The organism is Tropicimonas sediminicola (assembly GCF_900188335.1).
Classification (GTDB): Bacteria; Pseudomonadota; Alphaproteobacteria; order Rhodobacterales; family Rhodobacteraceae; genus Tropicimonas; species Tropicimonas sediminicola.
The window spans coordinates 113,056-228,398 of sequence record NZ_FZOY01000001.1; the positions used below are offsets into that span (position 1 = coordinate 113,056).

97 protein-coding genes and 1 tRNA gene (2 of these 98 only partly in view) are annotated in these 115,343 nt (G+C 67.2%); 40 read left to right on the plus strand and 58 right to left on the minus strand.

Annotated features, from left to right (window positions below):
• Positions 1-404: the 5' end (the start) of a hypothetical protein gene (locus tag CHB86_RS00535; protein WP_089230603.1), read on the minus strand. The gene continues 637 nt to the left of window position 1, outside the view; 404 of the gene's 1,041 nt are visible here — the first part of the coding sequence; the start codon lies at positions 402-404; the stop codon falls past the left edge of the window.
• Between the two features lie 18 nt (positions 405-422).
• On the minus strand, positions 423-893 hold the full coding sequence (gene greA / locus CHB86_RS00540; RefSeq protein WP_089230604.1) for a transcription elongation factor GreA: 471 nt from the start codon (positions 891-893) through the stop codon (positions 423-425).
• A gap of 190 nt (positions 894-1,083) precedes the next feature.
• Between greA and CHB86_RS00545 the strand changes: the two genes are divergently transcribed.
• From CHB86_RS00545 to CHB86_RS00565, 5 genes are all read left to right on the plus strand, one after another.
• On the plus strand, positions 1,084-2,199 hold the full coding sequence (locus tag CHB86_RS00545) for a GSCFA domain-containing protein (RefSeq protein ID WP_141134797.1): 1,116 nt from the start codon (positions 1,084-1,086) through the stop codon (positions 2,197-2,199).
• Positions 2,196-2,927 carry a hypothetical protein gene (locus CHB86_RS00550; protein WP_089230606.1) on the plus strand — a complete coding sequence of 244 codons (732 nt, stop codon included), beginning with the start codon at positions 2,196-2,198 and terminating at the stop codon, positions 2,925-2,927. The genes CHB86_RS00545 and CHB86_RS00550 overlap by 4 nt, the downstream gene beginning before the upstream one ends.
• Positions 2,928-3,093: 166 nt before the next feature.
• A complete protein-coding gene (locus CHB86_RS00555; RefSeq protein ID WP_089230607.1) occupies positions 3,094-4,746 on the plus strand; it encodes an electron transfer flavoprotein-ubiquinone oxidoreductase in 1,653 nt (550 codons plus the stop codon).
• Between the two features lie 144 nt (positions 4,747-4,890).
• Positions 4,891-6,618: a tetratricopeptide repeat protein gene (locus CHB86_RS00560; protein ID WP_089230608.1), complete on the plus strand. Its 1,728-nt coding sequence runs from the start codon at positions 4,891-4,893 to the stop codon at positions 6,616-6,618.
• Complete coding sequence (locus CHB86_RS00565; RefSeq protein WP_089230609.1) at positions 6,605-7,441, plus strand: 4-(cytidine 5'-diphospho)-2-C-methyl-D-erythritol kinase; 837 nt, start codon at positions 6,605-6,607, stop codon at positions 7,439-7,441. Before CHB86_RS00560 ends, CHB86_RS00565 begins: the two co-directional genes overlap by 14 nt.
• A 64-nt stretch (positions 7,442-7,505) precedes the next feature.
• Here the strand turns inward: CHB86_RS00565 and CHB86_RS00570 are convergent, their stop codons facing one another.
• Entirely contained in the window at positions 7,506-8,507 is a 1,002-nt protein-coding gene (locus CHB86_RS00570) for a polyprenyl synthetase family protein (protein WP_089230610.1), read from the minus strand.
• A 56-nt stretch (positions 8,508-8,563) separates the two neighbouring features.
• Between CHB86_RS00570 and CHB86_RS00575 the strand changes: the two genes are divergently transcribed.
• The 3 genes from CHB86_RS00575 to CHB86_RS00585 all read left to right on the plus strand — a co-directional run bounded on the left by CHB86_RS00575 (position 8,564) and on the right by CHB86_RS00585 (position 9,845).
• Complete coding sequence (locus CHB86_RS00575) at positions 8,564-8,785, plus strand: putative signal transducing protein (RefSeq protein WP_089230611.1); 222 nt, start codon at positions 8,564-8,566, stop codon at positions 8,783-8,785.
• Position 8,786: 1 nt separating this feature from the next.
• Entirely contained in the window at positions 8,787-9,551 is a 765-nt protein-coding gene (locus CHB86_RS00580) for a tRNA1(Val) (adenine(37)-N6)-methyltransferase (RefSeq protein WP_089230612.1), read from the plus strand.
• Positions 9,552-9,677: 126 nt separating this feature from the next.
• The gene (locus CHB86_RS00585; protein WP_089230613.1) at positions 9,678-9,845 is read left to right on the plus strand and encodes a YdcH family protein; all 168 of its coding nucleotides are present in this window, start codon (positions 9,678-9,680) and stop codon (positions 9,843-9,845) included.
• On the opposite strand, the gene yddG is transcribed toward CHB86_RS00585, so the two are convergent.
• The 4 genes from yddG to CHB86_RS00605 all read right to left on the minus strand — a co-directional run bounded on the left by yddG (position 9,823) and on the right by CHB86_RS00605 (position 13,954).
• Entirely contained in the window at positions 9,823-10,716 is an 894-nt protein-coding gene (gene yddG / locus CHB86_RS00590) for an aromatic amino acid exporter YddG (RefSeq protein WP_089230614.1), read from the minus strand. The genes CHB86_RS00585 and yddG overlap by 23 nt on opposite strands.
• 109 nt (positions 10,717-10,825) lie before the next feature.
• Positions 10,826-11,551, minus strand: a complete 726-nt coding sequence (gene phbB, locus CHB86_RS00595; RefSeq protein WP_089230615.1) for an acetoacetyl-CoA reductase — start codon at positions 11,549-11,551, stop codon at positions 10,826-10,828.
• Between the two features lie 173 nt (positions 11,552-11,724).
• The gene (locus CHB86_RS00600) at positions 11,725-12,900 is read right to left on the minus strand and encodes an acetyl-CoA C-acetyltransferase (RefSeq protein ID WP_089230616.1); all 1,176 of its coding nucleotides are present in this window, start codon (positions 12,898-12,900) and stop codon (positions 11,725-11,727) included.
• A 202-nt stretch (positions 12,901-13,102) separates the two neighbouring features.
• Positions 13,103-13,954 carry an EAL domain-containing protein gene (locus tag CHB86_RS00605; RefSeq protein ID WP_245837684.1) on the minus strand — a complete coding sequence of 284 codons (852 nt, stop codon included), beginning with the start codon at positions 13,952-13,954 and terminating at the stop codon, positions 13,103-13,105.
• 105 nt (positions 13,955-14,059) lie between these two features.
• On the opposite strand from CHB86_RS00605, the gene CHB86_RS00610 reads away from it, so the two are divergent.
• Together CHB86_RS00610 and CHB86_RS00615 are read left to right on the plus strand one after the other, a co-directional pair.
• Positions 14,060-14,632: a DNA-3-methyladenine glycosylase I gene (locus CHB86_RS00610; protein ID WP_089230617.1), complete on the plus strand. Its 573-nt coding sequence runs from the start codon at positions 14,060-14,062 to the stop codon at positions 14,630-14,632.
• Between the two features lie 70 nt (positions 14,633-14,702).
• On the plus strand, positions 14,703-15,071 hold the full coding sequence (locus CHB86_RS00615; RefSeq protein ID WP_176442724.1) for a rhodanese-like domain-containing protein: 369 nt from the start codon (positions 14,703-14,705) through the stop codon (positions 15,069-15,071).
• 22 nt (positions 15,072-15,093) lie between these two features.
• On the opposite strand, the gene CHB86_RS00620 is transcribed toward CHB86_RS00615, so the two are convergent.
• Entirely contained in the window at positions 15,094-15,528 is a 435-nt protein-coding gene (locus CHB86_RS00620) for a hypothetical protein (RefSeq protein ID WP_141134798.1), read from the minus strand.
• A 352-nt stretch (positions 15,529-15,880) separates the two neighbouring features.
• Entirely contained in the window at positions 15,881-16,438 is a 558-nt protein-coding gene (locus CHB86_RS00625; protein ID WP_089230620.1) for a TlpA family protein disulfide reductase, read from the minus strand.
• Between the two features lie 23 nt (positions 16,439-16,461).
• Between CHB86_RS00625 and argH the strand changes: the two genes are divergently transcribed.
• On the plus strand, positions 16,462-17,859 hold the full coding sequence (argH, locus tag CHB86_RS00630; protein WP_089230621.1) for an argininosuccinate lyase: 1,398 nt from the start codon (positions 16,462-16,464) through the stop codon (positions 17,857-17,859).
• Between the two features lie 90 nt (positions 17,860-17,949).
• On the plus strand, positions 17,950-18,141 hold the full coding sequence (locus CHB86_RS00635) for an LptM family lipoprotein (RefSeq protein ID WP_089230622.1): 192 nt from the start codon (positions 17,950-17,952) through the stop codon (positions 18,139-18,141).
• Between the two features lie 25 nt (positions 18,142-18,166).
• On the opposite strand, the gene CHB86_RS00640 is transcribed toward CHB86_RS00635, so the two are convergent.
• A complete protein-coding gene (locus tag CHB86_RS00640; RefSeq protein WP_089230623.1) occupies positions 18,167-18,886 on the minus strand; it encodes a lysophospholipid acyltransferase family protein in 720 nt (239 codons plus the stop codon).
• 229 nt (positions 18,887-19,115) lie between these two features.
• Here CHB86_RS00640 and lysA point away from each other — a divergent pair, with 229 nt between their 5' ends.
• The gene (lysA, locus tag CHB86_RS00645) at positions 19,116-20,384 is read left to right on the plus strand and encodes a diaminopimelate decarboxylase (RefSeq protein WP_089230624.1); all 1,269 of its coding nucleotides are present in this window, start codon (positions 19,116-19,118) and stop codon (positions 20,382-20,384) included.
• 49 nt (positions 20,385-20,433) lie between these two features.
• A complete protein-coding gene (locus CHB86_RS00650; RefSeq protein WP_089230625.1) occupies positions 20,434-23,067 on the plus strand; it encodes a TIGR02302 family protein in 2,634 nt (877 codons plus the stop codon).
• Between the two features lie 120 nt (positions 23,068-23,187).
• Here CHB86_RS00650 and truA read toward each other — a convergent pair whose 3' ends face one another.
• Entirely contained in the window at positions 23,188-23,970 is a 783-nt protein-coding gene (gene truA, locus CHB86_RS00655; RefSeq protein WP_089230626.1) for a tRNA pseudouridine(38-40) synthase TruA, read from the minus strand.
• Positions 23,971-24,131: 161 nt separating this feature from the next.
• Here truA and CHB86_RS00660 point away from each other — a divergent pair, with 161 nt between their 5' ends.
• On the plus strand, positions 24,132-25,553 hold the full coding sequence (locus CHB86_RS00660) for a YcjX family GTP-binding protein (protein ID WP_089231548.1): 1,422 nt from the start codon (positions 24,132-24,134) through the stop codon (positions 25,551-25,553).
• 130 nt (positions 25,554-25,683) lie between these two features.
• Positions 25,684-26,694 (plus strand): YcjF family protein, encoded by a 1,011-nt coding sequence (locus CHB86_RS00665; protein WP_089230627.1) that lies wholly within the window; start codon positions 25,684-25,686, stop codon positions 26,692-26,694.
• A gap of 42 nt (positions 26,695-26,736) precedes the next feature.
• Here the strand turns inward: CHB86_RS00665 and CHB86_RS00670 are convergent, their stop codons facing one another.
• On the minus strand, positions 26,737-27,561 hold the full coding sequence (locus tag CHB86_RS00670; protein ID WP_089230628.1) for a DUF2189 domain-containing protein: 825 nt from the start codon (positions 27,559-27,561) through the stop codon (positions 26,737-26,739).
• 433 nt (positions 27,562-27,994) lie between these two features.
• On the opposite strand from CHB86_RS00670, the gene ileS reads away from it, so the two are divergent.
• Complete coding sequence (gene ileS / locus CHB86_RS00675; RefSeq protein ID WP_089230629.1) at positions 27,995-30,931, plus strand: isoleucine--tRNA ligase; 2,937 nt, start codon at positions 27,995-27,997, stop codon at positions 30,929-30,931.
• Positions 30,932-31,034: 103 nt separating this feature from the next.
• Here the strand turns inward: ileS and CHB86_RS00680 are convergent, their stop codons facing one another.
• A complete protein-coding gene (locus CHB86_RS00680; protein ID WP_089230630.1) occupies positions 31,035-31,454 on the minus strand; it encodes a globin domain-containing protein in 420 nt (139 codons plus the stop codon).
• Positions 31,455-31,702: 248 nt separating this feature from the next.
• Here CHB86_RS00680 and trxC point away from each other — a divergent pair, with 248 nt between their 5' ends.
• The 4 genes from trxC (at position 31,703) to CHB86_RS00700 (ending at position 36,205) form a co-directional block, all read left to right on the plus strand.
• Complete coding sequence (gene trxC / locus CHB86_RS00685; RefSeq protein WP_089230631.1) at positions 31,703-32,149, plus strand: thioredoxin TrxC; 447 nt, start codon at positions 31,703-31,705, stop codon at positions 32,147-32,149.
• 35 nt (positions 32,150-32,184) lie between these two features.
• Positions 32,185-32,260: transfer RNA gene (locus tag CHB86_RS00690), tRNA-Ala, on the plus strand.
• Positions 32,261-32,387: 127 nt separating this feature from the next.
• Positions 32,388-33,779: a multicopper oxidase family protein gene (locus CHB86_RS00695; RefSeq protein WP_089230632.1), complete on the plus strand. Its 1,392-nt coding sequence runs from the start codon at positions 32,388-32,390 to the stop codon at positions 33,777-33,779.
• 212 nt (positions 33,780-33,991) lie between these two features.
• Complete coding sequence (locus CHB86_RS00700; protein WP_089230633.1) at positions 33,992-36,205, plus strand: NADP-dependent isocitrate dehydrogenase; 2,214 nt, start codon at positions 33,992-33,994, stop codon at positions 36,203-36,205.
• A 218-nt stretch (positions 36,206-36,423) separates the two neighbouring features.
• On the opposite strand, the gene CHB86_RS00705 is transcribed toward CHB86_RS00700, so the two are convergent.
• The 8 genes from CHB86_RS00705 to CHB86_RS00740 form a co-directional block, all read right to left on the minus strand.
• Positions 36,424-37,533, minus strand: a complete 1,110-nt coding sequence (locus tag CHB86_RS00705) for a hypothetical protein (protein WP_089230634.1) — start codon at positions 37,531-37,533, stop codon at positions 36,424-36,426.
• Positions 37,534-37,606: 73 nt separating this feature from the next.
• Positions 37,607-39,349 carry a SulP family inorganic anion transporter gene (locus tag CHB86_RS00710; RefSeq protein ID WP_089230635.1) on the minus strand — a complete coding sequence of 581 codons (1,743 nt, stop codon included), beginning with the start codon at positions 39,347-39,349 and terminating at the stop codon, positions 37,607-37,609.
• A gap of 58 nt (positions 39,350-39,407) precedes the next feature.
• Positions 39,408-41,096 (minus strand): bifunctional protein tyrosine phosphatase family protein/NAD(P)/FAD-dependent oxidoreductase, encoded by a 1,689-nt coding sequence (locus tag CHB86_RS00715; RefSeq protein WP_089230636.1) that lies wholly within the window; start codon positions 41,094-41,096, stop codon positions 39,408-39,410.
• 82 nt (positions 41,097-41,178) lie between these two features.
• Positions 41,179-42,060 (minus strand): MBL fold metallo-hydrolase, encoded by an 882-nt coding sequence (locus tag CHB86_RS00720; protein WP_089230637.1) that lies wholly within the window; start codon positions 42,058-42,060, stop codon positions 41,179-41,181.
• A 10-nt stretch (positions 42,061-42,070) separates the two neighbouring features.
• Positions 42,071-42,586, minus strand: coding sequence for a YeeE/YedE family protein (locus tag CHB86_RS00725; protein ID WP_342747440.1), 516 nt, complete (start codon positions 42,584-42,586; stop codon positions 42,071-42,073).
• A gap of 1 nt (position 42,587) precedes the next feature.
• On the minus strand, positions 42,588-43,016 hold the full coding sequence (locus CHB86_RS00730) for a YeeE/YedE family protein (RefSeq protein ID WP_089230638.1): 429 nt from the start codon (positions 43,014-43,016) through the stop codon (positions 42,588-42,590).
• A gap of 3 nt (positions 43,017-43,019) precedes the next feature.
• Entirely contained in the window at positions 43,020-43,226 is a 207-nt protein-coding gene (locus CHB86_RS00735; RefSeq protein ID WP_089230639.1) for a YgaP family membrane protein, read from the minus strand.
• Between the two features lie 246 nt (positions 43,227-43,472).
• Entirely contained in the window at positions 43,473-44,129 is a 657-nt protein-coding gene (locus tag CHB86_RS00740) for a Crp/Fnr family transcriptional regulator (RefSeq protein ID WP_089230640.1), read from the minus strand.
• A gap of 392 nt (positions 44,130-44,521) precedes the next feature.
• Here CHB86_RS00740 and CHB86_RS00745 point away from each other — a divergent pair, with 392 nt between their 5' ends.
• Entirely contained in the window at positions 44,522-46,447 is a 1,926-nt protein-coding gene (locus tag CHB86_RS00745) for an elongation factor G (protein WP_089230641.1), read from the plus strand.
• 95 nt (positions 46,448-46,542) lie between these two features.
• Here CHB86_RS00745 and CHB86_RS00750 read toward each other — a convergent pair whose 3' ends face one another.
• The 17 genes from CHB86_RS00750 to dctP form a co-directional block, all read right to left on the minus strand.
• Complete coding sequence (locus CHB86_RS00750) at positions 46,543-48,021, minus strand: mannitol dehydrogenase family protein (RefSeq protein ID WP_089230642.1); 1,479 nt, start codon at positions 48,019-48,021, stop codon at positions 46,543-46,545.
• Between the two features lie 190 nt (positions 48,022-48,211).
• The gene (locus CHB86_RS00755) at positions 48,212-48,985 is read right to left on the minus strand and encodes an L-iditol 2-dehydrogenase (RefSeq protein WP_089230643.1); all 774 of its coding nucleotides are present in this window, start codon (positions 48,983-48,985) and stop codon (positions 48,212-48,214) included.
• Positions 48,982-49,986, minus strand: a complete 1,005-nt coding sequence (locus CHB86_RS00760) for an ABC transporter ATP-binding protein (protein WP_089230644.1) — start codon at positions 49,984-49,986, stop codon at positions 48,982-48,984. Before CHB86_RS00760 ends, CHB86_RS00755 begins: the two co-directional genes overlap by 4 nt.
• 12 nt (positions 49,987-49,998) lie before the next feature.
• Positions 49,999-50,829 carry a carbohydrate ABC transporter permease gene (locus CHB86_RS00765; RefSeq protein WP_089230645.1) on the minus strand — a complete coding sequence of 277 codons (831 nt, stop codon included), beginning with the start codon at positions 50,827-50,829 and terminating at the stop codon, positions 49,999-50,001.
• Between the two features lie 10 nt (positions 50,830-50,839).
• On the minus strand, positions 50,840-51,718 hold the full coding sequence (locus tag CHB86_RS00770; RefSeq protein WP_089230646.1) for a carbohydrate ABC transporter permease: 879 nt from the start codon (positions 51,716-51,718) through the stop codon (positions 50,840-50,842).
• A 124-nt stretch (positions 51,719-51,842) separates the two neighbouring features.
• Positions 51,843-53,150: an ABC transporter substrate-binding protein gene (locus CHB86_RS00775; protein WP_217898243.1), complete on the minus strand. Its 1,308-nt coding sequence runs from the start codon at positions 53,148-53,150 to the stop codon at positions 51,843-51,845.
• Between the two features lie 105 nt (positions 53,151-53,255).
• The gene (locus tag CHB86_RS00780; RefSeq protein WP_089230648.1) at positions 53,256-54,218 is read right to left on the minus strand and encodes a sugar-binding transcriptional regulator; all 963 of its coding nucleotides are present in this window, start codon (positions 54,216-54,218) and stop codon (positions 53,256-53,258) included.
• A complete protein-coding gene (locus CHB86_RS00785) occupies positions 54,215-54,901 on the minus strand; it encodes an HAD family hydrolase (protein ID WP_089230649.1) in 687 nt (228 codons plus the stop codon). Before CHB86_RS00785 ends, CHB86_RS00780 begins: the two co-directional genes overlap by 4 nt.
• A 106-nt stretch (positions 54,902-55,007) precedes the next feature.
• On the minus strand, positions 55,008-57,521 hold the full coding sequence (locus CHB86_RS00790) for a cation:proton antiporter (protein ID WP_089230650.1): 2,514 nt from the start codon (positions 57,519-57,521) through the stop codon (positions 55,008-55,010).
• Positions 57,522-57,642: 121 nt separating this feature from the next.
• Positions 57,643-58,848, minus strand: a complete 1,206-nt coding sequence (locus tag CHB86_RS00795) for a multidrug effflux MFS transporter (RefSeq protein ID WP_217898244.1) — start codon at positions 58,846-58,848, stop codon at positions 57,643-57,645.
• A gap of 29 nt (positions 58,849-58,877) precedes the next feature.
• Positions 58,878-60,233: a ferredoxin reductase family protein gene (locus CHB86_RS00800; protein ID WP_089230651.1), complete on the minus strand. Its 1,356-nt coding sequence runs from the start codon at positions 60,231-60,233 to the stop codon at positions 58,878-58,880.
• 14 nt (positions 60,234-60,247) lie between these two features.
• A complete protein-coding gene (locus tag CHB86_RS00805) occupies positions 60,248-60,463 on the minus strand; it encodes a 4Fe-4S dicluster domain-containing protein (RefSeq protein WP_089230652.1) in 216 nt (71 codons plus the stop codon).
• A 14-nt stretch (positions 60,464-60,477) separates the two neighbouring features.
• Positions 60,478-62,343: an FAD-dependent oxidoreductase gene (locus tag CHB86_RS00810; protein ID WP_217898245.1), complete on the minus strand. Its 1,866-nt coding sequence runs from the start codon at positions 62,341-62,343 to the stop codon at positions 60,478-60,480.
• Positions 62,344-62,547: 204 nt separating this feature from the next.
• The gene (locus tag CHB86_RS00815; protein WP_141134799.1) at positions 62,548-63,714 is read right to left on the minus strand and encodes a helix-turn-helix domain-containing protein; all 1,167 of its coding nucleotides are present in this window, start codon (positions 63,712-63,714) and stop codon (positions 62,548-62,550) included.
• A gap of 109 nt (positions 63,715-63,823) precedes the next feature.
• The gene (locus CHB86_RS00820) at positions 63,824-64,693 is read right to left on the minus strand and encodes a DMT family transporter (protein ID WP_089230655.1); all 870 of its coding nucleotides are present in this window, start codon (positions 64,691-64,693) and stop codon (positions 63,824-63,826) included.
• A gap of 106 nt (positions 64,694-64,799) precedes the next feature.
• Positions 64,800-66,728 carry a TRAP transporter large permease gene (locus tag CHB86_RS00825; RefSeq protein ID WP_217898246.1) on the minus strand — a complete coding sequence of 643 codons (1,929 nt, stop codon included), beginning with the start codon at positions 66,726-66,728 and terminating at the stop codon, positions 64,800-64,802.
• Positions 66,729-66,825: 97 nt separating this feature from the next.
• Positions 66,826-67,821 carry a TRAP transporter substrate-binding protein DctP gene (gene dctP / locus CHB86_RS00830; RefSeq protein ID WP_176442725.1) on the minus strand — a complete coding sequence of 332 codons (996 nt, stop codon included), beginning with the start codon at positions 67,819-67,821 and terminating at the stop codon, positions 66,826-66,828.
• Positions 67,822-68,056: 235 nt separating this feature from the next.
• Here dctP and CHB86_RS00835 point away from each other — a divergent pair, with 235 nt between their 5' ends.
• From CHB86_RS00835 to CHB86_RS00845, 3 genes are all read left to right on the plus strand, one after another.
• Entirely contained in the window at positions 68,057-69,244 is a 1,188-nt protein-coding gene (locus CHB86_RS00835) for a glycoside hydrolase family 88 protein (protein ID WP_176442726.1), read from the plus strand.
• Between the two features lie 107 nt (positions 69,245-69,351).
• Positions 69,352-70,383, plus strand: coding sequence for a LacI family DNA-binding transcriptional regulator (locus tag CHB86_RS00840; RefSeq protein WP_176442727.1), 1,032 nt, complete (start codon positions 69,352-69,354; stop codon positions 70,381-70,383).
• 159 nt (positions 70,384-70,542) lie between these two features.
• Positions 70,543-72,363 carry a DUF2264 domain-containing protein gene (locus tag CHB86_RS00845; RefSeq protein ID WP_089230659.1) on the plus strand — a complete coding sequence of 607 codons (1,821 nt, stop codon included), beginning with the start codon at positions 70,543-70,545 and terminating at the stop codon, positions 72,361-72,363.
• 24 nt (positions 72,364-72,387) lie between these two features.
• Here CHB86_RS00845 and CHB86_RS00850 read toward each other — a convergent pair whose 3' ends face one another.
• From CHB86_RS00850 to CHB86_RS00875, 6 genes are all read right to left on the minus strand, one after another.
• Positions 72,388-73,071 carry a cysteine hydrolase family protein gene (locus CHB86_RS00850; RefSeq protein ID WP_089230660.1) on the minus strand — a complete coding sequence of 228 codons (684 nt, stop codon included), beginning with the start codon at positions 73,069-73,071 and terminating at the stop codon, positions 72,388-72,390.
• 2 nt (positions 73,072-73,073) lie between these two features.
• Positions 73,074-73,853: a 3-oxoacyl-ACP reductase FabG gene (gene fabG, locus CHB86_RS00855; RefSeq protein ID WP_089230661.1), complete on the minus strand. Its 780-nt coding sequence runs from the start codon at positions 73,851-73,853 to the stop codon at positions 73,074-73,076.
• A 25-nt stretch (positions 73,854-73,878) separates the two neighbouring features.
• The gene (locus CHB86_RS00860) at positions 73,879-74,679 is read right to left on the minus strand and encodes an ABC transporter permease (RefSeq protein ID WP_089230662.1); all 801 of its coding nucleotides are present in this window, start codon (positions 74,677-74,679) and stop codon (positions 73,879-73,881) included.
• Positions 74,676-75,530, minus strand: a complete 855-nt coding sequence (locus CHB86_RS00865) for an ABC transporter permease (protein WP_089230663.1) — start codon at positions 75,528-75,530, stop codon at positions 74,676-74,678. The genes CHB86_RS00860 and CHB86_RS00865 overlap by 4 nt, the downstream gene beginning before the upstream one ends.
• Positions 75,517-76,590, minus strand: coding sequence for an ABC transporter ATP-binding protein (locus CHB86_RS00870; RefSeq protein ID WP_089230664.1), 1,074 nt, complete (start codon positions 76,588-76,590; stop codon positions 75,517-75,519). The genes CHB86_RS00865 and CHB86_RS00870 overlap by 14 nt, the downstream gene beginning before the upstream one ends.
• A gap of 73 nt (positions 76,591-76,663) precedes the next feature.
• The gene (locus CHB86_RS00875) at positions 76,664-77,797 is read right to left on the minus strand and encodes an ABC transporter substrate-binding protein (protein WP_089230665.1); all 1,134 of its coding nucleotides are present in this window, start codon (positions 77,795-77,797) and stop codon (positions 76,664-76,666) included.
• Between the two features lie 235 nt (positions 77,798-78,032).
• On the opposite strand from CHB86_RS00875, the gene CHB86_RS00880 reads away from it, so the two are divergent.
• Both CHB86_RS00880 and CHB86_RS00885 read left to right on the plus strand, forming a co-directional pair.
• Positions 78,033-79,025 carry a phosphotransferase enzyme family protein gene (locus tag CHB86_RS00880; RefSeq protein ID WP_089230666.1) on the plus strand — a complete coding sequence of 331 codons (993 nt, stop codon included), beginning with the start codon at positions 78,033-78,035 and terminating at the stop codon, positions 79,023-79,025.
• Positions 79,022-80,344: an aspartate aminotransferase family protein gene (locus CHB86_RS00885; RefSeq protein ID WP_089230667.1), complete on the plus strand. Its 1,323-nt coding sequence runs from the start codon at positions 79,022-79,024 to the stop codon at positions 80,342-80,344. Before CHB86_RS00880 ends, CHB86_RS00885 begins: the two co-directional genes overlap by 4 nt.
• Here CHB86_RS00885 and CHB86_RS00890 read toward each other — a convergent pair whose 3' ends face one another.
• Positions 80,345-81,133, minus strand: a complete 789-nt coding sequence (locus tag CHB86_RS00890) for a DeoR/GlpR family DNA-binding transcription regulator (protein WP_245837685.1) — start codon at positions 81,131-81,133, stop codon at positions 80,345-80,347.
• A 258-nt stretch (positions 81,134-81,391) separates the two neighbouring features.
• On the opposite strand from CHB86_RS00890, the gene CHB86_RS00895 reads away from it, so the two are divergent.
• Complete coding sequence (locus CHB86_RS00895) at positions 81,392-82,564, plus strand: osmoprotectant NAGGN system M42 family peptidase (protein ID WP_089230668.1); 1,173 nt, start codon at positions 81,392-81,394, stop codon at positions 82,562-82,564.
• 20 nt (positions 82,565-82,584) lie between these two features.
• On the opposite strand, the gene CHB86_RS00900 is transcribed toward CHB86_RS00895, so the two are convergent.
• The 5 genes from CHB86_RS00900 to CHB86_RS00920 form a co-directional block, all read right to left on the minus strand.
• Positions 82,585-83,376, minus strand: a complete 792-nt coding sequence (locus CHB86_RS00900) for a FadR/GntR family transcriptional regulator (protein ID WP_089230669.1) — start codon at positions 83,374-83,376, stop codon at positions 82,585-82,587.
• Positions 83,333-84,304: an ABC transporter ATP-binding protein gene (locus tag CHB86_RS00905; RefSeq protein ID WP_089230670.1), complete on the minus strand. Its 972-nt coding sequence runs from the start codon at positions 84,302-84,304 to the stop codon at positions 83,333-83,335. Before CHB86_RS00905 ends, CHB86_RS00900 begins: the two co-directional genes overlap by 44 nt.
• Positions 84,301-86,193 (minus strand): dipeptide/oligopeptide/nickel ABC transporter permease/ATP-binding protein, encoded by a 1,893-nt coding sequence (locus tag CHB86_RS00910; protein ID WP_089230671.1) that lies wholly within the window; start codon positions 86,191-86,193, stop codon positions 84,301-84,303. Before CHB86_RS00910 ends, CHB86_RS00905 begins: the two co-directional genes overlap by 4 nt.
• Complete coding sequence (locus tag CHB86_RS00915) at positions 86,190-87,137, minus strand: ABC transporter permease (protein WP_089230672.1); 948 nt, start codon at positions 87,135-87,137, stop codon at positions 86,190-86,192. Before CHB86_RS00915 ends, CHB86_RS00910 begins: the two co-directional genes overlap by 4 nt.
• Positions 87,138-87,225: 88 nt before the next feature.
• On the minus strand, positions 87,226-88,800 hold the full coding sequence (locus tag CHB86_RS00920) for an ABC transporter substrate-binding protein (protein WP_089230673.1): 1,575 nt from the start codon (positions 88,798-88,800) through the stop codon (positions 87,226-87,228).
• A gap of 92 nt (positions 88,801-88,892) precedes the next feature.
• On the opposite strand from CHB86_RS00920, the gene CHB86_RS00925 reads away from it, so the two are divergent.
• The 9 genes from CHB86_RS00925 (at position 88,893) to CHB86_RS24970 (ending at position 99,083) form a co-directional block, all read left to right on the plus strand.
• Positions 88,893-89,549 (plus strand): DUF1028 domain-containing protein, encoded by a 657-nt coding sequence (locus CHB86_RS00925; RefSeq protein WP_089230674.1) that lies wholly within the window; start codon positions 88,893-88,895, stop codon positions 89,547-89,549.
• Positions 89,546-90,775 (plus strand): M20 family metallo-hydrolase, encoded by a 1,230-nt coding sequence (locus tag CHB86_RS00930; RefSeq protein WP_089230675.1) that lies wholly within the window; start codon positions 89,546-89,548, stop codon positions 90,773-90,775. Before CHB86_RS00925 ends, CHB86_RS00930 begins: the two co-directional genes overlap by 4 nt.
• Complete coding sequence (locus CHB86_RS00935; RefSeq protein ID WP_089230676.1) at positions 90,772-91,725, plus strand: acetamidase/formamidase family protein; 954 nt, start codon at positions 90,772-90,774, stop codon at positions 91,723-91,725. The genes CHB86_RS00930 and CHB86_RS00935 overlap by 4 nt, the downstream gene beginning before the upstream one ends.
• Positions 91,726-91,785: 60 nt before the next feature.
• Positions 91,786-93,570, plus strand: coding sequence for an N-acetylglutaminylglutamine amidotransferase (locus CHB86_RS24830; RefSeq protein ID WP_089230677.1), 1,785 nt, complete (start codon positions 91,786-91,788; stop codon positions 93,568-93,570).
• Positions 93,567-95,267, plus strand: coding sequence for an N-acetylglutaminylglutamine synthetase (gene ngg / locus CHB86_RS24835; RefSeq protein ID WP_217898247.1), 1,701 nt, complete (start codon positions 93,567-93,569; stop codon positions 95,265-95,267). Before CHB86_RS24830 ends, ngg begins: the two co-directional genes overlap by 4 nt.
• A gap of 124 nt (positions 95,268-95,391) precedes the next feature.
• Positions 95,392-96,366, plus strand: coding sequence for an NAD(P)/FAD-dependent oxidoreductase (locus tag CHB86_RS00945; RefSeq protein ID WP_089230678.1), 975 nt, complete (start codon positions 95,392-95,394; stop codon positions 96,364-96,366).
• A gap of 23 nt (positions 96,367-96,389) precedes the next feature.
• On the plus strand, positions 96,390-97,946 hold the full coding sequence (locus tag CHB86_RS00950) for an FAD-binding domain-containing protein (RefSeq protein ID WP_089230679.1): 1,557 nt from the start codon (positions 96,390-96,392) through the stop codon (positions 97,944-97,946).
• Positions 97,943-98,089 (plus strand): DUF2256 domain-containing protein, encoded by a 147-nt coding sequence (locus CHB86_RS00955; RefSeq protein WP_089230680.1) that lies wholly within the window; start codon positions 97,943-97,945, stop codon positions 98,087-98,089. The genes CHB86_RS00950 and CHB86_RS00955 overlap by 4 nt, the downstream gene beginning before the upstream one ends.
• 133 nt (positions 98,090-98,222) lie before the next feature.
• Positions 98,223-99,083 carry a transporter gene (locus CHB86_RS24970; RefSeq protein ID WP_245837686.1) on the plus strand — a complete coding sequence of 287 codons (861 nt, stop codon included), beginning with the start codon at positions 98,223-98,225 and terminating at the stop codon, positions 99,081-99,083.
• A gap of 34 nt (positions 99,084-99,117) precedes the next feature.
• On the opposite strand, the gene CHB86_RS00965 is transcribed toward CHB86_RS24970, so the two are convergent.
• The 7 genes from CHB86_RS00965 to CHB86_RS00995 form a co-directional block, all read right to left on the minus strand.
• Positions 99,118-103,941 (minus strand): NAD-glutamate dehydrogenase, encoded by a 4,824-nt coding sequence (locus CHB86_RS00965; RefSeq protein ID WP_089230681.1) that lies wholly within the window; start codon positions 103,939-103,941, stop codon positions 99,118-99,120.
• Positions 103,942-104,164: 223 nt separating this feature from the next.
• On the minus strand, positions 104,165-105,439 hold the full coding sequence (gene hisD, locus CHB86_RS00970; protein ID WP_089230682.1) for a histidinol dehydrogenase: 1,275 nt from the start codon (positions 105,437-105,439) through the stop codon (positions 104,165-104,167).
• Between the two features lie 202 nt (positions 105,440-105,641).
• Positions 105,642-106,334, minus strand: coding sequence for a maleate cis-trans isomerase family protein (locus CHB86_RS00975; protein WP_089230683.1), 693 nt, complete (start codon positions 106,332-106,334; stop codon positions 105,642-105,644).
• The gene (locus CHB86_RS00980) at positions 106,331-107,824 is read right to left on the minus strand and encodes a tripartite tricarboxylate transporter permease (RefSeq protein WP_217898248.1); all 1,494 of its coding nucleotides are present in this window, start codon (positions 107,822-107,824) and stop codon (positions 106,331-106,333) included. The genes CHB86_RS00975 and CHB86_RS00980 overlap by 4 nt, the downstream gene beginning before the upstream one ends.
• Positions 107,824-108,324 carry a tripartite tricarboxylate transporter TctB family protein gene (locus CHB86_RS00985; RefSeq protein ID WP_176442729.1) on the minus strand — a complete coding sequence of 167 codons (501 nt, stop codon included), beginning with the start codon at positions 108,322-108,324 and terminating at the stop codon, positions 107,824-107,826. Before CHB86_RS00985 ends, CHB86_RS00980 begins: the two co-directional genes overlap by 1 nt.
• Positions 108,305-109,264 carry a Bug family tripartite tricarboxylate transporter substrate binding protein gene (locus CHB86_RS00990; RefSeq protein ID WP_089230686.1) on the minus strand — a complete coding sequence of 320 codons (960 nt, stop codon included), beginning with the start codon at positions 109,262-109,264 and terminating at the stop codon, positions 108,305-108,307. Before CHB86_RS00990 ends, CHB86_RS00985 begins: the two co-directional genes overlap by 20 nt.
• A 54-nt stretch (positions 109,265-109,318) precedes the next feature.
• Positions 109,319-110,101, minus strand: a complete 783-nt coding sequence (locus tag CHB86_RS00995) for an SDR family oxidoreductase (RefSeq protein ID WP_089230687.1) — start codon at positions 110,099-110,101, stop codon at positions 109,319-109,321.
• A gap of 151 nt (positions 110,102-110,252) precedes the next feature.
• Here CHB86_RS00995 and CHB86_RS01000 point away from each other — a divergent pair, with 151 nt between their 5' ends.
• Together CHB86_RS01000 and CHB86_RS01005 are read left to right on the plus strand one after the other, a co-directional pair.
• Positions 110,253-110,921: a GntR family transcriptional regulator gene (locus CHB86_RS01000; RefSeq protein ID WP_176442730.1), complete on the plus strand. Its 669-nt coding sequence runs from the start codon at positions 110,253-110,255 to the stop codon at positions 110,919-110,921.
• A gap of 208 nt (positions 110,922-111,129) precedes the next feature.
• Positions 111,130-112,731 carry an MFS transporter gene (locus CHB86_RS01005; protein WP_089230689.1) on the plus strand — a complete coding sequence of 534 codons (1,602 nt, stop codon included), beginning with the start codon at positions 111,130-111,132 and terminating at the stop codon, positions 112,729-112,731.
• A gap of 55 nt (positions 112,732-112,786) precedes the next feature.
• On the opposite strand, the gene CHB86_RS01010 is transcribed toward CHB86_RS01005, so the two are convergent.
• On the minus strand, positions 112,787-114,568 hold the full coding sequence (locus tag CHB86_RS01010; RefSeq protein ID WP_141134801.1) for an ABC transporter ATP-binding protein: 1,782 nt from the start codon (positions 114,566-114,568) through the stop codon (positions 112,787-112,789).
• 329 nt (positions 114,569-114,897) lie between these two features.
• Here CHB86_RS01010 and CHB86_RS01015 point away from each other — a divergent pair, with 329 nt between their 5' ends.
• A protein-coding gene (locus CHB86_RS01015; RefSeq protein WP_217898249.1) for a glycosyltransferase family 2 protein crosses the window boundary here: on the plus strand, positions 114,898-115,343 show its start. It continues 712 nt past the right edge of the window; the window shows 446 of its 1,158 coding nt (coding positions 1-446); it begins with the start codon at positions 114,898-114,900; the stop codon falls past the right edge of the window.

Consider the following 115,343-nt stretch of genomic DNA (forward strand, 5'->3'; position numbering starts at 1 on the left):
TCGGTCTTCTTCTGGACCCGGACGATCTCGTCGAGCTTCTGCTCCAGCGGCTGTCGGATGCCGTTGGGCTGGCGCTCGGCCTGGTCGACATAGGCATGGCGCATCGCGTCGATCGCCGCCTGCAGCCGGGCGCTTTCCTCGCGCATGAGCCGTGCGCTCTTGGCCGCTGCGGCGCCGACAAGGATCAGCGCCACCGGCAGGAAGATCGCGAGCACCGTCATGATGATCCGGACCGGGTCCGCGCCCGGCGTTTCCGGCTGCGGCAGCACGAGGAAGAACACCCCGGCCCCGAACAGCCACAGGGCGCTCAGGCCAAGTGCGATCCAGTCGGCACTGTCGAGCCCCTCGCTGTTCGCGGCGGTCCCGGCCTTGTTGGAGCGTTTCGGAGGCAACCTCGAGTTCATCAGCAGGAACTATCCGACTCAGACATACTTGATGCTGAGTACCTCATAGCTCTTTTCGCCGCCCGGTGTGCGAACTTCGATGGAATCGCCCGCTTCCTTTCCGATCAGGGCACGCGCGATGGGCGACTTGATGTTCAGAAGGCCCTTTTCCAGGTCGGCTTCGGGCTCGCCCACGATCTGGTAGGTCTTCTCCTCGTCGGTGTCCTCGTCGACGATGGTCACCGTGGCCCCGAACTTGATCGGGCCGGAGAGCGTCGACGGGTCGATCACGTTGGCCAGCGAGATGATGCCCTCGAGTTCCTTGATCCGGCCCTCGATGAAGCTCTGTTTCTCGCGTGCCGAATGGTACTCGGCATTCTCCGAAAGATCGCCGTGCTCGCGGGCCTCGGCGATCGCGCGAATGATCGCGGGACGATCGACGCTCTTGAGTGTCTTCAGTTCGCTGTCCAGCGCGGCATAGCCCGCGCGGGTCATAGGTATCTTTTCCATTCTTTCCCTGCACGGCTTGGATTGTGGGGATTGGGCTAATGGCCCTTAACCCAAGCGGCCTGTCGAAAGTCAAGAGCGGATGCAGGTCGCAACGGGCTGCGCAGGACCCGCTTGACCCGTGGCGCGCCAGCGATTCTCTTGGTACGGGCAAGCCGATAACCTGTGCGAAAGAGCTCCCGAAGAGGCCGTGGTGACGAAGACCGACCATCCCTACAGATCTCAGCCACCCAAGGCGTTCTGGAAACGCACGGTCTCCGGCGTGCATCCGCTCGATGTGGAGGGCTGGTACAGCAAGAAATTCTCCATCGACAAGATGCGTGTCGCGACCGCTGGAAGCTGCTTCGCGCAGCATATCGGCCGGAACCTGCGGGCGCGGGGTTTCTCGGTGGTCGACACCGAACCCGCCCCCGAGGCGCTCTCGGCGGATCGGCACCTCGACTACGGCTACGGGATGTATTCGGCGCGCTACGGCAACGTCTATACCTCGCGCCAGTTGCTGCAGTTGTTTCAGCGCGCCCTCGGACAATGGAAGCCTGCCGAGCCTGCCTGGGTAAAGGGCGACGGCGTCGTGGACCCGTTCCGCCCGACGATCGAGCCGGAACCGTTCGGCTCGGTCGCCGAAATGGAGGCGCTGCGAGCCAGCCACCTGGAATGCGTGGCCGAGATCCTTCGGAAATCCGACCTCTTTATCTTCACGATGGGCCTCACGGAGACCTGGCTGTCGAAGGAGGACGGCGCGGCCTTCCCGCTGTGCCCGGGCACGGCCGGCGGCACCTTCTCCGAGGATCGCCACGTCTTTCACAACCTCAGCCCCGGGGAAATCCACAGGGACATGCAGGAGTTCATCAAGCTGGTGCGGTCAGTGAACCCGAAGATGCGGTTCATCCTGACGGTCAGCCCGGTGCCCCTGATGGCCACCGCCACCAACGACAATGTCGCCGTGGCCACCATGTACTCCAAATCCGCGCTCAGAGCGGCGGCGGGCAGGTTGGCGGGCGGCATGAAATTCGTGGATTACTTCCCGTCTTACGAGATCATCTCCTCGCCCTTCATGCGGGGACAGTTCTTCAACCCCGACATGCGGGAGGTGTCCGCTCACGGCGTGAACCATGTCATGGACATCTTCTTTGCCGAGCACGCCCCGCTTTCGGCTCGCAACGCGGCGCGAACCGCCGGCGCAGGGACACCGGGCGAGCCGGAGGCGTCGGGCAAGGCCAGCGGGGAGCCGATGAGCGAGGAAGAGCGGTTGGAACGCATCCTCTGCGACGAGGAACTGCTGGCGGAATTCGGCGAGGCGAAAAAGTGAAGGTCCTGATACTTGGCGACTCGCACACCCGGCGCCTGTCGGCAGGGCTTCGCAGCCTGCAGGACGAGTGGGCCGTGGATGACGGTCTGCACATCAAGGTGCAGGGCCTCGGCACGGGCCGCCTCCTGGCCACCCGCTTCTTCCGCCCCATGGACGGCTACGCCGAGGTCGTGGAGCCGGAGTTCCGCGAGTACATGGAGCGCATCCCGCCGGAAACCGGTGTCTACGACGCCATCGGCCTATCGATGCTGTTCCACCCGTCTCGCATCATGCGCTCGATCCTGCGGGGCGGATATTGCGTCGGGGATTTCATTCCGGGACGGCAGGCGATTTCGGACGCCCTGTTCCGCGAACTGTCCCGCCAGGACCAGACGTACGTCCTGCAACTGTGCGACCTCCTGCTTTCGGCCGGCTACAGGGTCTTCGTGATCTCGGCCCCCGGGACCTTCGCGGACAACCCGCTGGTTTCGGAGCTGGGGGCCGCGCAGGCGATGCGGATCGAACGCCTGCATCGTTCCGAGGTTCTGGACCAGCTCGACCGGCGGGGTATCGAGGCGGTGGACCTCCCGGCAGATTGCCGCGACGCGGACGGCTTCATGAAACAGGAGTTTCGGGCGGAACGGGCCGATGACGCGCATCATGGCAACGCCGCCTTCGGCAAGCTGATGATGCAGCATGTCCTGGAACTGCTGCGGTCACCGCCCCCCGGGGACCCCACGCGGGAGTGAGGCGCGGACGGATCGCACGGGCGCGGGCGCAGGGATGTGACGCAGCGGTCCTTCGCTGCCCTGCGGCAATGTGATGCCGCGTTTCAATTGACGGCGAAGTTTCCTGTCCGCTACGCATGGCGGACACCAGATTTCAAGCGAACCAGAGCCAGAAGCGGGAAGAGACATGAGCGAAATCGAACGCGAAGCGATGGACTACGATGTCGTTATCGTGGGCGCGGGGCCCTCGGGATTGTCTGCCGCGATTCGTCTGAAGCAGCTGGATCCGGAGCTGAACGTCGTGGTGCTGGAGAAGGGCTCGGAGGTCGGGGCGCATATCGTCTCCGGCGCCGTTATGGACCCGGCCGGGCTGGAGGCGCTCATTCCCGACTGGAAGGAACGCGGCGCGCCGCTTCGGACCAAGGTGAAACGCGACGAATTCTACGTGTTGGGCGAGGGCGGAGGAATCCGGCTGCCCAACATGATGATGCCGCCGCTGATGGACAACCATCACTGCTACATCGTCAGCCTTGCCAATGTCTGCCGCTGGATGGCCGAGCAGGCGGAGGAGCTGGGCGTCGAGATCTTCCCCGGCATGGCCTGCTCCGAGCTGGTCTATGGCGAGAACGGCGAGGTCCGGGGCGTCGTCGCCGGCGAGTTCGGCAAGAACGCCGACGGAACCCCGGGGCCGGGCTACGAGCCGGGCATGGTGCTCAACGGCAAATACGTGTTCATCTCCGAGGGCGTGCGTGGCTCGCTGGCCAAGGAGATCATCGCGAAATACGCGCTCGATGCGGATTGCGACGTGCCGAAGTTCGGCCTCGGCATGAAGGAGATCTGGGAGATCGACCCTGCCAAGCACCGCGAGGGAACCGTCACCCACACGATGGGCTGGCCGCTTGGCTCCAACGCCGGTGGCGGGTCGTTCATCTACCACATGGAAAAAAACCAGGTCTGCGTCGGCTTCGTCGTGCACCTGAACTACGCCAACCCGTATCTCTTCCCCTACATGGAATTCCAGCGGTTCAAACACCACCCGATGGTGGCCGACCTGCTGAAAGGCGGAAAGCGCGTGGCCTATGGTGCGCGGGCGATCTCCGAGGGCGGCTTCCAGTCGATCCCGAAAAGCGCCTTCCCCGGCGGCGTTCTGCTGGGCTGTTCCGCCGGTCTGATCAACGTGCCGCGGATCAAGGGCATCCATAATGCCATGCATTCGGGCAAGGCGGCGGCCGAAGCGGCCTTCGCGGCGATCGGCGCGGGCCGCGGGGGCGATGAGCTGGCCGATTATGACGACGCGCTACGGACCGGCCCGGTGGGGCAGGACCTGAAGCCGGTGCGCAACGTGAAGCCGCTCTGGTCGAAATTCGGTCTCGTCGGTGGCCTGACGCTTGGCGGGCTCGACATGTGGCTCGGCTCCAAGACCGGCTGGAACCCGTTCGGCACCATGTCGCACGGCAAGACCGACGCGGCCGCCACCCGCGACGCCCGGGAATTCCGGCCGATCGACTATCCCAAGCCCGACGGCGTACTCTCCTTCGATCGACTGACGAACGTCTCCTTCGCGATGACCAACCACGAGGAAAGCCAGCCCTGCCACCTGAAGCTCGCCGATCCCGACGTGCCGGTGAAGGTGGACCTCGGAAAGTACGCAGGCCCTTCGGCCCGCTATTGCCCGGCCGGCGTCTACGAGTTCGTCGAGGAAGAGGGCAAGCAGCCGCGCTTCGTCATCAATTTCCAGAACTGCGTGCACTGCAAGACCTGCGACATCAAGGACCCGGCCCAGAACATCACCTGGACGGTCCCGCAGGGCGGCGACGGGCCGAATTATCCCAACATGTGAGCCTCGCGTCGGCGCCTTTCCGGGCGCCGAGCGCGAAATGCCGCTCACGATGCCGTCAGGCAAGGGGAATGCGGGGGTAGGAGGCGCTGCCCCCGTATTGTTTCATCCCACGGGCGCGGGTAGGCTTCGTCTTACCCAATGAACATGAGGCCGCTCTTGCCCCTGCTCCGTCCCCTTTGCCTGTCGCTCGCTCTTGGTCTGACCGCTTCGCTGCCGCAGACCGCCGGTGCGGAAACCCTCGGAAGCGGGTTTGCCGGATCCTATCTCGCCGCGCGGCACGCGAGCTACAACAGCGACTACACCGCGGCCGCGGACTACTACACCCGCGCCCTTGCCAGGGACCGGAACAACCCCGCGCTGCAGGAGAACGCGCTGCTGGCCTTTACCGGCCTCGGCCGGATCGACGCGGCCGTGACCATCGCGCGGCAGATGCGGGAACTCGGTCTCGACAGCCAGATGGCCAGCATGGTGCTGATGGCCGAGCTGCTGGGCGATGCGCGCTACCGGGACGTGATCGACGGCGTCTCGGACGAACTCTCCGTGGGCCCGCTCGTGGACGGGCTGGTGAAGGCCTGGAGCCTGATGGGAGAGGGCGAGGCGGAGGCCGCGATGGCCGAATTCGACGCCGCCGCCGAGACCACCGGGCTCGATGCCTTCGCGCTCTATCACAAGGCGCTGGCGCTTGCCCTGGCCGGGGATTTCGAGAAGGCGGAAGTGATCTTTTCCGGCGCCGCCGGCGCGCCGCTTCGGCTCACCCGCCGCGGCGCCTTCGCCCATGCGCAGGTGCTGAGCCAGCTTGACCGCAACAGCGCAGCCCTCGAGCTGATCGAGGTGGGCTTTGGCAGCGATCTGGATCCGGGCCTCGAGAAGCTGGTCGAACAGCTGGAGGCGGGCGAGACCGTGCCTTTCACCCAGGTCCGCAGCGTGCGCGACGGGCTGGCCGAGGTGTTCTACACCGTTGCCGGCGCGCTGGAGGGCGAGGCGGCCGACAGCTACACGCTTCTCTACACCCGGATCGCAGAGTACCTGCGCCCCGATCACGTCGATGCCATCCTGCTGAGCGCCAACCTGCTGGAATCCCAGGGTCAGTACGAGCTTGCGACCAAGGCGTACAACCGGGTTTCGAGCGACGATGCCGGCTTCCACGTGGCGGAGATCGGCCGCGCCGACGCGCTGCGCCGCTCCGGGCGCGCCGACGAGGCGATCGAGGTACTGCAGCAGCTCGCGGAGGCCCGCGGCAACCTGCCGATCGTGCATGTCACCCTCGGCGATGCGCTGCGCGGCGAGGAACGGTACGACGAGGCGAGCAAGGCCTACGATGCGGCGATCGCGCTGTTTGAGGGGGACGAAGCCGGTCAGTGGATCGTCTATTACGCCCGCGGCATCACCCACGAGCGGGAGAAACGCTGGGAGCTGGCCGAAGCGGATTTCCGCAAGGCGCTGGAACTCAACCCCGGCCAGCCTCAGGTGCTGAACTATCTCGGCTATTCCTTCGTGGAGATGCAGACCAACCTCGACGAGGCGCTGGAGATGATCGAGGAAGCCGTCGCGGCTGAGCCGGGCAGCGGCTACATCATCGATTCTCTCGGTTGGGTGCTCTACCGGTTCGGCCAATACGAAGAAGCGGTGATCCATCTCGAACGCGCCGCCGAGCTGATGGCGGTGGACCCGATCGTCAACGACCACCTCGGCGATGCCTATTGGGCCGTCGGCCGCCGTATCGAGGCCCGGTTCCAGTGGCACCGGGCGCTGTCCTTCGAGCCGGAGCCGGAGGAGGCCGAGCGCATCCGCCGCAAGCTCGAGGTGGGGCTGGACGCTGTCCTGGCGGAGGAAGGCGCAGAGCCGCTGTCCGTCGCAAATGAAGACGGTTGAGGAAGCCGCCCGCGCCAAGGTCAACCTCGCCCTTCACGTCACCGGCCGCCGCGCGGACGGCTATCACACGCTCGACAGCCTCGTTGTCTTCGCCGATCATGGCGATCGCGTCACAGTCCGGCCCGCAAAGGCGCTGACCTTCAACGTCACCGGCCCCCGCGCCGAGGGCGTTCCGACGGACAGCTCGAACCTCGTGCTGCGCGCCGCGGCGCTTTTCGACGACCTGGCCGCCGAAATCACCCTGGACAAGCACCTGCCCGCCGCGTCCGGAATCGGGGGCGGCTCGGCCGACGCGGCAGCGACGCTGCGGGCGTTGCAGCGCCTGACCGGCCAGCCCCTGCCGACACCGGAGGCGATCCTCGGCCTTGGCGCCGATGTGCCGGTCTGCCTCGAAGGCCGCCCGGTTCGCATGGAAGGCATCGGTGAAAGCCTCTCGCCGGTCCCTGAGCTGCCGCCGCTGCCCGCGGTTCTGGTCAACCCCGGCGTCGGCGTCGCCACCCCGGCGGTCTTCGCCGCCCTCGAGCGCCGCGAGAACCCGGCCATGGAGGCCATCCCGTCCGGCCTCCGAACGCCCGGCGACCTCGCCGGATGGCTGCGGACGCAACGCAATGATCTCGAACCACCCGCGATGGCCCTTCAGCCCCGGATCGCGACTGTCCTGTCAGCGCTCCGTCAACTCGATGGATGCCTGATCGCCCGGATGTCCGGCTCGGGCGCCACCTGTTTCGCGATCTTCCCCGATGCCGCCGCCGCCCGCGCCGCCGCGACGCAGCTTCGCGCCCGTCATCCGAATTGGTGGACGGCCGATTGCACACTCGCCTGATCGGTTTCATCTTCTTGGTGAAAATACCCCCCGCCGGAGGCGCGGCCCGCAGGGCCGGAGGCGCTCAGCGGACCCGAGCGACGACGTAATCGGCCAGGTCCAACAGCATCTCGCGCAGATCGCTCTCGGGGAACAGCGCCAGCGCCTGCTTGGCCTCTTCCGCCCAGCGAAGCGCCTCCTGCCGGGTTTCCTCCAGCGTCTCGTGGCGGGCGAGCAGCGCCAGCGCCTGTTCCAGGTCGCCGTCTTCCTGGCGGCCCTTCTCGATCACCCGCACCCAGAAGGCGCGTTCCTCGGCATCGGCCTTCGCCACCGCCTTGATGACCGGCATCGTCAGCTTGCGCTCGCGGAAATCGTCGCCCACGTTCTTGCCGGTCGTGGAGCTGTCGCCGTCGTAATCCAGCAGGTCGTCGACGATCTGGAAGCTGATCCCGAGCGCGTCGCCATAGGCCCGCAGCGCCGCGATCTTCTCCTCTTCGACGCCGGCAGTCACCCCGCCGACCTCGCAGGCCGCGGCAAAGAGCGCCGCGGTCTTGCCACGGATCACCTGCAGGTAGACGTTTTCGTCGGTCGCCAGGTTCTGCGCGGCGGTCAGCTGCAGCACCTCGCCCTCGGCGATGGTGGCGGAGGCGTCGGCGAGGATGTCCATCACCCGCAGGCTGTCGGTCTCGACCATCAACTGGAAGGACCGGGCGAACAGGTAGTCGCCGACCAGCACCGAGGACTTGTTGTCCCAAAGCAGGTTCGCTGTTGGCCGGCCGCGCCGCTGGGCGCTTTCGTCGACCACGTCGTCATGCAGCAGCGTGGCGGTGTGGATGAACTCCACGGTGGCCGCCAGCTTCACATGGTTCTCGCCGGAATACCCGCACATCCGCGCTGCCGCGAGCGTCAGCATCGGGCGCAGCCGCTTGCCGCCGGCCTCGACCAGGTGCGCCGTGACTTCCGGAATGCGTGGGGCGTGCTCGGAGGCCATCCGGGCCCGGATCAGCGCGTTCACGCGCTCCATGTCGTCGGCCAGCACCCGGGCAAGCCGGTCGTGCGGTTTCTGGGAGGCGTCGTCCAGGCTCATCACGGTCTCGTCACCCCGTCTCGACAGCCGGAGGGGGCTTTGCTTAAGTCCATTTCATGAAAGAGGTTTTACGCACCACCGACCCGACTGTCATCGCGCTGGCGAAATCCCTCCTCGATGGGGAGGATATAGACTGGTTCGAAATGGACGTCCATATGAGCGTCCTTGAAGGGTCCATCGGGATTCTGCCCCGCAGGCTGATGGTTCTGGACAGCGATCTCTTCATGGCGCGGGCGGTGCTTCGGGACAACGAATTGCCCGTCACCGAGGATCGCTGAGGTGGACGAGGCGCTGACCTGCGACGCCTATCTCGGCGGTCGGCTCTCCATTTCTCAACCGAAAAAGGGCTATCGGGCCGGGATCGACCCGGTATTGCTGGCCGCTGCCTGCCCGGCAAGGGCGGGCGAGACTGTGCTGGAGCTGGGGTGCGGCGTCGGAACGGCCTCGCTCTGCCTTGCCGTGCGGGTGCCCGGCCTGCAGCTCACCGGCGTCGAGCGGCAGCCGGACATCGCCGAGATCGCCCGCCTGAACGCCCGTGCGGCCTCCGCCTCTCTCGACATCGTGACCGCGGACCTGGCCGACCTGCCAGCCTCGCTACGGCAACGCGGGTTCGACCACGTCATCGCCAACCCGCCTTATTTCCTGCGCAGCGACTCCCATGCTTCGGGCCATGCCGCGCGGGAGGCGGCGATGGGGGAGGAAACCCCGCTGGAGACCTGGCTGGACGTCGCTGCGCGCCGACTGGTGCCGGGCGGATCGCTCACCATGATCCACCGCGCCGAACGCCTGGGCGATCTTCTGTCGGGATTGCGAGGGCTCGGCTCCGTCCAGATCCAGCCGCTTTCACCGAGGCGCGGCCGGGACGCGCGCCTGCTGTTGATGCGCGCGCGGAAGGGCGGGCGGACGCCGCTGAGGCTTCATGCGCCGCTGGTCGTTCACGAAGGGGCCGAGCATCAGCGGGATGGAGAGGATTACACTCCGGCGCTCACCGCAGTTCTGCGTGATGGCGCTGCCCTTCCAGGGTTCGGAGAGACTGCCATATAGGCATTGTCGTCTGATCGTTACAGAGGCGTCTCAAAATATTTTCATTCAGTGCCAGTTCGGCGTGACAACCGAAATGTTTCGTGCTGCACTTGAGTCCTGACCTTAGCTTCAGAGGAGAAATCGACCATGCCCGAATCCGCCCGCGTTGCGGAACTTCGCAAGAAGCACGCCGCACTTTCGGCCAAGGTGGAACAAGTTCAGCAGTCTCCCGGCTCCGACGACCTCGAAATCGTAGAACTGAAGAAGCAGAAACTCCGAATCAAGGAAGAGATCACGCGGCTGAGCGCTGTGTGACGTCCTTATCGGCGCGGCGGCTGGCCATCGCGGCCAGCACCGCGCCCCCTGTGATCAGTGCCGCCGCCACCAGAAGTTTTGGCGTCGGCGCAGCCAGACCGGCAAGCACCAGCGCCAGGGTCGAGAGCAGCGGCGCGGCATAGCTCGCAACTCCCAGAAGCTGGATATCCCCACGCTTCACCCCGATATCCCAGACATAGAACGCCAGACCGACCGGCCCGAGGCCGAGGGCGATGACGCTTGCCCAGGCGAGCGGCGTGGCGGGCAGGACCGTCTCCTCCAGCGCAAGATGCGCCATGCCGGAGAGCAGCGCGGTCGCCAGGCAGAAGACCGCGACCGTCTCGGTTGGCGCGTCTCCGATCCGCCGCGACAAGACCGAGTAGCCGGACCAGAAGAAGGCGCAGAGCAGCGCCATACCATACCCGGGCAAGGCCGTGCCGCTGAGGCCGGCGCCGTCTCCGAGGATGATCAGCGCTGCGCCTGCGAACCCGAGTGCACCGCCGAGGAGATGCCCCGCGCGCAGCCGTTCGCCGGGCAGCAGTCCGGACATCAGCACGATCAGCAAGGGCCAGAGATAGGCGATCAGCCCGGCCTGCGCCGGCGGGGCCAGCCGCAGGGCGGAGAAGTAGAACAGATGATAGCCGAAGAGCCCGGTGGTGCCGAAGGCATAGACCTTCCAGCTTACGCCGCGCAGCCGGTGCAGCCCGCCCGCCGCAAGGGTCCAGACCACGCCGATCGCCCCACCGATGGCAAAGCTCATCGCGGTGAGCTGCAACGGCGGGACCGGCGCGCTGCCCACGGTGAACAATGCGAGGAGCGCCCAGAGCAGGACGGCGACGAAACCGATGGCGGTGGCGTTGGCGCGGGTCATGGCGCCTCCTGCGGGATCGACGCGCATGCGTCAAGCATGGTGATGCCGGAAATGAAAAGCCCTCCGCCGGGCTGGCCGGCGGAGGGCGTTGTTCCCGGGCCTGAACCGATCAGACGAAGAACTGGCCGCCGTTGGCGGACAGGGTCGAGCCGGTGATGAAGCCGGCGTCCTCGGAGGCGAGGAACACCACGGCGCGGGCGATCTCTTCGGGCTCGCCGAGGCGGCCGACGGGGATCTGCGGGATGATCTTCTCGTTCAGGATCTTCTCGTCGATGGCCTTCACCATCTCGGTCGCGATGTAGCCCGGGCAGATCGCGTTGACGGTCACGCCGAAGCGCGCGCCTTCCTGGGCCAGCGCCTTGGTGAAGCCGAGGTCACCGGCCTTGGAGGCGGAGTAGTTGGTCTGCCCGGCCTGGCCCTTCTGGCCGTTGATCGAGGAGATGTTGATGATCCGCCCCCACTTGCGCTCGCGCATGCCGGGATAGACCGGGTGGGTCATGTTGAAGACGCCGTGAAGGTTGGTGTCGATCACGTCGTTCCACTGCTGCACCGTCATCCGGTGGAACATGGCGTCCCGGGTGATGCCGGCGTTGTTGACAAGAATGTCGACCGGGCCGAGATCGGCCTCGACCTGCTTGATGCCGTTCTCGCAGCCCTCGTAGTCTGCGACCGACCACTTGTAGGTCTTGATGCCCGTCTCCTCGGAGAACTTGGCGGCGGCTTCCTCGTTGCCGCCGAAATTCGCGGCGACGAGGTATCCGGCGTCTTTCAGCCCTTTCGAGATCGCGGCTCCAATTCCGCGAGTCCCCCCGGTGACGACTGCAACTCTTGCCATGGTTCCCTCCACTCTGGCGTAAATATCTTGTAACACTGCGAATTGCGCAGGCTCTCCCTGAGCAACAATGTTGCGCACGGTGCCCGCCGCATCAAGGGGTGATCGGCGGGCGTCAGAAGAAAGGGGCGCCACGGCGGCGCCCCTCGACTCTCGTGTTCAGCGGGGCGGAAAGGTCAGGGGCGTTCGACGCAGAGCGCCACGCCCATGCCGCCGCCGATGCAGAGCGTGGCGAGGCCCTTCTTGGCGTCGCGGCGCTTCATCTCGAACAGCAGGGTGTTCAGAACGCGGCAGCCCGATGCGCCGATCGGGTGGCCGATGGCGATGGCGCCGCCGTTCACGTTCACGATCGACGGATCCCAGCCCATGTCCTTGTTCACCGCACAGGCCTGCGCGGCGAAGGCCTCGTTGGCTTCCACGAGATCGAGATCGGAGACCGACCATCCGGCCTTTTCCAGCGCCTTGCGCGAGGCATAGATCGGCCCGACGCCCATGATCGACGGGTCGAGCCCGGCGGTGGCGTAGGAGGCGATGCGGGCGAGCGGCTCGATGCCGCGCTTCTCCGCTTCGTCGGCGGACATGCACAGCACGGCGGCGGCGCCGTCGTTGATGCCCGACGCGTTGGCGGCGGTCACGGTGCCGTCCTTGATGAAGGCGGGACGCAGCTTCTGCATCGCCTCGATCGTGGCGCCCTTGCGGATGTATTCATCACTGTCGACGACGATGTCGCCCTTGCGGGTCTTCACCGTGAAGGGAACGATCTCGTCGGCAAACTTGCCGGCGGCCTGGGCGGCCTCGGCCTTGTTCTGCGAGGCGACGGCGAATTCGTCCTGCATGTCGCGGGAGATCTGCCACTTCTCGGCGACGTTCTCGGCCGTCTGGCCCATGTGGTAGCCGTTGAAGGCATCCCAAAGGCCGTCCTTGATCATGGTGTCGATGTACTTCATGTCGCCCATCTTCTGGCCCTGGCGCAGCGGCGCGGCATGGGGGCTGAGCGACATGCTTTCCTGTCCGCCGGCGGCAACGATCGAGGCATCGCCGAGCATGATGTGCTGGGCGGCGAGCGCCACGGTGCGCAGGCCCGAGCCGCAGACCTGGTTGATGCCCCAGGCGGCCGATTCCTGCGGGAAGCCGGCGTTGATATGGGCCTGGCGGGCCGGGTTCTGACCCTGAGCTGCGGTCAGGACCTGCCCGAGAATGGTCTCGGAGACCTCCGAGGGATCCACCCCGGCGCGCTCGACAACGGCCTTCAGGACAGTGGCTCCGAGGTCATGGGCTGGCGTGTTGGCAAAAGACCCCAGAAAACTTCCGACGGCAGTGCGGCCGGCCGATGCGATAACGACGTTGGTCATGATGGCTCCTCTTAAAGTCATCCTCTCGGGGTCGGACGGCCGTGCTGGCCGTCTCCCTCTCCCCGCTCCAAGAAACCGGTAAGGGGAACCTCTTGCAATAGGCAACGGACAGGGTGTCCCACCCCTGCAGAAACCCGGGCGCGGGGCATGGATCGGCAGTGTGCCGCCGGCCCTTTGAGGTCGGCGGCTGAATTGGAGGAACCTACCCGGCCGAACGCAGGCTCTGCGGGAACTCCGGCCAGCGCGGGCGGGTGGAGGGGACGCCGAAATAGAACCCCTGCAGGCAATCCACCCCGATCTCGGCCAGAAGCCGTGCCTCCGCCGCGCTTTCCACCGCCTCGGCGACGGTCAGCATGTCGAACTGGCGGGCGATGGAGACCAGTGCACTGGTCAGGACCCTGTTGTCGGGATTGTCGTGGATGCCGGTGATGAACTCCCCGGCGATCTTGACGATGTCGAAATCGAGATCCCGGAGGTATCGGAATGCGGTGTAGCCGGCGCCGAAATCGTCCAGCGCGAAGGCTACACCCCTATCCTGTAGCCGCTGCATGAAGACCATGGTGATGTCGGGCATCAGGATCGCCGAGGATTCGGTAATCTCCACGATCATGCGTTCGCCGATATGGGGAGCGGCGGCGAGCCCGCGTTCCAGTGTCTCCATCCAGCGCGGATAGCCGATCGAGCGCGCCGACATGTTGACGGCCAGACGCAGTGACGGGGCGCAGGCAAGCGCGCTCAGCCCGAACTCGAGGGCGAGGCAGTCGATGATGCGGCCGACTTCGTGGGCTTCGCAGGCCTCCATGAAATCCGAGGCCGGGATGATTCGGCCGGTGTCGTCGATCACCCGGATCAGCCCTTCGTAGAAGGCCGTGCGGTCGGGGCGTCGCGCGTCCACCACCGGTTGATAGGCGAGCAGGACATTGCCTCGGTCGAGCGAGCGGCGCACCATCGACAGGATGTCCCTGTCCCTTTGAGCAATGGCAAAGGCGAGCGGATTGGCCTGCCCCTCGATCCCGACACGACCGATCTTTTCCATGTCCTCTTCAGGCAGCATGCGCGACTCCGCTCTTCATTCCGCCCCATTTCAGCGCCGGGGCCTGAACAACTGGTAAAGCTTCGCATTTTGCATCATTTTTCGGGAAACGCTGCGGAGGGCCAGATGGGTGAACGGTGTGGCTGGGTCGGGAGCGAACCGATCTACGTGGACTACCACGACACGGAATGGGGCGTTCCGGAGTACGATTCGCGTGCGCTCTGGGAGAAGCTGATCCTCGACGGGTTCCAGGCTGGCCTGTCCTGGATCACGATCCTGAAAAAGCGGGAGAATTTCCGGGCGGCCTTTGCCGGTTTCGAACCCGGGGTGATTGCCGATTGGGGCGAGGAGGAGGTGGAGCGGCTGCTGGCCGATCCGGGTATCGTGCGCCACAGGGGCAAGATCGAGGCGACGATCGGCAACGCCCGGGCCTACCTGGCGATCGAGGCCCGCGAGGGCTTCTCCGCATTCCTGTGGGATCGCGTCGGCGGCGCGCCGATCCAGAACCGCTTCGCGACCATGGCCGAGGTCCCGGCGCAGACCGCGCTGTCGCAACGCATCTCGCGGGACCTGAAGGCGGAGGGCTTCCGGTTTTGCGGGCCGACCATCGTCTATGCCTTCATGCAGGCCACCGGCATGGTGAACGACCACCTCGTCACCTGTCCGAGCCATGACCGGGTGGCGCAGGCCGCCGGCTGACGCTTTGCGCTTGAACCCGGCGGAGGCAGTACAATATATTCCGCAATCGTTATATGATGGCGGAACACAGATGCTCCTGACACTCCTCAATCCTTTCGGCGCCAAGGCCGAACCGCTCGACGGCGCGGCGGCGGTATCGATGGTGAAGGCCGGAAAGGCCGTGCTGCTCGACGTCCGCGAGCCTTCGGAGCTTGAACAGGGGGGCCGGGCGCGGGGAGCGATCAACGTTCCGATCTCCGCCCTGGAGCGCCGGGCCGATCCAGACAGCCCGCATTGCGAACCGGCCCTGAAGCGCGGCGCGCCCGTCATCCTGTATTGCGCGTCCGGCGCCCGCTCGGGGATGGCCGGAAAGGTGCTGCGCAAGCTTGGGCACCAGACGGTCTATGATCTCGGCCCGATCACGGCCTGGTCTGCCGCCGGTGGCAGGCTCGACCGCTGAGGCCGGCGCGCCGCAAGGCCGGTCAGGCACTGGTGGGGCCGTGGTCCAGCTCCAGCATCTCCGCCATTCCCGGCCGGTCGAGGTCGAGGAATTCCAGCAACTCTTCGACGTCGGAGAAGATCCGCACGTCGAAGGTGGGGCTGCTTTCCAGCAGCGACCGCCACATGTGCGCCATGCCGTAGGACAGGTCCGAGGGGGCCAGGATCGCCCAGCGTATCCGGCCCTCGACGCCGGCGACCCGGGCTTGCAGGCGGTCCAGGAAGGGCATGAAATCGGTAAGGCCGAGGTCCGTTTCGGTCAGTCGCGAACAGTCGGACAGACGCATCAGATCGACCCGGAAGGCTGGCTCGGCGATGATGTTCGTCTCGAGCGCGCGGTGCTCCTCGAGCGTGACGTTTCCCTCGTAGCGCACTCGGAGCAGGTGAAGGTCCTCGTGGATCCTGAAAGGGCAGGGCATGGCGCTAGCGCCGCCCGTGGAGGGTGGCCGGAAAACGGTCACGGCGAATGCGCGGCACGGTGATGACGAGGGGACTGGAGCCGGGGTGGGTTGATGCGCCGGCAATGGGCGTTGGGTGGAACATGGTGTCCTGCCTGGATCGTTGCCACGATTTGAGGCAATCGCCGGGAAACGGCAAACGGGACAACCTTGGATTGCGCGCGAATGTGGCTTTTCTGCCGGTATCTCCTACCGGAGCTTCGGTCGCGGCTTGGCCGGAGGTGAGGGCTCCCGCCCGCCGGCGACGCATCGTGCGATGCTTTGCCGGCGGTTGGGCCGGGCCGCGCGCTTCCGCGCGCGGCAGTCAGGACGGTCAGGAGCCGCTGGACAGCGCCTCGAGAATGGCCACGGCGCTGTCGCTGTCCCAGTCGGCATCGCCGCGCAGGCGGGCGACCTCGCGGCCGTCTGGGTCGATGATCACAGTGATCGGCAAGCCGAGCACGCCCATCTCTCGCGCCAGGGCCTGCTTGGGGTCCCGGTGCTGGGGGAGGTTGTCCACGCCGATCTCCTCGAAGAAGCGGCGGATGCCCTCGGGCGCGTTCCGCCCGGTGGCGATGGTGACGACCTCGACCGGCGCGCCCTCGAAATGCGTCTGCAGATTGGCCAGCGTCGGCATCTCCTTGCGGCAGGGGGCGCACCACGTGGCCCAGAAGTTCACCACCAGCCACTCGCCGCGCATCTCCTCCAGGCTGATCGGCGCCTCGGACACATCGATGAAGGTGGTCGCGGGAACTGGCTGCGGCTCGTCGTGGAACACCAGCTTTTTCATCGTGCCGTCGCGCAGCGCCTCCACGGCGGCCATGTCCGCCAGTCCCGGGTTTGCCAACAGCGCGACGCCCGTATAGACCACTGCGGCCAACAAGTGCTTCATCTCATTCCTCCGAGGTCCGATCCATGACCGATGCTTCCAAACAGGCCGCCAACAAGATGTGGGGCGGGCGCTTCGCCGCCGGGCCCGACGCGATCATGGAGGCGATCAACGCTTCCATCGATTTCGATCGCCGGCTGGCCCGACAGGACATCGAAGGCTCCCGCGCCCATGCCGCGATGCTGGCAGCTCAAGGCATCATTAGCGATAGCGATGCGCAGGCGATCCGGGAAGGGCTGCTCACGGTCTTGTCAGAGATCGAAAGCGGCAGCTTCGAGTTCTCGACGGCGTTGGAGGACATCCACATGAACGTCGAGGCGCGGCTGAAGCAGCTGATCGGCGAGCCCGCGGGCCGCCTGCACACCGCGCGTTCGCGGAACGACCAGGTGGCGACCGATTTCCGCCTCTGGGTGCGGGATCAGTGCGACGCGGCGGTTTCCGGCCTGGAAGAGCTCCAACGCGCATTGCTGGCGCAAGCCGAGGCCGGCGCCGAATGGGTGATGCCCGGATTTACCCATCTGCAGACCGCGCAGCCGGTGACCTGGGGCCATCACATGATGGCCTATGTCGAGATGCTGGGCCGTGATGCCGGACGTTTCCGCGATGCCCGTGCCCGGATGAACGAATGCCCGCTCGGCGCGGCCGCGCTCGCCGGGACCTCGTTCCCGATCGACCGCCACGCGACGGCGGCGGCGCTCGGCTTCGACCGCCCCATGGCCAATTCGCTCGACGCGGTCAGCGACCGTGATTTCGCGCTGGAGTTCCTGGCCGCCGCGAGCCTTTGCGCGATGCACCTAAGCCGGCTGGCCGAAGAGCTGGTGATCTGGTCCTCGGCGCAGTTCCGCTTCGTGATCATGAGCGACCGGTTCTCGACCGGCTCCTCCATCATGCCGCAGAAGAAAAATCCGGACGCCGCCGAGCTGATCCGGGCCAAGATCGGCCGGATCATGGGCGCGAACGTCGGCCTCATGACAGTGATGAAGGGGCTGCCGCTGGCCTATTGCAAGGACACGCAGGAGGACAAGGAGCCGGTGTTCGACGCGGCCGACACGCTGATGCTGTCGCTCGCCGCGATGACCGGCATGGTCTCCGACATGACCGCCAACCGCGAGGCGCTGGCGGCGGCGGCGGGCAGCGGCTTCTCGACCGCGACCGACCTGGCCGACTGGCTGGTGCGCGAACTGGGCCTGCCGTTCCGTGAGGCGCACCACGTGACCGGCGCGCTGGTGGCGCTGGCCGAACAGCGCGGCTGCGACCTGCCCGAGCTGAGCCTGGAGGACATGCAGGCCACCCATGCCGACATTACCGAGGGCGTGTTCGAGGTGCTGGGCGTCGAGAACTCGGTCGCCAGCCGGACGTCTTTCGGCGGCACGGCTCCGGCGCAGGTGCGCGAGCGCATCGCGGAATGGAAGACGCGTCTCTGACGTCTCCACAGTGTATCCGGGCGTTCCTGCAGAGGATCGCCCGGCATGTTCACCGGCACCACGGGGCCGGCTACCCTTCGAGGAGCTGACATGAGCAAGTTCATCAGACTGGCCGGCTGCCTTGCCCTGATCGCGGGACTCGCCGCCTGCGGCGTGGACGGCGCGCCTATACCGCCCTCCGACGAGCCGGAGACGCCGGAGCCGGGCGTGACCCTGTCGGGCAACGTGAACATGGGCGTGTCCGGTGGCAGCGGCAGTTCGTCGATCTCCTCGACGAACTAACAGACCGGGCAGCGGAGGCCGGACCCTAGTTGATCAGGGTCTCGTGGCCCATGCGCTGGTCGGCCTCGAGCGTCAGCGCGTTCAGGTCGTCCTCCAGCCGCTGGCGGAGGGTTTCGCGCATATCGGCGCCGAGCTTCTTCGGGATCTCGGCGTCCCAGCGGCGGTAGAGCATGATCCCTTCGTCGCCCGAGATGGGCAGGGCCATCCTGTCCCAGGCCTTGACGCAGCTGTAGTTCCGGTAGGAGGCGGTGAAGAGCCAGATCTGGGCGCCGGTCAGCCGTGCCCAGTCGATCGGCACCGATTTCGCCTTGCGGGCCGGGCCGAGCGGGCCGTCGGCGGCAAAGCCGATGGAGGTGCCGCCGCGGACCATCCGGGCGATCTGCAGCGAGGTTCCGGTGTTTGCCTTGCGCTCGCGCATCGGGATCGTGTCGTGGCCGAACTGCCCCATCACGCGACCGACCATCCGGCCGGGGATCGCGGCCGAGGTCACGACGCAGAGCTTGCCCCAATCCGTGTCCCAGCCGATGGGGGCAGCCGGCAGGCGGCCGTGCCAGAGCACCATGATGACCCCGTTGCCGGCCTGCACGTGTTCGGCGAGCGCCTCCTTCCCGTCGCTGGTCCAGCGGGTGCCCTCCAGCCGTTTGCGCAGGTGCGAGGTGATCAGCCGGCTGACCGGCCCGGCAACGCTGGGACTGCAGAGTGCTGAGTCGATCTTGCGGCGCGCCTGTTTCATCATCGACGGCATTGCGGCCCTTCCCCTTCTTTGCGGCCCCGTCGTTTGGCGTGCTTCGGTCGCACCGGGTGCCTGTCAAATCGATGTGATACCCCGCCAGGCGCGAGCGTGCGAGTCCCGCAATTGCGGTGGCCTGCCGGTGTGGTATGACCCGTGACCGATCTGCCCACCTTCCGGGGGGCTCCGTCCGGCGCGGCAAGGGCCTGACGACAGCCCGACGACAGCACAAGGACGAGCCCGAATGGACCATTTCCTCTATCGCGACGGCGCGCTGCACGCGGAGGACGTTCCCGTCTCCGAGATCGCGGCCGCGGTGGGCACGCCCTTCTACTGCTATTCCACCGCCACGCTGCAGCGGCACTTCCGGCTGTTCGACGAGGCGCTGGATCCGCTCGACCACCTCGTCTGCTTTGCCATGAAGGCCAATTCGAACCAGGCGATCCTCAGGACGCTGGCGGAACTGGGGGCCGGCATGGACGTGGTCTCGGGCGGCGAATACGCGAGGGCGAAGGCGGCCGGCGTGCCCGGTGAGCGGATCGTCTTTTCCGGTGTCGGCAAGACGGCGGGCGAGATGCGGGCGGCGCTGGAAGGGGGCATCCGCCAGTTCAACGTCGAGAGCGAACCGGAGATGGAGGCGCTGAGCGCCGTCGCCACATCGCTCGGCGTGACCGCGCCGGTGGCGCTCCGGATCAACCCCGATGTCGACGCGCGCACCCACGCCAAGATCGCGACCGGCAAGTCGGAGAACAAGTTCGGCATCCCGATCGCTCGGGCGCGGGAAGTCTATGCAAGGGCGGCGGCACTGCCTGGGCTCGAGGTCGTGGGCGTCGACGTGCACATCGGCTCGCAGCTGACCGAGCTGGAGCCCTTCGAGATGGCCTACCGCAAGCTGGCTGAGCTGACCGAGGCGCTGCGTGCGGATGGTCACGACATCCGGCGGCTGGATCTCGGGGGCGGCCTGGGCATTCCCTACACCCGCAGCAACGAGGCGCCGCCGCTGCCCAGCGACTACGGCGAGATGGTGAAGCGGACAGTCGGGCACCTTGGCTGCGAGGTCGAGATCGAGCCCGGACGGCTGATCGCCGGCAATGCGGGGATCCTGGTCAGCGGCGTGATCTACGTGAAGAACGGCGAGGGCCGCGACTTCCTGATTCTCGACGCCGCGATGAACGACCTGATCCGGCCCTCGATGTACGATGCGCACCACGACATCGTGCCCGTGATCGAGCCCGCACCGGGCGTGGAGCCGTCGGTGTTCGACATCGTCGGCCCGGTCTGCGAGACCGGCGACACCTTCGCGCGCGGTCGTTCCATGCCGCCGCTGGCGCCGGGCGACCTCGTCGCCTTCCGGTCGGCGGGGGCCTACGGTGCGGTAATGGCCTCGGAATACAACACTCGGCCCCTGATTCCGGAGGTTCTTGTGCATGGGGATCAATTCGCTGTCATCCGCGGACGTCCGACCTTTGACGAAATGATCTCGCGGGATAACATTCCCGAGTGGCTGTCCTGAGGCGGCCCGCCCCTCCCGGCCCGATTTGCGGGCCGGTGAAAGGAGAGTCATGGAGCCGGACGCCACCCGCGCACAAGCCCTGAAACGACTTGTCCGCCCGCTGCGCCTGACCCGCGCGGGCATGGTCGCTGAGCGACTCACGCTGTGTTTCTGGCCGGTCTGGACGCTGGTGTTCGCGGTTGCCGCCGCGCTTATGTTCGGCCTGCACGAGACCGCGCCGGTCGAGGCGGTCTGGATCGGCGGGATGGCGTTTCTGGCTGCCCTGCTGTGGTTCCTCTTCAGTGGGCTGCGTCGCTTCCGCTGGCCGAGCCGGGCAGAGGCGTTGGAGCGGCTCGATGCGACGCTGCCGGGCCGGCCGTTGCAGGCGCTCGGCGACGCGCAGGCGATCGGGTCGGGCGATGATGCTTCGGTCGCCGTATGGCAGGCGCACCTCAAACGTATGGCCGAGCGGGCCGCGGCGGCACGCCGGGTGCCGCCGGATCTGCGGCTGGCGCGGCGCGATCCCTATGCCCTGCGCTACGTGGCGCTGGTGGCGCTGGTCGCGGCGCTCCTCTTCGGTTCCGTCTGGCGGGTCGCCAGCGTGGGACAGGCCGTCGTGCCGGGCGGCAACGTGGACCTCGCCGGCGGGCCGGCCTGGGAGGGTTGGGTCGAGCCGCCCGCGCACACCGGCCTTCCGAGCCTCTACCTGAACGATATCGACGGTGCGGTGCTGTCGGTGCCGGTCGGGAGCCGCGTCACCCTGCGGCTCTACGGCGAGATCGGCGCGCTCAGCGTCGACGAGACGGTGTCCGGCCGGGTCGGCGAGGCGGTGGTTCCGGCGACGGAGCCGAGCCAGGACTTCGAGATCACTCGGAACGGCCGGCTGGCGATCCTCGGCCCCGGTGGGCGCGACTGGCAGGTCGAGATCGTGGCCGATGCCGCGCCGACCATCGCGCCCGCGGGCGAACTCGAACGCGAAGCCAGCGGCCGCATGACCCAGCAGTTCCGGGCGCAGGACGACTACGGTGTCGTGGCCGGGCGGGGCGAAATCGCGCTCGACATGGGGCGGCTGGCCCGCCGCCACGGCCTGCAGGCGGAGCCCGACCCGCGCGAGGCGATCACGCTCGACCTGCCGATGACCATCTCCGGCGACCGCCGGGATTTCACCGAAACGATGGTCGAGGATTTCTCCAAGCATCCCTGGGTCGGCCTGCCGGTCACCCTGACGCTGACGGCGGTGGACGCCTCCGGCCAGGAGGGGGTGAGCGAAGGTGTTGAAATCCTTCTGCCCGGCCGCCGCTTCTTCGATCCGCTCGCCGCGGCGCTGATCGAGCAACGCCGGGACCTGCTCTGGGCTCGTGCCAATGGCGGGCGTGTGGCGCAGGTCCTGCGCGCCGTGACCCACCGGCCGGACGAGATCATCCGCGACGGCGGCAGCTACCTGCCGCTCCGGGTGGCGATCCGGCGGCTGGAGGCAGGTGTCGCCGCGCCCGACGGGCTGTCGACCGAGGTGCAGGACGAAGTGGCCGAGGCGCTCTGGACCATCGCGCTGCAGATCGAGGAGGGCGACCTCTCCGACGCCCTGGAACGGCTGCGGCGGGCGCAGGACCGGCTGTCGGAAGCGATCCGCAACGGCGCCTCCGAGGACGAGATCGCCCAGCTCATGGACGAGTTCCGCGAGGCGCTGCAGGAATACATGCGCCAGCTTGCGGAACAATCCGACCCCGATGCGCAGCGCGAGCTCTCGGAAAACACGCAGAACATGAGCGGCGACCAGTTGCAGCAGCTTCTCGACCGTCTCCAGCAGTTGATGGAAGAGGGCCGCACCGAGGAGGCGATGGCGCTGCTGGAGCAGCTGCGCCAGATGATGGAGAACATGCAGGTCACCCAGGGCCAGCAGGGCCAGTCCGGCCAGAGCCCGGGCGACCAGGCGATGCAGGGGCTGGCCGAGACGCTGCGGGATCAGCAGGGACTGTCGGACGATGCGTTCCGGGATCTGCAGGAACAGTTCGGCCCGAATTCCGGCCAGCAGCAGGGCCAGCAGGGTCAGCAGCAGGGTCAACTCGGCCAGCAAGGCCAGCAGCCCGGGCAGCCGGGACAGGGTCAGCAGCCGGGACAGGGCCAGCAGCAGGGGCAGGGCAATGGCGGCCAGCCGAACCAGCCCGGGCAGGGCGGCCAGGGCGGCGAGCAGGGCATGCCCGATGCCGAGACGCTGGCCGAACGGCAGGGCGCGCTGCGGCGGCGGCTCGACGGTCTGCGGGAGAACCTGCCGGGCGCGGGCACCGAGGCCGGGGACGCTGCGCGCGAATCCCTGGGCGAGGCCGGACGGGCGATGGACCGGGCCGAGGACGCGCTGGAGGGCAACAACCTGGCCGAGGCGATCGACGAGCAATCGCGCGCCATGGAGGCGATCCGCGAAGGCATGCGCAACCTCGGTGAGGCGATGGCCCAGCAACAGCCGCAGAACGGTCAGGGCCAGCAGGGCGAGCAGATGGGCAATGCCGACGGCAACCAGCGCCGCGATCCGCTCGGCCGCGAAGCCGGCACCTCTGGCAGCTTCGGCAGCGAGGAGAACCTGCTGCAGGGCGACGATGTATACCGCCGGGCCCGCGACCTGCTGGACGAGATCCGCCGCCGGTCGAGCGACCGCGAACGTCCGGAAATCGAACTCGATTACCTGCGGCGGCTGCTCGACCGTTTCTGACCTGATCGATCGCAACAGGGGAGGTGCCGGCACGGCGGCGCTCCCGCCGCTCGTCGTGGCATCGCAGATGCCCCTCCTCCCGTTGGGCCGGGCGCGCCTTCGGCGCGTGGGCGCGCGGGTTCAGGCTGTGGGCGGGGCGTCGAACGGGTCGTCGGGATAAACGACACCGGCGAGGTAGAGCCCGTGCGGCGGGCAGACCGGCCCACAGGCGGCGCGGTCCCGCGCCTCGAGCGCGTGGCGGACATCCTCGGGCGACCATGACCCGGCGCCGACCCGTTCCAGCGTTCCGACGAAGCTGCGCACCTGGTTGTGCAGGAAGGCGCGCGCCCGCACGTGGAAGTGGAACTCGCGCCCCATCGCGGTATCGACCGTCTCGATGTCGAGCTGGTCGAGCGTGCGGACCGGGCTGTCGGCCTGGCATTCCGAGGCGCGGAAGGTGGTGAAGTCGTGCCGCCCGACGAGGTGCCGCGCCGCCTCCCGCATCGGTTCGGGGTCGAGCCGGTGCGCGACCTGCCAGACCTTGCCGGCCAGCAGGGCGGCAGGCGCGCGGCGGTTCAGCAGCCGGAAGAGGTAGCGCCGTTCGGTGGCGGAGAAGCGCGCGTGCCAGTCCTCCGGCGTCCGGGCAACGGCGACGATCGCGACCGGGTGCGGTTTGAGGTGGTAGTTCAGCGCCTCCGACAGGCGGAACGGTTCCCAGTCTCGCTCCATGTCGGCATGGGCGACCTGCGCCAGTGCGTGGACCCCGGCGTCGGTGCGGCCGGCGGCGGCGATGGTCACGGGTGCCTTCTGCAGGCGGGAGATCGCGGTCTCGACCGCCTGCTGGACGGAGGGGTGCTCCTTCTGGCGCTGCCAGCCGGCGAACGGGGCGCCGTCGTATTCGATCTTGAGGGCATAGCGGGGCATGGCGGGCGCTTAGCCTGTGTCGGGCGGGCTGTCCACGGTTGCGTTGCTGCCGGGGGAGGGCCGCGCCGTGATCCGCCCCCGCCGGCGACGTTCGGCGGCTGGCCCCTTTGCAGGGCGGCCGGGGGGCCATATGTAGGACGGGGCAGTTGAAAGGGATTCAGGTGGTTATCGGTCGGATCGCGGATGGCATCGTGCAGGGCGTCGAGGACACCGGTGCCGCGATTTCCGAGGTGTTCCGCGAGCCGACCATCCGCCTTGGCGTGACGGGGCTCGCCCGGGCCGGCAAGACCGTCTTCATCACTTCGCTGGTGGCCAACCTGATGGACCGCGGGCGGATGCCCGGGCTTCAGGCGGCATCGTCCGGACATATCACCGCCGCCTGGCTGCAACCGCAGCCCGACGACACCGTGCCGCGTTTCGCCTTCGAGGAGCACCTTGCCGCGCTGACCGGGCCGGAGCCGCGCTGGCCCGAGCCGACGAGCGCCGTGTCGGAGCTGCGCCTGTCGCTCAAGGTGCAGCCGCAGGGGATCTGGGGAACCTTCTCCGGGCCGCGCACGGTGCATCTCGACATCATCGACTACCCTGGCGAATGGCTGCTCGACCTGGAACTGCTGGACAAGGATTATGCCGCCTGGTCGGCCGACGTGCTGTCGCTGGCGCGCGGGCGGAGCGAGGCCGAGGGCTTCCTCGCCGATCTCGACGCGGCCGATGGCGATGCCACGCTCGATGAGCCCGTGGCGCAGGGGCTGACCCGCAGCTACATCGGCTACCTCCGCGCCGCGCGCGTCGCGGGCTATTCCGACTGCACGCCGGGGCGGTTCCTGATGCCCGGAGAGATGGAGGGCTCGCCCGCGCTCACCTTTGTGCCAATGCCGGCCGCAGACGGCAGGGCGCCGCGCGGCTCGCTGCGGCGGGAGATGGAGCGGCGCTACGAAGCCTACAAGGCGCGGGTGGTCAAACCCTTCTTCCGGGAGCATTTCGCCCGGATCGACAGGCAGGTGGTTCTGGTCGACCTGCTCGGGGCGATCCACGCCGGGCCGCGGGCGATGGAGGATCTCGGGCGCTCGATGAACAATATCCTCGGCGCCTTTCGTCCCGGTCCGACGGCCTGGTTGACGCGGCTTCTCGGTCAGAAGCGGGTGGACAGGATTCTGTTTGCCGCCACCAAGGCCGATCATATCCACCACAGCCAGCACGGACGGATGACCGCGATCATGGAGGCCCTGCTGCGGCAGGCGCGGGACCGGGCGGATTTCGCCGGCGCGAAGACGCGCGCGATGGCGATCGCGGCGCTGCGGGCCACCGTCGAGGAGACCCGCGAGGTGAACGGAGAGAGCCTCGGCATGGTGCGTGGGCGGCTGCTCGACACCGGCAAGGAGGCGCTGCTCTATCCCGGCACCCTGCCGGAGGAGCCATCGCGCCTGCTGGTGCCGGCGCAGGACGGGGCCGAGCGCTGGCTCGACGGCGATTACTCGGTGATGCATTTCGCTCCGGCGGCGCGGACGCTCAAGCCGGGCGAGGGGCCGCCGCATATCCGGCTGGATCTCGCCGCGGAGTTCCTGATCGGGGACAAGCTGCGATGATCCGACGAGCCGCCCGGACCCGGACAGACCTGGATATGCACGCAAGCCGGTGGCATGTGGCGCAGGCCTGCGCAGGCATCGGAAATGCATGGGCGCGGCAGGCCGTGCGGCACCCGGATTGGAGCCTCAGATGAGCGAGACACCCAAGGGACCGGTGATGATCGAGGTCGGCGAGGACACGGGGCCGTCGCAGCATGGCCCTGCCGATGCGCCGCCGGTGCCGGAGCTGGAGCCCGGCCTGCCCGAAGGGCGCGCGATGCAGCGTGTCGTCAGCATCGGGGCGCGCCGGCCCTCGTCGCTCGGGCGGCTGTTCTGGGGGGCGCTCGGGTCGCTGTTGCTCTTCGCCGCCTCGGTGGCCGCCTGGGATTTCGTGATCGGGCTCTTCGGCCGCAACACCTTCCTCGGCGCGCTGGCGCTCGGGCTGGTGGCGCTGGTGCTACTGGCCTTCCTCGGGCTGGCGATCCGCGAGGCGGCCGGGTTCTTCCGGCTTGGCCGGCTCGACGACATCCATGCCGACGCCACGGCCGCCGCTGCCACGCATGACCTTGGCGCAGCGCGCAAGGTGGTCGGGCGGCTCGAGGCGCTCTATGCCCCGCGGCGCGAGCTGGACTGGGGGCGCAAGCGGCTGCAGGAGCGGGCTGACGAGCAGTTCGATGCCGACGCCCTTCTGGGGCTCGCGGAGGCCGAGTTGATGGCGCCGCTCGACGCCGCCGCTCGGGCCGAGGTGGAAGCCGCGGCCCGACAGGTGGCGACGGTCACCGCCATCGTGCCGCTCGCACTGGCAGATATCGTCACGGCGCTGGTCTCGACCGTGCGAATGATCCGGCGCATCGGCGAGATCTATGGCGGCCGCTCCGGCACGCTGGGCAGCCTGCGGCTGACCCGGTCGGTCCTGACGCACCTTGTGGCGACGGGCGCGGTGGCCGTGGGCGACGACCTGATCGGCTCCGTTGCGGGGGGCGGGGTGCTCAGCAAGGTGTCGCGCCGGTTCGGCGAAGGCGTGGTCAACGGCGCGCTGACCGCCCGCGTCGGCGTGGCGGCAATCGAGGTCTGCCGTCCGCTGCCCTTCGTGCGCCTCAAGAAGCCATCGGTCAGTTCGCTGGTGAAGCGCGCCCTCTCCGGGCTGTTCGGCTCCGACTAGGCAGAACAAACAGGCCCCGCGGACGAAAGATGCACCCGGCGATCAGGCTGATGGCTGAACGGGCGACACGGCCCGCTGGTAGAGATGCCATGTCGTGTGGCCAAGGATCGGCAGGGTGAAGATCAGGCCCAGGAACGCCGGAACCAGCGACAACAGCATGGTGACCGTGATGATCGCCGCCCAGGTCAACATGACCACCGGGTTCTCTTTGACCACGCGAACCGAGGTTATCATGGCCGAAACGAAGTCCATTTCCCGGTCCAGCAGCATCGGCATGGCGACGACGGTCACCGAGAACAGCACAGCCGAAAGAAACGCGCCGACGCAGGTGCCGATCGCGAGGAACGTCCAGCCCTCTGGTGTGAAGAACACCGTGTTCAGGAACCCGTCCAGATCCGAGAAGGACGAATCCTGCAGCACGATCACCAGCACGGTCCGGAACTGGTAGAACCAGACCCACAGGATGAACAGAGTGACGAAGGCCATCCAGCCCATCTCGCGTTTGCGTTGATTGGCCATGACGGTGAGAATGTCGGACCAGCCGAAGCTCTCGCCTGCCTGCATCCGGCGGGACATCTCGTAAAGCCCGGCGGCGGCGAATGGGGCGACCAGTGGAAAGGCGATGACGGCCGGGATGATCATCCAGATCTTGCCGAGCCAGAGCAGGCACCAGACGAACAGGATCCCGAAAACCGCGTAAAAGAGGCCGAAGAAGCCGCTCATGAAGGGCCGCGCCAGGAAGTCGGCAAACCCGGCCTTCAGCGACGCCCTGATATCGTCCGCCGTCACCGTGTTGACCTCGGGCAGGGCCGGCGGCTCCGGCGTCAGGTCCTCCGGTGGTGTGGACCCTGTGGTCTTGGATGTCATGACACGCGCCTCCCAATGCATGTCTCGCCGCGGGGCCGTTCGCCAACAGGCCCGGCGAAAAGACAGACATCCCTCCTCCGGCTACGAGTTTGTCCGAGGTGAAGCACAAGGGCAAGGCTGGGCATGGCAGCTCGCTCTCCCGGCCTGACCCAAGGCGAAGCCCGGGAATGGAGATCATGCGCAGGTCCGGTCGCTCCGGACTGCGCGGGCACTTCATCGCCAAAGCCGGACTTCGGCCTTGCCGAAGCGTCGCGGCCGACACTCTGGACGCTCGGCGGGTGGGGCGGTATAGCGCAATCAAGATGCTGAAACGGTCGATCATCATTCGAATTAGCTGCCCGGCGCTCTGATCAGACGAGCCGCCGGGCCAAGGCGTATGAAAGACCGCGCCGACCGACATCCCCGAAAAGCTGACATTCCGAAGGACGCAACCATGTGCGCCGATACGCCCGAGACGACCGCCCCCGACTACAAGTCCACTCTCAACCTTCCGCAGACCGAGTTCCCGATGCGCGCCGGCCTGCCCAAGCGCGAGCCCGAATGGCTGGAGCGGTGGGAGAAGATCGGCGTCTACGACCGCCTGCGCGACAAGGCCGAGGCGACACCGCGTCCGCCGTTCACGCTGCATGACGGCCCGCCCTACGCGAACGGCCACCTCCACATCGGCCATGCTCTCAACAAGATCCTCAAGGACATGGTCGTCCGCTCGCAGCAGATGATGGGCCGGGACGCCCGCTACATCCCCGGCTGGGACTGCCACGGCCTGCCGATCGAGTGGAAGATCGAGGAGCAGTACCGCCAGAAGGGCAAGAACAAGGACGAGGTTCCGGTCGTCGAGCTTCGGCAGGAGTGTCGCGCCTTTGCCGAGAAATGGGTCGACATCCAGCGCGAGGAGTTCAAGCGCCTCGGCGTCACCGGCAACTGGGACGACCCCTACCTGACGATGAACTTCCATGCCGAGGCGGTGATCGCCGAGGAGTTCATGAAGTTCCTGATGAACGGCACGCTCTACCAGGGCTCCAAGCCGGTCATGTGGTCCGTGGTCGAGAAGACGGCGCTGGCCGAGGCCGAGGTCGAGTACCACGAGCACCAGAGCCACACGATCTGGGTGAAGTTCCCGGTGATCCGCTCGGTCGATGCGACCGGCGCCCGCCAGAGCCTGCGCGGCGTCAACGTCGTGATCTGGACCACGACGCCCTGGACGATCCCGTCGAACCGCGCGGTGGCCTTCAACCCGGAGCTGTCCTACGGGCTCTACGAGGTGACGGCCGCGCCGGAGGAGAACTGGGCCAAGGTGGGCGACAAGTACCTGCTGGCCGACAACCTCGCCGGCGAGGTCATGAAGGCCGCGCGCGTCGATGGCTTCGAGCGCCTGCAGGACGTGACCGCCGAACAGCTCGACCTGATGGTCTGTGCGCACCCGTTCCGTGAAATCGAGGGCGGCGAGGGCGAGTGGGACTACGACGTGCCGCTGCTGCCCGGCGCCCATGTGACCGACGAGGCCGGCACCGGCTTTGTCCACACCGCCCCCAGCCACGGTGCCGACGACTACATCCTCGGCGTCCGGCATGGCCTGAAGATGACCTACAACGTGCTGGAAGACGGCTCCTTCCGCCCCGATCTGCCGCTCTTCGGCGGGGCTGTGATCTTCGATCACAAGGGCAAGGAGAAGGACGCCAACAAGCGGGTTATCGAGGCCATGTCTGGGGTCGGCGCGCTGATCGCGCGCGGCCGGGTCAAGCACTCCTACCCGCATTCCTGGCGGTCCAAGGCGCCGCTGATCTTCCGCAACACGCCGCAATGGTTCGCCGCCATCGACCGCGAGGTCGGCGACGGGCAGGACGAGTACGGCAAGACGATCCGCGCCCGCGCGCTGAAATGCATCGACGAGATGGTCCAGTGGACGCCGCCCTCGGGCCGCAACCGGATCCATTCGATGATCGAGGCCCGTCCGGACTGGGTCCTGTCCCGCCAGCGCGCCTGGGGTGTGCCGCTGACCTGCTTCGTCAAGAAGGGGGCGCTGCCCGACGATCCGGAGTTCCTGCTGCGCGATCCGGCCGTGAATGCCCGCATCGTCGCCGCCTTCGACGCGGAAGGCGCGGATGCCTGGTATGCCGAGGGCGCCAAGGCGCGGTTCCTGGGCAACGAATATGATCCCGATGCCTACGAGCAGGTCTTCGACGTGCTCGACGTGTGGTTCGACTCCGGCTCGACCCATGCCTTCGTGCTGCGCGACCGCGCCGACGGGACGGAAGACGGCATCGCCGATCTCTACCTCGAGGGCACCGACCAGCACCGCGGCTGGTTCCACTCCTCGATGCTCCAGTCCTGCGGCACCAACGGCCGGGCGCCCTATCGGGGCGTGCTGACCCACGGCTTCACGCTGGACGAGAAGGGCAACAAGATGTCCAAGTCGCTCGGCAACACCATCCTGCCGGAGCAGGTGGTGAAGCAGTACGGCGCGGACATCCTGCGCCTCTGGGTCGCCCAGACCGACTACACCGCGGACCAGCGGATCGGGCCCGAGATCCTGAAGGGCGTGGCCGACAGCTATCGCCGCCTGCGCAACACCATGCGGTTCCTGCTGGGCTCGCTGGGCGATCTGGACACGGTCACGCCGGTCGCGCCGGAGGACATGCCGCCGCTGGAACGCTGGGTCCTGCACCGTCTCTCGGAACTCGACGAGGCCGTGCGCGCCGGTTACGCCGCCTACGACTTCCAGGGCGTGTTCCAGAAGGTGTTCAACTTCGCGACCGTCGATCTTTCGGCCTTCTACTTCGACATCCGGAAGGACTCGCTCTATTGCGACGCCGACGACAGCCTGTTCCGGCGGTCCGCGCTGACCGTTCTGGACACGCTGTTCCAGCGGCTGACCACGTGGCTCGCGCCGATCCTCCCCTTCACGATGGAAGAGGTCTGGCTGGAGCGCTACCCGGGCGAGGACAGCTCCGTCCACCTTCAGGACATGCCGGCGACCCCGACGGACTGGCAGGTTCCGGACCTGGCCGCGCTGGTCGAGCGGGTGCGGGCCGTGCGCCGCGTCGTGACCGCGGCTCTGGAGGTGCAGCGCCGCGACAAGGTCATCGGCTCCAGCCTCGAGGCGGCGCCGGTCGTCCATGTCGAGGATGCGAGCCTGGTGGCACTGCTGCGCACGGTGAACTTCGCCGACATCTGCATCGCTTCGCAGCTGACGCTGGTCGAAGGCACCGCGCCGGACGGCGCCTTCACGCTCGACGAGGTGAAGGGCGTCGGCGTGGTCTTTGCACTGGCGGAAGGCGAGAAATGCCAGCGTTGCTGGAAGATCCTGCCGGACGTCGGCACCCATGCCCATCCGGGCACCTGCCAGCGCTGCAACGACGCGCTCGGCTGAGGCCGGAGGCCCGGGCGGGAATCAAGGGGGACGGCGCCGCCATGGCGTCGTCCCCTGTTTCGTTCGGTCTGAGCGCGGAGGGATTGCGGCCCCAGGCTCGGTCTCAGGCCGGGATGTTGCCGGACTCGATGAGCTTCTTGCTGAACGCCTCGTACGCAGCCCGCCAGGCCTGTTCGAGTTCCGGTGTGAATCGCTCGCCCAGCTTGTCGCCGAGCGATTCCATCAGCGCCTCCTCCATCGGCGCGAAATGCGCCTGTCGGATGCCGAGCGTTGCGTGCAGGCGGCCCAACTCGGCGTAGTCGACCGAGGAGCCGTTGCTTTTCTCCATGTCGGCGAGGATCAGGCCGAGCGTGTTCATGAAACGCATCCCCTGGCCCTTGAGATCCTCGCGGAACAGCTCGCGAAGCTCCGGCGCCCGCTTGAACAGCGCCTCGTAGAAAAACAGCGACGTGGGTTCGAGATAGGGCCGCAGATCCTCGAAGCTCTGCTTGACCTGGGACATCTCCAGTTCCGTCGGCGGCATGTCGGACTCCTTGCTGGCATTCGGCCGTTGTGGCCAAAGCCTGTCATGGATCCGCGAGGCGCCAACTTGATTTAGCGCAAACTGCGACCTTTGGGACCGGATTTCGCTCGACGGGGCGATCCAGACGTCCAGGATTTCGGCAATTCGCGCACGCCGGACATGGCGTGGCCATCCGTTGCCGCATGCTCTTTTAACGCCCGCCGCGAATCCTATATATTCCATCAGTCGAATATCATGGAGCGGAGCCGATGAGCGGCAGCCTGAAACTGACCTGTCATGCCTGTGGCGTGACCAACCGGATCCCGGCCGACAGGCTCGACGCCGGCCCGAAATGCGGCACCTGCGGGGCGCGCCTGACCGACGGCAAGGTGCACGAGATGACCTTCCGCGAGGCCGAGAAGGCGTCGAAGGTCGATGACTTGCCGCTGCTCGTGGACTTCTGGGCCCCCTGGTGCGGCCCGTGCCGGGCCATGGCACCCGAGTTCGCCAAGGCGGCACAATCGCTGCGCGGCAAGGCGCGGCTGGTCAAGGTCGACACCCAGGCCAACCCGGATGCGACCGTGCGCTACAATATCCGCGGCATCCCGCAGCTGATCCTGTTCCATCGCGGCCGGGAAGTGGCCCGGCTCTCCGGCGCCCGACCGGCGGGACAGATCGAGGCATTCCTGCGGGAAATCGTGACGCTGCCGGCTTGACATCGCCCGACGGTTGGGCGAATGGAGGCCGTCGTGGGGCCGTAGCTCAGTTGGGAGAGCGCGTCGTTCGCAATGACGAGGTCGTCGGTTCGATCCCGATCGGCTCCACCAGAAATCCCCTCCCCGTTTCGCATATCCGATGTCGGTCTCGATGGCGTGAAGTGCATGCGAGGCAATCTTGATGCTAGGATCGCCGCGTCGGAGGGCAGGCGCCCGGCTTCAGGGGGGACAGGGAGCAATGATCACACGCAGATCCATGCTGGCGGGAACGGCGGCGCTGGCGGCGGTTCCGCTCGCGGGGCGGCGCGCTCTTGCGTCCAACCTGGCCGTTGAGGAACTGACGGCCGCGCCTGCGACGGTGCAGATCGCGCCGGAAGGCTATCCGCAAACCGAGATCTGGGGCTACGGCGGTGTGGTGCCGGGCACCGAGATCCGCGCCCGCCAGGGCAGCCGATTGCGGCGGCGGCTGGTCAATGCGCTTCCCGAGCCGACGTCGCTGCATTGGCATGGCATCCGCATCGACAATGCGATGGACGGTGTGCCGGGCGTGACGCAGGAGGCGGTTCCGCCCGGCGGGGACTTTCTCTACGAATTCGACCTGCCGGATGCGGGAACGTATTGGTACCATTCGCACAACCAGTCCTATGAACAGGTCGCGCGCGGCCTTCAGGGGGCGCTGATCGTCGAGGAGACGGAGGCGCCCGATATCGACCGCGAGGAGGTGTTCGTCCTCGACGATTTCCGCCTCGATCCGGAGACGGGCCAGATCGCGGGATTCGGCAACATGCACGATTTCAGCCACGGCGGCAGGATCGGCAACATTGCGGTCACCAACGGCATCTTCAACAAGACCCTCGGGGCGCGGCACAACGAGCGGCTGCGCCTGCGGCTGATCAACAGCGCCAACGCACGGATTTTCGAGCTCGCCCTGCAGGGGCTGGAGGGCTGGATCGTCGCGCTCGACGGGATGCCGCTGGAGGCACCGCAACCGATCGGGGAATCGTTCCTGCTCGCACCGGCGCAGCGCGCGGACCTGATCGTCGATGTGACGGCGGAGGACGGCGCGGAGGCCCACCTGCTGCGCCTGGAGGGCGGCGAGGGTTTCAGCCATGTGCTCTTCGAGGTCCGCGGCAGCGCCTCGGCCTCTCGCCGCGCGGCGCCCGCCGCCCTGCCGCCGAACCCGGACATGGAGGTCGCGGGCCTGGAGGAGGCCCTGACGAGCCGGCTCCACATGGAGGGCGGCGCGATGCGCGGCTTCCAGACGGCCACGATGGACGGGCGGGAAGTCGGTTTCCGGGATGCGGCGCAGAACATGAAGTTCTGGGCCATGAACGGCATGGTGGGCATGCCCGAGGAGCCGCTGTTCATCGCCGAACGCGGTCGGACGGTGCGGGTTGTGATGCAGAACGACACCATGTTCCCCCATGCCATGCACCTGCACGGCCACCATTTCAGGGAGGTCCTGCCGGACGGCGGCCTCGGACCCATGCGCGATACCTTGCTGGTCTTTGGCGACGAGAGCCGGGAGATCGCCTTTGTTGCGCATAACCCCGGCGAATGGGTGTTCCACTGCCACATGCTGACCCATGCGGCCTCGGGCATGATGACCCGGATGCGGGTTCTGGCCTGAGCCGGACGCCGGCGCTTCGTCCGCCCGCGTCATCATTGCACGCAGCGAGTCGTTTGACGGATTGTTCCCCCCGACTATAAGGGCGGGGACCCGACCCGTCGTCGCATGCAGGGGGGCCGCGACGAGACGCATGATCCGCGGCACACCGAGCGACCTTGGGTACGCGAAACCGAGACACGACAACATCCGGACAACTGAAAGGTGAGGAAAACATGGCTGAAACGGTGAAACCAGACATTCTGTATACCAAGGTAGACGAAGCGCCCGAGCTGGCCAGCGCCTCCCTGCTGCCGATCATCAAGACTTTCGCCGGTGCTGCCGGGATCTCGGTCGGGACCAAGGACATCTCTGTCGCGGGCCGGATCCTCGCCACCTTCCCGGAATACCTCAAGGAAGAGCAGCGGATCTCCGACGACCTGGCCGAGCTGGGCGAGCTGGTGAAGACACCCGACGCCAACGTGATCAAGCTGCCGAACATCTCGGCCTCGGTGCCGCAGCTGACCGCCGCCATCGCCGAACTGCAGGGCCAGGGCTTTGCCGTGCCGGACTACCCGGAAGAGCCGAAGACCGACGAGGAAAAGGCGATCCGCGCCCGCTACGACGCGATCAAGGGCTCGGCCGTGAACCCGGTGCTGCGCGAGGGCAACTCCGACCGCCGTGCCGCCAAGGCGGTCAAGAACTTCGCGCAGAAGAACCCGCATTCGATGGGCAAGTGGGCCTCCGACAGCAAGACCAAGGTCTCCTCGATGCCCGGCAACGATTTCTTCGCCAACGAGAAATCGGCCACCATCACCGCCGCGCAGGCCGGTCCTGCGAAGATCGAGTTCGTCGCCAGGGACGGCGCCGTGACGGTGCTCAAGGACGGCTGGCCGCTCGAGGAAGGCACCGTGGCCGATGCGACCTTCATGTCCGTCAAGGCGCTGTCGTCGTTCCTCGCCGATGCGATCGCGGACACCAAGGCCGATGGCACGATGTTCTCGCTGCACCTGAAGGCCACGATGATGAAGGTCTCCGACCCGATCATCTTCGGCTACGCGGTGAAGGCCTGGCTCGCCCCGGTGTTCGAGAAATTCGGCGCCGAGCTGGCGGCTCTGGGCGTCAACCCGAACTCGGGCATGGGCGACCTGCTGGAGCGGGTGAAGGGAAATGCCGAGATCATGGCCGCCATCGAGGCCGTGACGGCCGAGCGGCCGGACATGTACATGGTCGACAGCGACCGCGGCATCACCAACCTGCACGTGCCGTCCGACGTGATCGTCGACGCCTCGATGCCGGCGGTGATCCGTGCCGGCGGCAAGGGCTGGGACCAGACCGGCGCCAAGGGCGACACCAACTGCGTCATCCCCGACCGCTGCTATGCGCCGGTCTATGACGAGGCGATCAACTTCTTCAAGGCCAACGGCGCGCTGGACCCCTCCACCGCCGGCGCCGTGGCCAACGTCGGCCTGATGGCGCAGAAGGCGGAGGAATACGGCTCGCACCCGACAACCTTCGAGGCGCCCGCCGACGGCACGATCCGCATCGTCCTGGCCAACGGCGAGGTGCTGCACCAGCACGAGGTGGAGACGGGCGACATCTGGCGTTCCTGCACCGTCAAGAAGGCGCCGATCGAGAACTGGATCCAGCTCGCGATGGACCGCCAGCGCCTGACCGGCTCGGAAGCGATCTTCTGGCTCAAAGCGGAGCGCGCGCATGACGCGGAGCTGATCAAGTACGTCAAGCCGGCGCTGGAAGCGGCCGGGGTGGCGGACAAGTTCCAGATCATGGCACCGCGCGAGGCGACGGCGCAGTCGCTCAAGACGATCACCGCGGGCAACGACAGCATCGCCATCACCGGCAACGTGCTGCGCGACTACCTGACCGACCTGTTCCCGATCCTGGAACTCGGCACCTCGGCCAAGATGCTCTCGATCGTCAAGCTGATGAACGGCGGCGGCCTGTTCGAGACCGGCGCCGGCGGCTCTGCGCCGAAGCACGTGCAGCAACTGGTCGCGGAGAACCACCTGCGGTGGGATTCCATGGGTGAGTTCTGCGCCCTCGGCGAGAGCTTCAACTTCCTTGCCGACAGCCAGGGCAACACCAAGGCCGGTGTGCTCGGTCGGGCCGCGGAAGCCGCGACGCAGGGCATTCTCGACGACAACCGCTCGCCTTCGCGCAAGGTCGGCGAGCCGGACAACCGCGACAGCCACTACTGGTTCGCCCGCTACTGGGCCGAGGCACTGGCGGCACAGGGCGACGACGCCGAGCTTGCCGCGCATTTCGCGCCGATCGCGAAGGAGTTGGCCGACAAGGAGGAGACCATCCTTGCCGAGCTGGCGGCTGCACAGGGCAAGCCGGTCGATCTGGGTGGCTATTACAACACCGATCCTTCCAAGGCGGCGAAGGTGATGCGCCCCTCGGCGACGCTGAACGCGATCATCGGCTGATCCGCGGTATCGTTTTGGTACGCAGACAGGAAAGCGCCCGGTCCCGGCCGGGCGCTTTTTTCCGTTTCCGGAGGGCTCCCGCCCGTCGTCACGGCATCAAGATGCCGCTCCTCCCGTTGGGCGTGGCCGCGCGTTCCGCGCGGCCGATCTTTCGGATGAAAGATCGAGCCTTCGGCGGGGGTATTTCGGCCAGGAGAAACGGCGCGGTTTGCGGGTGTTCACGACCCGGGCAGCAGGCGGTCGAGCGTTTCGGCGGTGAAGGGGTCTTCGGGGCCGATCTTGTCGAAGCCGAGACGGTCGTAGCTCTTCCAGTTGGTGGTGACGCCGCGGCAGTGCCAGTAGCCGAAGTCCGTGCGTTTCAACGCGCCGGTCGGAAGCCAGGTTTCGGGGCGGTGGACGTCCCAGCCGATGCGCGCGCGCCAGCCATCCGGACGCAGGCAATACTTGGTCGGGCAGGGGGCATCCTTGTAGCGCAGGAACCTGTGGTCGGCGTGGTGAAACGGGGGCTCGGCGTCGAGGGAGGGCATCCGCCAGCGGCCTTCGAAGGTGACGAAGCCGAAACGGCTGGCGACCGTGGCGTCGAAGACAGAGCCCGCGCGGGTCCAGACCAGCTCGTCGAGGTCGACGTTGAGCACGGCGCGGGCCCGGTGAAGGAAGCGGAGCCGGGCGAGGTTGAGCATCGCCGGTTGCAGGAACTTGGCGCCGCCGCCGCCCTTCTTCTGGCGGACCGGACCGTAGGGCTGCGGCACCCTGAGCACCACGGCGCGCTTGAGGCCCGTCCCGGCGAGTGCGTCGAGGATCGCTTCGGGCGGGTAGGTTTCGGAGGCGTTGTCCATGACCAGCATCGCTTCCAGCCCGTGTTCGGCAATGTGGAAGCGCGCCCAGTCGGCGATCCATTCGGGGCGGTTGTCGCGCGAGATGTGGAGCGAGGCGTTGAGCCCGGCAAACAGGGCGGATTGGTCGGGGCTGACGCCGCTTTCGCCCTGCCAGCGCCCGGCCGACGTGGACAGCCGGGTGGCGGGAGCGCCGGTGCGCAGGCGCACGATGTCGTGCCGGCGGAAGCTCTCGCGGCGGGCGATGCGGGCGGGCTGGCCGTCGACCTTGAGCGCGCCGTCCGCGATGAGCGCCTTGAAGTTCAGGAGCTTGGGGCAGACCAGCAGGATCTCGCGATCCCGCTGTACGGCGTCATACCAGACCGTCGTCCAGTCATAGGCGGCGTCAAAGCCCTCGCCGCGCGCGCCCTCGGGCACGAGCACCTCGCGGCGCAGGGGGGAGCCCTCGGTTGAGAGGCTCTGCATCTCGGAGATGGAGAAATCCGGCGTTTCCATGCCGTCTCTTAAGGCAAGATCGGGGGCGCTGCCAACTGGCTTGCGCGGCGGGATCAGGGGCAAGGCGTGCCGATCATTCGGCCGCCTGTGGCGAGGCCTCGTCGCGGGAGAGCGCCATCCAGGCGTCGTACTGCGACAGGAACACCCGGCCGTTCATCTCGTCGAGGAAGTGGCTGCGCTGCAGGCGGTCCATGACCGGACCTTTCACCTCGGAGAGATGCAGGTGGATGTTCATGTCCTTCAGCCGCTGGAGGATGGCCTCCAGCGACTCCAGCGCCGAGAGGTCGACCTCGTTCACGGCGGGGAAGTTCAGGATCACGTGCTCCAGTTCGCAGTCCCCGACGACGCGGTCGTAGATGTAATCCTCGAGAAAGCGGGCGTTGGCGAAGTAGAGGCTCTCGTCGACGCGCAGGGTCAGGACCTTGGGATCGGTGGTCACCTTGTGGCGCAGGATGTTCCGGAAATGATGGGTGCCGGGGACCAGTCCGATCTCGGCGATATGCGGGCGGGAGGTCTTGTAGAGGTGCAGGAAGATCGAGAGCACCACGCCGGCCGAGACGCCCACTTCGACGCCCATGCCGAGGGTCAGCAGGATCGTCGTGGCAACGGCGAAGAAATCGGCGCGGGAGAAGGCCCAGGCACGCTTCAGGATCGAGAAGTCCACCAGGCTCAGGACGGCGACGATGATCGTCGCGGCGAGGGTTGCGGTGGGCAGGAAGTAGAGCAGGGGCGTCAGAAGCAGCGCGGCAAGCAGGATGCCGATGGCGGTGAAGGCGCCGGCGGCCGGTGTTTCGGCTCCGGCGTCGAAGTTGACCACGGAGCGGGCGAACCCGCCGGTCACCGGGTACCCGCCGGTCAGCGAGGCGGCGATGTTGGAGGTGCCGAGGCCGATCAGCTCCTGGTCCGGGTCGATGCGCTGGCGCCGCTTCGCGGCCAGGGTCTGCGCGACCGAGACGGATTCCACGAAGCCGATGATCGAGATCAGCACCGCCGAGCCAAAAAGCGCGACCCAGATCTCCATGTCGAAGCTGGGCGCGGTGAGGGGGGGCAGGCCGCGGGGCACGTCGCCGACTATGGCGACGCCGCGGTCGGCGAGGCCGAACGCCCAGGCGAGGAGCGTCGTCGCAACGACGGCCGCGACAGGGCCGGCCTTGGTCAGCACGTCGGCGAGCCGCGGCTTCAGGCCGTAGCCCAGGAGCAGCGGCTTCAGTCCCTTGCGCACCCAGAACAGGAAGGCGGTGGTCGCGACGCCGATGATCAGCGTCCAGAGGTTGGTCTGGCCGAGGTTCGACAGGAGGCTCTCGACGGTCTCGATCAGATTGTGGCCGGACGCCTTGACCCCGAGAATGTGCTTGAGCTGCGAGGTCGCGATCAGGATCCCGGAGGCAGTGATGAAGCCCGCGATCACCGGATGGGACAGGAAATTGGCGATGAAACCGAGCCGCATCAGCCCCATCGCGGTCAGGAAGACGCCGGAGAGAAACGCCAGGGTGATCGCGGCGAGGGCGATGGCGCCGGGGTCGGTGAGGCCGAGGTTGCCGACCGCGGCGGCGGTCATCAACGAGACAACGGCGACCGGCCCCACGGCGAGGGCCCGCGAGGTGCCGAAGATGGCGTAGGCCACCAGCGGGAGGATCGAGGCATAGAGGCCCATCTCGGCCGGCAGACCCGCGAGCAGCGCATAGGCCAGCGACTGCGGGATCAGCATGATCGTCACGATGACCGCCGCGAGGGCGTCGCTTTCGAAGGTCTGGCGGCTGTACTGGCTGCCCCAGTCGAGGACTGGAAGGTAGCGGCGCAGGAACGGGGGCATCATGAAACCTCGGGGAAACGTAAGGCGTTGGCGCGCCCGGTGGCCGGACGCGCCGTGGGTGTCAGGCGGAGACGGTGCCCTCGCCGGTGATCTTCTCGGGCTTGGCCATCCATTCGCGGCCCTTGAGCATCGCGCCCCAGTAGACCGGCGGCAGGAGCATCTCCTTGAGCAGCCAGGCTGCGCGCGTCGGCCTGGTGCCGTCGATCACCCACTTGGGGAAGGAGGGCATAAGCGTGCCGCCATAGCCGAACTCGGCCAGCACGATCTTGCCGCGCTCGACCGTCAGCGGGCAGGAGCCGTAGCCGTTGTAGGCCCCTTGCGGGTTGCCGCCCAGGATGTCGGCGGTGACATTGGCGGCCACGACAGGGGCCTGCATCCGGGCTGCGGCGGCGGTCTTGGCGTTGGGCGCGTTCATCACGTCGCCAAGCGACCAGATGTTGTCGAAGCTCTTGTGGCGCAGCGTGATCTGGTCGACGTCCACCCAGCCGGCGGCATCGGAGAGCGGCGAGACGCGGATGAAGTCCGGCGCGGTCTGCGGCGGGCAGACATGGATCATGTCGAACTCGACCTCGATGGTGCGCGGTTCCTGCTCTGGCTCCTTCACCGCGAAGGTCGCCTTCTTCGCCGGGCCGTCGATGGCCACGAGGTTGTGGAAGAAATTGAGCTTGGCGTCGTATTTCCGCACGTAGTCCATCAGCGCGGGCACGTAGTCCTTCACCCCGAACAGCACCCCGCCGGCATTCATGAACTGGATGTCGATGTTGCCCAGCACCTCTTCGCGCCACCAGTGATCACCGGAAAGATACATCGCCTTCTGTGGCGCGCCGGCGCATTTGATCGGCATCGGCGGCTGGGTGAAGAGTGCGCGGCCCTTGCGGAGCCCCTGCACCAGCTCCCAGGTGTAGGGCGCGAGATCGTAGCGGTAGTTCGAGGTGACGCCGTTCTTGCCGAGCGTGTCGACGAGCCCGTCGACCGCATGCCAATCCAGCTTGAGCCCCGGGCAGACGATCAGGCGATCGTATTTCACCACCCGGCACCCGTCGAGAATGACGGCGTTGTTGCCCGGCTCGAAGGCGGCCACGGCGGCCTTGATCCAGTGCACACCCTTGGGGATCAGGCTCCCCATGGTGCGGGCGGTGGTGGTCGGGTCGAACACGCCGGCGCCGACCATGGTCCAGCCGGGCTGGTAATAGTGGATGTCGGCCGGGTCGATGACGGCGATGTTCAGATCGCGCATCCGGCTCTTCAGGGAGGAAGCGACCGAGATGCCGCCAGCTCCGCCGCCCACGATCACCACGTCGAACTTGGCGTCGCCGCTGTCGGTCGGGGTCTTGCCACCGTTGACGATGCGGCGGACCACGCCGCCCATGTCGTAGCCGGCGGCCTTGGCCGTGGCGAGGATCCGGGTCGGGTCCATGTCCTTGGCGTGCGACAGCGACCAGAGCGTCGTCGAGCGCATGCCGGAGCGGCAATAGGCCAGCACCGGGCCGGGCAACTCGTTCAGCGCGCGCCCGAAAGCGTCGGCCTGCGAATCCTCGACCATGCCGGAGGTCACCGGCAGGTAGCGGGCCTCCAGCCCGAGCTCCACCGCGCTGCGCTCGATCTCCTCGAAGGTCGGCTGGTCGTTGCCTTCGCCGTCGGGACGGTTGCAGATGATGGCGCGGAACCCCGCATCTTTGATCCTGGGCAGGTCGTCCGCGCTGATCTGGCCGGAGACAGACAGGCGGTCGGTCAGTGTCTTGAAATCCATGGTTCTCGTCTCCTCCAAGAGAACGGCGTCCCGGGGAAGGCGCCGCGCGGCTCGCTTCGGAGCGTCGCGGCGCCTCGTGGTCTCAGAGGCCGTTGACCGGCACCTTCAGCATCGGCACGCCATCCTTGTCGCGCGGCACCTCGCCGGCGCGCATGTTCACTTGCAGCGAGGGGATGATCAGCTTGGGCATGGCGAGCTGGGCGTCGCGCTCGGTGCGGAACTTCACGAACTCTTCCTTGGTCTTGCCGGCGCCGACGTGGATGTTGTGCGCCTTTTCGTCGGCCACTGTGGTCTCCCACTGGATGTCACGGCCGTTCGGGCCGTAGTCGTGGCACATGAAGAGCCGCGTCTCGTCGGGCAGGGCCAACACCTTCTGGATGCTGTCGTAGAGCGTGCCGGCGTCGCCGCCGGGGAAATCGGCCCGTGCCGAGCCGCCATCGGGCATGAAGAGCGTGTCGCCGACAAAGGCGGCATTGCCCATCACGTGCACCATGCAGGCCGGCGTGTGGCCCGGCGTGTGCATCGCGAAGACAGGCATCTGGCCGACCATGTAGGTGTCGCCGTCCTTGAACAGGGCGTCGAACTGCGACCCGTCGCGCTGGAACTCGGTGCCTTCGTTGAAGATCTTGCCGAAAACGTCCTGCACGGTGACGATGTGCTCGCCGATGCCGATCTTGCCGCCCAGCTTCTCCTGGATGTAGGGCGCGGCGGACAGGTGGTCGGCGTGGACATGGGTCTCGATCAGCCACTCGAGCTTGAGACCATTTTCCTGCACGAACTTGATGAGCTCGTCGGCATGTTCATAGGTGATCCGGCCGGCGGCGTAATCGATGTCCATCACGGAGTCGACGATGGCGCAGGCGTCGGAGGCCGGGTCCTTCACGACATAGCTGATGGTGTTGGTCGCCGGGTCGAAGAAGCCGGTGACCTCGGGTTTCAGAGAGGTATCGACAGGGTATTCCATGGTTTCCTCCTCAGGTGTTGTCGGCTTCGGGCGCGACATCGCGGGGCAGGTGGGTCAGCGGGCCATGCGGGGCGGGCTTGTGCTCGGCATAGTTCGGTGTCTGGAACCGGACGGACATGTGGGTGTTGATGAACCGGGCCAGCGCCATGCCGCCGATCAGCGCCGCGGCAAAGATCAGGACCTCGGAGCGGCCGGTGCCGATCGCGGGCAGCGCCCCGCCGGGGCAGAAGCCGGACATTCCCCAGCCCACGCCGAAGACGGCCGAGCCGCCGAGCAGTTTCAGGTCGATGCTGCGGTTCTGCGGAAGGTGGAACATCTGGTCGAAGCTCGGTCCCGGCCGGCCAAGAACCCAGCGGTAGCCGAAGAAGGTCACGACCAGTGCACCGCCCATGACGAAGGCGAGGGACGGGTCCCAGGTGCCGGCGATGTCGAAGAAGTTCAGCACCTTCTCCGGGTTCGCCATGCCGGAGATCGAGATCCCCAGGCCGAAGATCAGGCCGATCAGGTATGTCAGCAGCAGGCGCATGTCAGACCCCCATCACGTGCCGGGTGACGTAGACGGTCAGCCCGGTGGTCAGCATGAAGGTGAGCGTCGCGGCCAGCGAGCGCGGCGACAGGCGCGCCAGCCCGCAGACGCCGTGACCCGATGTGCAGCCGGATCCGTAGGAGACGCCGAGGCCGACGAGCAGACCGCCGATTACCAGCATCGGCGTCGAGCTCGGCACGGTGATCTCCGGCCAGCCGCCGGTCAGCATCAGGAAGAGGGCGGGGCCGCTGATCATTCCGGCGAGGATCGCCCACCGCCAGGAGCGGTCGTCCTCGCCCCAGATCGCCGCGGCAAGGATGCCCGTGGCGCCCATGATGCGGCCCAGGACGAGCATGAGCAGAACGGCGGCCAGCCCGATAAGGCTGCCGCCGAGGAGAGACGCCAGAGGCGTGAAGTTCACGATTTCCATGTGTCAGGTCTTGGTCTTGCAGGTCTTGATCCCGAGGATCTGGTAAGGCGGGCAGTATCCCATGGCTGAGGTGCCGAGCATCACGAGGCCGACGATGGCCGCGATGGTGGACCACAATCCGCTCCAGCCGGCGCTGAAGGCCGCGATCAACAGCACGACGCCGATGACGGCACGGATGGCGCGGTCGGCGGTGCCCATATTCTTGGTCATGGTAGCGTTCCCTTCATGGTCAGTTTCGAGGCGAGTCTACCCCGAGTCGCAGTGAGGTTTCAGTGACGATGTCACCGAAACCGATGCCGCAAATGCGCATTCCAAGATCCCGGACCGGGATCCGGGGGCGGGCGCGCCGGCGTCGGACATGAACTGCCCTTCTTTCCTTTGCCCAGGAGGGCGGTATCGCTCACTTGGGTACCGCGATTTATAAATTCAAGAATGTGAATTTGTAAAGGGAAAAGGTCAGGCTGCCGTGGCGGCGATGCCGGCGATCGCGGCGCGGTCCGTGATCTCGATGGTCCCGCGGGCCTGTTCGATCCAGCCGCGCCGATGGAATTCCGCAAGCTGGCGCGAGACGACCTCGCGCGCGGTGCCGAGTTCGGCGGCAAGTTTCTGGTGCGTGGCCTTGACGGTTCCGTCCTGTGCGAGATCGAGCAGCCTTTGTGCCAGCCGGATGTCCATCCGTCGGAATGCAACTTCCTCGATGACCATGAAGAGGTCGGTGATCCGCCGGGAGTAATTGTCGAACACGAAGCGGCGGAACGCGTCGGACCCGGCGATCAGCTCGTCGAACACCGGCCGGGGAATCGCCGCGGCCTCGACGGCGGTCTCGGTCACGCCCTCGGCGGCGTATTCCTCCTGGCCGAGCAGGCAGGCGGTGGTCAGGACGCAGCTTTCGCCGGCCTTCACGCGATAGAGCACGATCTCGCGGCCGGTCTCGGAGATCTTCTGAACCCGAACCGTGCCGTCGAGCAGCAGCAGCAGCGAGTCCGGTTCCCGGCCGGGGCCGAAGACCGTTGTCCCCTCCGGCACGCGGAGTACCTGGCTGCGCGCCTCGAGCAGATCCCGGGCGTTGCCTTCCAGGTCAGCAAGGCCGGTGAACAGATCGATCCAGGACATGACGTACCTCGCTCCGTCGGCGGTCCCTTCTGTCTAGCCTGCGCATCGACGGGCGCAAGCGGCAGTGACGCGGGCAGGCTGCGCATCTGCGACCTTGCGCCGGGCGGTGGCGCTAGCGGGAGCGTAAACACGTGCGCAGACACGGGAATGTCGCAGGCAAATCGCGATGCCGGGCCTTGACGACCTCCCATGGCTGGGCGGAATACTAGAGGGCCGCGCGGCGCGGTCATCCCGGTGAGCCAGACCGGGAACGTACCGGCCGGGCCACGGGGCAGGATCAGACGGCGGCCAGAGTCCGCGCGGGATCCGGCAAGGTCCGCCCCAAGAAGCGGGCCAGATCGCGCATCGAGGTCTCCGACCGCCAAACCGGCAAAGTTTGGAGGAACTCTAAGATGCGATGCTTCACTGTCCTGGGCCCATCGAGCTCGGGCAAGACGACCCTGATCGAGGCGCTCAGCCAACTCGACTCCAAACCCGTCAAGTCCGAGCTTTCCGAGTTCTTTTCGCTGACCGAATTCACCTATCTCGACGAGCCGTGGTGCGCCTTCGACATTGCCGGCGGCGCGGATTACCTCGGTTTCGCCGGCGAGGCGCTGGCCGCGAGCGACGCGGCGATTCTCTGCGTGCCGCCCGAGCCCGAGGCGGCGGTGCTCTGCGCCCCCTACCTGCGGCTGATCGAGGAGAGCGGCACGCCCTGCGTGCTCTTCATCAACCGCATGGACACCACGGACAACCGCGTCCGTGACATCGTCGCGGCGCTGCAATCCTATGCGAACCACACGATCATCCTGCGCCAGGTGCCGATCCACGACGGTGGAGAGATCGTCGGCACCGTCGACCTGATCTCCGAACGGGCCTGGGAATTCCAGGAGGGCAAGCCCTCGAACCTTATCGAGATCCCGGATGGCGTACGTGCGCGGGAAGAGGAGGCCCGCGCCGAGCTGCTGGAGCACCTGTCGGATTTCGACGATCACCTGCTGGAGGAGCTGATCGAGGACAAGGCGCCACCGCGCGACGAGGTCTACGACGTCGCCGCCCACGTGCTGCGCGACAACGACGACATCCCGGCCTTCCTCGGGTCGGCCGCCGCGAAGAACGGCATCACCCGGCTGATGAAATCGCTGCGCCACGAGGCGCCCTCGGTCGAGGCGACGGCGGAACGGCTAGGGCGGGAGGCCGACGCCATCGGTGTCTTCGCCAGCTTCCGCAAGCACATGGGCAAGGCCGTCGTGCTGCGGGCCCTCGGCTCGGAGATCGGGGCCGGCGCCAACCTGGGCGGCGCGGGCATCGGCAACCTGAGCGGCATCGACGGCAAGCATCCCGTGCAGTCCATTCCCGTGGGTGCGGTGGGGGTCGCGGTGAAATCCGACCATCTGGATGCGGGTTACACCTATACCGCAAATGGCCGCGAGGCGTTGGATGACTGGTGCCGCGGCCACCCGCCCAGCCACGCCTGCCTCGTCACGCCGGTGCACGAGAAGGACGACGCCCGGCTGTCCAGCGCGCTCGCCCGCATCGCCGAGATCGATCCGGGGCTCGCGGTGGAGCAGGACGAGGCCAGCGGCCACGCCGCCGTGCGGCTGCAGGGGCCGATGCACCTGCGGCGGGTCCAGGCGCAGCTGGAAGGGGATTTCGGCATCTCGGTGGAGACCGCGCCGGTGGCGGCCAGCTACCGCGAGACGATCACCCGGACCGTCCAGCACCAGCACCGCCACCGCAAGCAATCGGGCGGGGCGGGCCAGTTCGCGGATGTCCACATGACCATCGCGCCGCGCGACCGGGGCACCGGCTTTGCCTTTGACGAGGTGGTGAAGGGCGGGGCGGTGCCGCGCAACTACATCCCGGCGGTCGAGTCCGGGGCGCAGGATGCGCTGGTCCGTGGTCCGCTGGGCTTCCCGGTGATCGACGTCGCCGTGACCCTGACCGACGGCAAGGCGCATTCCGTCGACAGCTCCGACTTCGCGTTCCGCGCCGCGGGCAAGGCCTGCGTCAAGGAGGCGCTCGGAGAGGCCGGGCCGGTGCTGTTGCAGCCGATCGACCAGGTGAACATCCACGTGCCGTCGATCTTCTCCGGCGCCATCGTGACGCTGGTGTCCTCGCTCAAGGGGCAGGTGCTCGGCTTCGACCCGAATCCGAACGCCAAGGGATGGGACATCTTCCACGCGATGCTGCCCGATTCCTCGCTGGACGAACTGTCCCGCGCGCTCGGCGGCGCGGCGCAGGGCACCGCCTGGTTCGAGGCCAGCTTCGACCATTACCAGGAGTTGCATGGCAAGGAGGCGGAAAGGATCAGCGCCGAGGCCAAGGAACCGGCCTGACGGGCCCCGTCGCAAAATGAAAATCGCCGGGCAGGTTTCTGCCCGGCGGTCTCAGGTGTCGCGACTGCGGCTCTGACGTGCAGCCGTGAGCTGTCTCACTCTCCGGCGAGATAGGTTTTCAGTGTTTCCGCGGTGCCCTGCTGCCAGAGCGAGGTCAGCGCCGCGCCGAAGGCGGCGCGGAAGGTCACGTTGCTGGCCACGTCGCCGTAGATGTCGACCATCTCGAGCCAGGCCATCGGGTCCGTGCGGGCGGCCTTGGCCTGCTGGACCAGGCGCTCCCATGCGGGGTCGTTCGCCTCGATCTTCACGCCCTGTTCATCCTCGCCGAAGCAGTAGCGGGCCCAGAGCGCGCTGCCGAGCGCCAGCCCGTCGACACCGCGTTCCGCCGCCAGGCAGTCGGCGACCGACGGCACGATGAACTTGGGCTGGCGGTTGGAGCCGTCGAAGCACAGCCGGCGGATCTGGTCCTCGATCCGGGGATTGGCGAAGCGGGTCTTGATCAGGTCGAGGTAGTCCCACAGCGAGGTATCGGGCACCGGCGGCACGATCGGCACGACCTCGTCGCGCTCCACCTTGTTCATGAAACCGCCGACGAGCGGGTGAGTCATCGCCTCGTGGGCGTAGGTGCAGCCCAGAAGATGACCGGCATAGGCGATCAGCGCGTGGCCGCCATTTAGAATGCGGATCTTCATGTGTTCGTAGGGCGTCACGTCGGTCACGAACTGCACGCCGACTTTCTCCAGCGCGGGCCGGCCGGCGGTGAAGTTGTCCTCGAGGACCCACTGCCGGAAGGGCTCGCAGAAGACAGGGCGGGCATCGTCCAGCCCGTAGGTGTCGCGCAGGTGCGCTTGTCGCTCGGGTGTCGTGGCCGGGGTGATCCGGTCGACCATGCCGTTCGGGAAGGCGACGTTGGCCTCGATCCAGTCCGCCAGCGCCGGGTCCTGGGCCCGGGCGATGCCGACGACCGCCGCGCGGGCGACCTTGCCGTTATGGGGGACGTTGTCGCAGGACATCACCGTGAAGGGAACAGCGCCGGCGTCCCGACGCGCCCGCAGGCCCGCCACAATGGCGCCGAAGATCGTCGTCGGGTGGTCGGGACGGGCAATGTCGGCCTGGATCTGCGGGTTTTTCGGATCGAAGACGCCGGTCGCCGGGTCGATGAAATAGCCGCCCTCTGTCACGGTCAGCGAGACGATTCGGATGGCCGGATCTTCCATTGCCTTGAAGATCGGTCCGTGGCCTTCCTCGACCTCCGCGAAGCCGCACATCGCGCCGACAATGCGTGCGCTGTCGCCCGAGCCGTCCTGCTCCATCACCGTGTAAAGGCAGTCCTGGGCGATCAGCGCCTCCCGCTGCTCGGCGTCGTAGCGCATGACGCCGGCGCCGAGGATGCCCCAGTCGTCCGAGCCGCCGAGCGCCAGGACATCGTCGATGTAGATCGCCTGGTGTGCGCGGTGGAAATTGCCCATGCCGACATGCAGGATGCCGGGCCTGACGCCGGCGGGGTCGTAAGCCGGGCGCGCGATGCCTTCCGGCAGGGCGCCGAGCGTTTCGCGGGACAGTTTCGTGGTCATCGGGGCCTCCATTCGGATGGTGGGCAACATGCCGCCATCGCTTTGATCGGTGGGCTCGACCACGGGTTGGCGTGGTCGGAGCGGAAAAGAACGGGCGAGCCGGCCGGATCAGATCCCGGCGCAGAGGCTCTGCCGCCCCGCCGCGGTCGGGCGGGCCGGTGTCGGTGGCGCTTCGGTTTCGAACGTCATGTCAGCTCATCCACTGGCCGCCATCGACGTTGAAACATTGCGAGACGATGTAGTCGGCCTCCTGCGTGGCGAGGAAGATCGCCATGCCGGTGAGGTCGTCGGCGGTGCCCATGCGTCCATAGGGAACCGCTTCTCCGACTTCCTTCTTCTTCTGGCCCGGGGCCTTGTTCTCGTACTTGGCGAAGAAGGCGTCGACACCGTCCCAGTGCTCGCCATCGACCACGCCGGGCGCGATGGCGTTCACGTTGATGCCGTGTCCGATCAGGTTCAGCCCGGCGGATTGGGTCAGGCTGATGACGGCGGCCTTGGTGGCGCAGTAGACCGCCACCAGAGGCTCGCCGCGCCGGCCGGCCTGGCTGGCCATGTTGATGATCTTGCCGCCGCCGCCGCGCTCGACCATGTGGCGCGCCACCGCCTGCATGGTGAAGAGCGTGCCGGCGACGTTGACCGAGAACAGCGTGTCGTATTCGGCGCGTTCGATCTCCACGATGGGCGCGGCGCTGAAGAGGGCCGCGTTGTTGATCAGGATGTCGATCCGGCCGAGCCGTTCCACGGTTTCGGAGACGGCGGCGTCGATGCTGTCCTGCCGCGTGACGTCCATCTCGACGGCAATGACGGCGTCGCCGATCTGGGCGGCGGTTTCACGGGCGCGCGTGATGTTGAGATCGCCGATCGCGACCCGCGCGCCCTCCTTCACATAGGCTTCTGCAAAGGCACGACCGATCCCGCGCGCTGCGCCGGTGATAAGTGCGGTCTTGCCGTCCAACCGTTTCATCGGATCGCGAGCCCCTCGGCGTCGAACTTGTGCAGCTTGTCGAGTTGCGGCGACAGATAGATCTCGTCGCCGTGACGCGCCGCGATGTCGCCGGTGATGCGCACGGTGACCATGTCCACAAGGCCGGTGTCGTGGACGTGGATGAACGTGTCCGACCCGAGGTGTTCGGCCACCCCGACCCGGCCCTTCCAGGTGCCCTCGGTCTTGCTGACGTCGATGTGCTCCGGACGGATGCCGATGGTCGTGGCGCCGTGCTTCTGCGCTTCCGCGCCGTCGAACAGGTTCATCTTGGGCGAGCCGATGAAGCCGGCGACGAAGGTGTTGCGCGGCTCGTGATAGAGCTCGAGCGGAGAGCCGACCTGTTCGATGTTACCGGCGCGCAGGACCACGATCTTGTCGGCCATTGTCATGGCCTCGACCTGGTCATGGGTGACGTAGATCATCGTGGTCGCCAGACGCTTGTGCAACTCGCTGATCTCCAGCCTCATGCCGACCCGCAGGGCGGCGTCGAGGTTGGAGAGCGGCTCGTCGAACAGGAAGGCCGCGGGCTCGCGCACGATGGCGCGGCCGATGGCGACCCGCTGCCGCTGACCGCCCGAGAGCTGGCCGGGGCGCCGGTCCAGGTAGTCGGTCAGGTTCAGCGCCTTGGCCGCGGCCTCGATCCGCCGCTTCTGCTCGTCTTCCGGCACGCCGGCCATCCGCATCGGGAAGGCGATGTTCTTACGAACCGACATGTGCGGATAGAGCGCGTAGGACTGGAACACCATCGCGAGGCCGCGCTTGGCGGGCGGCACGTCGGTCGCGTCCTTCCCGTCAATGGCGATGTGGCCCGAGGTGATGTCTTCCAGCCCGGCGATGAGCCGCAGAAGGGTGGACTTGCCGCAGCCCGAGGGGCCGACGAAGACAGTGAACTCGCCGTCTTCGATGGTCAGATCCAGTGGCGGGATGACCTGCACGTCGCCGAAGCTCTTGGTCACCTGGTTCAGTTGAATTTGTCCCATTGGTCAGTTCCCTTACTTGACGGCGCCGAAGGTCAGGCCGCTGACGAGTTGCTTCTGGCTGAACCAGCCGAGAATGAGGATCGGTGCGATGGCCATGGTCGAGGCGGCCGACAGCTTGGCGTAGAACAGTCCTTCCGGGCTGGAGTAGCTGGCGATGAAGGCTGTCAGCGGAGCTGCCTTTGCTGCGGTCAGGTTGAGCGTCCAGAACGCCTCGTTCCAGGCCAGGATCACGTTCAGCAGCAGCGTGCTGGCGATGCCGGGAATGGCCATCGGCGTCAGGATGTAGAAAACCTCTTCGCGAAGGGACGCGCCGTCCATCCGGGCCGCTTCGAGGATCTCGCCGGGGATCTCCTTGAAGTAGGTGTAGAGCATCCAGACGATGATCGGCAGGTTGATCAGCATCAGCACGATGGTCAGGCCGAGGCGGGTGTCCAGCAGACCCAGTTTGATGAACAGCAGGTAGATCGGGTAGAGCACGCCGACCGCCGGCAGCATCTTGGTGGACAGCATCCACAGCAGGATGTCCTTGGTCCGCTTCGAGGGCACGAAGGCCATCGACCAGGCGGCGGGCACAGCGATGATGATGCCGAGGATGGTGGAGCCACCGGCGATGATGATCGAGTTCCACAGGAAGCGCATATAGTTGGAGCGCTCCATGACCACGCCGTAATTCTCCAGCGTCCAGTCGAAGTTCAGGAATATCGGCGGATCGGCGATCGCCTGGGCCTCGGTCTTGAAGCTGGTCAGGATGGTCCAGAGGATCGGGAAGAAGATGAGCAGTCCGACGATCCAGGCTGCGGTCGTGTTGATGACCTTGCGTTTAGTCGTTGCTGAGCGAGCCATGATGTCCTCCTCACGCGTCCAGGTTCTTGCCGACGATGCGCATCAGGAAGATCGCAACGATATTGGCGAGAATGATTGCATAGACACCGCCCGCGGATCCGAGGCCGACGTTCTGGCTCTCCAGCACGCGCTGGAAGATCAGGTAGCTCAGCGTCTTGGTGCCGAATGCGCCCCCGGTGGTGACGAAGATCTCGGCGAAGATGGCGAGCAGAAAGATTGTCTGGATCAGGATGACGATGGTGATGGCGCGGCCGAGATGCGGCAGGATGATATAGAAGAACCGGGACAGCGGCTGAGCCCCGTCCATCTCGGAGGCTTCGAGCTGTTCGCTGTCGAGAGACTGGATGGCGGTCAGCAGGATAAGCGTGGCGAAAGGCAGCCACTGCCACGAGACGATCAGGATGAGAGACGGCAGCGATGCCTGGCTCAGCCACTCGACAGGCGCTGCGCCAAAGGCCTTCCACAGATGTGCCAGAAGGCCGTTGACCGGATCCATGAACATGTTCTTCCACACCAGCGCCGACACGGTCGGCATGACGAAGAAGGGCGCGATGACGAGGATGCGGACGATACCCTGTCCCCACATCGGCTGGTTGAGCAGGATCGCCAGGAGCACGCCAAGCGTCACGGTGATGGCCAGAACGCCGCCGACAATGACCAGCGTGGCATAGATCGAGGGCCAGAATGAGCTGGACGTCACGAACCGGACGTAGTTCTCGAAACCGACCCAGTCGAGGCCGTTGGCGAGAGAGTCGCCCCTAAGTGGCAGGTACTTCTTGAACGAGAAGAACAATGTCATCGTCAGCGGGACGAGCATCCATCCCAGGAGCAGTACGACGGCCGGAGCCATCATCAAGCGAGCAGCTGAACGTGAATGTTGGGTTGCCATGGTGACTCCTTCTCCTGTGACGGAACGAAAGCCCGCCTCTACCGGATGTTGGCAAGGGAAGTCGGGGTACGAAGGGCCCGGGGGGCGGCAAGCTGGGCCGCCCCCCGGGGTCGGGGAGGAGAGCTTAGTAGCCTGCGGCTTCCATCGCGTCGGTGGTCAGAGCCTGGGCCTTTTCAAGGGCCTCTTCGACGGATTGCTGACCGGCGTAAACCGCCGAGAACTCCTGGCTGACCTCGGTCGCGATACCGGCGAACTCCGGGATGGCGACGAACTGGATGCCGACGTAGGGCACCGGATCGACCGTCGGGTTGGTCGGATCGGCCGCGTTGATGGAGTCGAGCGTCATCTTGGCGAACGGCACCTTCTGGTACTCGGGGTTGTCGTAGAGAGAGGTCCGCGCACCCGGGGGAACGTTGGCCCAGCCTTCCTTCTCGGCGACGAGCTCGATGTACTCCTTCGAGGTCGCCCACTCGATGAACTGCTTGGCGGCGTCGGCTTTTTGCGTGCCGGCCGGGATCGCCAGCGCCCAGGCCCAGAGCCAGTTCGCGCGCTTGTCGACGCCGTCCTTGTTCGGCGCCAGCGCAAAGCCGACCTTGTCGGCCACGGTCGAGTCATTGGGGTTGGTCACGAAGGATGCCGCAACGGTGGCGTCGATCCACATGCCGCACTTGCCCTGCTGGAACAGCGACAGGTTCTCGTTGAAGCCGTTGGTGGCATAGCCCGGAGGGCCAGCTTCCGTCATCAGGTCCACGTAGAAGTTGAGCGCCTCGGCCCATTGGGGCTGATCGAACTGGGCCTTCCAGTCTTCGTCGAACCAGCGAGCGCCGAACGAGTTGCCCGTCACGGTGATAAAGGCGCCGCCTTCACCCCAGCCGGCCTTGCCGCGCAGGCAGATGCCGTTGATCTCGTTGGCGCGGTCGGTCATCGCGATCGCGGCTTCACGGATGAACTCCCAGGTCGGAGCTTCGGGCATCTCGAGGCCGGCCTTCTCCATCAGGTCGGTCCGGTACATGATCATGGAGCTTTCGCCATAGAACGGCGCTGCATAGAGCGTTCCGTCATGGCTGAGGCCGTTCCGCATCGCCGGCAGGATGTCGTCGACGTCGTATTCGGCGCTCAGATCATCCAACGGGATCAGCCAGCCATTGGCGCCCCAGATCGGAGTTTCGTACATGCCGATGGTCATGATGTCGAAAGCGCCACCCTTGGTCGAGATGTCGGTGGTGACGCGCTGGCGCAGAACGTTCTCTTCCAGCGTGACCCATTCGACCTCGTGTCCGGTCTTCGCGGTGAAATCATCCGTATAGCCTTGCATGCGGATCATGTCGCCGTTGTTCACAGTCGCAATGGTGATCGTTTCCGCAGTGGCCGCCGTCGTCAGCGCCGCCACCGCACAAGCGCCCATGAAAAGGGCGTGTGCCTTCAGTCGCATTGGTTTCCTCCCAAATGTGAGCATATGCTCATTTAGTGAGTTAATGCTCATCCAAGGTCGCCCTTAAGTCAAGATGTTTCTCAACCTGCCTGATTTATATGCGGCCTACTGGGAGAGGAGCGCTTCGGCCGTCTGCTCGTCGGTAACCAACCCATTGACGATCTTGCCGGATATCGCGCCAAGGATCGCCGGAAGCTTTTCGAGGCCGCCGGCCACGCCGACCACCAGCTTGTCTTCGCTGGGCGGATCGACCCGGACACCGGCCACGCGGCGGTTCGGGCCGCCATCGAGATAGGATCCCGATTCGTCGTAATACCAGCCCACGATCTCGCCGATTCCACCTGCCATCCGGATCTCTTCGAGCTCTTCGGCCGTCAGGAATCCGTCTTTCAGCATCGGGGCGGAACCGGAGGCCTGGCCGATTCCCACGAAGGTCACGCTTGCCTTGCGCGCCATCGCGAAGTTGCGCCGGACCGGACCGAGGGAATGGAACAGTTCACGTTCGTCCTCGGAGGAGGCGATCACCGGCAGGGGCATCGGGTACTGCCGCGCGCCCACCCGGTCGGCCAGCCGCATCAGCACGTCGAAATGCGAGGCGGAGCCGTCGGGCGAGATATTTCCGTTGAGCGAAACGATCTGGTGATGCGCGCCGTTGAGCGTCGGAACCTGTTCCACCGCCGCGCGCATGGCACGCCCCGTGCCGACAGCGACGACCAGAGGATGCTCGACGCTCAGGATCCGCTCGATCTCGGCGGCGGCGATCGGGGCGATCGCGTGCAGCGGCTGCGCGCCCTCGCCGAGGCTCGGCGCCACCCGGCACAGCCGCAGGCCGCGGCGCATGAACTCCGCCTCCATCTCCAGGCAGCGCGCGATACGATGGTCGAGGTGGAAGTGGATCAGCCCTTCCGACACGGCGCGGGCAACGAGACGCTGGGCGCGCTGGCGCGAAATGCCGAGTTCCTGCGCGATCTGGTCCTGGGTCTTCTGGCCGACGTAGTAGAGCCAGGCCGCTCGGGCGGCCTGATCGAGCGGCGTTGCCTCGAAAACGGCGGCCTTGAGATCGTTCATCGGGTGACCCCACCTGACTTCAGGTGCGGTACAGGGTGATAGAAATCGGCAAAAGATGCAAATGTCCTGTGCGGCGCTGCCTCGTCGGCGGACGGCTGCGGGGGGCTGTCCTGCATGTGGCTGCCTCCCAGGAACTGCCAGACCTGCATGCCCGCGGCGAGCCCCGCGCGCACCCCGTTCATGCTGTCCTCGATCACCAGGCAGCGCTCCGGACTTGCCCCCATCTGCCTGGCGGCAAAGAGAAACAGATCCGGCGCCGGCTTGCCGTTCGTGACCTGCGAGGCGGTGAACGCGCGGCCCGCGAAGGTCTCGGTCAGGCCGACGAGATCGAGCGACATCGCCAGCCGCTCCGGGCTGGAACTGGTCGCGAGGCAGAAGGGCGTCGCGAGCGAGGCGAGCACATCGCGCACCCCCGGAATGATCCGCAGTTCGTTGCGAAACGCCTCGAGCAGGCGCCGGCGATACTCCGCCTCGAACCTGTCGGGCAGCGCCAGCCCGAACTCCTTGCGGATCTGCTGCAGCACGACCGGATAGCTGCGGCCGAGGAAGTGACGGCGCACGTAGTCGATGTCCACATCGATGCCCCAGGCCGCGAGTTCGGCCACCAGCATCCGTGCCGAGATCAGCTCGCTGTCGATCAGGACACCGTCACAGTCGAAAATGACCAGGTCGATCACTGGCATGAAAGGATCTCCGTCCCCGACGTTGCAGCGCCCGGACGAAACGCCCGGCCGGAGGCCGCAGACTTACGGATTTGTCGTCTGCCCGCAACCGCTTGCGGCACCCCGGTCAGGCTTCGCCGACGTCGTCCATCAGCAGAGTGTCCGGATCGATCCCGCGTTTCTCGGCGCTGGCGCGCACCGCCTCCCGCAGAGCGGCGCTCCGGTTGAGCAGGCGGCGGAAGCGTGCCTCGTCCAGCACGAGCAGGGTCGAGGGCGCGATGGCCCGCACATCGGCGCGATGCGCCTTGCGCATGAGGATCGACATCTGGCCGAACATCTCGCCGCGTCCGAGCCGCCACGTCTGGCCCGCCATCTCCAGTTCCACCGCGCCGGAGGCGATGAAATAGACGCTCTTCGCCGGTGTGGCCTTGCGGAACAGGACCTCTCCGGCGTTGACGTAGCGCGTCTTGAGCGCACGGCCGAGACGCTTGAGCGTGGATTCCTTGAGATCGGTGAAGAGCGGGAACTGCCGCACAAGCTCGATCCTCTGCAGCGCGATGTCGAGCCGCGGGCGCTCCTCCGCCGCGGCGCGGCGGGTGGCGACGTCCTGCATCAGGGCAGTATAGACCTCGGCCCCGATCAGCCCGTCCTCCCGCATGGCGGCGTATTCGCGTTCCTCGAGCCGCAGCGCCGTGCGGCGGATGAAGCGGCGTTCCAGTTCTTCGGCGTAGCCGGGATATTGCAGGCGCAGCCCTTCCAGCGCCGTCTCCACCGCCTCGATCCGGCGCGCCAGCAACTCGCGAAGCAGGTCGGCAACCCGGCGCCCGTGGATCCGGCGGATGCGGCCCTCGATGAAGGTGCCGAGATCGCGCAGGATCAGGCGCTGAGACAGCAGCAGTTCGAACCGGTCTGCCGTCATCCGCGCGAGCGGGCCGGACAGACCGAGGCGGCTGTGCAGGATGACCGCGGCCCGGAACACCGTGCCATAGGCGACGCTCTTGCGCGCGGCGCGCTGGTAGCCACTCCGGCCGCCGCTGTGCGCGCCCTCGATCAGCTGGTCGGCATTCGCCAGCACCTGCTCGGCCATCCGTGCCGAGATCGTACGTTCCCGCATGCGGGCGAGGATCGTGTCCCGCTCGTGGCCGGCCAGCGCGATCAGCCCCAGGGTGATGCGGTCGCGGTCCAGGATGTCGGCGCTTTCCTCCGCCGTCTTGACCGCCGCGTCCAGCCGTTCGCCGAAGCGGATGGCCTCGGAGCGCACGATGTCGTGGGCGAGGTCGTAGTTCTCGGTGCTGCGCGCCACGTCCTCGCGCACCGTCTGCAGCGCCACGGCGACCACCTGCCGCGACAGCGCCTCGTCGATCGGCGACAGTCGGTCCAGTCCGAGCCAGCCGATCACCGCGCGCAGCGTGGTGCCCTGCACGATCAGCGTGAAGAGCGTGAAGCCGGTTGCCAGGATGCCGACCAGTCGCTTGATCTCGACCGGGACAAGGATGCTTTCGGTCACGGCCAGCGCCAGGGCGAGCGTCACCGCGCCCCGGAGCCCGCCCCACAGGATCGCGACCCGGTATGGGCGTTCGACCGGGGGCGAGGCGCGCAGCAGGGTCAGCAGCGGCAGCAACCCGAAAAGGATCACCGCCCGTGCTGCAATGGCGGCGACGATCACCACGCCCACCAGCACGAAATCGGCCGCCCGGACCTCTTCCAGCAGGCGCGGGATGAGCAGGGCGGCGAGGATAAAGATCAGCGCCCCCGCCCAATGGGCCAGCACCGCCCAGAGCTCGCGCAGGTTGGTCCAGGATTGCGGGGGCAGGCGGCCGGGGCCGGTCAGGTTGAGCGTCAGGCCCGCCGCGACCACCGCGATCACGCCCGAGGCGCCGACGATCTGTTCGGCGCCTATATAGGCCAGGTAGGGCAGGGCGACGGAGAGCGAGATCTGCGCCAGCTCGTGACGGCCGAACAGCGACATCAGCCAGACGGCAAAGCGCGCCGCGACCCAGCCGGTGACGGCGCCGCCCACGATCAGCATCGGAAACTGGGCGAGCGCATCGCCGAGATCCGGATCCGGCATCCCGAGCATCACGAAGCCCATGAACAGGCCGAACAGCGCGATCGCGGCGGCGTCGTTCAGCAGGCTTTCGCCCTCGATGATCCGAGCCAGCCGGCGGGGGGCGGAGAGCGACCGGAAGATCGAGACGACCGCCGACGGGTCCGTGGTGGAGACGATGGAGCCGATCAGCAGGCAGGCCGCCAGCGGGATCGTGCTGGTCCAGGAGAGCGCATAGCCGACCCCCAGCGTCGCCACGACGACAGCGACCACCGCCAGCACGAGGATCGGCACCCAGTCGTCGACCATCCGGCGGATGTCCATCTCGATGGTCGCCTGAAAGATCAGCGTCGGCAGGAACACGTAGAGGAACACGTTGGACCGGATCGGCAGCCCGAGGATCGCCTCGGCGACCGGGTTCAGCGCATCGGTCAGCTCGGTGCGTAGGAAGAACGTCGCGCCGGCACCGATCAGGACCCCGAGCACAGCCAGGATCACGCTATAGGGCAGCCGCAACCGCGCCGCGAGCGGCTCGGCCGCGCCGATGACGAAGAAGAGCGACGCGATGACGGTGGTGACCAGAACGATATCCATTTGGACGACCTAACCGGATTTGATGGCCAGCGGAATCGGCATCTCTTCCCTCACGGCCCCGACATGAGCGGCTTTCCGCACCTTGGGCACGAGCCGGCCACCGGGCACGTCCTGACGAGCGTCAGCCGGGCTGCGTGACCTTCCCGGCGACGAAGGGCCGGTTCCGGACCGCCAGCCAGAGGACCGCGCAGATCGTCCCGATCACTGCGAACAGCATTCCGAGCGTCTGGATCAGGTCGTCGGAATGGGCGGCGACGATCTGGACCCCGGCCGCGCCGAGCATCATCGTGACGAAGTGGATCAGAGCGGCCGCCGATCCGGTGTCCCGCTGCTGCTGTTCGAGCATCAGGTTCGCGCCGGGCACCCGCAACAGGATCACCGCGACGGTCGAGATCGCCGCCGCCCCGGCGAACAGGAAGGGCGAGAGGGGGCCGATCAGGGCGATCATCGTCCCGCCGAGCACCACAACCGAAAAGGCTGCGAGGATCAGGGTCTGAACCGGCACTGTCCGCGACAGCCGCATGTAAAGCGTCGGACCGGCTAGCGCGCAGGCGGCATTGAAGGCGAAGATCAGGCTGAAGGCCTGCTCCGACATCCCGAAATTACCGATGTAGACATAGGCGGCGCTGCCGATGAAGGACATCAGGCACATCGGCGCGAGGCCGAAGATCAGTAGCAGGCAGGCGAAGCGCGGGTTGCGCATCACCGTGCCCAGCCGCGCCCAGGACGTCAGCATGGAGCCATCGTATCTCTCCTCCAGCGTCTCCCGGAACAGCGTCACCAGCACCGCCGCGCAGCCGCCGAACAGTGCCAGCACCACGAACATCGCCTGCCAGGAGGCGATCCTGAGCAGGAAAGCCCCGAGCACAGGCGCGATCATCGGGGCGATGATCACCAGCGACATCACTGTTGCCATGATCCGTTCCCGCTCCCGGCCGTCGTAGAGATCCTTGACGATGGACGTCTGCACCACCGTCACCGCGCCGCCGCCGATCCCCTGCAAGGCCCGGAAGGCGATCAGGCCCTCGATGCCGGTCGAGAGCACGCAGCCAAGGCAGGCCAGGATATAGAGCGCGAGCCCGATCAGCAGGATCGGCTTGCGGCCGTATTTCTCGCTCAGAGGCCCCCAGAACAGCATCCCGCAGGCATAGGCGACCATGTAGGCGCCCAGCGTCAGGTTGACGGTGCCGCGGCTGGTCTGGAAGGCCTCCACAAGCTGCGGCAGGGCCGGCAGGTAGAGGTCCATCGTCATGGGCGGAAAAGCCGCGAGGATGATCAGGAGAAACAATATTCCCCTGCGGCCCAGCAGCGGCTGCTCGGTTTTCATGATCTGTGTCTCCTGAACGGCAATGCCGCCTAGAACGCCAGTTGCTCGAAACGGATATGCCGACGGGGCACGCCGAGCGATTTCAGTGTGCGGACGACAAGGCGGGTCATCTGGGGCGGGCCACAGACGTAGAAGGCGGCCTTGGCGATCTGGTCGGCGTCGAGTTTGCGGGAAAGGACCATCCGGTCGATGAGGCCGCGCTCGGCGCCGTCGCCGGCGTTCTCGAGCACCAGCGTCGCCTTGAAGTCGGCCATCTGCGCCTCGGCGGCGGCGATCTCGTCCCGCGCCACCACGTCTTCGGGATTGCGGCTGCCGTAGATCAGCCGGACCCGCCGCGTGCAGCCCTGGTCCCGCAGCGCGCGGAGCAGGCCGAGGATCGGGCCGATCCCGACGCCGCCGGCGATCAGCACGATGTCCTGCGACGCGGCAATCTCCAGCGTGAAATCACCGAAGGGCCCGTCGAGATAGACCCTCTGCCCGGGTGCGAGTCCGGCCAGGTCCGAGGTGTAGTCGCCGAGATTGCGGACCACGAAGGAAAGCCGCGGCAGGTCCCGTGGGGTGGAAGCGATGGAGAACGGGTGCTCCGTCAGGTTGCCCGCATGGCCGCTGGTGTTGATCCAGGCGAACTGGCCTGCCCTGAAATCGAACGGAAAATCGCCGTCCTTCTCGATGGTGAGCAGCGTGTCCCGGGCGCTGGCCCGCTCGACGGCGGCCACGCGGAAAGGGCGGCGCGCGCGCCGGTAGGGGTGCCACAGGTAGGTGTCGAGCAGCGAGGCGACGGCCGCGGCGCAGAGCGCAATCCACATCGCGTCGAACCAGTGGTTGTAGACGCCGTGGCGACCGTTGGTGATTGCGTGCAGTGTGGCGAGCACGGCCACGACGGCAAATCCGACACCGTGCGACAACCGCCACGCTTCGTAGCTCATCGGCAGGCGGTCCTTGAAGACCGACGTCAGTACCAGCACCGCCATCAACGCCATGGCATAGACGCCCGTGGCGGTCTCGGGCGCGGTGAAGGTCAGCCAGATGTCCGAGGCCGCAAGCTGCGGCGCCACGATGAAGCGGGGCAGCACGATCAGGAACGGGTGCAGGACGAACAGCGCCGCGATCCATTGTCCGGCCTTGCGGTGCAGCAGCATGGACTGGTCCAGCCCCGCGCGGCGCACGAACCAGCCGATCCGGCCCGCCAGCACGAATTGCAGCAACATGGCCGCCAGCCCCGCGACGGAGAGCGCGGTGACAAGCTCGGTGTAGACGTTGCGGATCTCCAGACCCTGGCTGAGCGCGAGGCCGTAGGGCAGCAGCACCAGCGCAGCGAGCCACACCAGCAGGCGGGGGAGGGTGACGGCGCCGGAGCGGGGCGTGGTGTTGGAAATGTCAGTCATGCCGATATGCTCCCTCAGGCCCAGGAAACCAGGGGCAGGATGGATTTGTCGGGTGTGAGCGTGATGGCGTCCACCGGGCAGGCGAGCCGGCAGAGGTGGCAGATCTGGCAGGCCTCCTGGTGCGCGATGAAAGCCAGGCCCGTGTCCGGGTCCATCCGGAGCACGTCGGTCGGGCAGGCCTTCACGCAGTTCTCGCACCCGGTGCAGCCGTGTATACGTTCGATTGGCATCTCTGGTGTCTCCCTCAGCCGGCCTGACCCGTGGCGCGGAATGCGTCCTCGCCGGGATAGGATCGGGGATAGGTGTCGCGGTAGCTGGCGGAGGCGTCGGGTTTCCACGCTTCGGGCAGCATGTGCTTGGACATCCGCATCGCCCCGTCCGTGCCCCTGCGCATCAGCACCCAGCAATGCCAGTCGTCGTCGTTGCGGGCCGGGTAGTCCTCGCGGAAGTGCGTGCCGCGGCTTTCGGTGCGGAAGAGGCCCGCGCGCAGCTTCATCTCGGCATTGAGCAGCATGTTGGCCGTCTCGTGCGCCAGCCGAAGCTCGTGCCCGGAGCTTGCGATCAGGTTCGGCACGATGTGCTTGCGCAGGTACTCGATAGACGACAGTGCGCCCGCCAGGCGGCGTTCCTCCTTGATGTAGAGGATGTGGAAGGGCGTCATCGTGCCCTGCAGCACCTGCGTCACCCAGTCGGGCGAATAGCCCTGCTGGCGCTCGCGCGGCGCCCACATGGCGGCGATCTTGGTGTCGATTTCCGATTGCGGAACCTCGGAGGTCGACGTCGCGGCCACGGCCTCGCTGGCGAAGCGGGCCGCGCGCCGTCCCTGGATGGCGGAGCCGTAGGAGGAGAAACCTCGCCCCGGATAGGACGCGCCGCAGAGCATCGAGCCAAGTGCGTCGCCCGCGGCGTAGAGCCCTTCGACCCCGTCGGCCTTGCAGGTGTAGTCCGCGCAGAAGACCCCTTCGGACTTGTGCACGCCCATGCCGGCGGTGGCGCCGCCCACCTGGTAGCCCTTGTTCGGGCCGTCCCCCGGCGGCGGACCTTCGGGCGGCAGGCCGAAGTCGAGGGTCAGCCCCTCCCGCGCCAGGAACCCCTTGCCCTTGTAGGCGAGGTTCTTTTCGGCTGCGGCGGCCATCGCGGCCATGTCCGGGGGCATCTCGGTGCCGCCACCGGGAGCGCCGCCGCCGCGCGCGACGCCGCTTGCGGAAGCCCGGAGCGCCGCGTCGATGGTCAGGCCGCCGGTCGCGCGGTCCGGCGCGCCGACCATGATGAATGCGCCGGTCACCTCCTGCGCCCAGTTCCAGTTCTGGTAGGAGGCGGCCGAATGGTTCGAGAAAGTGCCGTGGGTGTCGTGGAACTCCTTGCCGGTGATCGCGGCGCCGGCCTCGTAGGCCATCGCGTCGCCGTCGAAGGTCTGGCCCCAGTTGGGGAAACCCGGACTCTTGTAAGCGCCGGCGCCGGTGCAGAGGATCGTGGCCTTTGCCGTCACCGTTATCGCGCGGCAGTCCTGCGAGGTGTCGTCGAAGGTGAAGCCCACCGCGCCGGCGACACGGCCGGCCGCATCCTTGAGCAGGCTTGTCACCATCACCCGCTCGACGATCTCGACGCCATTCTCCTCCAGAACCCGGCGGAACACCCTTGAGCGTTCGAAGGGCTTGCACCGGCTCGCGCCCCAGGCGTCGAGCGTGTCGAGGATCGAGAGCGACTCGTCCATGAAGATGTCGAACCAGCCGCGGTCGTTGATCCATTCGCAATTGGTGGACATGTTCTCCATCCACTCTTCGCGGTCGTAGATCGCCGGGTCGAAGGGTCGGCTGTCGGAGGCCCAGGGCGAGAGGCCGGACCAGCCGACCGACCCCTTGTCGAGCATCAGGACGCGCTGGCCCTTCTGGCTGGCCTCGACGGCGGCGAAGGTGCCGGCAAATCCGCTGCCGATCACCAGCACGTCGGTGTCGTAGCTCTCCTTTACCGACTGGCCCATCGGACGGGCGCCGAGGTTGCGGATGACAGCGGGTGCGGCGAGGGCGGTGGCGCCGACCGCGCCGATGGTCAGCAGGTCGCGCCGCGAAAGGGTCGAAAAGGGCGTGCGCCCCGGGGGATTCCTGGTCATGTGGTGTTCCTTGGGCTGGGACACGGGCCGCATGGGGCCCGCCGCGCGTCGTGGCTCGCGGGAAGCTCAAGGATCAGATAGGGAACGCAGGGCCGCAGGTCGTGCGGCCCGCTGATCCCGAACCGTCTGCGGGCCCGGGGGAGCGTCCGAATACGGCGGCGGACCGGAAAGCGGTTTGGAGTCAGGGGGCTGGGGGCCGCTAAGTCAGGACTTCTGTTCGCGATACTGCGACGGCGTCATGCCGGTCAGGCGCTTGAATGCCGTGTTGAAGGTCGACTTGGAGTTGAACCCGCAGTCGTAGGCGATCTCCAGCAGCGTCCGGTCGGCGGCTTCGGGGGCTCGCAACGTCTGCTTCACCGTCTCGATCCGGTACTCATTGACGAAGAGGTAGAAGTTCTTGCCGTAGCGCTCGCTTATCACCTGCGTCAGGTGGTGGCGCGGCACGGCCATGCGCTTGGCGAGTTTCTCGATGGTCAGCTCGGCGTCCATATATGGTTGCCCGGCGCGCATGTAGGCGTCGAGCCGTCTGGCGATCGTCTCGGCGCGTTCCTCGGTCAGGCCGGAGCGGCTGTAGCGGGGGCTTGCGGGGTCCTCGGACGTGTCGGCGCGTGGCTCGGCCGGCTCCGGTGCGACGGTGGTGGGGCGGCGGCGGCTCCGCTTCTGGGTGTCCTCCGGAACGGAGGCCGCCTCGGGCTGGCGGTCGAACACCTGCGTCTGCCTCAGGCCGAAGAAGCTCAGCACGAGGATAAGCGCGACCAGCGTGGCGATGTGGACGTCGAGCAGGGCGGGCAGCGACAGCGCCGAGCCGAGGAAGAGCAGCAGGAACACGCAGAACACGCCGAGCGTGATCCAGTAGAGCCAGACCAGCGTGATCCGGCTCGACAGTTCGGAGAAGTGATCGACGACCTCTCTCCCGTGCTGGCGGAGGCGTCGGACGACCGCGCCGGTATAGACCAGGAGCAGCAGAAGGTTCACCGCACCGATGCTGCGCACCGTTGTGCCGAAGGCCGCGGCGTCCGGGTTCGGCATCGCGGGTTTCCAGCCGAACAGCAACTGCACCGCGCTCACTGCGGCAAACGGCAGGAAATGCAGGAGATGGCCGCGCCTGATCCGCCCGACATCGCCGGTGAGCGTTTCGACATAGAGCCACAGGAACGGCCCGTAGGTGAGCGGGTAGATCAGGTTGGACGTCAGCAGCGGGATCGAGACGCCCTCGAGCCGCTGGGCCGCGATCCCGGACAGCAGCGGCAGCGCCATGAAAACCATCCAGAGGGCGAGAACCGTGTCGTTCAGCGTCCGCTCGCGCTTGGTGGCGAGGAAGATCGCGGTGAAGGACGCGTGGACGGCCCCGATGTAGATGAGTTCTTCCATCCTGTTCAGCCGCCGGCTTGAAGGGTAACGCGGCCGGTGATCCCACAGATCCCCCCGTGCCGCAATCGCCATTCCCCTTCACCCGTGCGTCCCGACCGCCCCGGGCGCGTCACCGGGCGTTGACCGAGCGCTCCCGCATAAAGGTATAGAGGCCGCTGGCCACGATGATCAGCGCGCCGAGTAGCATGATCGGCTGCGGCACCTCACCGAAGAACAGGAAGCCGTAGACGAGACCGAAGACCAGCGAGACATATCGGAAGGGCGAGATCACCGCGATCTCTCCGAAGCGCATGGCAAGGACCATCGCGAGAAAGCCGACCAGCAGGAAGCAGGCGCCGGCAAAGATCAGGCCGAGCTGCGTTGGGGTCACGGGCGCCCAGTTGCCCTGTATCAGCAGGATCGCGCCGCTCAGAACCAGCAGCGCCGCCGAGCCGAGGCTGGCGAGAAGAGAGGCGGGGACGCTCGCGCCCAGCTTACGGGTCACGATGTCCCTGACGCAGATGCAGGCCACGGCCAGCAGCACGAAGACGGCGCCCGGACCGACGGCCTCCGAGCCCGGCCGGGCGATCAGCAGCACGCCGGCAAAGCCCGTGGCGATGGCGATCAGGCGCCGTGGGCCGATCGGCTGGGCGAGAAAGACCGCGGCGGCCAGCGTCACGGCGAGTGGCTGAAGCTGGAAGATCGCCGTGCCGGTGCCGAGCGGCATCATCGTCAGGGCGATCATGTAGAAACAGACGATGCCGCATTCGCCGAGCGTGCGGAGGGTGATCAGCCGGGTCTCGCGCGGGGACGGGCGCGCGCGAAATGCGCCGTCGCGCAGCGCCAGCGCCACGAGCCCGATGGTCATGAAGATGTGCCGAATGAAGATGACCTGAAACAGTGGCATCTCCTGCGCGAGGCTCTTCACCACCGTATCCGAGGTCAGCATAGTGGCCATCGCGAGAACCATGAACAGGATGCCGCGGGTATTTTCGTTCATCTTGAGCGCTTTCCGAGCTGGCGCCGGCCATGCCGGTCGGCTGCGTTATGCGGTCGTCCGGCGGGATCGGCAACGGTCGATCGGTCGCGTTCCGAAAGCGCGGCGCTCACATCAGCCCGAGCATGCGCGGCAGCGCCAGCGAGATCGCCGGCACGAAGGTGACCAGCAGGAGCCCCACCACCTGCACTGCGAAGATCGGCAGCAGGGGGCGGATGACGCTGGTGATCTTCTCGCCGGTGATGGAGCAGGAGACGAAGAGCACGGTGCCCACCGGTGGCGTAACGATGCCGAGCGCGAGGTTGTAGACGAGGATGATGCCGAAATGCACCGGGTCGATCCCCATCTCGGTCACCACCGGGTAGAGGATCGGGGTGAAGATCAGCATCGCGGGCGACATGTCCATGAAGACGCCGACGATCAGCAGCACGAGGTTGATCAGGAGCAGTAGCAGGATCTTGTTCTGCGTGATGGTTGTCAGCAGCTCGCCCACCGTGGCGGGGATCGAGGCAAAGGTCATCGACCAGCTCATCATCGCAGAGCAGGCGATCAGGAACAGGATCACGCCCGAGACCGCCGCGGTTTCCGAAAGGACGTCGAGCAGTGCCCGCGGTGACAGGCTGCGATAGAGCAGCGCAAGGACGAAGCTGTAGAGCACCGCGATGCCCGAGCCTTCGATCGCCGTGAAGGCCCCGCCGAGGATGCCGCCGATGACGATCAGAACGAGCAGCAGGCTGGGTGCCGCGCGCAGGAACACCCGCAGCACCTCGCCGAGGCTGTGCCGGGCGTTCTCGCTCTCGTAGCCGAGCCGGCGGGCGTGCCACCAGGCCACCAGCATGACCGCGCCGCCCATGATGATGCCGGGCAGGTAGCCCGCGATGAACAGCGCGATGATCGAGGCGGAGCCGCCGGTGATCAGCGAATAGACGATGAGTGCGCCTGAGGGCGGGATCAGCATGCCCGCCGGGGCGGAGGCCGCGTTGACGGCGGTGCTGACCGCCATGTCGTAACCCTTTTCGCGCGCGACCGGCGTGATGATCCCGCCGATTGCCGTGGAGGCCGCAATGCCGGAGCCGGAGAGCGTGCCGAAGAGCATGTTGGCCAGCACGTTGGACTGCCACAGGCTGCCCGGGATCCGCCCGCCGAGGATCATGGCGAGGTCGATCAGCCGCCGCGCGAGGCCGGTCCGGTTCATGATGTTGCCGGCGAGGATGAAGAAGGGCAGGGCGAGGAAGCCGAAGCTGTCGATCCCGTTGAAGACGGTCTCGCCCACGGTGGGAAAGACCAGATCGGGCGGCAGTTGCAGCGAGAGGGTGAAGACCCCGGCAAAGGCCAGTCCGATGGCGATGGGCGCGCCGATCAGCAGGAAGACCGTGAAGGTGACAAAGAGCACGACCAGCGAGCTGAGCTCCAGCCGCTCCACGATCATCGTCTGAGCCCATCCGCTCGCCAGAAGCGCGGCCAGCGTGACGCCCAGAGCGGCAATGACCGCGGCGGCGGAAATCAGTGCCGCGAGCTGCGCCTCGCCGCTGCGCAGCTTCCGTGCGATGAGCGCGACCTGGGAGACCTCCATCAGCACCCCGCAGATCAGCACGACCAGCTGCAACGTGCCCATCGGGATCTGCAGGATCGGCGTCTTCATGAAGGTGTTGTTGAAATAGCTCTGCCAGCCGCCCCAGATCAGGATCGCGCCGAATACCATGATCAGCAGCGCATTGAGCACGCCGAACCAGTTGGCAGCCCGTTCCGGCAGAAGGTCGAGCACGAGCGTCAGGCTCAGGTGCTGCCCGCGCATGAAGCAGTATCCGGCCGCGAGAAAGCCCATCCAGATGAGCGAGAAGCGCAGCACTTCCTCGGTGACAACGCTGGGGGAGTTGAACAGGTAGCGGGAGAAGACCTGGTAGCAGATCGCCGTCGCCATGACCGCGAGAAGCGCCGCGACGACGACGGACAATGTCCGGCCGAGCGCGGCGTAGGCGCCGCCGAAATGCCGGATGACGCCGCTCTCCGTGTGGACGCCGAGTTCGCTGCTTTCCATGATCTCCCCCTTCAACCGGGGCGCGGCCGCAGGCTGCTCCCCTGAACGCGGCACCGGGCGACGCCTGCCGCCCGATGCCAGATCCGGCTTCGAGACCTCAGAACTCGCGGTTCTCGATCTGGAAGATCGTTTCGATCAGCGGCTTCTTGGCCTCGTCGGCGCGCGCGGCCTCGTACATCGGGCCGACGGCCGCGATGAAGGGGGCGGTGTCCACCTTGATGACCTCGACGCCCATCTCGTCGACCGCCTGCTGGAGTTGCTTTGCCTCGGTCGCGTCGGCAAATGCGATGGATTCGAGGCTGACCTTCTCGAATTCCTCGACCACGGCGGCGAGATCCTCGTCGGAGAGGTCTTCGCGGAAGCGGACGGAGGTCACCACGAAGTCGGTGAGTCGGGTCTGGTTAGTTTCCAGCGCGTATTTCGCGACCTCGCCGAAATTGGCGACATAAAGGCCGGCAAGCCCGCCTTCGGCACCATCGACGATGCCCTGCTGCAGGCCGGAATAGAGCTCGCCGAAGGGCAGCGGCGTCGGCACCGCGCCAAAGAGGTTCAGCATCTCGATATAGGTCGGGCTCGACATCGTGCGCAGCTTCATGCCCTTGATGTCGTCGATGCTCTCGACCGGCTTGGTGGTGTAGATGCTGCGGAAGCCCGAGGAGAGGAAGCCGAGCGGCCAGAAATTGTGCTGTTCCGCGGCGGCGAAGAGCGCGTCACGCACCTCCGGGTTGGTCATCACGGCGCCGTATTCCTCCGACGTGCGGAAGACGTAGGGCAGGTTCACCACGCCGAACGCGGGGATCACGTTTTCCAGGGCGGCGGAGTTGATCAGGCCCGCATCCACCACGCCCCGCTGGATCTGCTGGAAATACTGCAGCTGGTCGCCAAGCTGGCCGTTCATGAACAGCTCGAACTCGACGCGCCCCTCGGTGCGCTCGGCCACGGCGTCGGCGAACTGCTTGATCAGCTGGCCGGCGGTGCTGTCGTCGGAGACGTTGGTGGCCAGCCGATAGCTCTTGGCGGCGGCAGGCACCGCCATGGCCGAGATCATCAGCGCGGCAATCAATGGTTTCTTCGCAATCTTCAGGATGTCCATGGGTTCCTCCATCTGCTTCGTGGGCCCGTGCGGTTCCTCCGCCCATCGGAAGGCTTTCGTTCTTGCGAAACTTTCGGCGTTGGCTGTGGCCGCGGCTGATCGATCCTGGTCTGGAATCACGCTTCACTTCACGAGCTGCCGAAAACTAGGCCGAAAACGAGATTATCGTCAATAAAGATTTCGCAATTGACGAAAGTTTCGCATTGTGCGAAAGATGGCGTCAGAGGAGGCCGTCATGGACAGCAAGTCATCAAGCTATTTCGCGTCGGACGAGATTGCCGCGGGGAATGCCGCCTATGCGGACGCTCTGGGCAGGGTGGTTGACCGGACGCGGGAATTGCTGCTGGTGGCCGGTCTGCGCAACCCGCGGATCGGTGAGGCGGGCGGCGGCACCCGGTGGGTCTGGTGCGAAGGCTACGACTGGGTCATGGGCTTCTTTTCCGGCCAGCTGTGGCTGAGCTTCCAGCTCAGCGGCGATCCGGTGTTCTCCGGTGCGGCCCGTGCGCGGCGCGCGCAGTTCCAGTGGGTTCTGGATAATCGCCGGGCCCAGGACCACGACCTCGGGTTCCTGTTCTCCCTGCATTCGGTCGCGGACTGGCGGATGACTGGTGACCCCGCCGCGCGCGAGATGGCGCTCGCGGCGGCGCGCATCCTGATGTCCCGCTTTCGCGAGGAGGGCGGCTACATCCAGGCCTGGTCGCCGTCCGGCCCCGATGATCGCGCCCGCTCGAAATTCGCCAACGGACGGATGATCGCCGACACGATGCAGAACCTCGCCCTGCTGCACTGGGCGCATCGGGAGACCGGGCGGCAGGATTTCCGGGAGGTGGCTGATGGCCACGCCGCCACCACCGCCCGCTACCTCCTGCGGGAGGACGGCACCAGTTTTCACACATATGTCTTCGATCCGGCGACGGGAGAGCCGCTGCGGGGTGAAACGCATCAGGGATATGCAGACGAGTCCTGCTGGTCCCGGGGGCAGGCCTGGCTGCTGCACGGTTTCGCCCAATGCCACGCAGCGACAGGCGCGGCGGAATGGCTGGACGCGGCGCGCAAGGTGGCGCACCGGACCGAGGCCCTGATGGGCGAGAGCGCCGTGCCGGTCTGGGACTTCGCGCTGCCGGCGGACGGCACCCACCCGGTGGACAGCTCCGCTGGCGCCGTCATGGCGGCAGGCCTGCTGCTGCTCGCCAGCCTGACCGAGGGCGACGAGGCCGCGCGATGGCGGGCCTTCGGCGAGCGCTGCCTCGACGGCCTGCTCGCGAGTTGCGACCTGACCGGGGATCCGACGGCGCAGGGATTGCTCGCGCATGGGGCGGCCTTCGTCCATTCCGGGCGCAGCGACACGATGCTGCCCTATGGCGATTACTATTTCATGGAGGCGTTGATGCGCGCCCAGGGCCATGCAGACTTCTTCTGGTGAACCCGGGCGAGGCGGCCGCCCCGGTGCTTGCGGCCGCGGCGGCGGGCGGGTTAAGTTTCGCGAGGCCCGAAACCCTTTCATCGACCTGACCAGTGGAGCCAGCGCCCGTGGATGCAGAAACCCCGGAAGAACCGACGCTGAAGGACATCGCCCGCGAGGCGGGCGTCTCGGTCGCCGCGGTCTCCAAGGTGCTGAACAACCGCGAGGGCGTCGGCGCGGAGACGCGGGAGCGGATCTCCCGCATCGCCCGGGATCTCGGCTATCGCGGTCGGGGCGGGCGCGGCGCGGCGCGGGGGCTTGCGCGGGCGACGCTGGTCACGCTCGACCGTTACGTGATGAACGATGCGTTCTACGGCGCCATCATCGCGGGGATCCTCTCGCATGGGAAGGCGGCGGATATCGACATCAGCGTCTCGGTGGTCGCCGGTACGGAGCCGCGCTGCCTGCAGCAGCGGTTCCGGGACGAGCCGCCGACGGCGTTGGTGCTTGTCGGGATCGACCAGCTGGAGCTCGTGTCGGAGGCGGTGGCGTTCGGCTGCCCTGCGGTCATCGTCAACGGAATGGACCGGACGATGCGGCTGCCCAGCGTCTCGCCGGACTATCACTTCGGGGCCTGGACGGCGACGCGGCACCTGCTCTCGCTCGGCCATCGCGACATCGTCCATGTGACCCATCCCTACCGCGAATCCATCGTCCGGCGCGTGGACGGCTTCCGCAATGCGCTGGAGGAGGCGGGCATCGGCTTCAGTGCCGAGCGCAACCTGCTCGACCTCGGGTCGCCGGAGATGATGACGCTGGCGGCCGGGGGGGCGATCGGCGCCTACCTGGACCGTCGCGACCGGCTGCCCGATGCACTGTTCTGCGTGAACGACATCGTGGCGCTCGGCGCGATCCAGGAGTTGCAGGCGCGGGGGCTGTCGGTGCCCGGCGATATCTCGATCATGGGGTTCGACGGTCTGCCGATCGGCGCCCATTCGACACCGGCGCTGACCTCGATGGAGACCGACCGCGAGGCGCTTGGCCGGATCGCGATCCAGCTGCTGGCCGAGCGCGCCGAGTTCCCTCAGCGGGCGGTGCAGCGCGTCACGGTCGGGGTGCACATCGAAGATCGTCAATCGACCGGGCCGCGCCGGGGCTGAGGCCAAAGCGCGCCAATCCGTATCGCCAATTCCGTTTGGACGACGCCTTTGCCGCCGCGTGCGGTGCAGGCTGCGTCCGCGCCCGGCGGGTGCCCCCTCCCGCACCCGCCGGCCCCGTCTTCCACCCGCTGACAGAGCCTCGAGGCGACTGGCCTAGCCATGCCCGATAGACCCGCCATGTCCGATCGCGACGACCTCGCCGCCTGGGCCGGTGCGTTGATCCGCCCTGTGGCTGCGCTGGTGCCAGAGGGCGGCGCCCGTCTCCGGCTCGGTGTCTGGGGGGCGGATTACGATGCCGTACCCGCCGAGATGGAGGCCTTCGTCCGGCCGCTCTGGGGGCTCGCTCCGCTTGTCGCGGGCGGCTTCGATGCGCCCGAGGCCGGGACGTTTCTCCGCGGCATTGCCGCCGGCACCGACCCGGCGCATCCGGACTACTGGGGCGAGGTCGGGCCGAGCGATCAGCGCATGGTCGAGATGGCGGGGATCGCCATGGCATGGCTTCTCGCGCCGCAGGCGTTCTGGGAGCCGCTGGGCCTCGAAGCGCAGACCCGCGCCGCAGCTTGGATGCGCCAGATCAACGACCAGCCACCTTCGGACAACAACTGGCTGTACTTCCGCGTGCTGGTCAACCTGGCGCTAGCCCGGCTGGGCGAGGATTGGTCCCGCCCCGCGGTCGAAGCGGCGCTGGACCGTCTGGACACGTTCTACCTGGGCGAAGGGTGGTATCGCGACGGCGAGAAGAGGCAGATCGACTATTACGTCCCGATGGCCTTCCATTTCTACGGGCTGGTCCTTGCGCAGCTGGGGGGCGATCAGTTCCCCGAGCGGGCGCGTGTTCTGCGGTCGCGGGCGCGCGCCTTTGCCGAGAGCTTCCAGGTTTTCTTCGCGTCCGACGGCGCGGCCATCCCCTTCGGCCGGTCCATGACCTACCGCATGGCGCAGTCGGCCTTCTGGGCGGCCTGCGCCTTTGCTGGCGAGGAGGTGCTGCCCTGGCCCCGGATCAAGGGCTTGCTGATGCGCAACCTGCGCTGGTGGGCCGGCCAGCCGATCACCGATCGCGATGGTGTGCTCTCCATCGGCTATGCCTATCCCAATCCGCTGATGTCCGAGGGCTACAACGGGATCGGCGCGCCGAACTGGGCGCTCAAGGCCTTTCTCGTCCTGGCGCTCGGCCGCGACCACCCGTTCTGGCGCGCCGAGGAGGAACCGCCGGAGGATCTGCCCGAAGTGCAGACCGCCGTGCCGGCCGCGGGGTTCCTGCTGCGGCGGGCGCGCGGGCATGCCATCCTGCTCACCGGCGGGCAGGACGCGCGCGCCTTCCGTGGCTGCGACGCGAAATACGGCGGTTTCGCCTATTCCTCCGCCTTCGGTTTCTCCGTGCCCAGCGATGCGACCGCGCCGGAGCGGCCGGAGATGTCGGCGATGGATTCGGGGCTGGCGGTCAGCCGGGATGGCCTCGCCTGGCTGCGGCGGGGCAGGGTCACCGACGCGAGGCTTCGGGACGGGATGGCATGGGGGCGATGGGCGCCCGACGGCCGGCTCGAAGTCGAGACCTGGTGCGACTTCGCGGGCGAGGGATGGCATCTGCGCCTCCACCGCATCCGCAGCGCCGATCCGCTGGAGATTGCCGAATCCGGCTTCGCGATCGACCGGACTAGCATGGTGGAGCCGGCGGATCCGGATGAGAGCGGGGTGGTCTTCCTGCGCAATGCCTCGCTCGTCTCGGGACTCCGTGATATGAACGGGGTGCGGGAGGCAGAGGTCATCCGCGCCGCCCCCAACACCAACATCCTGCACCCGCGAACCGCGATCCCGCGCCTTGTGGGCAGGCTACCCGCGGGCGAAAGCCTGCTCGTCACCGGCGCGCTCGGGTGTCCGGTTGGAGCGTGGAGCGGGGCCGAGCCGCAGATCTCCGAGGCGTTCCTGCAACTCTGCGCCCGTATGGGAGCCGACCCGCGGCGGGTGGCTTCGGCAAGCTGAACCCACGCAGGGGCTGAGGACGCTCTATGACACCGCGGCGCCGATGGGCAGGCCACGAAGCTCGGCGCTGCTCATGACATGGCAATAGATCATGTTGATCACCCGCAGCTCGTGCTCGTGCAGCTCCATGGTGGCCGCCGCGCAGCAATCCTCGATCACCAGCACCTCGAAGCTCTCGTCGGCGAGGCTGCGGACGGTGGAGGACACGCATTGATCGGTGAAGATGCCGGCGCAGATCACCCGTTCGATGCCCATGTTGTGCAGGATCATCCGCAGGTTGGTGCCGGTCAGCGCGGAATCGGTCGTCTTGGTGACGACGATCTCGTCGCCCTGCGGCCCGACCTGTTCGACGATCTGGCTGTCCTCGCGATCCTTGGGCAGCAGCAGGTAGTTGAACCCCGGTTTCTTCTGCGAGAGCGACCGGTCCCGGCCGTCTTCCCGCAGGCAGGCGATCCGGGCATGCATCACCTCGATCCCCTCGCCGCGGGCCCAATCCTGAAGCGCGCGGGTGTTCGGAATGACCGTCTGGTTCATGCGCTCGAGAAATGGTGCCCAGCGAGCGGCCTCCTCGGGATCTTCCGGAGGCTCCAGGTAGGTGTTCTGGATGTCGATGACCAGCAACGCGGTCTTCGCCGCGTCGATCGCGATGTCCTCGGGCTCCTCTGCCCCTGCGTAGTAGAAGGAGCGCCAGTCGGTCTTCCAGCCCATGATCAGATCTCCGCGATCGCTTCGAGGCTCTCGGGCAGGATCTGCCCGCCATCGACGACGATCTGCTGGCCGGTGATGTAGGCGGCCTCGTCGGAGGCGAAGAAGAGCGCGGCATTGCCGATATCCTCGACCGCGCCGAGGCGCTTCAGCGGGATCGACGCTGACATGGTGGCAAGGTAGTCCTCGCCCAGGTCCTGCAGCCCCTCGGTATAGATATTGCCCGGCATGACGGCGTTGATCGTCGTGTTGTAACGCGACAGTTCCATCGCCGCCGTCTTGAGAAAACCGAGCTGGCCGGCCTTCGAGGCGCCGTAATGCGACCAGCCGGGAAAGCCCGTCACCGGCCCGGTGATCGACGAGGTCACGATCACGCGCCCCTTGCCGGCGGCTTCGAACTCGGGGATGCAGGCCTTGACGCAGAGGAAGGTCGACTTGAGGTTCGTCGCCATGACGCCGTCCCAGTCCTCGGGCGACATCTCGACCATCTTCATCTGCGGAAAGATCCCGGCATTGGCGCAGAGGATATCCACCGCGCCGAACGCTTCCTTCGTCGCCGCCACGAGGCCCTGCACATCGTCCCAGTCGGCCACGTCGCAGAGATGATAGGCGGCGGAGCCGCCGGCAGCCTCGATCTCGGCCACGGCGGCCTTCGCGGCGTCCTCGCCGCGCGCGGCGATCATGACCTTGGCCCCTTGGGCGGCGAACACCCTGGCGATGCCCTTGCCAATGCCCTTGGAGCCACCCGTGACGATCACGGCCTTTCCGGCGATGGAGGTGAGCATGATGAATCCTTTCCGATGGGGAGTGTCAGGTGGCCGGGCGGAGTTTCCGGATCGCCCAGGCCAGCAGCAGTGCGAGGATCACGAGGATCGCCGAGGTCGCGACGGTGAGCGTTCCGACCGTCGGCACCAACGGCGAGTAGCCGGAGACCATCTTGGCGAAGAGCCATTCGGGCAGCGTGCTGTCGGCGCCGGTGGAGAAGAGCGAGAGCGGGAAATTGCCCCAGCTCAGCAGGAAGGCGAAGAGCCCTGCGGAGGTCACGCCCGGCATTAAGAGCGGGATGGTCACCTCGCGCAGCGTCTGCCACTGGTTGGCGCCCATGTCCCGCGCGGCCTCTTCCAGCGCGGCATCGAAGGAGAAGGCGCGGATCGAGACCACGAGCGTCGCGATGGGCGCGATCCAGACCAGGTGCGCCACGATTGCCGTCTTCCAGCTCGGGATGATGCCGAGCGCGTTGAACCACATCAGGAGCGCCAGCCCGAGAACCGTCTGCGGGAAGAAGATCGGCAGCAGAATCAGCTTCTGGTACGTCTTGCGAAAGCGCCAGTTGTAGCGGGCAAAGGCGAGCGCGCCGAAGAAGCCGATGATCATCGACAGGATCGTGACGACGCCCGCCACCTTGAGCGACACGACCAGCAGGTCGCGCACGGTGTCGGAGGTCAGGGCCTCTTCGTACCAGCCGTAGGCGTATTTCCGGATCGGGAAGGAGAGGTAGCGCGCCTTGGAGATCGAGGCGAGCCCGACCGAGACCAGCGGCAGGTAAAGAAAGCCAAGGATCAGCAGGCCGTATAGCACGAGCAGGAAGGTGGCGAAGCGGGAGGTCTTCATGATTTTCCGCCCATCATCTTGTCGAGATCGGCCTTGGAAATCGCCCAGATGGCGACGGTTCCGATGATGGCGATCAGCACCATTGCCAGCGCCGCGCCAAGCGGCCAGTTCTGGCCATAGGTAAAGGCCGTCTGCACCTCGTCGGCGATGGTGATGATCGCACGCCCGCCGAGCAGCTTGGATTCGGCCATGGCGCCCGCCGCCAGCACGAAGGTCAGGAGCGAGCCGACCATGATCCCCGGCATCGCCAGCGGGAGGTCGATCTCCCTGAGGATCTGCCAGCGGGTCGCGCCGAGGTCGTAGGCCGCCTGCCGCGCGTCGTCCGGCACCATCGAGATGCCCTGCGCCAGCGGGAAGAGCATGAAGGGCAGGTAGACGTAGACGAGGCCGAAAACGATGATCGGACCGTTGTAGAGCGGCGCGTCGAAACCGGTGCCGGTCCAGTGCCGCCAGTAGCCCTCGATCAGCCCGCCTTTCATCAGCGTCAGAACCCAGCCGAACAGGCGGATGTTCTCGGAGACGAAGAGCGTCATCACCACGCCGATGGTCAGCACCAGCGTGAAGCGCTTGAAGACCTTGGCCATGCCATAGGCAAGCGGCCAGCAGACGACGAGCAGGATCAGCGTCGCCGCCAGCGCCATGAAGAGCGACCAGGCGACGGATTTCCAGTAGCCCTGCGCGAGCACCGTGCGATAGGCGGAGAAATCTGGCGCCTGGGAGAGGTTGAACACCTTCTCCGGCATGGTGGAGAAGGCCGCCACCAGCAGGATCGGGGCCAGGAAGGTCAGGAGAAGAAAGAGCGAGAGCGGGGCCGAATAGAGCAGCCCCAGCCGGGCGTCACGCCGCTGCATCCCGGGCCTCCTCGATCAGGTGCGCGGCGCTCAGGTCGCAACCGACGCGCAGGGCCGCGCCGATGCCGCCTGCGACGCCGTTCTCGCGCAGAACCTCGACGATCATCTCCTGCCCGGTGGCGAGCATCATTCGGTACTGCATCCGTGAGCCGAGGAGGTATTCAGCCACGATCTCGCCCTCGAAGGTCAGATCCGCGGCCTGGCCCTCCGGCAAGGTCCGCAGGCTTTCGGGGCGGATCGTCAGCGTGCCGGAGCGGCCAGCCAGCGCGGCCGCGGTCTCCGGCGTCATCAGCAGGCCCTCTGCCTGCCCGTTGCGGAGGTCGAAGAAGTTCACCTCGCCCATGAACTCGGCGACGAATTTCGACACCGGCCGGGCATAGATCTCCTCCGCCGGGGCGATCTGTTCGAAACGGCCGGCCTTCATGATGGCGATGCGGTCGGACATGACCATCGCTTCCTCGAGGGAATGGGTGATGTAGATGAAGGTCTTGCCGGTGCGGCGGTGCAGATCCTTCAGCTCCTTTTCCAATGTCTTGCGCAGCCGGTAGTCGAGCGCCGACAGCGGCTCGTCGAAGAACAGGATCTCTGGGTCGAAGGCGAGGGCACGGGCCAGCGCCACGCGCTGCTTTTCCCCGCCCGAGCATTGCTGGATGCGCTTGTCATAATAATCCCGGGGCAGGCGCAGTGTATCGAGCAGTTCCAGCGCGCGGGCCTTGCGCTCGGCCGGCGGCACCTTGCGAAGCTTGAGCGGGAACTCGATGTTCTGCCCGACCGTGCGGTGCGGGAACAGGGCCAGGGATTGGAACACCATGCAGGTCGGCCGCTTGTTGGCCGGCACCACGTCGATCCGGGTGTTGCGCAGCCAGACCGCGCCGTCGCTCAGCTCGTCCATGCCGACGAGGATTCGGATGAGGGTTGTCTTGCCGGAGCCGGACGGGCCGACGATGGCAAGAAACTCCCCTTCGGCAACGTTCAGGTCGACGCCATGCAGCGCGGTGAAGTCGTCGAACCGCTTGGTCAGGGCATTGATGCGGAGGATCGGTTGGGAGGCGTCGGTCATGTGCGATGTCTGATCCGGAAGTAGCGCCGCCCCCGGCGAACCGGCGGCGAGCGCATGGGGATGGTGCTGTGGCTCACCCGCGGCGGGCGGCGGTGTAGATTTCCATCAGCTTGTCGTAGTCGGCGACGCTGTCGTACTCGACCGAGCGCGCGCTCTCCTCTTCGAGGCTGTCCCACTGGATCGCGTCGAGTTCGTCCTCGTCGTAGAGCGCAAAGACCTCCGGGTCGCCCATCTGTGCGACCGGGTTATAGGTGCCTTCGGCAAAGCCCACGGCCTTGGCGATCTCCGGCTTCTGGACGAACTCCAGGAAGTCGGAAGCCAGCGGGCTCGGGTCCGGGTTGTTGACGAGCGAGGTCAGTTCGGCCCAGACAACGCCGCCCTTGCCGTCGATCGGCCCGGTCTTGGGCGTGATGCCGCGGATCTGGGTCATGCCGTCGAGACGCGCGGGCGAGGCCGTGTAGGTGCCGCCGGTGAAATAGGCATCGATCTCGCCGTTGATCAGGGCGGTGTTCATGGCGACGAGGTCGTCGGTCATCATCTTGGCGCCGGCAAAGATCGTCTTGGCGGTGTCCTCGAAGGTGGTGAAGCCGGCCTCGTCCAGCGGCTGGAACGGGTTCAGGTCGCCGGTCAGGCACATGTGGATGAGGTTCCAGTTGTCATAGGTCAGGATGCCGAAGCGCCCGGCCATGTCCGGCTCCAGGAACAGCTTCCAGCCCATGTCCTCGGCCATTTCGCGGCTGATCTTGTCGGTGTTCACGACAAAGGAGAACGGGCCATAGCGCTGCGGCATGCCGATCAGTTCGTCATCTTCGGCAAAGGCGAGCGGGTAGGGAGGCGTGCCGTATTCCGGCGTCATCTTCTCGAAGAAGGGCATGAAGCGCTCCTTGTCGAGCGGCTTGATGAGCCCCTCGGGGTAGAGCATGCCGCGCGCCCAGGGTTGGTTGAGGTTGATGAGATCCCAGACATTCACCTCGCCGGCGCGCAGCTTGTTGATCATGTCCGGGTCCGAGGTGCCGGATTCCGCGCGAACCGTGGCGGAGGAGAACATGTCGCGGAAGGGGCCGAGCACGTCATCTGTGTTGTAGCCCTCCCAGCAGAGGATGTTCAGCTCGCCGCTTCGGTCGGCGAGCGACATCGACGGGCGCAGCAGCGACGCGGCGCCTGCGGCACCGAGAGCGGCGGTAAAGGACCGGCGGGTGAGGTTCATCGGGCTCTCCAATTCTGTCGGATGCGCGGGCCGGAAGCCTGCGCGTTCAGTGGCGCCATGCGGCGGATCGGGCCGCGCGGCATGCGGAACTGCATGTGGTTCGTTTGGCGAACGTGCCGTCGCCTTGCCTGGACGCTTCCAAAAAATTTCTGCACTTGCAACACAAATGTTGCAAGTAACAGAAAAAATGATCTACAGACCATGTATCGGATCCCGAAGCGAGGAAATTTTCACCATGCTCTATCAAGATGATTTCATCGCGGGCTTGCAGCAGGGCCTGAAACCCCTTCTTTGCAAGTGGAATCTCTCGGAGGAGTCGGATCTTCGGCTGCTCACCGTTTCCGAGAACGCGACCTTCATCGCCCGGGATCCGGCGCGGCAAAATCCCGTAATTCTGCGACTTCACAGGCCAAACTACCACAAAGTGGAAGAAATCCGCTCCGAACTCGCGTGGATTTCTGCGTTGCGGCAATCGGGAGCGGTGGACACGCCGGCGCTGGTGCCGGCCGAGGACGGTGCGCTAGTCGTCTCGTTCGAGGACGGCGCGGACATCCGCCACGTCGTCGCCTTCGAGTTCATGGAAGGCACGGAGCCGGATGCCGACGCGGCCTTGGTCGACGGGTTCCGCCTGCTGGGAGAGATCTCGGCGCGGCTGCACCGCCATGTGGAAAGCTGGGACGCGCCCGAGGGGTTCGCACGCAAGACCTGGGATTTCGACAGCGCCTTCGGCGATGCCCCGCTCTGGGGAGACTGGCGCGCCGCTCTCGGCCTCACTCCCGAGGGCGAGGCCCTGCTGGAGCAGGCGCTGGAGCGTCTGAAGGCGCGTCTGGCCAGCTACGGAAAGGGGCGCGACCGGTTTGGCCTCGTTCACGCGGATCTGCGACTTGCCAACCTGCTCCAGAGCGAGACCGGCCTCGGCGTGATCGACTTCGACGATTGCGGGTATTCCTGGTTCGTCTACGACTTCGCGGCGGCCATCTCCTTTCACGAACTCAATCCGATCGTGCCGGACCTCACCGCCGCCTGGCTCGAAGGCTACCGGACGGTTCGGCAGCTCTCGGCGGCGGACGTCGCGATGATTCCCGACTTCATCATGTTCCGCCGCCTGCTGCTGACCGCCTGGATCGCCAGCCATTCCGAGACCGAGACGGCCCGCGATGCCGGGTTGTCCGATTATACGGACGGCACCCTGACGATCGCGCGCACCTATCTGGAGGGGCGGGCATGAGCGCCCAAACGGCTCAGGGGCAGGCCCGGCAGATCCTCGACATGAACGCCTATCGGCCCGGCGACGGCCAGAGCCGCCCGGTCGAACGGCGGCTCGCCAACCTCGGCGCCGCCTCGGTTCTTTTCTACCGGCAGCCGATCGAGATGGTCGGGGCGGAAGGCGCCTGGATGATCGCGAAGGACGGCACGCGCTATCTCGACTTCTACAACAACGTGCCCAGCGTCGGACATTCCCATCCGAGGGTCGTCGAGGCGGTCAGCCGGCAGATTGCGCAGCTCAACACCAACACGCGCTACATCGTGTCGGTGGTCGATGACTACCTCGAGGCGCTCAAGGCCCTGCTGCCGCCTGAGCTCTCCAACGTCATGATGACCTGTTCGGGCAGCGAGGCAAACGATCTCGCCATTCGCGTCGCGCGGGCGGCGACCGGGGGCACCGGGATCATCGTCACGGAGACGGCCTATCACGGCAACACGGCGCTGGTGACCGAGGTGTCCCCTTCAGCGCTCAAGCGTGGCAGCCTGCCGGAGACGGTCATCGCTATTCCACCGCCCGGCGCGGCGCATTTCGGCGAGGACATCGCCGGCGGCTTCCGCGCCAGTGTCGAGGCCGCGCTGGCGGAGTTCGGACGCCGCGGGATCCGGCCCGCCGCGTTCCTGGCGGATTCCATCTTCTCCTCCGACGGCATCCTCGCGGACCCTCCGGGCTTCCTGGCGCCCGTGGTGGAGGCGGTCCGGGCCGCCGGCGGGCTCTTCATCGCTGACGAGGTGCAGCCGGGCTTCGGCCGCACCGGCGACGCCTTCTGGGGCTACGAACGCCACGGCGTGACGCCGGATATTGTCACCATGGGGAAGCCGATGGGCAACGGTTTCCCGATGGCTGCGATGGTCGCCAGGCCCGATCACCTGGAGCAGTTCTGCGCGGACGTGGGGTATTTCAACACGTTCGGGGGCAACCCGGTGGCCGCTGCCGCCGGCCACGCGGTGCTGGACGTGATCCGCGAGGAAGGCCTGCAGGAGAATGCGCGCGAGACCGGCGCGCACCTGCTGGCCGGGCTGCGGCAGGTCGCTGAGGGTGATGCGCGGGTCACGGATGTCCGCGGGGCGGGGCTGTTCATCGGGATCGATCTGGCCGAAGAGACCGGCCGCCCCGACCCGGCCTTCACGGTGCAGCTGATCGACGCGATGCGGGCTCACAAGGTGCTGATCGGCGCGGCTGGACGATATGGCGCGACGCTCAAGGTCCGCCCGCCGCTCTGCCTGACCCGGGAGGAGGCCGAGCGTTTCGTCGAGGCGTTCCGCGCCGCGCTCGCCGGATGATCAGGCCTTGTCGGCCACCATCACCCTGACCTCGTTGCGGTCGAGCGCGCGGGCCAGCGGGCCGTCGGGCGTCCTGTCCGTCACCAGGCACTCGATCTGGCTCCATTCGGCGTAGCGCGCGGTCGACATGCGGTCGAACTTCGAATGGTCGGCAACGATCATGCTGCGGCTGGATTGCCGGAGCATGGTCGCATAGACCTCCGCCGCCTCGATCAGCGCGTCGCTGGGGCCGTCGGGCGACAGGGCGGAGGCCCCAAGAATGGCCCAGTCGGCAGTGTAGTCCTGAAGGAACCGGATCGCCTGCGCCCCGTGCATCGCGCCTTCCGCGGCATGGTACTCGCCCGGCACCATGATGGTGCGGATCGTCGGGTTCTGGGCCAGCGCTGTCGCCACGGCAAAGCTGTGGGCGATGACGGTGACGTTGCGCAGCTCGAAAGCGAGCCGTTTGGCGAGGATCGCGGTCGTCGCACCGGAGCCGATCAGGAAGGTCTTGCCTTTCGCCAGCTCGACGAAGGCCCGCCGGGCGATCGCCTCCCGCTCGCGCACCAGCTGCCGTTCGCGCTGCGACAGCACCGGCTCGTTGCCCGCGCGCAGCATCGCGCCGCCGTAGGTGCGGCTGATCAGGCCCTGTTCCGCTAGCTCCTCGAGATCGCGCCGGATCGTCTCGGTCGTCACGTCGAGCCGGCTCGCGAGCGCCTTGACCCGCATCGTCGGTTCATCGGCGAGGATGGCCAGGATCTCGTTCCGCCGCCGGCCTTTCTTCGAGAGATTTCCTGCACCTGTCGGCAATGAACCTGTCTCCCGCTCCTATCCCCAGGACCTCCGCGGCTCGCCCGCATCCCTGAAGCTATTGCGCACCGGCGCGGGAAAGCCAAGGCCCGCGGGTCGACTGCGCGGCGTCCCGGCAGCGGGCCATGCTGCGTCATGCATGGGATTTTCTGGCGCCGCTCCATGTGCAGCCGGCGAAATCATGGTATGCCCCGACCAATGCCCCGGGCCATGGCTCACAGAGGGCGCATCGTCAGACAGCAGGGGACCCGACCGTACATGTCCGAAACACCCACACGCCTCGACATCGACGTCGACTATCTTCAGCGCTGCCTCGCGGGCCTGTTGGAGATCCCGAGCCCGACCGGCTACACCGACGAGATCGTCCGTTCCGTCTGTACGGAGCTGGAAAGCCTTGGGATCGAATACCAGCTGACCCGCCGCGGCGCGATTCGGGCCCGCCTGCCGGGACGGCGCTCGGCCGGTGCCCGCGCCATCGTCTCGCATCTCGATACCCTCGGCGCGCAGGTCAAGGCGCTCAAGCCCAACGGGCGGCTGGAGTTGGTGCCGATCGGGACCTGGTCGGCGCGATTTGCCGAAGGCGCGCGGGTGACGATCTTTACCGAGAAGGGGGCCTATCGCGGCACGATCCTGCCGCTGAAAGCCTCCGGTCACACCTACGGCGACGAGATCGACAAGATGCCCATCGGCTGGGACCACGTGGAGCTGCGCGTCGATGCACGGGCGGACTCCGCCGAGCAGCTCGGCATGCTCGGGATCGATATCGGCGACATCGTGGCCGTCGATCCGCAACCGGAATTCTCCGATACCGGCTACATCATCTCCCGCCACCTGGACAACAAGGCCGGCGTTGCGGTCATGCTGGCCTCCATGCGCGCGCTGATCGATGCGCCGCAGCCGCCGGTGGACGTCTACTGGCTCTTTACCATCGCCGAAGAGGTCGGGCACGGCGCGGCTGCGATCCTGCCGCCCGAGGTCGCCTCGATGGTGGCGGTGGACAACGGCACATCGGCGCCGGGGCAGAACTCGTCGGAATTCGGCGTTACCCTGTCGATGGCCGACATGGGCGGACCCTTCGATTATCACCTCACCCGCAAGCTCGCCAAGCTGTGCCAGGAAAACGACATCCGGATGCGCAAGGACATCTTCCGCTACTACCGGTCCGACAGCGCCTCGGCCCTCGAGGCCGGCGCGGATGTACGCACCGCGCTGGTGACTTTCGGGGTCGATGCCAGCCACGGCTACGAGCGCATCCACATGCACGCGCTGCGCTCGCTCTCCGAGCTGCTCACGGCCTACACGCTCAGCCCCGTAGCGATCCCGCGCGACGAGAAGGACATTGGCGATCTGTCGGGTTTTACTCGCCAGCCCACCGCCGCGGCGAGCTCTCCGGCCCCGGCGCCGTCGGAGCGGACGGCCGACCCCGCGTGACGCGGCCGGGCAGGCAGGGGTCACTGCCTGTCCGTCTCGCGCAGGAACTGGCGGAGCACGACGCTTTCCTGTTGCTCCATGATGTCCTGCGCGGTGTTCAGATGCGCGCGCATGATCGCCTTGGCCGCGCCGGCATCGCCCGCCCGCAGCGCCTGCAGCAGGCGCGACTGGTAGTCCCGGCCGGATTCCCGGAAGCCCGGAATCTCGCGGCTGTAGATCTTGCGGCAGATCGTGAGCTCCTTGAGCAGGCTGATGAGGAACCGGCACTGGAAGCGCAGCAGCGCATTGGGTGAGTAATCTGCCAGCAGGGCGTGGAAATCGAGCTCCGCCATGCGCTGCCGTTCGGCCTCTTCGATGGTCTCGGGCGGTGTCTCGTAGGCCGTCATCACCTGCTCGAGTTCGCCGATCTGGGCGTCGGTGAGCTGCCCGGCGAGCTGGGTGACAAGCACCGGCTCCAGCGCGCGCCGCAGCGCGTAGATGTCGGCGATCCCGATCTCGTTGAAGTAGAAGTAATTGCCCAGGAGCGCCCGGGCCCGCGCCTCGGAGACCTCGTTGACGAAGGCCCCGCCGCCGGGTCCGGTGCGCGTGCGGATCAGGCCCTGTGCCTCCAGCACACGCAATGCCTCGCGGATCGTGCCCTTGGCCATGCCGAAATGGGCCATCAGCTCCGCCTCGCCCGGCAGCCGGTCGCCGGGGCGCATGCCGCGTTCGACGACCCAGTCCTTGATGGCGGCCGCGGCGCGTTGCGGCCGGCTCATCCGGGGCGTGTCAGCGGGCAGGGTGGTGGCAGGCGGCGTGATGTCCCGTTCCATGGTCCTCCAGGGGCGGCTTGGTGCGATGGCAGATCTCGGTGGCGGCCGGGCAACGCCGGGCAAAGGCGCAGCCGGGCGGCGGGTTCAGCGGATCGGGCAGCTCCGCATCCGCGGCCTCGGGGGCGGCGAGCGGGCGCCCGACGACGGGGGCGGAGCGCGCGAGCAACGCGGTGTAGTGGTGGCGCGGCCGGGCAAAGATCTCCCGCGCCGGGGCCAGCTCGACGATCGCGCCGAAATACATCACCGCGACCCGGTCCGCCACGGCCTCGACCACGGCGAGGTCGTGGCTGATGAACAGGTAGGTGAGGTCGAATTCCTCCCGCAACTGCGAAAGCAGGTTCAGGACCTGCGCCTGCACCGAGACATCGAGCGCCGAGACCGGCTCGTCCAGAACGAGGATGCGCGGGGCGGCCGCGAGCGCGCGGGCGATGCCGATCCGCTGGGCCTGCCCGCCGGAGAACTCGTGCGGGTAGCGATCCAGGAACTCCGGGCGCAGGTTCACCGCGTCGAGGATCTCGGCGATCCGGGCCGCACGCTGCTCGGCAGGCATGCGATGCAGGCGCTTCAGCGGTGCCTCGAGGATCTGCCGGATCGTCTTGCGCGGGTTCAGAGAGGACAGCGGGTCCTGGAAGACGTACTGGATGACCTTGCCGAAGGCGGCCGGGTCGCGGCCCGCCCGCTCGGCATAGTTCACGCCTTCGATCTCGATCGTTCCGGCCGAGGGCGGCAGCAGGCCCACGATCATCCGCGCAAGCGTCGATTTCCCGCAGCCGGATTCGCCGACGATGCCCAGCGTCTGGCCCCGCGCGACATCGAGCGAGGCCGATTGAACCGCATGGACCGATGGTTTCTCCTTGCCGAAGCCAAGCAGGCCGCGCCCGCCGCCAAAGCGCTTGTCGAGGTCGCGGATGCGCAGGGTGTCGGTCATGCGCGGGCCTCCTCGGGGGCGATCTCCGGATGGAGGCAGCGCAGCGCCCGCGAAGGCCCGAAGCCCTCCAGTGCGATCTCGCCGCGGCGGCAGGCTTCGGTGGCCTTGTCGCAGCGCGGGGCAAAGGCGCAGCCGTCGGGAAGGTCGTCGACCGCGGGCGGCAGGCCGGGGATCGCGTGCAGCTCCCGCCGGCCGCCGCCCAGTTCCGGCACGCAGGCGATGAGACGGCGGGTATAGGGATGCGCGGGCGCCGCGAGGATCTCGGCGGTCGGCCCGGTTTCCACGATCCGCCCGGCATACATGACCGCGATCCGGTCGCAGAGCTGCGCCACGACGCCGAAATCATGGGTGATGAACAGGATCGCCACATCTCGTTCGCGGCGGAGGTCGTCGAGCAGCGCAAGGATCTGTGCCTGCACGGTGACGTCGAGCGCGGTGGTGGGCTCGTCGGCGATGATCAGGTCGGGTTCGTTCACGAGGGCCATGGCGATGCCGACGCGCTGGCGCATGCCGCCCGAAAGCTCGTGCGGAAAATCGTCCATCCGCCGGTCCGCGTTCGGGATTCGCACGGCTTCCAGCAACGCCAGCGCCCGGGCCCGGGCCTCGGCCCGCGGCACGGCGTGGTGCGACTGGATCGCCTCGACGATCTGGTCGCCCACGGTGAAGAGAGGGTGCAGCGTCGCCAGCGGGTCCTGGAAGATGTAGGAGATGCGGTCGCCCCTGAGCTTGCGCAGTTCGGAAAACGGCGCGCCGAGCACTTCCTGCCCGGCATAGCGCACCGCGCCGCCGGCAATGACGCCGGGCGGCGATGCGACGAGCCCCATGACCGAAAGCGCGGTTACGGACTTGCCGGAGCCGGATTCCCCGATCAGCCCGAGGCACTCGCCCGCCCGCACCTGCAGCGTCACGCCCGAGAGCGCCTTGAGCGTCCGCTTTCCAACCCGGAACTCGGTTCGCAGGTCCTGCAGATCGAGCAGGGCGGGATCGGCGGGAGGTTCCGGCACGCTGTCGCGGTCGACCGTCGTGCGTGCCATCGGCCGGGTCAGCGCGCCGGAGCGCAGCCGCGGGTCGAGCGCGTCCCGGATGCCGTCGCCCATCAGGTTCACGCTCATCACGATGACGAAGATCATGAGGCCGGGGATGATCGAGGCATGTGGATCGGTGATCAGCGCATTGCGTCCCTCGCCGAGCATCGACCCGAGGTCGGCCACCGGCGGTTGCGAGCCGAGCCCGAGGAAGGAGAGCCCCGCTGTCTCGAGGATCATCCAGCCGACAGTCGTGGACATGGCGATGACGATGACCGGCAGCACGTTCGGCAGGATCTCGGACGTCATGATCCGCAGGTCCGTCATCCCGGCCAGCCGCGCGGCATCGACGAACTCCTTGTGCGCGAGAGTCACCGTCACGCCGCGGATGTTGCGGGCGAAGAAGGGGATGTTGACCACCGAAACCGCGATCAGCGCGTTCACCAGGCCCGGGCCAAGTGCTGCGACGATGGCGAGGGCGAGCAGGATGTAGGGAAAGGCCATCAGCATGTCGATCCCGCGCATCAGCCAGTTGTCGACCCGCCCGCCGAAGTAGCCCGCGACGATGCCGATGGTCGAGCCGAAGAAGGCCGCCCCGAAGGAGGCGACGAGCCCTACGACGAGGCTCAGCCGCGTGCCCCAGATCAGCCGCGAGAGGATGTCCCGGCCGAGGTGGTCCGTGCCGAGCAGGTGGCCGTCGGAGAACGGCCGGAGGAACTTGTTGGCCGTGTCCTGGGCATAGGGATCCGCCAGCGGCAAGACCGGCGCGAGCAGCGCGATCACGACGACGACGACAAGCAGGACGCCGCCCGCCGCGGCGAGCCGGTTGCGGGCGAAGAGCCTGAGCGAGGCGGCGACGCTCATGTCTTCACCCGCGGGTCGAGCAGGCTCTGGGCCACGTCGACGGCGAGGTTGAAGAGCACGTAGCAAGCGGCGACGATCACCACGCCGCCCTGCACCAGCAGGATGTCGCGGGTCAGGATCGCAGTGACCAGCATCCGCCCGACGCCGGGCCACTGGAAGACGGTCTCGATGTAGACCGCCCCCGACAGCACGAACCCCGCCTGCACGCCGATCACCGGGATGATCGAGACCATCGCCGCCTTCAGCGCGTGCCGCCACACGACCCGGCTTTCCCGAACGCCCTTTGCCCGGGCGGTGCGGATGAAATCCTGCCGCAGCACTTCGAGCATGGCAGAGCGTGAGAGCCGGGCGATGACGCCGGTGGCGACGACCGCCAATGCCGTCGCGGGCATGATCAGGTGCCGGACCAGGTCCGGCAAGTCGCCGCCGCCATAGATCGCGTACATCCCCGAAACGGGCAGCCAGCGCAGGTTCACCGCGAAGACGAGGATCATCATCATGCCGAGGAAGAAGGAGGGGATCGAGATGCCGATGAGCACGACGAAGGTGATCGCCTTGTCCGCGGCGCCATATTGCCGTGCCGCGGAGATGACACCGGCAAGGATGCCGAGAATCGAGCAGAGGACCAGCGACGTGCCGGCGAGGATCAGCGTCGCGCCGAACCGTTCGAGCACCTCGTCCAGCACGGGCCGGTTGAGCGAGAACGACCGCCCGAAGTCGCCCTGCACCATGTTGCCGAGCCAGATGAAATATTGCTGGAACAGGGGTTTGTCGAGGCCGAGGTCGCGGTTGAGCTTCTCGACGTTCTCGGGCGTGGCGTAGCTGCCGAGGATCGCGGTGGCCGGGTCGCCGGGGATGAGCGACATGATCAGGAACACGATGACCGTGATCCCAAGGATCACCGGGATGGCGGCAAGGAGACGCTTGAGGATATAGCTGGCCAAGGACACGCCCTGTCGGATTGGTCGCGAGGCGAAATTTCTGCCGAAATCTCGTTCCGATTTTCGGACGAAAGATCGCCCCGCGGAGAGGTCAGTTCTTGGTCACACCGTCAAGCAGCAGGAAGAAGGAGGGCTGAAGCTCGAAGCCCTCGACGCCGGCGGCCGTCACCGCGTTCTGCTTCCAGTTGGCCACGAAGACCCAGGGCGCATCCTCCTGCACGATCTCCTGCATCTCCTTGTAGAGCGCGGCACGCTCGTCCTGGTCGGTGGAGACGCGGGCGGCTTCCAGCAATTCGTCGACCTTCGGGTTGGAGTAGTAGCCGGAGTTGAACCCGCCCTTGTCCGGCCAGGCTTCCGTGCGCAGCGCCAGGAAGGGCAGGGTGTCGGGGTCGTTGGTCATCCACGCCATCTCGGCCATGTCGGCCTTGCCCTCGAGGCCCGGGTTCACCTCGCCGAGGAAGGTGTTCCACTCGTAGGTCTCGATCTTCACGTCGAAGCCCACGGCTTCCAGGTCGGCCTGAATGGCGGTTCCCATCGGGACAGGGTCGAGCATCCCCGAGCCGCCTTCGGTCACGTAGAAGGTCAGCTCGGCGCCTTCGGCCCCGGCTTCGGCGATCAGGGCCTTGGCCCTTTCCGGGTCGTAGGGATAGGGTTCGAGCGCCGCGTTGTAGGCCCAGGCAAAGGCCGGCGGGGTCGGGCCGGCGGCGACTTCGGCGGTGCCTTCGAGGACATTCTCGACGATGGCCTGCTTGTTGATCGCGTAATTCGCTGCCTGGCGGACCTTCACGTCCGCGAAGGGGCCTTCCTTGGCATTCAGGATCAGGAACCAGAGATGCGGGCCGGCCTGCTCGTGCAGCGTGTAGGCGTCGCCCTCGAACTCGGAGAGCGCGTTGGGCGGCACCTCGACCATCAGGTCGATGCCGCCGGCGAGCATCTCGGCGGTCCGGGTATTGGCGTCGGTGATCGGACGGTAGACCACCGCTTCCAGCCCGGCTTCGCCATCCCAGTACGCGGGGTTCTTCTCGATCACGACCGCCTCGTTGGACCGCCACTCCGCGAACTTGAACGGCCCGGTGCCGGCGGGATTGCGGCCGAAATCGGCGCCATGCTGCTCGACAGCAGCGGGCGAGACGATCAGCCCGGTCGGGTAGGCGAGGTTCGACAGGAAGGGCGCGTAAGGCGCGTTCAGCGTGAACTTCACTGTGCGCTCATCCACGGCTTCCGTCGCCTCGATGGCGGAGAAGAAGAAGGAGAGCGGGAAGGGACCGGTGTCGTGGAACGGGTGGTTCTCGTCCAGCATCCGGTCGAAGTTGAACTTCACCGCCTCGGCGGTCAGCGGCGTGCCGTCGTGGAAGGAGATGCCTTCGCGCAGGGTGAAGGTGTATTCGGTGCCGTCCTCGCTGATCTCCCAACTTTCCGCCAATGCCGGCTCGACCTCCAGCGTGCCGGACTTGTAGCGCACCAGCCCGTCATAGACATTCATCAGGATTCGGAAGTCGTTGACCGCCGTGACGGCGTGCGGGTCGAGCGACTTCGGCTCGGCGATCTGGCCGACCACCAGCACGCCGGGGGGCGTCTGGGCGGCGGAGGGAAGGCCCACAGAGGCGATACATGCGGCCAGCGCGAGCGCGCTGACAGCGCGGCGCGTCATCGGAAGGATCGTCATCGTTTTCTCTCCTGTTGGTTGATGTCTATTTATCATGAAAAATTATGCGCCCAAAGGATTTTTCATGATAAACCCGGGCAAGGAGGACGCGCATGACCTTTTCCCTGCTGGCATTCGACCGTGAAACCGGCGCCATCGGCGCCGCTGCCGCGACGGGAAACCTCTGTGTCGGTGGCTGGGTTCTGCGAGGAGACCCGCGCTTCGGGATCACGGCCGCGCAGGGGCATACGCCCTCGACGATCTGGGGCGAGGATGCCCTTGGCCTGCTGGCACAGGGCGCCACGGCGCAGGAGGCGCTGGACACCGTGATCGCGCCGGATCCCGGGCGCGAGATGCGGCAGCTTGCGATACTGGAACGGGGCGGTCGCACGGCGGTCCATGACGGCGCGCGAAACCGCCCCTACACCGGCCATCTCGAGGGCGACGGCTGGATCGCGGCCGGCAATTGGCTGGCTTCGGGCGAGGTGCTTGCGCAGGCTGCGGAGGCGCTCGCGCGCCCCGGCCCCGCGCTCGCCGACCGGCTGGTCGCTGGGCTCCGCGCCGGCATCGCGGCCGGCAGCGACAGGCGCGGCACCCTGTCCGCGGCGCTGCTGGTTCTGGCGGAGACCCGGCCGCCGCTCGACCTGCGCGTCGACCTCGACCCTTCCCCGGTGGACCGCCTGGAGGCGCTGCTGGAGCGCACGGGCGCACCGGAATACAGCGCCTGGCTCGACACCCTTCCCACACGACAGGACCCGCACAGGACATGACGACAGATATCGGACAACGTGCCGCCGCGATGCTCGCGGAGGCGGCGGAAATCTCGGAGCCGGGCCCGGGCGTGACCCGTCTGCCCTTTACTCCCGAACACGCGGACGCCAACGAGTTGATCGCGGGATGGATGCAAGCGGCGGGGCTGGAGACCTCCCGCGATGCCGCCGGAACGCTGATCGGTCGGCGGGAGGGCGCGGACCCCGGCGCGCCGGTTTTCCTGCTCGGCTCCCACCAGGATTCGGTGCGCGGCGGCGGCGCGTATGATGGGATCATGGGTGTGCTGTTGCCGATCCTTGCGCTGCAGGGGCTGCGCGACGAGCCGCTGCCCTTCGCCGTGGAGGTGCTCTGTTTTGCCGACGAGGAGGGCGTGCGGTTCCCGACCGCCCTGATCGGACCGCGGGCGCTGGCGGGCACGCTCGACAGCGCCGTGCTCGACATGACGGACCGTGCGGGCATCAGCCTGCGTGCGGCGCTGGAGGGCTTTGGCGATCCGGCGCGGATCGCCGCCATCGCGCGCGCGCCGCAGGGCGTCCTTGGCTACCTCGAAACCCATATCGAACAGGGTCCGGTGCTGGAGGCGGAGGATTTGCCGGTCGGCATCGTGACGGCGATTGCCGGGATCGAACGCCATGCCGTGACCATCACAGGACGTGCCGCGCATGCCGGCACCGCGCCGATGGGGCTCCGGCAGGACGCGCTTTGCGCGGCGGCGGAGCTGGTTGCGGGTGTCGAGCGGATCTGCCGGGAGACCGAGAACGCGGTCGGCACGGTCGGCCAGCTCGACGTGCTGCCCAATGTCGTCAATGCCGTGCCGGCGGAGGTGACCGCGACGGTCGAGTTGAGGTCGGCGGAGGATGACGTCCGGGCCGAGGTGGCGGCGCGCATTGCGGGTGTCGCGCGGGAGGCGGCGGAGGCGCGTGGCTGCACGCTGCGGATGGAGCGGACCTACCAGCAGCCCGCCAAGGCCTGCGCGCCCGACCTGCAGGAGACGCTCGCAGCCGCGGTCGAGGCCGCGGGGATACGGCCGCTTCGGCTGATGTCGGGCGCGACGCATGACGCGTCCGCGATGGCCGATCTCTGCCCGATGGCGATGCTCTTCGTGCGCTGCCGCGACGGCGTCAGCCATCATCCGGAGGAATACGCCGCGCCCGGGGACATGGGGCATGGCGTTGCCGTCCTGCAAGGCTTCCTGCGGAGACTGGCCGCGGAGGCGCGGGCATGAGCCTTCCCGAGATCAGGACCCTGCATTCCTGCCACGCCCATTTCGGCTGGGACAGCGCCCTTGCGCCGGTGATGACGGTGACGCCCGGCGAGCGGGTCACCATCGCCTGCCGCGACGCCGGCGACGGGCAGGTGGACGCGGCGGCGACGCACGAGCTGATGGCGCGGCTCGATCCGCACAGGGCCAATCCGCTCACCGGGCCGATCCATGTGGACGGCGCGAAGCCCGGCGATGCGCTTGTCATTACGATCGAGGAATTCGCGCCCTCCGGCTTCGGCTGGACCGGTCTGATCCCCGGTTTCGGGTTGCTGGCCGACCAGTTCCCCGAACCGCGGCTGCACCTGTGGAACTACGACGTGTCCGGCAGTCGGCCGCTCGCCTTCAACGGTATCGCCGAGATTCCGCTCGCGCCCTTCATCGGCACCATCGGCACCGCGCCCGCCGCTCCGGGCCCGCATTCGGTGATCCCGCCCCGCCGGGTCGGCGGCAACATGGACATCCGCGACATGCGGGCGGGCACGGTGCTGTGGCTGCCGGTCGAGGTGGAGGGGGCGCTGCTCTCCGTTGGCGATACCCATGCCGCCCAGGGAGACGGCGAGGTCTGCGGCACCGCCATCGAGAGCGCGATGGACGTATCGCTCAAGGTCGACCTGCTGCCCGGCGGCGCACCCCGCTTCCCGCGCTACCAGACATCCGGCCCCCGCCCGGGCGCGCTGGAGCGCGACGGCGTGGTCGCGACGACGGGAATCGGGCCGGACCTGATGGCTGCCTGCCGCGACGCGGTTTCGGGCATGATCGACCATCTGTCCCGCAGCATGCCTGCGGAGGATGCCTACATGCTGTGCTCCGTCGCGGCGGATCTGCGTGTCAGCGAGATCGTGGATGCACCGAATTGGGTGGTTTCCTGCGCAATTCCGCGCGTCCTGTTCGTCGACCGTGCATCCGTTTGACCTGCGCAGGGAGGCTGATTAGGTTCCGCTTCAATAGCAAAGACATGGAAGGAATTTATTGTGTGCGGCATTTGCGGCGAGATTACCTTTGACGGAAGCCCGGCGAGGGTCGATGCCGTGGCCACGATGGCCGATTGCATGGCGCCCCGCGGCCCGGACAGTGCCGGCGTGGTGGCCCGCGGAGACTGGGCCTTCGGCCACCGCCGCCTGCGGATCATCGATCTGAGCGAGGCCGGAGCGCAGCCGCTGGTCGATACCCATCTCGGCCTGACCATCGTGTTCAACGGCTGCATCTACAACTATCCCGAACTGCGCGCCGAGCTGGAAGGCAAGGGCCACAGCTTCGCCTCCCATTCCGACACCGAGGTCATCCTGAAGGCCTGGGCGCAATGGGGCGCCGATGCGATCCCGCGCTTCAACGGCATGTTCGCCTTCGCGATCCGCGAGCGCGAGAGCGGGCGGACGATCTTCGTGCGCGACCGGTTCGGGATCAAGCCGCTCTACTACGCCGAGACCGGCAAGGGCCTACGCTTTGCCTCGACCCTGCCGGCGCTGGTGCGTGCGGGTGGCATCGATACGTCGATCGACCGGGTGGCGCTGCACCACTACATGACCTGGCACGCGGTTGTGCCGGCCCCGCGGACCATCCTCGCCGGCGTGCGCAAGCTGCCGCCGGCGACGATCCGTATCCTCGAGGCCGACGGCCGCGTTGTCTCCGAGCAGCGTTACTGGACCCCGAGTTTCGAGCGCAGCCCCGAGGATGCGTCCCGGAGCGAAGCGGATTGGGAAGAGATGTTGCTGGAGCAGCTCCGCAGGTCCGTCCGCCGTCGCATGGTGGCCGACGTCCCGGTGGGCGTGCTGCTCTCCGGCGGGGTCGACAGCTCGCTGATCGTGGGCCTTCTGGCCGAGGAAGGGCAGAAGGATCTCGCCACCTACTCGATCGGCTTCGAGGAAGCCCACGGCGAGAAGGGCGACGAGTTCAAGTATTCCGACCTGATCGCCGCGCATTACGGGACCAATCATCACAAGCTGATGATCCCCTCGACGGAGATGCGGGAAAACCTGCCCCACGCCATCGCGGCGATGTCCGAGCCGATGGTCTCCTACGACAACATCGGCTTCTACCTGCTGTCCCGCGAGGTCTCCAAGACGATCAAGGTTGTGCAATCCGGGCAGGGGGCCGACGAGGTGTTCGGCGGCTATCACTGGTATCCGCCGCTTGCCGACGCCAACGACCCGGTGTCGGCCTATGCCGAGGCCTTTTTCGACCGTACCCACGCCCGGCTCGCGACGCATCTTGCGCCCGAGTACATGGCCGACAAGGACGAGAGCCTCGCCTTCGTCGAGGCGCATTTCGCCCAGCCCGGAGCCGACGATCCAGTCGACAAGGCGCTGCGGCAGGATACCAACGTGATGCTGGTCGACGATCCGGTGAAGCGGGTCGACAACATGACCATGGCCTGGGGCCTGGAGGCGCGGGTGCCGTTTCTCGATCACGAGGTCGTCGAACTGGCCGGGCGGATGCCGGCGTCGCTGAAACTGGCCCACGGCGGCAAGGGCGTCCTGAAGCAGACCGCGCGCAAGGTGATCCCGAGTGCGGTCATCGACCGGCCGAAAGGGTATTTCCCGGTGCCGGCGTTAAAATACATCGAAGGCCCCTATCTCGACATGGTGCGCGGTGCGCTCACCAACGAGGCGGCGCGCAGCCGCGGGATTTTCCGTCAGGATTACCTCGAGACGCTCTTCGCCAACCCCAAGGAGCACATCACCCGCCTGCGCGGGTCCGAGCTCTGGCAGGTGGCGATGCTGGAGCTGTGGCTGCAAGCGCAGGGGATCGGCGAATGAGCGACAGCGCCGTGACCGGCCCGACGCCGGAGTCGAGTATCGATTGCGGCTGGGGCCGGCTGATCTTCGGCAACACCTTTGCCGATCCCAAGGTCCTGGCCGAGACCCTGTCGGCGGAGCGGCACACCCGCCGCGACATCGCCTTTTACGTCCGCGATCCCCAGGTCGTGCTCGCAGAGGCGCCGCAGGAGCTGTTCCTCGATCCGTCCATCTCCTTCCGGCTGGACCTGAAGGGCCAGGACACGGACGGCCCGCGGCTCGCCAATGTCTCGATCCGGCGGCTGACCACCGAGATGGACGCGGACGCGATCAACACGATCTACGCCGCCCATGGCATGGTGGAGGTGCCGTCGCATTTCTTCTGGTCGAACCGCGATGCGCGGGCGATCACCGTTCTGGTCGCCGAGGAGGACGACACCGGGGCCATCCTCGGCACGGTGATGGGCGTCGACCACAAGCTGGCCTGCAACGACCCCGACCACGGCTCCTCGCTGTGGTGCCTCGCGGTTTCGCCCCACGCGCGCTATCCCGGGATCGGCCAGGCGCTCGTGCTGCGTCTCGCCGAGGAGTTCCGCGCGCGCGGCGCCACGACGATGGATCTCTCGGTTCTGCACGACAACAACGAGGCGATGAAGCTCTATGAAAAGCTGGGGTTCAGGCGGTTTCAGGCCTTCACCGTCAAGCGCAAGAACCCGATCAACGAGCCGCTGTTCGTGGGCGAGACCGAGGCCGAGGGGCTCAATCCCTACGCCAAGATCATCGTCAAGGAAGCGCGCCGCCGCGGCATCTTCGTCGAGGTGATTGACGCGGAGGCCGGGCTGTTCGAGCTGCAGATGGGCGGCCGGCGGATCCGCTGCCGCGAGGCGCTGAGCGAGCTGACGACCGCGGTCGCCATGTCCATCTGCGACGACAAGCGCGTTACCCGGCGGATCGTGTCGGAGGCCGGGGTCAAGGTCGCCGAGCAGGCGAAGGAGGACAGCCCCGAGGCGCGCGCCGCCTTCCTCAAGGAGCACGGCGCCCTGGTGGTCAAGCCGGCCCGGGGCGAGATGGGCGACGGCGTTTCCGTCGACCTGCGCACATCCGAGGAGGTGGAGGCCGCGGTGGAGCGGGCCCGTGGCGTCTGCAGCGACATCATCGTCGAAAGCTATCTCGAGGGCGACGACCTGCGCCTCGTGGTGATCGACTACAAGGTCGTCGCGGCCGCCATTCGCCGCCGGCCGAGGATCACCGGCGACGGCAAGCACACCGCACGTGACCTGATCGAGGCCCAGAGCCGCCGTCGCGCGGCACAGACCGGCGGAGAAAGCACGATCCCGCTGGATGCGGAAACCGAGCGCTGTCTGGCGATGGCGGGCTACGGCTTCGATGACGTGGTGCCGGCCGGCACCGAGGTGACCGTTCGCAAGACGGCCAACCTGCACACCGGCGGCGTGATCATCGACGTGACCGGCGAAACCCATCCGCAGCTGATCGACGCCGCGATCCGCTGCGCTCGCGCCATCGGCATCCCGGTGACCGGCATCGACTTCATCGTCAAGAGCCCGCGGCGGCCCGAGTATATCTTCATCGAGGCCAATGAACGCCCGGGCCTCGCCAACCATGAGCCCCAGCCTACGGCGCAGCGCTTCGTCGACCTGCTGTTCCCGATGACCGTCGCCACCGAGGCCTCCCAGGTCTCCCAGACGCCGCCCGAGTGAAGGTAGCCTGCCGCGCCACCCGTGGCGCGGCATACCGAGCTCTGCGCCGGACCCGCAGTTTTTTCGCGGCGCGATTGGACAGACGGAAAAACGGCCCCAATTCCTCCGCGAAGGAGGATTTGTGATGCCCGACATCGACATTGCGATCATCGGCGCCGGGCTGGCGGGTCTGGCCTGCGCGCGTGCGCTCACGGATGCTGGCGCGGGGGTTGTTGTTCTGGAAAAGTCGCGCGGCGTTGGCGGCCGGCTTGCCACGCGGCGCGCGGAGGGCGGCCTGCAGTTCGATCACGGCGCCCAGTTCGTCACCAGCCGGCAGCCCGGCTTTGCCTCCATCCTGCACGAGACCGGCTGCGCCAAACGGGCGGCCGAATGGGAGGACGGATCCGGTGCCGGCCATGTCGTCGGCGTGCCCGGCATGAACGCGCTCGCCAAGCACCTGGCGAGCGGACTCGACATCTGGACCGGGGTCCATGCGCGCCGGGTGGAGCCCGCTTCGGTGGGCTGGTCGATCGTGACGGAAATGGGCGAGTGGCGCTGCAACAAGCTGGTCCTGACCGCGCCGGCCCCGCAGGCGATGGCGCTGCTCGGCGAGGACCATCCCCTGGCCGAAGACCTGGCGGCGGTCCGGATGGCGCCCTGCCTCGCGCTGATGGCAGCCTTCGAGCCCGGCGCCCCGCGCCCGTTTCCCGCCCGCCGCGACCCGCAAGACGCGCTCGCGTGGATCGCGCGGGACGGGTCCAAGCCCGGTCGCGGCGATGCCGAGACCTGGGTCGCCCATGCCTCGCCCGAATGGAGCGCGGAGCATCTGGAGCGCAGCTTCGAGGACATCGCGGCGCGGATGCTGCCGATGCTGTGCGAGCGGATCGGTGCCGATCCCGGCACGGCCATCCACGCGGTGGCGCATCGCTGGCGCTACGCGTTGGTGACCACCCCGCTGGGCCGCAGCTTCGCCCGCGACGCCTCCGCCACGCTTTACGCGGGCGGTGACTGGTGCCTCGGCCCTCGGGCGGAAGCAGCCTGGGAAAGCGGGACGGCCATCGCGGAGGATATCCTCGGCGCGGCCGCGCTGCGGACGTCGGCAGGCGGCTGGTCGCTCTGAAGGCAGGCGCTATCTCTGCGCACATGAACAATCGCGACAGGAAATCAGGCTCCACCGGGCTGCAGGTCATGTGGTTCAAGCGCGACCTCCGCGTGCAGGACAATGCCGCGCTGTCGGCGGCCGCTGCCGCCGGACCGGTGCTGCCGCTTTATGTTGTCGAGCCCGAGCTCTGGCGGCAGCCGGAGGCGTCCGGGCGGCATTGGGCGTTCCTTGCCGAGTGCCTGGAGGGGCTGTCGGAGGATCTTGCGCGGCTGGGCCAGCCTCTGGTTGTTCGCACCGGGGACATCGTGGACGTGCTTGCGGCGATCGATGCCCGTCACGGAATCGCCGCGCTGTATTCCCACGAGGAGACCGGCGGTGCCTGGACCTTCGCCCGCGACCGGCGCGTCGCGGTCTGGTGCAGGGCGCAGGGGATCGCCTGGAACGAGTTTCGGCAGCACGGTGTCGAGCGCGGGCGGAGCACGCGCGATGGCTGGGCGGCGAGGTGGGACGCCCAGATGCGCGGCCCGCTGGTCCCGGAAGTCGCGCTTGGGCCTTTGGACGGCATCGACCCTGGCGGCATCCCGCGTGCCTCCGATCTGGGCCTCGCCGCCGATCCCTGTCCGGGGCGGCAGGCGGGCGGGCGCGCTGCGGGGCTGGAACGGCTCGACAGTTTCCTGACCCGGCGCGGCATCGGTTACAGGCGCGAGATGTCGAGCCCGGTGACCGGGGCCCGCGCCTGCTCCCGCCTCTCGCCGCATATCGCCTTGGGCACCCTCTCTCTGCGCGAGATCACGCAGGCCACATGGGCACGTCAGCGCGACGTCGCATCGGCCGGTCCGGAGGGGCGCGACTGGCGGCCGTCGCTCAGCTCTTTCACGGGTCGGCTGCACTGGCATTGCCATTTCATCCAGAAGCTCGAGGACCGGCCGGATCTCGAGACTGTGAACATGCACCGCGCCTACGACGATCTGCGCCCCTCGGAGCCCGATACCGCGCGCCTTGACGCCTGGAGCAAGGGCGAAACCGGGTTGCCGTTCGTCGACGCCTGCATGCGGGCGCTGCTGGCCACGGGCTGGCTGAACTTCCGCATGCGGGCGATGCTGATGGCGGTGGCGAGCTATCATCTGTGGCTCGACTGGCGCGCGCCGGGGCTGCACCTGGCGCGGTGCTTCACCGATTACGAGCCGGGTATCCACTGGCCGCAGGTGCAGATGCAGTCCGGCACAACGGGGATCAACACGCACCGGATCTACAACCCGGTCAAGCAGGGCAAGGATCAGGATCCACAGGGAAAATTCGTGCGAAAATGGGTGCCGGAACTTCGCGACATTCCCGACCGCCACATCCAGGAGCCCTGGCTGGCGGAGAATGCGGGGGCGGTGCTTGGGCGACGCTATCCGTTCCCGATCCTCGATCACCTGGAGGCGGCGCGTCTCGCTCGCCAGAAGGTTTGGGCGGTGCGCAAATCGCCGGGCTTTCGGGACGAGGCCGCGGGGCTGGCGGCGAAGCACGGTAGCCGAAAGAGACCTCGGCGCCGCGCCGGCAGCCGGGCGACGGCCCAGATGTCGCTGCCCTTCGCGGGGCCCGACGGACCATGAAGGCGAAACGCTACCTGCCCAGCAAGATCTGCGCGCACTGCGGACGCCCGTTCACCTGGCGCAAGAAGTGGCGTCGGGATTGGGACGCGGTGCGTTATTGCTCGGCGCGGTGCCGAAAGGAGCGGAGACGTGTTGGACCATGAGGGGGCGTTTTCCTTCGCAGATCGCCGTTGGCGGCGTAGACTGTGGCTGTGACAGCCGGCTCGGATATTTGGGGTCGGGCCGCTCCTTGATCGCCCGCCTGGCAATGGCATCCCGCAGCAGGAGGATACGCAGATGATCGGCATTCATTCGGGTAATTCCGGCGGTCCGTCGTCGTGGTTGGGGGCTGTGCTGATCTCCCTTGCGCTGCCTGCCGCCTCGTTGGCGCAGGAAGCCGTCGGGACGGATGCACCTGCGCCCGCAGGCGGAGGGAATGCCTCGGATCTGGCCCAGCAATTGTCGAACCCGGTGGCCGACCTGATCAGTCTGCCGTTGCAATACAACTTCGACACGGGTTTCGGACCGAACGACACCGACCGTAGCCTTCTCAACGTCCAGCCGGTCATACCGATCTCGCTGAACGAGCGCTGGAACGTCATCTCCCGAACGATCATTCCGCTGTTGGACGTGGAGGCGGCCGCGCCGGGGCTCGACGATGCTTCGGGAGTCGGCGACATCACGCAATCGCTGTTCTTCTCGCCCAAGCAGCCGGTGAACGGCTGGATCCTCGGCGCGGGGCCGGTCTTCCTGCTGCCGACCGCCACCGACGATGCGCTCGGCAGCGATCAGTTCGGCATCGGTCCCACCGCCGTCGCGCTGCGCCAGTCGAACGGCTGGACGGTGGGCGCGCTGGTCAACCATATCTGGGGCTTCGATGCGCCCGACGACCGCGACGAGGTGAACAGCAGCTTCGTCCAGCCGTTCCTCACCTACACCACGCCGGATGCCTGGACGTTCTCGCTCAACACCGAATCCATTTACGACTGGAACACGGATCAATGGACCGTGCCGGTGAACCTGGGCGTCGCCAAGCTGGTGCAGTTCGGGCAGCAGCCGGTCAGCTTTCAGCTCGGCTATCGCGAATACCTCGAAGCCCCGGAGGGCGGACCAGAGCGCGGGCTCCGCTTCGTGGTCACCTTCCTGTTCCCGAAGTGAGCCCGGCCTGACGGATGCCCGGCCGGGCGCTGGCTCAGCGCCCCGCCAGGGTCAGGTGAGACGACGCCACCGCGAGTTTCGACACGGTGAGCGGACCGCCGGCGCGCAACTCGTTGATCAGCTTGTCCGCCCTCTGGGCGAGCTGGCTGTTCTTTTCGACCCACTTCGCGATGCAATCCGCGCCGGGCTCGGCTTCGTCGAGGCTCAGGGCAGCGGCCGCGATGTTGGACTGGTGGACACGCATGTCCGCCATCAGCCGGCCAAGCGCCATCCGCTCCCAATGGTCGGCCACCACCACGCCGCGCGCCGTGGAACGCAGCCAGTCCAGCGAGAACCGGGCGCCGGCGGCATAGTAGCTGGCGGCCACGTCGGCCACGCTGCGGCCGAGCCGGTCGGCCACATCGAAGACGTCGATCGCACCGCCAAGCAGCTCCGCGAGCGCCACCCGCGAGGCGAGGTGTTCGGGAGCGCCCTGGCCAAGCAGTTCCGCCGTCCGCGCGGCGAGCCGCTCGCGGGAGAAGGCGCTGACCGTTGCCTCCGCGATGGTCGCGATCTCGGCGATCCCGGGGCGGAAGCGTTCGATGGCCTCGCCGATCCCCGCGCAATCCTCCTTGATCAGCCGCTCGCATTGTGCGGCGAGCATGTCGGACAGCGCGCGGTGGATTTCGATCTGGACCGAGGCGGCGATCTTGTTGTCGAGCGCGTTGACCTCGTCGGCAACGTCCGCCAGCCCGAAGATCTCGCGCACGATGATGAACGCCTTGACGATCTCGCCCACCGAGGCGCCGCTGTCCTCCCGCAGCCGCGCGCACATCGCAGGCCCGCCTTCGTTGACCAGCATGTTGGACACCACGGTCGCGATGATCTCGCGCCGCAGCCGGTGCTCCTTGAGCGCCGCGGCATGCTCCTTGCGCAGCGGCGTCGGCATGTATTCGAAGAGGAACCGTTCCATGTAAGGATCGTCCAGCACGTCGGACTGCACGAGATCGGCGAAGATATCGATCTTGGCATAGGCCACCAGCACGGCGATCTCCGGCCGGGTCAGGCCCTGTCTCGCCTCGCGCCGCTCGGCGATCTCCTCTTCGCTGGGCAGGAACTCGACCTCGCGGTTGAGTTTCCCCTCAGCCTCGAGGCTCTGCATGAACCGGGAATGGCTGTCGAGCAGCGCCGGCGCCGCCGCTTCGATCAGGGAGATCGCGAGGGTCTGGTGGTAGTTGGTCTGCAGCACCAGTTCGCCGACCTCGTCGGTCATCCGCGCGAGCAGGGTGTTGCGCTGCTTCTCGGTCATGTCCCCGGCATCGACGACGGATCCGAGCGCGATCTTGATGTTCACCTCGTGGTCCGAGCAATCGACCCCGGCGGAGTTGTCGACGGCGTCGCTGTTGACCTTGACCCCCGCCTTGGCGAGCGCGATCCGCCCGCGCTGGCTGATGCCGAGGTTGGCGCCTTCGCCGATCACCCGCACCCGGACCTCGCCGGCATTGATGCGCACCGCGTCGTTGGCACGGTCGCCGGTGTCGGCGTGGCTCTCCGCCTCGCTCTTGATGTAGGTGCCGATGCCGCCGAACCACATGAGGTCGGCCTGGCTCTTGAGGATGGCCTTGATCAGCTCGAAGGGCGTCACCCGGCTCTCCGTCAGCCCGGTGAGCGCCTGGATCTCCGGCGTCAGCGCGATCGACTTGGACGAGCGGGAGAACACCCCGCCGCCCTTCGAGATCAGAGACTCGTCATAGGATTTCCAGCTCGATCGGGGCAGGGCGAAAAGCCGCTTGCGCTCGGCGAAGCTGACCGCCGGGTCCGGGTCGGGATCGATGAAGATGTCGCGGTGGTCGAAGGCCGCGACCAGCTTGATCTGGTCGGAGAGCAACATGCCGTTGCCGAACACGTCGCCCGACATGTCGCCGCAGCCGATCACCGTGAAGGGCTGGGTCTGGGTGTCGTGGCCAAGCTCGCGGAAGTGCCGCTTCACCGCCTCCCAGGCGCCCCGGGCGGTGATGCCCATGCCCTTGTGGTCATAGCCGTTTGAGCCGCCGGAGGCGAAGGCATCACCCAGCCAGAAGCCGTATTCCGTCGCCAGCGCGTTGGCAAAGTCCGAGAAGGTCGCGGTGCCCTTGTCGGCGGCCACCACGAGGTAGGGATCGTCGGCATCGCGCCGGACCACCGCGTTCGGCGGGACGACATCGGCGCCGATGATGTTGTCGGTGACGTCGAGCAGGCCCGACAGGAATATGCGGTAGCAGCGCACCGCTTCCGCGACGACCTCGTCCCGCGTGCCGTCTGCCGGCAGCGTCTTGGGCAGGAAGCCGCCCTTGGAGCCCACCGGAACGATCACGGCGTTCTTGACCTGCTGCGCCTTCACCAGGCCCAGGACCTCGGTGCGGTAGTCCTCCTTGCGGTCCGACCAGCGCAGCCCGCCGCGGGCGACCGGCCCGAACCGCAGGTGCACGCCCTCGACCGAGGAGGAATAGACGTAGATCTCCCGCCAGGGGCGCGGGAGGGGCAGGGCGTCCAACTCGGCACAGTCGAACTTGAACGAGATGTAGGGCTTCGGCGCACCGTCCGCGTCGGACTGGAAGTAGTTGGTCCGCAGGGTGGCCAGGATCGCGTTGCGGAACCGGCGAAGGATCTGGTCGAAGTCGAGGCTGTCGACTGCTTCCAACGCCGTCTCGATCTCGGCCGCGATCCGGTCTCCGGCCTTGGCGCGTTCGGCGTCGTCGGTATGGGCCGCGGGGTCGAACAGCGCGGCGAACAGGGCGACGAGCTGGCGCGCGATCTCCGGATTGCCATTCAGCGCATCCTGCATGTAGGGCATCGAATAGGGGATCCGCGCCTGCCAGAGATAGCCGCCATAGGCCCGCAGGAGTGCGGTCTCGCGCGCGGTCAGGCCGGCCTTGAGCACCAGCCGGTTCAGCGGATCATCGTCGACCTTGCCGTTCCACAGCAGCGAGAAGGCCTCTTCCAGTTCGTCCCGCACGGCCGGCAGGTCGATGTCGCTGCCATCGGCCGATTGCATGTAGAAATCGTGCAGCCAGATCTCCTCGTCCTCGCGGTCGATGCGGGAGGGATGCTCCTCGAGAATCCGGAAGCCCATGTTCTCGAGGATCGGCAGGCAGTCCGAAAGCGGCACCGAGCGGCCGAGCCGGAACAGCTTGAAGCGGACGTTGCGCTCGGGGTCCTCGAGCCGGCGGTAGAACTTCAGCTCCAGCTGGTTGTCGGCGCTGATCCGTTCCATCTTGTCGATGTCGGAAATCGCCGAAACGGCGCTGAACTGCTCGCGGTAGGAGGGGCTGAAGCCCGCGCCATAGAGCATGTGCAGGCGGTTGCCCTCGGATTCGCCCTTCCGCTCGATCAGCGCGTCGCGCAGGTGATCGCCCCAGCTGCGCACGGCATCGACGATCCGTTGCTCGATGGCAGCGGCCTCGTGCTTGGAGGCCACCTCGCCCTTGAGCGCGATCACGAAATGCACGCGGGTCAGTGCCTCGTCGCCGAAGGAGGGTGTCCAGGTGGCGACCCGGCCGTCGAACTCCTCGGCCAGGATGTCCCCGACCCGCTGGCGCAGCTCGGTGTTGTAGCGTTCGCGCGGCACGTAGACGAGGCAGGAGACGAAGCGTCCGAACCGGTCCGGGCGGATGAACAGCCGGGTGCGGGGCCGGATCGTCAGGTGCAGCGCGCCCATCGCGTTCTCGAAGAGCTGGTTGTCCGAGCTCTGGAACAGCTCGTCGCGCGGATAGGTCCCGAGGACATGGGCCAGCGCCTTGGCGTCATGGCTCGACGGCGCGAAGCCCGCGCGGGTCACAAGGCGCTCGACCTTCTGGCGCAGCAGCGGGATCGATCCCGGGCTGCGGTTGTAGGCGGTCGCCGTGAAATGGCCGATGAAGACATGCGCGCCCGTCACCTTCCCCTTGGCATCGAAGCGCTTGATCCCGACCAGATCGAAATGGGTCGAGCGGTGGACGGTGGAGCGCCGGTTCGCCTTGATGATCATCAGCGGCGAGACATCGGTGATGAAGGCGTCCATCTCCGGCGACCAGTCGGAGACATTGCCCTGCAGGTCGCGCAGCACGGTGTAGTCCGGATCACGCATCAGGCCGAGCGCCGTGCCCTTGACGCTGCGCACCGAAGGCTCGCCCTTGGTGGTCTCGTATTCGCGGTAGCCGAGGAAGGTGAAATGGTTCTCGGCCAGCCATTCGAGGAACTCGACCACCTCTTCCGAACCGCCGCCGGACAGCTTCGGAGCGGTCGCCTTCAGCGTCTCGGTCACCTCGGTCAGGCGCTGCAGCATCGGTTGCCAGTCGCCCACGGCGGCGCGCACATTGCGGACCACCTGTTCGATCTCGGCCTCGTAACGGGCGAGTTTCTCCTCGTCGCCGATCTGGTCGATCTGCACCTGGATGAGCGACTCGCGGATGCCGCCGTCGGTGCCGGGCTCCAGCAGGTCCGTCAGCGCGCCGCTCTCGTCGCGCCGCACGGTCAGCAGCGGGTGGATCAGCGAATGGATCGCCATTCCGTGGTCGGTCAGATAGGCGGTCAGGGAACCCACGAGGAACGGCATGTCGTCGTTGACGATCTCCAGCACCGTGTGGGAGCACTCCCAGCCGTGCTCGGACATCCGCGGGTTGTACATCCGCACCCGTGCCGTTCCGACCTTGCGCCGGGAGGCGAACTTCCACAGCGCCAGCGCGGAGCCGTAGACCTCGTCGATGTCCCGGCCGTCGAGATCCTCCAGCGATGCCCGGGAGAACAATTGCCCGACCGCCTCGACGAATCCCTCCCGTTCGGCCTTGTCCAGACGTTCGGCGCCCAAGGCGCGGATTTCATCCAGTTTTTCGCCGAAGATCTCTTCTTCCGTCTTGGTCATCGCGTCCTCCCGGCGTTACCGCCAATTCCCGCCAAAGGTGCGACTCGCAGCCGGATCCCGCACCGTCTCGTCCAGGTCCGACGATGTTCAGAACGGTCCCGAAAGTCGAGGCTTTTGAGGCAGGGAATTCGGAAAACCCGGGGAATATCCATGGGAAACCGGCCCTCCGTCGCGTCATCCGAAGGGGCAGGACAGGGCGGCGCCAGGCCGGGGTGTCAGCGGCTCAGGGCGCGATCTTGCGGCGCAGTTCGGCGGCGCGGGCGTGGCCTTCCATGCCTTCCATGCGGCTGATCCGGGCGGTTCGCCGCGCCAGCTCGTCGGCGGCCTCGGCGGTGCAGCGCTGCCAGGTCACCGTCTTGGTGAACTTGTGCACCGACAGCCCGCCGGTGTAGCGGGCCGCGCCGCCCGTGGGCAGCACGTGGTTGGGGCCGGAGGTCTTGTCGCCGAAGGGCACGGTGGTTTCGCGGCCGAGGAAGAGCGAGCCATAGGAGCCGAGGTTCTCGAGCCACCAGTCAAGGTCCTCCGCCTGGACCTGCAGATGCTCGGGCGCGTAACGGTCCGAGACCTCGACCGCCTCCTCCCGCGTGTCGCACAGGATCACCTCCGCCCGCTCCGCCCAGGAGATCCGCGCCGTGGAGGCGTTCGGCTCGGGCAGGCTGGAGATCAGCGCGTCGGCATGGGCCAGCACCTCTTCCGCCAACGCCCTGTCGGTCGCGATCAGCCAGACCGGGCTGTCGGCGCCGTGCTCGGCCTGGCTGACCAGATCCCAGGCAACGGTTTCGGCGGCCGCCGTGTGATCGGCGATCACCAGCGAGTCCGTCGGGCCGGCGAACATGTCGATCCCGACCGGGCCAAAGAGCATCCGCTTGGCCTCGGCGACAAAGGCATTGCCCGGCCCGACCAGGATGTCGGCGGGCCTTGCGCCGAACAGCCCCTGTGCCATCGCGGCGATCCCCTGCACGCCGCCGAGGTTCAGGATCAGGTCCGCCCCGGCAAGATCCATCGCAAAGATGATCGCGTCGGGAATGCCGGTCTCGGGCCGGGTCGGCGAAACGGCGGTGATGTGGCGCACGCCCGCGACCTTGGCGGTGGTGATTGTCATCAGGGCGCTCGCGATGTGGCTGTAGCGCCCGCCCGGCACGTAGCATCCGGCGGCCGAGACGGGGATCTGTTTCTGGCCGGCGATCAGGCCGGGGATCACCTCGACTTCGCAATCCGTGATCGTGGCCTTCTGGGCCTCGGCGAAGCGGCGGATGTTGGCATGGGCGAAGCGGATGTCGTCCTGCACCTCCTCGGACACCCTCTCACAGGCGGCCCGGCGCTCGGCATCGGAGAGGACGATCTCGCCGGTCCAGCCGTCGAGCCGCCGGGCATAGTCGCGCACCGCCTCCTCGCCGCCGCGCGCGATATTGGCCAGCATGACCTGCACGGTGTCGCGGATGTCGTTGCTTTCCGATGCCGGCCGGGGGGCCGCCTGCTTTAGATATGTGATCGTCATGTCTGCGAGAGGTCCTGTTGGTGCATCGGGAAGCCTGTGGGGCGCGTGGCAACGCAGCAATCCGAACGTCGGCCACTCCGGGATTTGTCCTGTTGCTCCGCTCCCTGCGTCCCCGTTTCCGGAACTTTATCTGATGTGTCCGCCCGCCGCCAAGCCGCCCGCTCACGCCGGCGCCGAGGCGATGCCGCGATGCCCGCGGATCTCAGGCGGGGCGGGGGGCGGCCCTGCCGAGCGCGTCGAAGGTGACCATCACCGAATCCACCACCGGCGCGCCGCCGATCAGGCCGCTTTCCGTGACAAGAGGGGCGCCGAGCAGGTTGGTGCAGATGATCGCGATCGCGTCCACGCCTTGCGCGGCCAATTCCTCGGCCAGGTCCCGCAGACGTTCGGGCGGGATGGTCCCGAAATCGCGGTTCACCTCGAGGTCGAGCCGGCGCTTCGCGGCCACCTCGATCCCGGCAGCCGCGTAGTTCGCGACGATGGCGGCCTCGGTCTCGGCCGTGTAGGGGGTCAGCAGGCCGATTTGCTTTGCGCCAAGCTCCGCCAGCGCCGCGTTGATCGCCAGCAGCGAGGTTGTGGCGGGGATGCCCGTCTCCGCCTCTATCAGGTCGCAGAGCGCGCGATCGCGCTCGAAACCGAGCCAGGCCGCGGCCGTGCCGGCCCAGACGAGCCGGTCGGGCTCCAGCTCCGCCAGCAGCGCCGCGGCCCGCAGCAGGCGGTCGCGCTCGAACTGGGCATCGGTGGCGTTGGACTGGTCGATCCTGGTGACCGAGAGGCGGGTGAAGTGACACCGCAGGTCCGGCCTCGCCGGAGCGAGGCTGCTCCAGACATCCTCGACGACGGTGTTGGAGGAGGGCACGATCAGCCCTGCCCGCATGACATTGCAACCCATCATTGGCGCTCCCTGCGCAGGTTCAGAATGGCCGATGTCACGGTCGGCACCAGCAGAACGGCCAGCGAGACGACGACCAGGACCAAAGAGATCGGGCGCTCGAAAAACACCCAGGGGTCTCCGTGGATCATCAGCGTGCGGCGCAGGTTGTCCTCGAGCAGCGGGCCGAGAACCGCGCCGAAGGCCAGCGGCAGGACCGGAATGCCAAGCCGCAGGAATGCGAAGCCGACCCCGCCGAAGAAGATCGCGACCCAGACGTCGACCGTCGCGTTTCGGACGGAAAAGGCGCCCAGCACGCAGAGAACGAGCACCGCCGAGAGCAACAGCCGATGCGGGATCGCCAGGATGCGACGATAGACGGAGATCCCGAGCGTGGCGGCGACGAGCGCGGTCAGCACGATCGCCACGAAGAGCGCCGCATAGATCGTCAGGATCAGGTCCGGCTGGCTCTCGAACAGGCCCGGCCCGGGCCGCAGACCGTGCAGCAGGAGGACGCCGATCAGCACCGCGGTGATGCTGTCGCCGGGAATGCCGAGCGTCATCATCGGGATCAGCGCGCCGCCGACACAGGCGTTGTTGGCCGCTTCGGGTGCGACGACGCCCCGGGGCAGGCCGGTGCCAAAGGTTTCCGGGCGTTTCGACAGGCGTTTCTCGACCGCATAGGCGAGCGCTACCGCGACCGCCGACCCCGCCGCCGGAATGGCGCCGACGAAGGTGCCGATCGCGGAGCTGCGCAGGACGGTCGGCAATTCGGGCATTAGCGCCCGCCAGCTCGGCCAGGTGGGTCCGCTGGAGGCGGGCACGGCGGTCGCTGCGTCCTGCCGGCGGGAAAGCATGTTCAGCGCCTCGGCAATGCCGAAAACGCCAATGGCGAGGGGAATGATGTCGATCCCGCCCTGCAGGTCCGCCGTGCCGAAGGTGAAGCGCGGCACGTCGGTGACCTTGTCGCGTCCGACGACGCCGACCAGCAGGCCGATCACCCCAGCCGCGAGGCCGCGCAGCGTGTCCCCGGAAGAGGCATAGGCGACAAGCGCGAGGCCGAAGAACACCACGGCCGCGTATTCCGGTGAGCCGAAGTTCAGCGCGTAGGCGGCGATCACCGGGGCCAGCGCGACCAGCAGCACCCAGCCCACGACACCGCCGAGGATCGAGGCGATCAGCGCATAGGCCATCGCCTGCGCGGCCTGTCCCTTCCGGGCCATCGCGTGCCCGTCGAGCAGGGTGAACATCGCCCCCGGGGTTCCGGGAATGTTGAGAAGAATGGCCGAGACCGAGCCAGCGTAGACGCTGGCGAAGAACACCGCGAGCATCAGCATCATCGCCGCGGGCGTCTCCATCCCGTAGGTGAAGGGCAGCACCACGGCCAGTGCCATGGTCGAGCTGACACCCGGCAGCGCCCCGAAGACGAGGCCGAGAACCACGCCGGCGAACGAGAGGCCCAGCAGCACGGGGTCGGTGAGCGATGCCAGCATCGCGGCGAGGAGGTCAATCATCAAAGCGGCACCGATAGCGCATGGGAGAAAACAGCTTGGAACCCGGCGGCGATGGCGCCGCCCAGGGCGGCCGTCCGCAGGATCGACACCTTCTCGCCGCGCCCGGCGAGCACGGCGAGACCGGCCCCGACCAGCGCAAAGGCAAGGCCTGCGCCGATCACGCTGCGCAGCGGTAGCAGGGAGGCAAGCAGCAGGAGTGCAAGGAGGGGCGGGGCGGCGGAGGTCAGGGCGGCGCGCATGTCCATGGGCTCGGTCCCCGCGTCCCGGTTGCCGCGCAGCCCTCTGAAGAGCAGCCCGGCTCCGGCGATGGCGAGAAGAAGCAGGAGGATCTCGGGAAGGAGCGCGGGCCCCGGCTCGCGCCCCGTGGCCTCGTGCAGCCTGCCGGACTGGCCGAAATGGACGGTCGCCAATCCGGCCGAGAGCGCCAGGCAGAGGGCGCCCGACACGAGATCGTTGCGGATCTCGCGCCGGGCTTCCGTATCACTTGGGGTTGGTGACAAGTCCCGCCTCCTCGAGAACCGGATACACCTGTTCATCGAACGACGCGATGCGCGCGCCCGCCTCTTCCGCGCCGAGCGGTTCGATCATGTAACCGGCCGCGTTGGCCGCAGAGACGAATTCCTCCGACGACAGCACGGCGACCAGCGCTTCCGAGAGGACGGCCGCGCGGTCTTCGGGGATGCCGGCCGGTCCGACGACCGCGCGGAAGTCCCCGGCCACGACATCGTAGCCCTGTTCGGCAAATGTCGGGATGTCGGGAGCGAGGAAGTGGCGCTCGCCGGCCATGACGCCGAGGATCTTCACATCGCCCGCCGCGTGATGCTCCAGAACCTGCGGCACCGGCACGGTCGCGCTCTGCACCTCGCCGCCGAGCAGCGCGGTGACGGTGGGCGCGTAGCCGGCATAGGGGATCTTGTTCAGCTCGAGCCCGAGCGCGGATTCCATGATCGCGGCCGAGATGTAGGAGGCGCCGCCCGGCGGGTCGTTGCCGTTCGGGATCTCGCCCGGAGCTTCCTTCACCGAAGCGAGGTAGTCGTCGAGCGACGCGAAATCGGTGCTCCCGGCAACGGTCAGCGCCCCCGGATCGGGTCCGAAGAAGGACAGCACGCTCAACTGGTCGAGCATGACGGGCTCATCGGTCGTATATTGCTGGATGATGCTGGAGGCGCCGAGCATGCCGATGGTGTAGCCGTCCGGCTCCGCGCCGGCCAGTTCGCGCATCCCGGTGAGCCCGCCCGCGCCGTCGTAGTTCTCGACCACGACAGGGACGCCAAGCACATCCGTCAGGCGCTCGGCCACGAGCCGGCTGGTGGTGTCCTGTCCGCCGCCGGCGGGCCAGTTCACGACCCAGGTGATCGGGCCGTCGGGGAAATCCTGCGCAAGCGCGCCGCTCGCGGCGGCGCAGAACGCCGCGGTTGCCAGAAATGCAGTGCCTTTCATGGGGAGGGTCCTCTTTTCCTGTTCGACTTGGTTGGAGTTTGGGGGAGGGGCGTTTCAGATGATCGACGAGCGCGACGCGATCCCGCCGTCGATCGTCAGGATGGTGCCGCTGGTGTAGCCGGAGCGCTCCGACGCCAGGAAGACGATGGCATCGGCGACCTCGGCGACCTTGGCCGGGCGCTTCAGCGGGTAGCGGTCGCGCAGCTCCTCCCAGCGGCTTTCGTCGCCGAACCATTCCTGGGCGCGGTTGCGCAGCAGCTTGTAGATCCGCGGCGTGTCGACCGGGCCGGGATTGACGCCGACGACGCGGATGCCGTCGTCGAGCGAGGGGCCGCCGAGCGCCTTGGTGAAGGCCATGAGGCTGGCGTTCCCGGTCGAGCCGGCGATGTAGTTGGCGTCGAGCTTCTCGCCCGCGTTGCCGATGTTGTTGATGATCACGCCGCCCGCGCCGGCCTTCATCCGGGCATAATAGATGCGGCAGAGGTTGATGTAGCCGAAGACCTTCAGCTCCCATCCCTCGCGCCAGGCCGCCTCGTCGATGGCCTGCAGGTCGCCGCCGGGGATGGCGCCGGCGTTGTTGACGAGGATGTCCACTTCGCCCGCGGCCTCGGCCAGCGCCTCGACCGCGCCGGCCTGGGTCAGGTCGGCGGGGTAGATCTCGACCTCTGTTCCGTGGTCTGCCCGCAGTTTCTCCGCCAGTGCCGAGAGAAGCTCGGCCCGTCTGGCGGTGAGTTTCAGCCGTGCACCCTCGGCGGCGAAGGATGCTGCCAGCACCTCGCCGATCCCCTGGGAGGCACCGGTAATCAACACCGTCTTGTTGTTCAGTCCGAGATCCATGTTTTCCTCTGGGCAATTTCTCGCGTTGGTTTATGCATATCAGTCATGTTCGGTTGTGGACTTTCTTGTATACAAGAGGTGCGCCAATTGGTGATCTTCTGCATGCAATTGATGAATTGTGAGAGGTCTTGCCTGAAAAATGAGCAGCACAATGACGAAATCGTCCGCCCGCACCGGCGGAACGCTGGCGAAACAGGTCGAATCGCAGATCGAGCAAGACATCGTCGAGGGCGTGTTCCTGCCCGGTGATCGGCTGGACGAGGAGGAACTGGCGGCGCGGCTCAACACTTCGCGGACGCCGATCCGCGAGGCATTGCGGACGCTCGCCTCCATTGGCCTGGTCGCGGTCCGGCCGCGCTCCGGGGCGACGGTCAGCCGGCCAACGATGTCGGAGGTGATCGACCTGTTCGAGGTCGTCGCGGAGATGGAGGCCTTCGCCGCCCGGCTGGCCGCGACGCGGGCGACCGATGCCGAGTTGCGGACGGTGGCGGAGATGCACGACGCCTGCGAGCGCGAGGCCGGTACCGGCGATGCGCAACGCTATTTCGATGCCAACGGTCATTTCCACCGGTCGATCTGGGAGGGCGCGCACAATCCGATGCTGGTGGAGCAGATCCGCATCGTGGACCGCCGCGTCTCGCCCTATCGCCGGCAAATCACCTTTCACCCCGGCCGCCAGAGCAGCAGCCAGACGGAGCACCGTCAGATCGCCGACGCCCTGGCCGCCCGCGATGCCGAGGCCGCAGCCGAGGCGATGCGGGATCACGTGATGATCCTCTCGGACGACGCGCTGCAACTGTCGCGGCATCTGCGGCTTTAGGTCCGCCCGATAGAGCGGGCGCCCGCGCCGGCGTCCGCGATCAGCCCGCATGGCGCACCGCGCAGGCCAGCGCCAGGTGCGCCTCCGATCCGGGAACGACCTCGCAGCAGGGGCGATGCTTTGAATGGACCTCGGCGGCCTGATTGGTCCATTGTCACCCCAGCCCCAGGCCTGCCCCCACCCCGCGCGCTATTTCAGAGACCTCATCATGCCCGGCAGCACATTTGCGCCCTTCCGGTACAATACCTACCGAAACCTCTGGTTCGCCTCGCTGGTGACCAACCTCGGCGGCATGATCCAGAACGTCGGCGCCGGCTGGCTGATGACCTCGCTTTCCGACAACCCGGCGATGGTGGCGCTGGTGCAGGGGTCGGTGACCCTGCCGATGGCGGTGCTGTCGCTGCTGGGCGGGGTCTTCGCCGACAATTACCACCGCCGTTCGGTCATGATCGCCGCGCAGGCCTTCATGCTGGTGATGTCGGCGCTGCTCGCGGTGCTAAGCTGGACCGGGCTGATCGGGCCGTGGAGCCTGCTTGCCTTCACCTTCGCCATCGGCTGCGGCGCGGCGATGCACATGCCGTCCTGGCAGGCATCCGTGGGCGATCTGGTGCCGCGCGAGCACTTGGCGCAGGCGGTCATGCTCAACGGCATGGGCTTCAACCTGATGCGCAGTACGGGGCCTGCGGTCGGCGGGATGATCGTTGCGGTCTTCGGCTCGGCCATGGCCTTCGCGATCAATGCGCTGACCTATCTGCCGGTCCTGTTCGCGCTCTATGCCTGGCGCGCGGAGCGCGTGCCCGACCCGCTGCCGCGCGAGCCGTTGGGAGGGGCGCTCCGGGCCGGGCTGCGCTACGTCTCGCTCTCGGCGGACCACCTCAAGATCCTCGTCCGTGCCGGGGTGTTCGGATTCTCGGCGGTCGCCGTGCTGGCGCTCATGCCACTGGTGGCCAGCGATCTGCTGAAGGGCAGCGCCGCGACCTTCGGCGCCCTGCTCGCCGCCTTCGGCCTGGGCGCCGTGGTCGTCGCGCTCACGCTCCGCCAATTGCGCGAAAGGATGGAGACCGAAACCATCGTCCGCATCGGCGCGATCCTCCTGGCGCTCGGCCTGCTGGGGATCGGCCATGCCCGGTCCGTCTGGCTCACCAGCCTCTCCGCCGCGCTCTGCGGCATGGCCTGGCAATCCTCGATGGCGCTGTTCAACGTCGCGACCCAGCTGTCGACCCCGCGGTGGGTGCTGGGCCGGGTCATGTCGGTGCTCCAGGTCTGCACCTTCGGCGGCATGACCATCGGCAGCTACGTATGGGGGCGCGTGGCCGGTGCGGCCGGGGTGCAGACCGCACTGACGGCGGCGGCGGTCATCTGCCTCGCCGGGGCGGCGCTCGGGTTCCTGCTCCGGCTGCCCGGCGAGGGGCGGAGCAACCTCGACCCCCACGGCGGCTTCTCACCGATCAAACCCGCGCTTGACATCGACATGCACAGCGGCCCGATCAAGGTCTCGGTGGAGTTCATCGTTCCCGAGGCACGGACGTCGGAATTCCTGGCGCTGATGGAGCAGCGACGGGTGATCCGCCTGCGCGACGGCGCGCACAGCTGGTCGCTCTATCGAGACCTGACTGCGCCGGATCTCTGGCACGAAAGCTACCGCGTGCCGACCTGGGCGGCCTATCTGCGGCACATGTCCCGGCGCACCACGACCGATGCGGAGAATTTCAAGCACCTGATCGCCCTGCACGCCGGGGCGGAGCCTCCCAGGGCCCGCCGCTGGATCGAGCGCCCCGCCGACCCGGATCACCTGCACGACAGGCGGTGAACGGAAGCGGGGCAGGGTGCCGCCCGTCGCTCCCTGCGCGGACCGCAACGGCAGATCAGGTGCCGGTCGTCCGCAGCATCCGCGCCAGCTGTTCCTCGTTGAAATCCATCGTCGTGCCGGATTCGACGATCCGTCCCCGGTCCAGTCGGATGAACCGGTCGCAGCGCGTGATCGACGACAGGTGGTGGCTGATGACAAGGGTCGTCCCCTTGCCCCGCCTGTGTTCGAGGATGCGCAGCGCCGCCCGCTCGGACAGCAGGTCCATGGCGTTGGTCGCTTCGTCCATGATCAGGAGCCGCGGCTCGCGGACCAGCGCGCGGGCCAGCGCGATACGCTGCCGCTGCCCCGCCGAGAGGCTCAGGCCCCGGTCGCCGACCCCGGTGTCGTAGCCCTGCGGCAGCGACCGGATGAACTCGTCGGCGTCCGCCTGCCGGGCCGCCTCCAGCACGCGGGTCTCGTCGGCCTCGGGCGCACCGTACCGGATGTTGTCGGTCACCGAGCCGTCGAACAGCTCCAGTTCCTGGCTGGCGACGGCCATGTGCGCCAGCCAGTCGACCCGGTCGATCTCCGACAGCGGCGTGCCGTCCACAAGGATCTGGCCGCTGGTCGGCTCCAGCAGGCGGCACAACAGGTGCGCCATCGTGGATTTGCCCGACCCGGAGCGCCCGATGATCGCCAGCGAGGTGCCCGCGGGCACTTCGAAGGTCGCGTCATGCAGAGCCGGCCGGTCCGCGGCGGCCCCCGCGTAGTGAAAGCTCACCTGCTCGAAGGCCAGGCCGCGGGTCAGCGCGGGGGCGGGCAGGTGGCCGCTCGTGACCGGTTCCGCCGGAGCGGCCGTCATCAGCCATTGCACCTCGTCCAGCGACCCGGTCCAGCCGCGCAGCGCTGCGAGCCCGGCCTGGATCTGCCGCACCTGCGGCTGCAGGCGGTAGAGCAGGATGATGAAGGCCGCCGCCGTGCCGAAGGTGATGCCGAGGCTCCAGGCAAAGAAGATGACCGCCATGAACAGGGTTGCATGGGCGATCTCGGTGATCGGCGCCACGGCCATCTGGCGCTTCTGCAGATCCAGCGCAGCCAGACGGACCGAGTCGGAGGCCTGGGCGAACCGATCCTCCTCGAAATCCTCGCGGCCGAACAGCCGGATCAGCCGCCAGGCCGCCACCAGGTGCAGCATGCGCCCGGCCAGCCCGCGGTTCTGGTCGGTGATGATCTTGCTGAGCCCGGCGAAGTGCTGGGACATCCGCTCATGAGCGAACTGGATGGCCGCGATGCCGAGCAGTACGACCAGCGTCAGTTGCCAGGACATCGCCATCAGGAAGGCGAGCAGGATCAGCGCCGCCGTGGCGTTCACCATGATCCCCATCACCGCCGCGACCGCATCGGCAGACCGCCAGCTCTCGTTCGAGATGATGTTGAGCATCCGTGACGGCGGTTCGGAGAGCAGGTCGGACGCGTCCATCGCGGTCAGCTTCCGCGCCAGGGCCGTGCGCAGCCTGTGGCCGGCCTGCCCGTAGATCCAGGCCTGCAACAGCCCGTTGGCGTAGACCACGATATTCTTCACGGACAGGAGCGCGAGGATGGCGCCGCCGATCAGCAGGCCACGGGTCTCGCGCGGCACGGTTTCACCGAAGGACACCAGCAGCCCGGGCAGGAACCCCTGCGCATCGGACCCTCCCGAGACGACGACATCGAGCAGCGGGATCACCAGGCCGATCCCGATCCCCTCCAGTGCGGTCGCCAGAAGCCCGAGCAGGACCACCGCCGGCAGGTAGCGACGGAAAGGCCCCAGCACCGCGGAAATGCTGCCGTGAACGTAGGTCTGAAAAAGCGATCGCAACGTATGCTGCCCCGTTAATGGCCGGGACGGTCGGGACAAACACCCGGCAATACCCGAAAAAAACAATACGAGCGCCGGGGGAGGGGCGAACAGTCCCTTGCCTGTGGCGCAGCCCGAGCGCGTCGGAATGTTGCTACCGGATCACTGGGCCTACGCCCAGTAAATACCGACTTGACGCAAAAGCAACATGCGCAGAAGGCTGAAAGGGAAGGCGTTGAAAGTCATCGCCCTTCCGGTCGCCGGCATGCCATTTCGATGTTTCGGTCCCGGAAATAATTCCCTTCCGCTTCGGTCCTTTCGGTCGAAGCTCTTATTGCGGCCTGCCAGAAGTGCTCGTTTCGATTCTGTTGCCTGTTTTCAATGCCTCGCGGCATCTGCCCCTCGCGCTGGCCAGCTTGCAGCTGCAATCTCACGACGATCTCGAAATCATCGCGATTGATGACGGATCGACCGACGATTCCGCCGCCATCCTCCGGAGGGCGGCGGCGTCCGATTCGCGGATCCGGGTCGTCCAGCGCGAGAATCGCGGCCTGATCGCTACCCTTAACGAGGGGCTGGACCTCGCGCGTGGCGATTTCATTGCCCGAATGGATGCGGACGACATCGCCTATCGGGATCGGATCAGCACCCAGCTCGCCGCTTTCGCCGCCGAGCCCGGCCTTGCGATGTGCGGTACGCATTTCGACACCATCGTCCCGCGGGGCGCGGCGCTGCCGCCCAACACGCCCGACGTGACCGAGAGCCTAGAGTTGCGGGTGCTGTCGCGGTTCTGCAC

Coding starts and splice junctions, on each gene's coding strand:
- greA (WP_089230604.1), bottom strand. CDS start 893: ATGGAAAAGATACCTATGACCCGCGCGGGCTATGCCGCGCTGGACAGC.
- CHB86_RS00555 (WP_089230607.1), top strand. CDS start 3,094: ATGAGCGAAATCGAACGCGAAGCGATGGACTACGATGTCGTTATCGTG.
- CHB86_RS00560 (WP_089230608.1), top strand. CDS start 4,891: ATGAGGCCGCTCTTGCCCCTGCTCCGTCCCCTTTGCCTGTCGCTCGCT.
- CHB86_RS00565 (WP_089230609.1), top strand. CDS start 6,605: ATGAAGACGGTTGAGGAAGCCGCCCGCGCCAAGGTCAACCTCGCCCTT.
- CHB86_RS00570 (WP_089230610.1), bottom strand. CDS start 8,507: ATGAGCCTGGACGACGCCTCCCAGAAACCGCACGACCGGCTTGCCCGG.
- CHB86_RS00575 (WP_089230611.1), top strand. CDS start 8,564: ATGAAAGAGGTTTTACGCACCACCGACCCGACTGTCATCGCGCTGGCG.
- CHB86_RS00585 (WP_089230613.1), top strand. CDS start 9,678: ATGCCCGAATCCGCCCGCGTTGCGGAACTTCGCAAGAAGCACGCCGCA.
- yddG (WP_089230614.1), bottom strand. CDS start 10,716: ATGACCCGCGCCAACGCCACCGCCATCGGTTTCGTCGCCGTCCTGCTC.
- phbB (WP_089230615.1), bottom strand. CDS start 11,551: ATGGCAAGAGTTGCAGTCGTCACCGGGGGGACTCGCGGAATTGGAGCC.
- CHB86_RS00600 (WP_089230616.1), bottom strand. CDS start 12,900: ATGACCAACGTCGTTATCGCATCGGCCGGCCGCACTGCCGTCGGAAGT.
- CHB86_RS00605 (WP_245837684.1), bottom strand. CDS start 13,954: ATGCTGCCTGAAGAGGACATGGAAAAGATCGGTCGTGTCGGGATCGAG.
- CHB86_RS00610 (WP_089230617.1), top strand. CDS start 14,060: ATGGGTGAACGGTGTGGCTGGGTCGGGAGCGAACCGATCTACGTGGAC.
- CHB86_RS00615 (WP_176442724.1), top strand. CDS start 14,703: ATGCTCCTGACACTCCTCAATCCTTTCGGCGCCAAGGCCGAACCGCTC.
- CHB86_RS00620 (WP_141134798.1), bottom strand. CDS start 15,528: ATGCCCTGCCCTTTCAGGATCCACGAGGACCTTCACCTGCTCCGAGTG.
- CHB86_RS00625 (WP_089230620.1), bottom strand. CDS start 16,438: ATGAAGCACTTGTTGGCCGCAGTGGTCTATACGGGCGTCGCGCTGTTG.
- argH (WP_089230621.1), top strand. CDS start 16,462: ATGACCGATGCTTCCAAACAGGCCGCCAACAAGATGTGGGGCGGGCGC.
- CHB86_RS00635 (WP_089230622.1), top strand. CDS start 17,950: ATGAGCAAGTTCATCAGACTGGCCGGCTGCCTTGCCCTGATCGCGGGA.
- CHB86_RS00640 (WP_089230623.1), bottom strand. CDS start 18,886: ATGCCGTCGATGATGAAACAGGCGCGCCGCAAGATCGACTCAGCACTC.
- lysA (WP_089230624.1), top strand. CDS start 19,116: ATGGACCATTTCCTCTATCGCGACGGCGCGCTGCACGCGGAGGACGTT.
- CHB86_RS00650 (WP_089230625.1), top strand. CDS start 20,434: ATGGAGCCGGACGCCACCCGCGCACAAGCCCTGAAACGACTTGTCCGC.
- truA (WP_089230626.1), bottom strand. CDS start 23,970: ATGCCCCGCTATGCCCTCAAGATCGAATACGACGGCGCCCCGTTCGCC.
- CHB86_RS00665 (WP_089230627.1), top strand. CDS start 25,684: ATGAGCGAGACACCCAAGGGACCGGTGATGATCGAGGTCGGCGAGGAC.
- CHB86_RS00670 (WP_089230628.1), bottom strand. CDS start 27,561: ATGACATCCAAGACCACAGGGTCCACACCACCGGAGGACCTGACGCCG.
- ileS (WP_089230629.1), top strand. CDS start 27,995: ATGTGCGCCGATACGCCCGAGACGACCGCCCCCGACTACAAGTCCACT.
- CHB86_RS00680 (WP_089230630.1), bottom strand. CDS start 31,454: ATGCCGCCGACGGAACTGGAGATGTCCCAGGTCAAGCAGAGCTTCGAG.
- trxC (WP_089230631.1), top strand. CDS start 31,703: ATGAGCGGCAGCCTGAAACTGACCTGTCATGCCTGTGGCGTGACCAAC.
- CHB86_RS00695 (WP_089230632.1), top strand. CDS start 32,388: ATGATCACACGCAGATCCATGCTGGCGGGAACGGCGGCGCTGGCGGCG.
- CHB86_RS00700 (WP_089230633.1), top strand. CDS start 33,992: ATGGCTGAAACGGTGAAACCAGACATTCTGTATACCAAGGTAGACGAA.
- CHB86_RS00705 (WP_089230634.1), bottom strand. CDS start 37,533: ATGGAAACGCCGGATTTCTCCATCTCCGAGATGCAGAGCCTCTCAACC.
- CHB86_RS00710 (WP_089230635.1), bottom strand. CDS start 39,349: ATGATGCCCCCGTTCCTGCGCCGCTACCTTCCAGTCCTCGACTGGGGC.
- CHB86_RS00715 (WP_089230636.1), bottom strand. CDS start 41,096: ATGGATTTCAAGACACTGACCGACCGCCTGTCTGTCTCCGGCCAGATC.
- CHB86_RS00720 (WP_089230637.1), bottom strand. CDS start 42,060: ATGGAATACCCTGTCGATACCTCTCTGAAACCCGAGGTCACCGGCTTC.
- CHB86_RS00725 (WP_342747440.1), bottom strand. CDS start 42,586: ATGCGCCTGCTGCTGACATACCTGATCGGCCTGATCTTCGGCCTGGGG.
- CHB86_RS00730 (WP_089230638.1), bottom strand. CDS start 43,016: ATGGAAATCGTGAACTTCACGCCTCTGGCGTCTCTCCTCGGCGGCAGC.
- CHB86_RS00735 (WP_089230639.1), bottom strand. CDS start 43,226: ATGACCAAGAATATGGGCACCGCCGACCGCGCCATCCGTGCCGTCATC.
- CHB86_RS00740 (WP_089230640.1), bottom strand. CDS start 44,129: ATGTCCTGGATCGATCTGTTCACCGGCCTTGCTGACCTGGAAGGCAAC.
- CHB86_RS00745 (WP_089230641.1), top strand. CDS start 44,522: ATGCGATGCTTCACTGTCCTGGGCCCATCGAGCTCGGGCAAGACGACC.
- CHB86_RS00750 (WP_089230642.1), bottom strand. CDS start 48,021: ATGACCACGAAACTGTCCCGCGAAACGCTCGGCGCCCTGCCGGAAGGC.
- CHB86_RS00755 (WP_089230643.1), bottom strand. CDS start 48,985: ATGAAACGGTTGGACGGCAAGACCGCACTTATCACCGGCGCAGCGCGC.
- CHB86_RS00760 (WP_089230644.1), bottom strand. CDS start 49,986: ATGGGACAAATTCAACTGAACCAGGTGACCAAGAGCTTCGGCGACGTG.
- CHB86_RS00765 (WP_089230645.1), bottom strand. CDS start 50,829: ATGGCTCGCTCAGCAACGACTAAACGCAAGGTCATCAACACGACCGCA.
- CHB86_RS00770 (WP_089230646.1), bottom strand. CDS start 51,718: ATGGCAACCCAACATTCACGTTCAGCTGCTCGCTTGATGATGGCTCCG.
- CHB86_RS00775 (WP_217898243.1), bottom strand. CDS start 53,150: ATGCGACTGAAGGCACACGCCCTTTTCATGGGCGCTTGTGCGGTGGCG.
- CHB86_RS00780 (WP_089230648.1), bottom strand. CDS start 54,218: ATGAACGATCTCAAGGCCGCCGTTTTCGAGGCAACGCCGCTCGATCAG.
- CHB86_RS00785 (WP_089230649.1), bottom strand. CDS start 54,901: ATGCCAGTGATCGACCTGGTCATTTTCGACTGTGACGGTGTCCTGATC.
- CHB86_RS00790 (WP_089230650.1), bottom strand. CDS start 57,521: ATGGATATCGTTCTGGTCACCACCGTCATCGCGTCGCTCTTCTTCGTC.
- CHB86_RS00795 (WP_217898244.1), bottom strand. CDS start 58,848: ATGAAAACCGAGCAGCCGCTGCTGGGCCGCAGGGGAATATTGTTTCTC.
- CHB86_RS00800 (WP_089230651.1), bottom strand. CDS start 60,233: ATGACTGACATTTCCAACACCACGCCCCGCTCCGGCGCCGTCACCCTC.
- CHB86_RS00805 (WP_089230652.1), bottom strand. CDS start 60,463: ATGCCAATCGAACGTATACACGGCTGCACCGGGTGCGAGAACTGCGTG.
- CHB86_RS00810 (WP_217898245.1), bottom strand. CDS start 62,343: ATGACCAGGAATCCCCCGGGGCGCACGCCCTTTTCGACCCTTTCGCGG.
- CHB86_RS00815 (WP_141134799.1), bottom strand. CDS start 63,714: ATGGAAGAACTCATCTACATCGGGGCCGTCCACGCGTCCTTCACCGCG.
- CHB86_RS00820 (WP_089230655.1), bottom strand. CDS start 64,693: ATGAACGAAAATACCCGCGGCATCCTGTTCATGGTTCTCGCGATGGCC.
- CHB86_RS00825 (WP_217898246.1), bottom strand. CDS start 66,728: ATGGAAAGCAGCGAACTCGGCGTCCACACGGAGAGCGGCGTCATCCGG.
- dctP (WP_176442725.1), bottom strand. CDS start 67,821: ATGGACATCCTGAAGATTGCGAAGAAACCATTGATTGCCGCGCTGATG.
- CHB86_RS00835 (WP_176442726.1), top strand. CDS start 68,057: ATGGACAGCAAGTCATCAAGCTATTTCGCGTCGGACGAGATTGCCGCG.
- CHB86_RS00845 (WP_089230659.1), top strand. CDS start 70,543: ATGCCCGATAGACCCGCCATGTCCGATCGCGACGACCTCGCCGCCTGG.
- CHB86_RS00850 (WP_089230660.1), bottom strand. CDS start 73,071: ATGGGCTGGAAGACCGACTGGCGCTCCTTCTACTACGCAGGGGCAGAG.
- fabG (WP_089230661.1), bottom strand. CDS start 73,853: ATGCTCACCTCCATCGCCGGAAAGGCCGTGATCGTCACGGGTGGCTCC.
- CHB86_RS00860 (WP_089230662.1), bottom strand. CDS start 74,679: ATGAAGACCTCCCGCTTCGCCACCTTCCTGCTCGTGCTATACGGCCTG.
- CHB86_RS00865 (WP_089230663.1), bottom strand. CDS start 75,530: ATGCAGCGGCGTGACGCCCGGCTGGGGCTGCTCTATTCGGCCCCGCTC.
- CHB86_RS00870 (WP_089230664.1), bottom strand. CDS start 76,590: ATGACCGACGCCTCCCAACCGATCCTCCGCATCAATGCCCTGACCAAG.
- CHB86_RS00875 (WP_089230665.1), bottom strand. CDS start 77,797: ATGAACCTCACCCGCCGGTCCTTTACCGCCGCTCTCGGTGCCGCAGGC.
- CHB86_RS00880 (WP_089230666.1), top strand. CDS start 78,033: ATGCTCTATCAAGATGATTTCATCGCGGGCTTGCAGCAGGGCCTGAAA.
- CHB86_RS00885 (WP_089230667.1), top strand. CDS start 79,022: ATGAGCGCCCAAACGGCTCAGGGGCAGGCCCGGCAGATCCTCGACATG.
- CHB86_RS00895 (WP_089230668.1), top strand. CDS start 81,392: ATGTCCGAAACACCCACACGCCTCGACATCGACGTCGACTATCTTCAG.
- CHB86_RS00900 (WP_089230669.1), bottom strand. CDS start 83,376: ATGGAACGGGACATCACGCCGCCTGCCACCACCCTGCCCGCTGACACG.
- CHB86_RS00905 (WP_089230670.1), bottom strand. CDS start 84,304: ATGACCGACACCCTGCGCATCCGCGACCTCGACAAGCGCTTTGGCGGC.
- CHB86_RS00910 (WP_089230671.1), bottom strand. CDS start 86,193: ATGAGCGTCGCCGCCTCGCTCAGGCTCTTCGCCCGCAACCGGCTCGCC.
- CHB86_RS00920 (WP_089230673.1), bottom strand. CDS start 88,800: ATGACGATCCTTCCGATGACGCGCCGCGCTGTCAGCGCGCTCGCGCTG.
- CHB86_RS00925 (WP_089230674.1), top strand. CDS start 88,893: ATGACCTTTTCCCTGCTGGCATTCGACCGTGAAACCGGCGCCATCGGC.
- CHB86_RS00930 (WP_089230675.1), top strand. CDS start 89,546: ATGACGACAGATATCGGACAACGTGCCGCCGCGATGCTCGCGGAGGCG.
- CHB86_RS00935 (WP_089230676.1), top strand. CDS start 90,772: ATGAGCCTTCCCGAGATCAGGACCCTGCATTCCTGCCACGCCCATTTC.
- ngg (WP_217898247.1), top strand. CDS start 93,567: ATGAGCGACAGCGCCGTGACCGGCCCGACGCCGGAGTCGAGTATCGAT.
- CHB86_RS00945 (WP_089230678.1), top strand. CDS start 95,392: ATGCCCGACATCGACATTGCGATCATCGGCGCCGGGCTGGCGGGTCTG.
- CHB86_RS00950 (WP_089230679.1), top strand. CDS start 96,390: ATGAACAATCGCGACAGGAAATCAGGCTCCACCGGGCTGCAGGTCATG.
- CHB86_RS00955 (WP_089230680.1), top strand. CDS start 97,943: ATGAAGGCGAAACGCTACCTGCCCAGCAAGATCTGCGCGCACTGCGGA.
- CHB86_RS24970 (WP_245837686.1), top strand. CDS start 98,223: ATGATCGGCATTCATTCGGGTAATTCCGGCGGTCCGTCGTCGTGGTTG.
- CHB86_RS00965 (WP_089230681.1), bottom strand. CDS start 103,941: ATGACCAAGACGGAAGAAGAGATCTTCGGCGAAAAACTGGATGAAATC.
- hisD (WP_089230682.1), bottom strand. CDS start 105,439: ATGACGATCACATATCTAAAGCAGGCGGCCCCCCGGCCGGCATCGGAA.
- CHB86_RS00975 (WP_089230683.1), bottom strand. CDS start 106,334: ATGATGGGTTGCAATGTCATGCGGGCAGGGCTGATCGTGCCCTCCTCC.
- CHB86_RS00980 (WP_217898248.1), bottom strand. CDS start 107,824: ATGATTGACCTCCTCGCCGCGATGCTGGCATCGCTCACCGACCCCGTG.
- CHB86_RS00990 (WP_089230686.1), bottom strand. CDS start 109,264: ATGAAAGGCACTGCATTTCTGGCAACCGCGGCGTTCTGCGCCGCCGCG.
- CHB86_RS00995 (WP_089230687.1), bottom strand. CDS start 110,101: ATGGATCTCGGACTGAACAACAAGACGGTGTTGATTACCGGTGCCTCC.
- CHB86_RS01000 (WP_176442730.1), top strand. CDS start 110,253: ATGACGAAATCGTCCGCCCGCACCGGCGGAACGCTGGCGAAACAGGTC.
- CHB86_RS01005 (WP_089230689.1), top strand. CDS start 111,130: ATGCCCGGCAGCACATTTGCGCCCTTCCGGTACAATACCTACCGAAAC.